The 105,505-nt window shown below is 51.5% G+C and carries 98 protein-coding genes, 1 pseudogene and 2 riboswitches; of the genes and pseudogenes, 90 read left to right on the top strand and 9 right to left on the bottom strand.

Annotation, left to right across the window (positions count from 1 at the left end; genetic code table 11):
- Nucleotides 1–104 precede the first annotated feature (104 nt).
- The 16 genes from QZQ46_RS03015 to QZQ46_RS02940 all read left to right on the top strand — a co-directional run bounded on the left by QZQ46_RS03015 (nucleotide 105) and on the right by QZQ46_RS02940 (nucleotide 11,566).
- Entirely contained in the window at nucleotides 105–587 is a 483-nt protein-coding gene (locus QZQ46_RS03015; protein WP_296826688.1) for a MarR family winged helix-turn-helix transcriptional regulator, read from the top strand.
- Nucleotides 588–746: 159 nt separating this feature from the next.
- Nucleotides 747–1,763, top strand: coding sequence for a nucleoside triphosphate pyrophosphohydrolase (mazG, locus tag QZQ46_RS03010; RefSeq protein WP_296826686.1), 1,017 nt, complete (start codon nucleotides 747–749; stop codon nucleotides 1,761–1,763).
- Nucleotides 1,764–1,811: 48 nt separating this feature from the next.
- Nucleotides 1,812–2,090, top strand: a complete 279-nt coding sequence (locus QZQ46_RS03005) for an HU family DNA-binding protein (protein WP_044504084.1) — start codon at nucleotides 1,812–1,814, stop codon at nucleotides 2,088–2,090.
- Between the two features lie 109 nt (nucleotides 2,091–2,199).
- Entirely contained in the window at nucleotides 2,200–3,348 is a 1,149-nt protein-coding gene (locus tag QZQ46_RS03000) for an MGDG synthase family glycosyltransferase (RefSeq protein ID WP_296826684.1), read from the top strand.
- Between the two features lie 67 nt (nucleotides 3,349–3,415).
- On the top strand, nucleotides 3,416–4,204 hold the full coding sequence (locus tag QZQ46_RS02995; RefSeq protein WP_296826682.1) for a TSUP family transporter: 789 nt from the start codon (nucleotides 3,416–3,418) through the stop codon (nucleotides 4,202–4,204).
- Nucleotides 4,205–4,214: 10 nt separating this feature from the next.
- Nucleotides 4,215–4,952, top strand: a complete 738-nt coding sequence (locus QZQ46_RS02990) for an SDR family NAD(P)-dependent oxidoreductase (RefSeq protein WP_296826680.1) — start codon at nucleotides 4,215–4,217, stop codon at nucleotides 4,950–4,952.
- Nucleotides 4,953–5,010: 58 nt separating this feature from the next.
- A complete protein-coding gene (locus QZQ46_RS02985) occupies nucleotides 5,011–6,027 on the top strand; it encodes a hypothetical protein (RefSeq protein WP_296826678.1) in 1,017 nt (338 codons plus the stop codon).
- 131 nt (nucleotides 6,028–6,158) lie between these two features.
- Nucleotides 6,159–6,380, top strand: coding sequence for a YkvA family protein (locus tag QZQ46_RS02980; protein WP_296826676.1), 222 nt, complete (start codon nucleotides 6,159–6,161; stop codon nucleotides 6,378–6,380).
- A 141-nt stretch (nucleotides 6,381–6,521) separates the two neighbouring features.
- The gene (locus tag QZQ46_RS02975; RefSeq protein WP_296826674.1) at nucleotides 6,522–6,971 is read left to right on the top strand and encodes a thioesterase family protein; all 450 of its coding nucleotides are present in this window, start codon (nucleotides 6,522–6,524) and stop codon (nucleotides 6,969–6,971) included.
- Entirely contained in the window at nucleotides 6,961–7,764 is an 804-nt protein-coding gene (murI, locus tag QZQ46_RS02970; RefSeq protein WP_296826672.1) for a glutamate racemase, read from the top strand. Before QZQ46_RS02975 ends, murI begins: the two co-directional genes overlap by 11 nt.
- Before the next feature lie 35 nt (nucleotides 7,765–7,799).
- Nucleotides 7,800–8,342 (top strand): hypothetical protein, encoded by a 543-nt coding sequence (locus QZQ46_RS02965; protein WP_296826670.1) that lies wholly within the window; start codon nucleotides 7,800–7,802, stop codon nucleotides 8,340–8,342.
- A 14-nt stretch (nucleotides 8,343–8,356) separates the two neighbouring features.
- Nucleotides 8,357–9,019, top strand: coding sequence for a coenzyme F420-0:L-glutamate ligase (locus QZQ46_RS02960; protein WP_296826668.1), 663 nt, complete (start codon nucleotides 8,357–8,359; stop codon nucleotides 9,017–9,019).
- A 20-nt stretch (nucleotides 9,020–9,039) separates the two neighbouring features.
- Nucleotides 9,040–9,630, top strand: coding sequence for an XTP/dITP diphosphatase (locus QZQ46_RS02955; RefSeq protein ID WP_296826665.1), 591 nt, complete (start codon nucleotides 9,040–9,042; stop codon nucleotides 9,628–9,630).
- Nucleotides 9,627–10,127: a metallophosphoesterase gene (locus QZQ46_RS02950; RefSeq protein ID WP_296826663.1), complete on the top strand. Its 501-nt coding sequence runs from the start codon at nucleotides 9,627–9,629 to the stop codon at nucleotides 10,125–10,127. Before QZQ46_RS02955 ends, QZQ46_RS02950 begins: the two co-directional genes overlap by 4 nt.
- Before the next feature lie 29 nt (nucleotides 10,128–10,156).
- Nucleotides 10,157–10,921 (top strand): adenosylmethionine decarboxylase, encoded by a 765-nt coding sequence (gene speD / locus QZQ46_RS02945; protein WP_296826662.1) that lies wholly within the window; start codon nucleotides 10,157–10,159, stop codon nucleotides 10,919–10,921.
- Nucleotides 10,922–10,933: 12 nt separating this feature from the next.
- Nucleotides 10,934–11,566 carry a class II aldolase/adducin family protein gene (locus tag QZQ46_RS02940; protein WP_296826660.1) on the top strand — a complete coding sequence of 211 codons (633 nt, stop codon included), beginning with the start codon at nucleotides 10,934–10,936 and terminating at the stop codon, nucleotides 11,564–11,566.
- 57 nt (nucleotides 11,567–11,623) lie between these two features.
- Here QZQ46_RS02940 and QZQ46_RS02935 read toward each other — a convergent pair whose 3' ends face one another.
- Nucleotides 11,624–13,330 (bottom strand): NFACT family protein, encoded by a 1,707-nt coding sequence (locus QZQ46_RS02935; protein WP_296826658.1) that lies wholly within the window; start codon nucleotides 13,328–13,330, stop codon nucleotides 11,624–11,626.
- 115 nt (nucleotides 13,331–13,445) lie between these two features.
- The gene (locus QZQ46_RS02930; RefSeq protein WP_296826656.1) at nucleotides 13,446–13,691 is read right to left on the bottom strand and encodes a hypothetical protein; all 246 of its coding nucleotides are present in this window, start codon (nucleotides 13,689–13,691) and stop codon (nucleotides 13,446–13,448) included.
- 274 nt (nucleotides 13,692–13,965) lie between these two features.
- On the opposite strand from QZQ46_RS02930, the gene QZQ46_RS02925 reads away from it, so the two are divergent.
- The 6 genes from QZQ46_RS02925 (at nucleotide 13,966) to QZQ46_RS02900 (ending at nucleotide 18,165) form a co-directional block, all read left to right on the top strand.
- Complete coding sequence (locus QZQ46_RS02925) at nucleotides 13,966–14,853, top strand: YicC/YloC family endoribonuclease (RefSeq protein WP_296826653.1); 888 nt, start codon at nucleotides 13,966–13,968, stop codon at nucleotides 14,851–14,853.
- Complete coding sequence (gene remA / locus QZQ46_RS02920) at nucleotides 14,853–15,140, top strand: extracellular matrix/biofilm regulator RemA (protein ID WP_296826693.1); 288 nt, start codon at nucleotides 14,853–14,855, stop codon at nucleotides 15,138–15,140. Before QZQ46_RS02925 ends, remA begins: the two co-directional genes overlap by 1 nt.
- A gap of 4 nt (nucleotides 15,141–15,144) precedes the next feature.
- On the top strand, nucleotides 15,145–15,759 hold the full coding sequence (gene gmk, locus QZQ46_RS02915) for a guanylate kinase (RefSeq protein WP_296826651.1): 615 nt from the start codon (nucleotides 15,145–15,147) through the stop codon (nucleotides 15,757–15,759).
- 16 nt (nucleotides 15,760–15,775) lie between these two features.
- Nucleotides 15,776–15,985 (top strand): DNA-directed RNA polymerase subunit omega, encoded by a 210-nt coding sequence (gene rpoZ / locus QZQ46_RS02910; protein ID WP_296826649.1) that lies wholly within the window; start codon nucleotides 15,776–15,778, stop codon nucleotides 15,983–15,985.
- A gap of 16 nt (nucleotides 15,986–16,001) precedes the next feature.
- Complete coding sequence (coaBC, locus tag QZQ46_RS02905) at nucleotides 16,002–17,228, top strand: bifunctional phosphopantothenoylcysteine decarboxylase/phosphopantothenate--cysteine ligase CoaBC (protein ID WP_296826647.1); 1,227 nt, start codon at nucleotides 16,002–16,004, stop codon at nucleotides 17,226–17,228.
- A 268-nt stretch (nucleotides 17,229–17,496) separates the two neighbouring features.
- Complete coding sequence (locus tag QZQ46_RS02900; protein ID WP_296826645.1) at nucleotides 17,497–18,165, top strand: NAD(P)H-dependent oxidoreductase; 669 nt, start codon at nucleotides 17,497–17,499, stop codon at nucleotides 18,163–18,165.
- A gap of 74 nt (nucleotides 18,166–18,239) precedes the next feature.
- Here QZQ46_RS02900 and QZQ46_RS02895 read toward each other — a convergent pair whose 3' ends face one another.
- A complete protein-coding gene (locus QZQ46_RS02895; protein ID WP_296826643.1) occupies nucleotides 18,240–19,904 on the bottom strand; it encodes a hypothetical protein in 1,665 nt (554 codons plus the stop codon).
- Between the two features lie 197 nt (nucleotides 19,905–20,101).
- A riboswitch (SAM riboswitch) is annotated at nucleotides 20,102–20,202 on the top strand.
- 60 nt (nucleotides 20,203–20,262) lie between these two features.
- On the opposite strand from QZQ46_RS02895, the gene metK reads away from it, so the two are divergent.
- From metK to QZQ46_RS02785, 22 genes and pseudogenes are all read left to right on the top strand, one after another.
- A complete protein-coding gene (gene metK / locus QZQ46_RS02890; protein WP_296826641.1) occupies nucleotides 20,263–21,453 on the top strand; it encodes a methionine adenosyltransferase in 1,191 nt (396 codons plus the stop codon).
- Nucleotides 21,454–21,558: 105 nt separating this feature from the next.
- A complete protein-coding gene (gene priA / locus QZQ46_RS02885) occupies nucleotides 21,559–23,919 on the top strand; it encodes a primosomal protein N' (RefSeq protein ID WP_296826640.1) in 2,361 nt (786 codons plus the stop codon).
- A gap of 268 nt (nucleotides 23,920–24,187) precedes the next feature.
- On the top strand, nucleotides 24,188–24,649 hold the full coding sequence (def, locus tag QZQ46_RS02880; protein ID WP_296826638.1) for a peptide deformylase: 462 nt from the start codon (nucleotides 24,188–24,190) through the stop codon (nucleotides 24,647–24,649).
- Nucleotides 24,649–25,584: a methionyl-tRNA formyltransferase gene (fmt, locus tag QZQ46_RS02875; RefSeq protein ID WP_296826635.1), complete on the top strand. Its 936-nt coding sequence runs from the start codon at nucleotides 24,649–24,651 to the stop codon at nucleotides 25,582–25,584. Before def ends, fmt begins: the two co-directional genes overlap by 1 nt.
- A gap of 69 nt (nucleotides 25,585–25,653) precedes the next feature.
- Nucleotides 25,654–26,985: a 16S rRNA (cytosine(967)-C(5))-methyltransferase RsmB gene (gene rsmB, locus QZQ46_RS02870; RefSeq protein ID WP_296826633.1), complete on the top strand. Its 1,332-nt coding sequence runs from the start codon at nucleotides 25,654–25,656 to the stop codon at nucleotides 26,983–26,985.
- A 1-nt stretch (nucleotide 26,986) separates the two neighbouring features.
- Nucleotides 26,987–28,015 (top strand): 23S rRNA (adenine(2503)-C(2))-methyltransferase RlmN, encoded by a 1,029-nt coding sequence (gene rlmN, locus QZQ46_RS02865; RefSeq protein ID WP_296826631.1) that lies wholly within the window; start codon nucleotides 26,987–26,989, stop codon nucleotides 28,013–28,015.
- Between the two features lie 69 nt (nucleotides 28,016–28,084).
- A complete protein-coding gene (locus QZQ46_RS02860; protein WP_296826629.1) occupies nucleotides 28,085–28,792 on the top strand; it encodes a Stp1/IreP family PP2C-type Ser/Thr phosphatase in 708 nt (235 codons plus the stop codon).
- Between the two features lie 36 nt (nucleotides 28,793–28,828).
- Nucleotides 28,829–30,781: a Stk1 family PASTA domain-containing Ser/Thr kinase gene (gene pknB / locus QZQ46_RS02855; protein ID WP_296826627.1), complete on the top strand. Its 1,953-nt coding sequence runs from the start codon at nucleotides 28,829–28,831 to the stop codon at nucleotides 30,779–30,781.
- Between the two features lie 8 nt (nucleotides 30,782–30,789).
- Complete coding sequence (gene rsgA, locus QZQ46_RS02850) at nucleotides 30,790–31,653, top strand: ribosome small subunit-dependent GTPase A (protein WP_296826625.1); 864 nt, start codon at nucleotides 30,790–30,792, stop codon at nucleotides 31,651–31,653.
- Between the two features lie 2 nt (nucleotides 31,654–31,655).
- Nucleotides 31,656–32,300, top strand: a complete 645-nt coding sequence (gene rpe / locus QZQ46_RS02845; RefSeq protein WP_296826623.1) for a ribulose-phosphate 3-epimerase — start codon at nucleotides 31,656–31,658, stop codon at nucleotides 32,298–32,300.
- Nucleotides 32,301–32,355: 55 nt separating this feature from the next.
- A riboswitch (FMN riboswitch) is annotated at nucleotides 32,356–32,487 on the top strand.
- A 100-nt stretch (nucleotides 32,488–32,587) separates the two neighbouring features.
- Nucleotides 32,588–33,727 carry a bifunctional diaminohydroxyphosphoribosylaminopyrimidine deaminase/5-amino-6-(5-phosphoribosylamino)uracil reductase RibD gene (gene ribD, locus QZQ46_RS02840; RefSeq protein WP_296826621.1) on the top strand — a complete coding sequence of 380 codons (1,140 nt, stop codon included), beginning with the start codon at nucleotides 32,588–32,590 and terminating at the stop codon, nucleotides 33,725–33,727.
- The gene (locus QZQ46_RS02835) at nucleotides 33,708–34,349 is read left to right on the top strand and encodes a riboflavin synthase (RefSeq protein ID WP_296826618.1); all 642 of its coding nucleotides are present in this window, start codon (nucleotides 33,708–33,710) and stop codon (nucleotides 34,347–34,349) included. The genes ribD and QZQ46_RS02835 overlap by 20 nt, the downstream gene beginning before the upstream one ends.
- A gap of 35 nt (nucleotides 34,350–34,384) precedes the next feature.
- Entirely contained in the window at nucleotides 34,385–34,849 is a 465-nt protein-coding gene (ribE, locus tag QZQ46_RS02830) for a 6,7-dimethyl-8-ribityllumazine synthase (protein WP_296826616.1), read from the top strand.
- A gap of 271 nt (nucleotides 34,850–35,120) precedes the next feature.
- A complete protein-coding gene (locus QZQ46_RS02825) occupies nucleotides 35,121–35,885 on the top strand; it encodes a glycosyltransferase family 2 protein (protein ID WP_296826614.1) in 765 nt (254 codons plus the stop codon).
- A 130-nt stretch (nucleotides 35,886–36,015) separates the two neighbouring features.
- Nucleotides 36,016–37,158 carry a glycosyltransferase family 1 protein gene (locus QZQ46_RS02820; RefSeq protein WP_296826612.1) on the top strand — a complete coding sequence of 381 codons (1,143 nt, stop codon included), beginning with the start codon at nucleotides 36,016–36,018 and terminating at the stop codon, nucleotides 37,156–37,158.
- 25 nt (nucleotides 37,159–37,183) lie between these two features.
- Nucleotides 37,184–38,362, top strand: a complete 1,179-nt coding sequence (locus QZQ46_RS02815; RefSeq protein ID WP_296826610.1) for a glycosyltransferase — start codon at nucleotides 37,184–37,186, stop codon at nucleotides 38,360–38,362.
- A gap of 49 nt (nucleotides 38,363–38,411) precedes the next feature.
- Nucleotides 38,412–39,278: a glycosyltransferase family 9 protein gene (locus QZQ46_RS02810; RefSeq protein ID WP_296826608.1), complete on the top strand. Its 867-nt coding sequence runs from the start codon at nucleotides 38,412–38,414 to the stop codon at nucleotides 39,276–39,278.
- Nucleotides 39,279–39,712: 434 nt separating this feature from the next.
- The gene (locus tag QZQ46_RS02805; RefSeq protein WP_296826606.1) at nucleotides 39,713–40,945 is read left to right on the top strand and encodes an O-antigen ligase; all 1,233 of its coding nucleotides are present in this window, start codon (nucleotides 39,713–39,715) and stop codon (nucleotides 40,943–40,945) included.
- Between the two features lie 270 nt (nucleotides 40,946–41,215).
- Nucleotides 41,216–43,228 carry an LTA synthase family protein gene (locus tag QZQ46_RS02800; protein WP_296826604.1) on the top strand — a complete coding sequence of 671 codons (2,013 nt, stop codon included), beginning with the start codon at nucleotides 41,216–41,218 and terminating at the stop codon, nucleotides 43,226–43,228.
- Between the two features lie 58 nt (nucleotides 43,229–43,286).
- A pseudogene (locus QZQ46_RS02795) lies at nucleotides 43,287–43,436 on the top strand (NAD-dependent epimerase); the annotation flags it as partial.
- 30 nt (nucleotides 43,437–43,466) lie between these two features.
- Entirely contained in the window at nucleotides 43,467–44,408 is a 942-nt protein-coding gene (locus QZQ46_RS02790; protein WP_296826601.1) for a GNAT family N-acetyltransferase, read from the top strand.
- 250 nt (nucleotides 44,409–44,658) lie between these two features.
- Nucleotides 44,659–45,165 (top strand): methylated-DNA--[protein]-cysteine S-methyltransferase, encoded by a 507-nt coding sequence (locus QZQ46_RS02785; RefSeq protein ID WP_296826599.1) that lies wholly within the window; start codon nucleotides 44,659–44,661, stop codon nucleotides 45,163–45,165.
- Between the two features lie 3 nt (nucleotides 45,166–45,168).
- On the opposite strand, the gene QZQ46_RS02780 is transcribed toward QZQ46_RS02785, so the two are convergent.
- Nucleotides 45,169–46,035, bottom strand: a complete 867-nt coding sequence (locus tag QZQ46_RS02780; RefSeq protein ID WP_296826596.1) for a LysR family transcriptional regulator — start codon at nucleotides 46,033–46,035, stop codon at nucleotides 45,169–45,171.
- Between the two features lie 131 nt (nucleotides 46,036–46,166).
- Between QZQ46_RS02780 and QZQ46_RS02775 the strand changes: the two genes are divergently transcribed.
- Together QZQ46_RS02775 and QZQ46_RS02770 are read left to right on the top strand one after the other, a co-directional pair.
- Nucleotides 46,167–46,739, top strand: coding sequence for a chromate transporter (locus QZQ46_RS02775; protein WP_296826594.1), 573 nt, complete (start codon nucleotides 46,167–46,169; stop codon nucleotides 46,737–46,739).
- Nucleotides 46,740–46,750: 11 nt separating this feature from the next.
- A complete protein-coding gene (locus QZQ46_RS02770) occupies nucleotides 46,751–47,317 on the top strand; it encodes a chromate transporter (RefSeq protein ID WP_225069620.1) in 567 nt (188 codons plus the stop codon).
- Here QZQ46_RS02770 and QZQ46_RS02765 read toward each other — a convergent pair.
- Entirely contained in the window at nucleotides 47,310–49,841 is a 2,532-nt protein-coding gene (locus QZQ46_RS02765; protein WP_296826592.1) for a 3'-5' exonuclease, read from the bottom strand. The two genes, QZQ46_RS02770 and QZQ46_RS02765, sit on opposite strands and share 8 nt — an antisense overlap.
- 287 nt (nucleotides 49,842–50,128) lie before the next feature.
- Here QZQ46_RS02765 and purE point away from each other — a divergent pair, with 287 nt between their 5' ends.
- From purE to QZQ46_RS02700, 13 genes are all read left to right on the top strand, one after another.
- The gene (purE, locus tag QZQ46_RS02760) at nucleotides 50,129–50,623 is read left to right on the top strand and encodes a 5-(carboxyamino)imidazole ribonucleotide mutase (RefSeq protein WP_296826590.1); all 495 of its coding nucleotides are present in this window, start codon (nucleotides 50,129–50,131) and stop codon (nucleotides 50,621–50,623) included.
- Between the two features lie 43 nt (nucleotides 50,624–50,666).
- Entirely contained in the window at nucleotides 50,667–52,094 is a 1,428-nt protein-coding gene (gene purF, locus QZQ46_RS02755; protein ID WP_296826588.1) for an amidophosphoribosyltransferase, read from the top strand.
- Nucleotides 52,075–53,139, top strand: coding sequence for a phosphoribosylformylglycinamidine cyclo-ligase (gene purM, locus QZQ46_RS02750; protein WP_296826586.1), 1,065 nt, complete (start codon nucleotides 52,075–52,077; stop codon nucleotides 53,137–53,139). Before purF ends, purM begins: the two co-directional genes overlap by 20 nt.
- Complete coding sequence (purN, locus tag QZQ46_RS02745) at nucleotides 53,132–53,746, top strand: phosphoribosylglycinamide formyltransferase (protein WP_296826584.1); 615 nt, start codon at nucleotides 53,132–53,134, stop codon at nucleotides 53,744–53,746. The genes purM and purN overlap by 8 nt, the downstream gene beginning before the upstream one ends.
- Nucleotides 53,747–53,759: 13 nt before the next feature.
- Nucleotides 53,760–54,365 (top strand): IMP cyclohydrolase, encoded by a 606-nt coding sequence (locus QZQ46_RS02740; protein ID WP_292279301.1) that lies wholly within the window; start codon nucleotides 53,760–53,762, stop codon nucleotides 54,363–54,365.
- Complete coding sequence (gene purD / locus QZQ46_RS02735; protein ID WP_296826582.1) at nucleotides 54,365–55,639, top strand: phosphoribosylamine--glycine ligase; 1,275 nt, start codon at nucleotides 54,365–54,367, stop codon at nucleotides 55,637–55,639. The genes QZQ46_RS02740 and purD overlap by 1 nt, the downstream gene beginning before the upstream one ends.
- 92 nt (nucleotides 55,640–55,731) lie before the next feature.
- Complete coding sequence (locus QZQ46_RS02730) at nucleotides 55,732–57,285, top strand: acyl CoA:acetate/3-ketoacid CoA transferase (RefSeq protein ID WP_296826580.1); 1,554 nt, start codon at nucleotides 55,732–55,734, stop codon at nucleotides 57,283–57,285.
- Nucleotides 57,286–57,296: 11 nt separating this feature from the next.
- Nucleotides 57,297–58,682 (top strand): class II fumarate hydratase, encoded by a 1,386-nt coding sequence (gene fumC / locus QZQ46_RS02725; RefSeq protein WP_296826578.1) that lies wholly within the window; start codon nucleotides 57,297–57,299, stop codon nucleotides 58,680–58,682.
- 140 nt (nucleotides 58,683–58,822) lie between these two features.
- Complete coding sequence (gene mscL, locus QZQ46_RS02720) at nucleotides 58,823–59,275, top strand: large conductance mechanosensitive channel protein MscL (RefSeq protein WP_044504028.1); 453 nt, start codon at nucleotides 58,823–58,825, stop codon at nucleotides 59,273–59,275.
- A gap of 225 nt (nucleotides 59,276–59,500) precedes the next feature.
- Nucleotides 59,501–59,953 (top strand): DUF3290 domain-containing protein, encoded by a 453-nt coding sequence (locus QZQ46_RS02715; RefSeq protein WP_292278593.1) that lies wholly within the window; start codon nucleotides 59,501–59,503, stop codon nucleotides 59,951–59,953.
- An 8-nt stretch (nucleotides 59,954–59,961) separates the two neighbouring features.
- Nucleotides 59,962–60,606 carry a DUF421 domain-containing protein gene (locus tag QZQ46_RS02710; RefSeq protein WP_296826575.1) on the top strand — a complete coding sequence of 215 codons (645 nt, stop codon included), beginning with the start codon at nucleotides 59,962–59,964 and terminating at the stop codon, nucleotides 60,604–60,606.
- A 167-nt stretch (nucleotides 60,607–60,773) separates the two neighbouring features.
- Entirely contained in the window at nucleotides 60,774–61,202 is a 429-nt protein-coding gene (locus QZQ46_RS02705) for a MarR family winged helix-turn-helix transcriptional regulator (protein WP_296826573.1), read from the top strand.
- An 11-nt stretch (nucleotides 61,203–61,213) separates the two neighbouring features.
- Nucleotides 61,214–61,909, top strand: coding sequence for a YitT family protein (locus QZQ46_RS02700; RefSeq protein ID WP_296826690.1), 696 nt, complete (start codon nucleotides 61,214–61,216; stop codon nucleotides 61,907–61,909).
- A 250-nt stretch (nucleotides 61,910–62,159) separates the two neighbouring features.
- On the opposite strand, the gene QZQ46_RS02695 is transcribed toward QZQ46_RS02700, so the two are convergent.
- Nucleotides 62,160–63,038 (bottom strand): LysR family transcriptional regulator, encoded by an 879-nt coding sequence (locus tag QZQ46_RS02695; RefSeq protein ID WP_296826572.1) that lies wholly within the window; start codon nucleotides 63,036–63,038, stop codon nucleotides 62,160–62,162.
- A gap of 129 nt (nucleotides 63,039–63,167) precedes the next feature.
- On the opposite strand from QZQ46_RS02695, the gene QZQ46_RS02690 reads away from it, so the two are divergent.
- From QZQ46_RS02690 to QZQ46_RS02680, 3 genes are all read left to right on the top strand, one after another.
- Entirely contained in the window at nucleotides 63,168–64,580 is a 1,413-nt protein-coding gene (locus QZQ46_RS02690; RefSeq protein ID WP_296826570.1) for an MATE family efflux transporter, read from the top strand.
- A gap of 134 nt (nucleotides 64,581–64,714) precedes the next feature.
- Nucleotides 64,715–64,990, top strand: a complete 276-nt coding sequence (locus QZQ46_RS02685) for a hypothetical protein (RefSeq protein WP_296826568.1) — start codon at nucleotides 64,715–64,717, stop codon at nucleotides 64,988–64,990.
- 13 nt (nucleotides 64,991–65,003) lie between these two features.
- Complete coding sequence (locus QZQ46_RS02680) at nucleotides 65,004–65,486, top strand: hypothetical protein (RefSeq protein WP_296826565.1); 483 nt, start codon at nucleotides 65,004–65,006, stop codon at nucleotides 65,484–65,486.
- Nucleotides 65,487–65,569: 83 nt separating this feature from the next.
- Here the strand turns inward: QZQ46_RS02680 and QZQ46_RS02675 are convergent, their stop codons facing one another.
- Nucleotides 65,570–66,061, bottom strand: coding sequence for a hypothetical protein (locus QZQ46_RS02675; protein ID WP_296826563.1), 492 nt, complete (start codon nucleotides 66,059–66,061; stop codon nucleotides 65,570–65,572).
- Between the two features lie 184 nt (nucleotides 66,062–66,245).
- Between QZQ46_RS02675 and QZQ46_RS02670 the strand changes: the two genes are divergently transcribed.
- From QZQ46_RS02670 to QZQ46_RS02660, 3 genes are all read left to right on the top strand, one after another.
- On the top strand, nucleotides 66,246–66,827 hold the full coding sequence (locus QZQ46_RS02670; protein ID WP_296826561.1) for a helix-turn-helix domain-containing protein: 582 nt from the start codon (nucleotides 66,246–66,248) through the stop codon (nucleotides 66,825–66,827).
- A 171-nt stretch (nucleotides 66,828–66,998) separates the two neighbouring features.
- A complete protein-coding gene (locus QZQ46_RS02665; protein ID WP_296826560.1) occupies nucleotides 66,999–67,421 on the top strand; it encodes a YbjN domain-containing protein in 423 nt (140 codons plus the stop codon).
- Nucleotides 67,422–67,775: 354 nt separating this feature from the next.
- Nucleotides 67,776–68,120: a hypothetical protein gene (locus QZQ46_RS02660; RefSeq protein ID WP_296826558.1), complete on the top strand. Its 345-nt coding sequence runs from the start codon at nucleotides 67,776–67,778 to the stop codon at nucleotides 68,118–68,120.
- Between the two features lie 236 nt (nucleotides 68,121–68,356).
- Here QZQ46_RS02660 and QZQ46_RS02655 read toward each other — a convergent pair whose 3' ends face one another.
- Entirely contained in the window at nucleotides 68,357–70,288 is a 1,932-nt protein-coding gene (locus QZQ46_RS02655; RefSeq protein ID WP_296826556.1) for an OPT family oligopeptide transporter, read from the bottom strand.
- 251 nt (nucleotides 70,289–70,539) lie between these two features.
- Between QZQ46_RS02655 and QZQ46_RS02650 the strand changes: the two genes are divergently transcribed.
- The 7 genes from QZQ46_RS02650 (at nucleotide 70,540) to galU (ending at nucleotide 77,458) form a co-directional block, all read left to right on the top strand.
- A complete protein-coding gene (locus QZQ46_RS02650; protein WP_296826554.1) occupies nucleotides 70,540–71,322 on the top strand; it encodes an electron transfer flavoprotein subunit beta/FixA family protein in 783 nt (260 codons plus the stop codon).
- Nucleotides 71,323–71,337: 15 nt separating this feature from the next.
- Nucleotides 71,338–72,339 carry an electron transfer flavoprotein subunit alpha/FixB family protein gene (locus QZQ46_RS02645; protein ID WP_296826552.1) on the top strand — a complete coding sequence of 334 codons (1,002 nt, stop codon included), beginning with the start codon at nucleotides 71,338–71,340 and terminating at the stop codon, nucleotides 72,337–72,339.
- Between the two features lie 184 nt (nucleotides 72,340–72,523).
- Nucleotides 72,524–73,813, top strand: a complete 1,290-nt coding sequence (locus QZQ46_RS02640) for a tetratricopeptide repeat protein (protein WP_296826550.1) — start codon at nucleotides 72,524–72,526, stop codon at nucleotides 73,811–73,813.
- A 27-nt stretch (nucleotides 73,814–73,840) separates the two neighbouring features.
- On the top strand, nucleotides 73,841–74,371 hold the full coding sequence (gene dcd / locus QZQ46_RS02635; protein ID WP_296826548.1) for a dCTP deaminase: 531 nt from the start codon (nucleotides 73,841–73,843) through the stop codon (nucleotides 74,369–74,371).
- A 13-nt stretch (nucleotides 74,372–74,384) separates the two neighbouring features.
- Nucleotides 74,385–75,365 (top strand): P1 family peptidase, encoded by a 981-nt coding sequence (locus tag QZQ46_RS02630; RefSeq protein WP_296826546.1) that lies wholly within the window; start codon nucleotides 74,385–74,387, stop codon nucleotides 75,363–75,365.
- A gap of 121 nt (nucleotides 75,366–75,486) precedes the next feature.
- Complete coding sequence (glf, locus tag QZQ46_RS02625) at nucleotides 75,487–76,581, top strand: UDP-galactopyranose mutase (protein WP_296826544.1); 1,095 nt, start codon at nucleotides 75,487–75,489, stop codon at nucleotides 76,579–76,581.
- Between the two features lies 1 nt (nucleotide 76,582).
- Nucleotides 76,583–77,458: a UTP--glucose-1-phosphate uridylyltransferase GalU gene (galU, locus tag QZQ46_RS02620; protein WP_296826542.1), complete on the top strand. Its 876-nt coding sequence runs from the start codon at nucleotides 76,583–76,585 to the stop codon at nucleotides 77,456–77,458.
- Here galU and tadA read toward each other — a convergent pair.
- Entirely contained in the window at nucleotides 77,424–77,918 is a 495-nt protein-coding gene (tadA, locus tag QZQ46_RS02615; protein WP_296826540.1) for a tRNA adenosine(34) deaminase TadA, read from the bottom strand. The genes galU and tadA overlap by 35 nt on opposite strands.
- Nucleotides 77,919–77,984: 66 nt before the next feature.
- Here tadA and QZQ46_RS02610 point away from each other — a divergent pair, with 66 nt between their 5' ends.
- The 18 genes from QZQ46_RS02610 to hemW all read left to right on the top strand — a co-directional run bounded on the left by QZQ46_RS02610 (nucleotide 77,985) and on the right by hemW (nucleotide 105,166).
- Nucleotides 77,985–78,650, top strand: coding sequence for a trimeric intracellular cation channel family protein (locus QZQ46_RS02610; protein WP_296826538.1), 666 nt, complete (start codon nucleotides 77,985–77,987; stop codon nucleotides 78,648–78,650).
- A 56-nt stretch (nucleotides 78,651–78,706) separates the two neighbouring features.
- Nucleotides 78,707–80,545 (top strand): DUF4127 family protein, encoded by a 1,839-nt coding sequence (locus tag QZQ46_RS02605; protein WP_296826536.1) that lies wholly within the window; start codon nucleotides 78,707–78,709, stop codon nucleotides 80,543–80,545.
- Nucleotides 80,546–80,571: 26 nt separating this feature from the next.
- Complete coding sequence (mltG, locus tag QZQ46_RS02600) at nucleotides 80,572–81,633, top strand: endolytic transglycosylase MltG (protein WP_296826534.1); 1,062 nt, start codon at nucleotides 80,572–80,574, stop codon at nucleotides 81,631–81,633.
- Complete coding sequence (locus QZQ46_RS02595; RefSeq protein WP_296826532.1) at nucleotides 81,630–82,217, top strand: O-methyltransferase; 588 nt, start codon at nucleotides 81,630–81,632, stop codon at nucleotides 82,215–82,217. The genes mltG and QZQ46_RS02595 overlap by 4 nt, the downstream gene beginning before the upstream one ends.
- A gap of 4 nt (nucleotides 82,218–82,221) precedes the next feature.
- On the top strand, nucleotides 82,222–83,460 hold the full coding sequence (locus tag QZQ46_RS02590; RefSeq protein WP_296826530.1) for a U32 family peptidase: 1,239 nt from the start codon (nucleotides 82,222–82,224) through the stop codon (nucleotides 83,458–83,460).
- Nucleotides 83,453–83,710, top strand: a complete 258-nt coding sequence (locus QZQ46_RS02585) for a DUF4911 domain-containing protein (protein WP_296826528.1) — start codon at nucleotides 83,453–83,455, stop codon at nucleotides 83,708–83,710. Before QZQ46_RS02590 ends, QZQ46_RS02585 begins: the two co-directional genes overlap by 8 nt.
- A gap of 404 nt (nucleotides 83,711–84,114) precedes the next feature.
- Nucleotides 84,115–85,290: a glucose-1-phosphate adenylyltransferase gene (locus QZQ46_RS02580; protein WP_296826527.1), complete on the top strand. Its 1,176-nt coding sequence runs from the start codon at nucleotides 84,115–84,117 to the stop codon at nucleotides 85,288–85,290.
- Complete coding sequence (gene glgD / locus QZQ46_RS02575; RefSeq protein ID WP_296826526.1) at nucleotides 85,287–86,408, top strand: glucose-1-phosphate adenylyltransferase subunit GlgD; 1,122 nt, start codon at nucleotides 85,287–85,289, stop codon at nucleotides 86,406–86,408. Before QZQ46_RS02580 ends, glgD begins: the two co-directional genes overlap by 4 nt.
- Before the next feature lie 27 nt (nucleotides 86,409–86,435).
- On the top strand, nucleotides 86,436–88,868 hold the full coding sequence (locus QZQ46_RS02570) for a glycogen/starch/alpha-glucan phosphorylase (protein WP_296826525.1): 2,433 nt from the start codon (nucleotides 86,436–86,438) through the stop codon (nucleotides 88,866–88,868).
- A 19-nt stretch (nucleotides 88,869–88,887) separates the two neighbouring features.
- The gene (glgB, locus tag QZQ46_RS02565) at nucleotides 88,888–90,834 is read left to right on the top strand and encodes a 1,4-alpha-glucan branching protein GlgB (protein ID WP_296826522.1); all 1,947 of its coding nucleotides are present in this window, start codon (nucleotides 88,888–88,890) and stop codon (nucleotides 90,832–90,834) included.
- Between the two features lie 164 nt (nucleotides 90,835–90,998).
- Nucleotides 90,999–92,435 carry a glycogen synthase GlgA gene (gene glgA / locus QZQ46_RS02560; RefSeq protein WP_296826519.1) on the top strand — a complete coding sequence of 479 codons (1,437 nt, stop codon included), beginning with the start codon at nucleotides 90,999–91,001 and terminating at the stop codon, nucleotides 92,433–92,435.
- A gap of 50 nt (nucleotides 92,436–92,485) precedes the next feature.
- Entirely contained in the window at nucleotides 92,486–95,899 is a 3,414-nt protein-coding gene (gene malQ, locus QZQ46_RS02555; RefSeq protein ID WP_296826518.1) for a 4-alpha-glucanotransferase, read from the top strand.
- 107 nt (nucleotides 95,900–96,006) lie between these two features.
- A complete protein-coding gene (locus tag QZQ46_RS02550; RefSeq protein ID WP_296826516.1) occupies nucleotides 96,007–97,668 on the top strand; it encodes an ATP-dependent endonuclease in 1,662 nt (553 codons plus the stop codon).
- A gap of 96 nt (nucleotides 97,669–97,764) precedes the next feature.
- Nucleotides 97,765–99,897 (top strand): DNA topoisomerase 3, encoded by a 2,133-nt coding sequence (locus tag QZQ46_RS02545; RefSeq protein WP_296826514.1) that lies wholly within the window; start codon nucleotides 97,765–97,767, stop codon nucleotides 99,895–99,897.
- 101 nt (nucleotides 99,898–99,998) lie between these two features.
- Complete coding sequence (locus QZQ46_RS02540; protein WP_296826512.1) at nucleotides 99,999–101,141, top strand: cysteine desulfurase family protein; 1,143 nt, start codon at nucleotides 99,999–100,001, stop codon at nucleotides 101,139–101,141.
- 2 nt (nucleotides 101,142–101,143) lie between these two features.
- Complete coding sequence (mnmA, locus tag QZQ46_RS02535) at nucleotides 101,144–102,223, top strand: tRNA 2-thiouridine(34) synthase MnmA (protein WP_296826510.1); 1,080 nt, start codon at nucleotides 101,144–101,146, stop codon at nucleotides 102,221–102,223.
- 19 nt (nucleotides 102,224–102,242) lie between these two features.
- Nucleotides 102,243–104,045, top strand: a complete 1,803-nt coding sequence (lepA, locus tag QZQ46_RS02530; protein ID WP_296826508.1) for a translation elongation factor 4 — start codon at nucleotides 102,243–102,245, stop codon at nucleotides 104,043–104,045.
- Entirely contained in the window at nucleotides 104,045–105,166 is a 1,122-nt protein-coding gene (gene hemW, locus QZQ46_RS02525) for a radical SAM family heme chaperone HemW (RefSeq protein ID WP_296826506.1), read from the top strand. Before lepA ends, hemW begins: the two co-directional genes overlap by 1 nt.
- The last annotated feature ends 339 nt before the right edge of the window (nucleotides 105,167–105,505 follow it).

Here is a 105,505-nt window from a genome sequence, read left to right as displayed (position 1 = left end):
CGTCCATTCGCGGTGGATGATTTAGTTGGCACCCCAATATTTGACAAAGAGCCTTTATTTTATGCTTTTAATTAGTAAACTAATTAGAAGGGGAGGGAGCGCTTATGGGTTTTGATGTATTCCCTACGCGGAAAGAATTGGAAAAATATGCACAGGATAATCCGGAAATCGAACCGTCAGCCGTATTGGCTATGCTCCGCATTTCCCAGGCAGCGGAGTTTGTCCGCTCAGCGATCAATGATGTACTGGCCAGCCATTATCATTTGTCGCGAGGTAAATTGCGGGTCATGTTCGTACTGTACCAGATGACTGACGGAATTGCGCCGTCTCAGCTCGCCGATCGGGCCGGTGTCACTCGGGCGACGATTACGACCATGGTCAAGCGCATGGTTCGGGACGGCCTGACTGAAGTGGCAATCGACCAGACCGATAAACGCGGGAAAAAAGTTCGCTTGACGGCCCAGGGACGGGAGTTTATGAACGATGTGCTGCCAGACCATTATCTCCGCATTTCAATGCTCATGAGCCGCCTCAGTGAAGCGGAACAGACACAGCTTATCTTCTTGCTGACCAAGTTGAGCGGCTGATATAGATATCGTTTTTAAAAATCTGAAAGGGCCTTCTTTTCAGATTTTTTACCATGCCCTTTTTTCGGTCCGGAAGGCCTTAGGCCGGCCGCGACAAATGAAGGGGGCCGTGATATAATGACAGGCGTAAGCTATTTGTCAGAAGTGAGGAAAACTGCCATGGAAATTAAAATCATCGCCTTAGGGACGGATGACCGTCCCCTCGATGCCTACGGAGAAGGTGGGAAAAGTTTTGCCGAAACGTATGGGCCCGTCGTCGATCTCTTATTGAGAGAGAGCCGCCTTCACGCTGTCGTCCATACCGTTCCGGGCGGACCTGAAATGGCGGAAGCTGTGCGCCGTCTCATCGATGACCGGCGGCAGGAAGAGGGCATCGACAAGGAAGAACTGCCTTTTGACCTGATGCCTCTGACCGAGGTCACGGCCAGGCTGCGCCGCGAAGACGGCTGTCCCTGGGACCGGGCCCAGACTCATCGGACCCTGCGTCGGTATCTCATCGAAGAAGTCTATGAAATGCTCGATGCCATTGACAGTCACGACACGGACGGCATCCGTGAAGAACTGGGCGATATCCTCTACCAAGTGGCTATCCATGCCCGTATTGCCGAAGAAAAAGGGCTATTCTCGGCACAAGATGTTGTAAAAGACATCACAAATAAGATGATTCGGCGTCATCCCTATGTTTTTAGCCAAAAAAGCCTTGAAAATATAGGGACGAGTATGTTAAACTGGGATAGATTAAAGCAAGGAGAACAACGCCAGCAGCACGCTCACCTGCTGGACGGAGTCGTTCCCGGACTGCCGTCGCTCCTGGCAGCGGATAAGCTTCAGGAGAAAGCGGCCAAAGTCGGATTCGACTGGCCTGACATAGAAGGCGTCTGGGAAAAGTTCCAAGAAGAGTGGAATGAATTCCGACAGGCCCTGGATGAAGGCGATCCCGTCCATGCTGAAGAAGAAGCTGGGGATGTCTTGTTCGTATTTGCTGATTTATGCCGACGCTATCATATAGAGCCGGAATGTGCGTTACATCGGGCTAATAGTAAATTCCGAAGCCGTTTTGCTCATGTCGAGGACCGGGTTCGCCAGTCGGGCCGGCCGTGGGACGCGTTTTCACTGGATGAGCTGGACTCATTCTGGCAGGAAGCCAAGCGGATAGAACGGCAGGAAAAACTCTAAACTGTTAGTGTTAAGAAGATGTGACGATCCAAAGGAGGACCTAGTAACATGAACAAAACAGAATTAATCGCTGCAGTAGCACAGAAATCCGATTTGACGAAAAAAGACGCTGAAAAAGCTGTAAAAGCAGTATTCGAAGCTATTAGCGACAGCCTTACTCAGGGTGATAAAGTTCAGATCATCGGCTTTGGTACTTTTGAAGTCCGTCAGCGTAAAGCTCGCGAAGGCCGTAATCCTCGCAACAACGAACCTATCCAGATCGAAGCTTCCAAGACTCCGGCTTTCAAAGCTGGCAAACAGCTTAAAGATTTGGTCAACAACAAATAAGTACGATCCGAAGGGCCGCATGAAAAACGGCCCTTTTCTTTTCATGCAAGTTGTCGTACTATATAGTGGAAGGTGCAACGAAGGCTGTTTATAAAAGAAGGGATCCTACATGACAAAGAAAAAAGTCCTGATCCTGTCGGCCTCGATCGGTACAGGCCATACACAGGCAGCACGGGCAATCGAAGAGTATGTTAAGACCATTCCTGAGGAATGTGAAGTCGAACACGTAGATTTTCTGTCCAATGATATCTTGTCCATTGACAACATCGTCAAAGAGACATACATTAAGATTCTCGATGTCTTTCCGCTGTTATACGATTTGATGTACTACTCGTCACAAGGGTACAAAAAAGGCTTGGCCGTCAAGACCCTCTTTGCCTGGGGCCTTAAACGGCGACTGCTCAAGGTCTTAGCCGACCGCCAGCCCGATGTCCTGGTCTTTACTCATCCTTTTCCGGCGGGAGCTGCAGCGCTGTTAAAGCGGCAGCATCGCCTGAATATTCCCTTAGTCGGCGTCATTACTGACTTTGCCATCCATCAGCTGTGGGTGTACCCGCAAATCGACGTCTACTGTGTCGCCGCTACACAGATAAAAGACCTGCTCGTCAAGCAGGGCGTAGCGGCTGATAAAGTCGTCGTCTCCGGCATTCCGGTACGCAAGGCCTTTGACCAGGAACGGTGGCACTGGGATAAGGATCATCAGCAGGATAAGAATATCCTCATCATGGGCGGCGGCCTGGGCATGGGCTCGATTCGCCAGTCCCTGGCGCTCTTAGACCGCTTGGACGTCATCGACAGCTTTACCGTCGTAACCGGCTATAATGCCGATCTCTACGATGAACTGTCTAAGATGCGCGGTGAACTCGATCATGACGTGGAAATCCTTGGCTATACCAATCAGATTTCAAAACTCATGTGCCGGGCATCGCTGCTCTTAACCAAGCCCGGAGCCCTTACCTGTACGGAAGGGGCAGCCGTTCAAGTACCGATGGTGCTGTACAGCCCGATTCCGGGGCAGGAAGAAGCTAATGCCAAGTACATGCAGGCCAAAGGCTGTGCGGCCTGGGTAAAAAAACAAGAAGAACTGGTTTCCGTCGTATCGGACTTATTTACCCATCCTGAAAAATTGGAAGCCATGTCGAAGGCCAGTCTCGACTGCCACCGCGACGGCGCACGGATTATCGGCAAAGAAATCATACGCCTCCTGCAGCCGCCAACGGATGAGGCCGTGCCGTCATCTTTGATATACGAACACTAAAGAAAAGGGTCTCCTCGGTTTCGCTCTGCGAAACAAGAGGAGTTTTTTTCTAAAAGGAGTCTTTTTTATGGAAGTTCAGTTTTTTCATACGACCCTCTCTGTCGGAGTCCTGCTGTTTATCATGGCCGGCGGTTTTTTAGCCGGTTTCGTCGATTCCATCGCCGGCGGCGGGGGACTCGTTTCCCTGCCTGTTCTGATGGCTGCCGGTCTTCCGCCGCACCTGGCCCTGGGGACCAATAAGTTTTCCGCGACCTTTGGCGCCGTCATGAGCGCCTGGCAGTTCTTCAAGGCCGGTAAGGTCGATCGTCACCTGATGAAAAAGGCTCTTCCCTGTACCTTTATAGGGGCCGTTTTCGGCTGTCTGGTCATGCTGCATATGAGTGCGGAATGGCTCCAGCCTTTGATTATCCTGTCCCTTATGGCAGCGGCTGTCGTCGTCTTTACGCGGCGCAATCTCGGTTCGGTCAATACCTATGCCGGCGAGACGGGGAGAAATTTACTCCTTACGGCTCTCTTTGCCGGGGCCATCGGATTTTATGACGGTTTTGCCGGCCCCGGGACGGGGACCTTTCTCATCGTCGCCTTTGCAGCCCTGGGCTTTGATTTCGTCACGGCTGCCGGCAATGCCAAGATGCTCAATCTCATGAGCAACGTGACGGCCTTCGTCATCTTGGTTTGGTCCGGGACGATCCTCTATGTCTACGGCGTCGTCATGGCCCTGTGTATCTTTACGGGCGCTTTTTTCGGTTCGCGCCTGGCCATCCGCAGAGGAACGGCCTTTGTCCGCGTCGTCATGCTCGTCGTGACCGTTGTTCTCATTGGGAAACTGGGCTTATCCTATCTCGGTATCGTATAAGGAGGTTATTATGAATACAGCACTTATCAGCGGAGGCACGTCGGGCATAGGTCTTGCGACGGCTTCCGTCCTCCTGGACCGGGGCTGGCAGGTCGCCGTCAGCGGCCGGGACGAGGAGAAGGGGAAGGCCGCTCTGCAGCAGTTAGGGCCGGACCGGGCCGTCCATTATATAAAAGGCGACGTCAGCAGCGATGATGACTGCCGGAATATGGTCGCTGAAACAGTCCGCCTCTTCGGCGGCCTCGACGGCCTCGTTACTTCGGCCGGAATCTATGAACAGGGACTCCTTGAAAACGTGACGCCTGACGACGTGCAGCGGCTCTTTTCAATCAATGTCTACGGGACCATTTCCCTTTGTAAATACGCCCTGCCTCATTTGCGCCGCCGACCGGGCAGTATCGTAACCGTCAGCAGTGATGCCGGACTGCAGGGAAACATTGCCTGCTCCGTCTATGGGGCAACTAAGGGGGCCGTCGTGGCCTTTACGAAGTCCCTGGCCCTCGAAGCGGCGCCGCACCAAATTCGGGTTAACTGCGTCTGTCCCGGCGACGTCGAAACGCCGATGCTGGAAAAACAGCTCCGAGACCATCCGGATATGGAAAGGGAGACGATGAAAGAGCAGTACCCCTTGTACCGCCTGGCTCAGGCTGAGGAAGTTGCTAAGACCATAGCCTTTCTTCTCAGCGACGATGCCTCCTTCATTACGGCAGCGGCACTTCCTGTCGATGGGGGTTTGACAAGCTGGTAGAAACATGGGAAAATATAAAATATAGTTTTTTATTTCGTCACAGAATGGGGTGTTACATATGGCAAATGAAGAAAATGCAAAGATTGTAGAGCAGTTGCAGGAAGAAATTGCAGCCTTGAAGCAAGAACTCGCTGATTTCAAGCAGAACCGTTCTCAGTCAGGTGAAGACGCTGCCAACAGTGTCGTCAAAGCCATGGAGCAGACGACGGAAGACAAGGACGTTCAGGTCGAAATGCTGTGCCGCTGGGCCGCTGCCCGGGCCGGTGCCATCGTCATTGCTCCCCTTATCGGAACGGCAGCCCTCATGGCTAATGAAGTCTATCTCGTCAGCCGTATCGCTAAAGTCTATGACGTAAAATTGAGCGAACGCGCTCTGATCGCCTTCTTAGGCGCTGTCGGAAGCCGCGTAGCCGGTACGCTGCTGACGACGCTCATTCCCTTCAGCGTCATCCAGGTTCCCGTTGCCGTCGGCATTACCTACAGCCTGGGCCGCGTCACTCAGCGCTGGCTGAAAGACGGCATGCCTACTGATATGGGCCCGTACATCGAAATGATGGGCGAATGGAAGGACAAGGCTCGTGAACAGGCCGATAAGATTAAAGAAAATCCTTTAAAGAACGTTCCCCTCGGTGATGAAACCATCGATTTCATGAAAAAATGGGGCAGTGCTGCCAAAGACTGCATTCAGGACGTCAAAGAAAAAGGGGAAGAACTGTACAACTCTGTCCGCCATAAGGACGATTTAGTCGATGAAATCGTCGAAGAAAAAGCCGATGACCTGAAAGATGCCGCCGGTGATGCCAAAGATGCTTTTGATGATACGGTCGATAAAGTCGTCGATTCGGACGCCATGGACAAAGCCAAGGACGTTGCAAGAGACGCCAAGGATGCCGCGGAAGATGTTAAGGACGCCGCTAAGGATGCTGCCAAAGACGCCAAGGATGCCGCGGAAGATGTTAAAGACGCCGCCAAGGACGCTGCTAAGGAAGTATCCGACATGGATGCCGATGATATGGAAGAAAAAGTCAAGGCTGCTGTAGAAGATGCTAAAAAATCCTTAGAAGACTTGAAGTAAGGTGAACGCCCATGTGGAAGATACTGAGCTTTTTTGCCCAATTTTATACACCGGGCCGATTCATTATGTTTATTCGCACAGCAGGAAGAAAAGTTCGATTTTTGCCCAAAATCCTGACAATTTTTTATTGCATGCAAGATAAGGACACGCCGAAGTTTATTAAACTGGCCCTCATGGGGGCTATCGGCTACGTCATCTTGCCCTTTGATCTGGTGCCGGACGTCTTTGCCGGGCTTGGCTGGCTGGACGATGCCGCTGTCGTCGCTGCAGCCTTGCACTTGGCCGGGACTTATGTCAAACCGGAACACCGGGAAAAGGTACGCCGCATGTTCCCGTTCCTGAAAATTTCGTAAGTAACCGGATCATGATTGATAAAGGGACTGTCGCACGAGGACAGTCCCTTTATCGTTCGTATTTCAGACTTTTCCTTTGACAAACAAAGGTCATCATCGTAAAATAATATGAGCGTGTATAAAGTTAGGAGTTAAGAATTTATGATTACTGTTGTTGAAAAAGTGCGGTTCTATGAAACGGACATGATGGGGATTGCCCATCACTCCAATCATATTCGCTGGTTTGAATGCGGCCGCTGTGAATATTTCGCCGCTGCCGGTCTCGACTTATTCGTCCTCCTCGAACAAGGGATTACCTATCCCATTAAGAGCGTATCCTGCGAATATATCAGTCCGATAAACTATGCCGATATCATTGACATCGAAACTCGCCTGGTAAAGCTCAGCCGGGCGCAGATGGTCTTTTCATACCGCATCGTCAGTCACGATGACCGCCGCCTGTTGGCGACAGGAACGACGCAGAACGTCTTTGTCCATAAGGACAGCGGAAAAGTAGCCCGCCTTTCCGATGAGGACTATAAAAAATTACAGGCCATGTACGCTGCCGAACAGGCAGATACAGACGTCGAAGGAGCCATTCATGGAAGGTAATTCACGGCCTATCGGTGTGTTTGATTCCGGTGTCGGCGGGCTGACCGTCGTCGCTAAACTGCGGATGCTCCTGCCTCATGAAGACATCATCTACGTCGGCGATACCAAACGCAATCCCTACGGGACGCGGACGCCGGCTGAAATCCTTCAGTATACGCGGGACATTCTGCATTTTATGACCGAGCAGAAGGTTAAGGTCGTCGCCATCGGCTGCAACACCGTAACGGCCGTTGCCTATGATAAGGTCGTAAAGGAAGTCGATTATCCCCTGATTGGCATGAGCCGGGGGCTCAAAACGGCTAAGGAAATCAGTGCGACCCAAAAGATCGCCGTTTTTGCTACGCCGCTTACGATTAATAATCACAGCCACCGCAAGGTCGCTGCTGCCATGGACGGGAATATCGAAATCGTCGAACAGTCCTGCCCGGCCCTGGCCAACCTCATCGAACGGGGCGTCCTCGACGGACCCGAAATTCGCGGTCCTTTGCAGCAGTATACGGAGCCGGTCCTTCGTTCCGGAGCCGATACGGCCATTTTTGGCTGCACGCATTTCCCCTTCATCCAGCCTTTGTTCGAAGAATTTTGCGGTGATTCCATCGCTTTCGTCGACCCGGCCCATGAAATGGCCCTGGAAACGCTGGATGTCTTAAAGAAAGACGGACTGCTTAACCCTAACAAGGAAAACGGCTATTTACGCCTTTGCTTTACGGCTGAAAAGGAGCGGGGCGCTCACTTAGCAGAGCACCTCATTCCGGCCAATGAATTTACAGCTGAAGAAATCACCCTCATTTAATCGTATCTATATTTTACATAAAGGAGTCTTGCGCCGTGTTTTTCTATGTCTTATTCAATGTTATCATTGCCGTCATCGGCATTGCTGCCGTTCTGTACCTGCTGTTCCGCTTTTTTGCCTGGCGGCAGGGCGATGCCCGCTTCGTCATCGATGCCCGTCATCGGAAGCCCTTCGAAATGAAGGAAATCACGCAGAACCGGGCCGTTTTTGAAACCGAAGTGCCCATTCACAATGCCGGCCGGCAGCTGGGAACGATCATGGACTTTTATCCCCGGACCCTCCTTCCTCGTGAACAGTATGACAAGGTCACCGTTCAGTCTGAACTTGCCAATAAGGCTGCTGAACGGGATGACAACTATTGGGAATCTGTTATTTTTAATCCCCGCGATCGGGGCATGATTCGCGTTACCATTACCTTAGTCAGCAAAGAAGGCAATATCCGCGAAGACTTGAAGACCTTCCCCGATATGCCCGTTGATCTCGTCTATCAAGTCGTATCCCGCAGCGAATGGTACATCCATAAGGCCCGCATTACCTTGAAGGCAGCGGAAGTACAGCACGCATTGGAACTGAATTAGGAGGTCTTAGAATAATGGCAGAAATGGAAGTACCAGTAGAATTAGTCCCTGTAAAAACAAGAATCCTTACGGATAAGGATGATATCGTCGATGTCATCGAAGAATATGGTAAGCATGTCGTCGGTCCCGACGACTTAGTCTGCACGGCTGAAAGCGTCGTCGCTATTACCCAGCACCGCTACACGCGGCCGGAAGAATTGACGCCGTCCTGGCAGGCCCGCCTCATGCGGCGCTTCGTCCCCGGTGAAGGCAGCATGGCCAGCCTCTATGGGATGCAGGCAGCTATGAACCTCGAAGGGGAATGGAAGATGCTGTTCTGGTTCATCGTCGGCTTTTTCGCCAAATTGGCCGGTAAAAACGGCGTATGGTATGCCAAGTGCCGTCAGGCTTCCCTGACCGACGACGTTACGGGGACCATGCCGCCCTTTGATAAATGCATCGTCTACGGTCCGGCTGAACCGGATAAGGTAGCTGAAAAGATCAAACAGCGCATGGGCTGCTACGGCGCTGTCGTGGCCGACGTCAACGACCTCAAGCGCTCGGCCGTCCTCGGTCACAGCAAGGGCATCAATCCGAAAGAAATCGCCCGGATTCTCATCGACAATCCCTTTGGCAATGCGTCTCAGAAGACGCCGATTGTCGTCATCAAGAATTACGCCAAACTGGCTAAGAAATAAACAGACGGGGGAGATGCACCGTGGCAGAAAAAATCGTATTGGCAACGCATAATGCCGGAAAGATACGGGAGTTTAAGAGTATTTTGGAACCCTTAGGCTATGAAGCCGTTTCAGTACACGATGTCCTTCCGTCGGTTACCGAGCCCGAAGAAACGGGAACGACCTTTGCCGAAAATGCTTTATTGAAAGCGTCCTATTATATGAAGGCTACGAACCTTCCGTGCCTGGCCGATGATTCGGGAATTGCTGCCGATGCCCTCGGCGGCCGTCCCGGCGTCTATTCGGCCCGCTATGCCGGCCCCGACTGTGATGATGAAGCCAATAATCAAAAACTCATCGCCGAACTTTCGGCTTTTCCGCCGGAAAAGCGGACGGTTCACTACATTTGCTCTCTGGTCCTCATCTGGCCCGACGGCCGTACCGTACAGGCTGAAGGGAGCTGTGACGGCGTCCTGCAGGACGTCTATGCCGGTCATAACGGCTTTGGCTATGACCCCTTATTCTATGTTCCTGAAAAGGGGAAGACTATGGCCGAACTGTCGATGGATGAAAAAAATGAAATCAGCCATCGGGGCAAGGCCTTGAAGAAACTCGTCGAGGCCCTGTCATGAGTACCGTCCGCGTCGGATTGGTCAGCGACAGCCACGGCCGCTTTGAATGCCTGTCCCGCATGGCTGACAGCGCTCCCGATGTAGCTGCCTGGATTCACGGCGGCGACTACTGCGACGACGGCGAGGATTTGGCGATCTACACGGGCGTGCCGGTCTATGCCGTCTTGGGGAATAATGACTATCTGAACCATACCAACGATCCGGAATGCCGCTGTGTTACCGTTGGCGGTATCCGCATTGTCGCCATTCACGGCAGCCAGTGGTATGGAGAACGACGGCTGCAGAAGCTCGTCGAATTAGGCCGTGAGCAAAAGGCGGACCTCGTCGTCTTCGGCCACACCCACCGCCGCTTTATCAAGCGCGACCATGACTTGTGGATCGTCAACCCCGGCAGCATCGGCCTGCCCCGAGACGGGCGAAAGGGGACGTATGCTGTTGTAACCATTGACGACGGTGTCATTACGGACATCGCCTTTCATGAGATTGACCGCAAATAAGCCTATGGAAGGAACTGGATATACCATTCATGAAAACGAAGAAACTGAAGCTCTATGGGTTCAATAACCTGACCAAGACCTTGAGCTTTAACATCTACGACATTTGTTATGCTGTCAGTGACGAATCGCGCCGCCAATATATCGAATATATCGATGAGCAGTATAATGCCGAACGACTGACCAATATTCTGCGCAATGTATCGGATATCATCGGCGCCCATGTCTTAAATGTCGCCAGCCAGGACTACGACCCCCAAGGGGCGAGCGTCACCATCCTCATTTCCGAAGAAGCGGTCCAGGATGCCGACGTCGTCTGCCACCTCGACAAGAGCCATCTGACCGTCCATACCTATCCCGAAAGCCACCCTCAAAAGGGGATCATGACCTTTCGGGCCGATATCGACGTGTCGACCTGCGGCCGTATTTCCCCACTCAATGCGCTCAACTACCTCCTCGACAGCTTCGATTCCGACATCGTCACCTTGGATTACCGCGTCCGCGGCTTTACGCGGGATATGAACGGCAAGAAGCTGTTTATCGACCACCGCATCAATTCTATTCAGAACTACATTGCTCCGGCGACGCGGAATCGCTACGACATGATCGATGTCAACGTCTATCAGGAGAATATTTTCCATACCAAGATGGTCCTCCATGACTTCGACTTAAATAACTACCTGTTCAATATTACCAAAGATGATTTAAGCGAACGGGAACAACAGCAGATTCGGCGCCAGGTTCGCCAGGAAATGCTGGAAATCTACAACGGCCGCAATATGCCGTCTATGCGTTAAGGGGGACAACCGTTGGACAATAAGAAAAAACTCTGTGCTGTCGGAAAGGCCATGAAAGACGGGGGCTTAGTCGCTGCCTGCGACGGCAATATCAGTTACCGCCGTGACGACGGCCTGATCGTCATTACCCCGTCGGGCCTGCCGAAGGGCGAACTGCGTCCCAAGGACCTCCTGGTCGTCGACCTTGAAGGCACGGTGATAGAAGGGACGGGGAAGCCGTCGTCGGAAACGGCTCTCCATCTCACCATCTATCGGAAGCGGCAGGACGTCCGGGCTATCATCCATGCCCATCCTGTTACGGCGACGGCCTTGACCGTTGCCGGTATTCCCTTTGCCGCTGATATCGTGACTGAAGGGGCCATGGTCTTAGGTGCCGTACCGACTGTGCCCTATGCGCCGCCTGGTTCGTCAGCCCTTGCCGAAGGCTGCGGCGCAGCTGCTGAAACGGCTTCGGCCTTTCTCATGGAACGCCACGGTGCCGTCACCGTAGGGGCGGACTTAAAAGAAGCCTTCTATCGGATGGATACCTTGGAAGCCGTTGCCAAGATGTACCGCGACTCCCTGGTCTTTTCGCTGGCTGGCGGAGACAAGGGAAATACGACGACCAAGGCCAAGCCTTTGAGTTGGTATTTGAAACAGATGTAATAATAAAAGCTCTCGCAGCTGCTGCGAGAGCTTTTTTGTCGACCTCTTTTAGAGGCACTATTCTTTTTTCGGTTCGACAATATACGTCGTCTGATTGGTGAAAATGACGTAGCCCGGGACGGCGTGGGCCGGCTTCTTCACATGGCGGACGAGGGTGCAGTCGACTTCGACTTTGGAACTGTCCCGGCCCTTGCTGTAATAGGCGGCGAGCTGGGCAGCCCGTTCGATCTGGGCATCTGTCGGTTCGGCATTGTGCGAGGCTAAGATGACGTGGGAACCGGGCTGGTCCTTGACATGGAACCACAGATCGTATGGATGAGCTTTCTTTAAGGTCAGAAAATCGTTCTGCCGGTTGTTGCGGCCGACCCAGATGGTCAGTCCGTCGGCGTCGACGGTCAAGATGTCCTGCGCCGATTCCTTCTTCTGCTTTTCCTTATTGTGGCCGCTGATGAGATTCATCTGCTTCATTTCGGCCTTGATGTCCGTGATTTCGTCTTTCGTCGTCGTATTTTCCAGGGCATATTCGAGGGAGTAGAGGTAGTCCAGATGCTGCTGGTTTTCTTCGTGGAGCTGGGCCGATATCTGTTTGCGGTTGCGCAGCTTCGTATAGCGCTTGTAATAGCGATTGGCGTTGTCGGTCATGGAGTAGGCCGGGTCGAGGGCGATGGTGACGTTTTCCTGATTTTCGGACAAGAGGTTTTTGACGGTCACTTGTTTTTCGTGGTCGTGTTTTTCATAAGCGTAGATCATGAGTAGGTCGCCGTACAGTTTATAGGTGTCGATTTTCTTGGTTTCCTTCATTTCATCGGCAATGCGCTTGATTTTGCGCTTCTGCTTTTCAATGAGTTTTGAAACCTTCTTTTGCAGCTGCTCCTGTTCGCCGTTCAGGCTGCGGTGCGTGGCCTGGTATTCGCTGAGGTACGTTTCAATGAGGGGGAAGTGACGCCGCGGATACTGGGAAAGGCTGGCGAGTTCCAGGGGGAAGATGACTTCCTTGCCCTTGACGGTGTAGACATAGGCACCGGAAATCCCTTCGAGACGCTTGCCGAAGGCTTCGACCGTGCGGCACCAGGCGAAACGGTCAGCCGGGGACAGATCGTCTACGGCGGTAGCCGTATCGATGCCGGATTCATGGGACAATTCATTTAAGACGACGGTGCTCATACCGTTAAATCGCTTGAGCATCCACGTCTTTAAGGCTTCGTCGCCGCCTGTTTCCATCATGTCTGTCAGTTCTTGGGCAGAAAAGGAAAAGGGGTCCATGCGCATGAAATTCGGTGGGAAGTCGTAGGGTTCCTTGGGTGCAATGGTGCGGACGGCCTGTTTGTTCTTGCCGGTTTTAATGAGGGCTTCGATGATCGTGCCGTCTTCGGTGAAGATGACATTGCTGTATTTCCCCATGAGTTCGACATGGATCTTACGGGTTACGACCTTGCCCGATATATCGAGGACGTCGACGGCGATTTCAATGAGCCGGTCCAGATGGAGCTGGGCGATAGACGCGATGCGTCCGTTTTCATAATACTTGCGGAGAAACATGCAGAGCCCTGTCGGAATATCCGGCGTCGGCGGGACCGTGTCAGCAATATAGAGGCGCGGCGAATCGTCGAGGGTGATGACCAGATGATGAAGTCCGGTGTCATTGAAGATGCGGAAGTACAGAGACCTGGCGTCGAGCTGATAAATTTTAGAAATCTGGCCGCCCTTGAGGATATCGGCCAGTTCGTTGGTAATGCAGTGTAATGTGATACCGTCTAAGTTCATAAGAGTACCTCCTTATCTGGTACACTAAAAAATTCAATCCTTTTTATCATATCATGTTTTATAGGGATATGTGAAGAGATAGAAAAAATCCCCTCCGGACAGAAGGGGATTAGGCCTAAGGGTCTCGCCATTCGGACCAAATCGAAATGACCATGATGAGCAGGATAAATACGAGAAGGCCTGCCGTAAGGGGAATGACCCAGGCTGCGGGAAAGGCTAGCAGGCAGAAGAGATAGACAGCGAATACCATGAAGGGAACGGCGATGATAAGGATGAGAACGGAAATACAGAGGGAAGAGATGATTTCGATGCCATATAAAATAAAATCCAAGAAGGACAGACCTTGGTGATGCTTGTTCATAAGCAGACCTCCCAACGTCTTTCACGGTCGCCTCATAGTGAATCTCTCCTTTCTTTCATTGTATCAAAAGAGATGGGAAAGGCAAAGGGGTAAGGCTGTTTATTTCCGTAGAGTTATCGACGGACGGGCAGGGAAGGTTATCTCGACGCAGTCCGCACTTGGAAAGGTCGTCATAAAAAGAAGGCATATGCCGATATCGGGATAAAAAATTTGCAATAGGGACGCCAGATAGGCTATAATGAGATATTGAATAGGTTATTAAGGGGGTTCGAACATGCGAAGTATGACTGGTTTTGGCAGGGGTACCGGGAACGACGGTAAACTGGCTGTTACCATTGAAATGCGGGCAGTGAACCAACGGTTTTTAGAATTGAACGTACGCATGCCTCATGCTTACCTGGCTTTGGAAGACCGTCTGCGAAGCGGCATCAAGGAAGTCTTGAAGCGGGGCAAAGTCGACGTCTTTGTTACTGTTCAAGATATTGCTCCGGCACCGCCGGATATCCAGATTAACGATGCTGCTTTGGGCGCTGTGAAGCTGGCTCTCGAAGGCGCTAAGGGGCGCTTTTTTGATGGAAGTCCCGTTTCGCTGGGTGAGGTTATGGCACTGACCAAAGACTGGTTCGTCCAGACGCCGCCGGCTATCGATACGGATGCCAGCTGGCCGCCTTTTGAAGAGGCCTTGAAAGGGGCCTTAGACAGCATGGTTGCCATGCGGGTCCGCGAAGGGGCTAACATCGGCCGCGATTTGCTGGCCCGGGCGGCTGTCCTTCGAGGGATTGTCGACGACATTGCCGGCCGCAAGGACGCCATGACGGCAGCCTATCAAGAACGGCTGGAAAAGAAAATCCGCCAGCTCATCGAAAAGGTGAAGGTCGCCGTGCCTGACGAAGATCGGCTCTTACAGGAAGTGGCCATCTATTCCGATAAGGTCGACGTTACGGAAGAAGTCGTCCGCTTCGGCAGCCATTTGAATCAACTTCAGGGCATGCTGGAAAGTGAAGGCGAAGTCGGCCGAAAACTGGATTTCCTCATTCAGGAAATGAACCGAGAAGCCAATACCATCGGCTCCAAGGCCGGCGATTTAGCGGTTACCGAGTCGGTATTGCAGCTTAAAAATGAAATCGAAAAAATCCGCGAACAGGTGCAGAATATCGAATGATGAATTTTAATTTATTAAATATCGGCTTCGGCAATGTCGTCATGGGCAATAAAGTCGTGGCCATGATCAGCCCGGAATCGGCGCCGATCAAACGCCTTATCCAAGATGCCCGCGACGGCAATACCCTCATCGATGCGACCTTCGGCCGCAAGACGAGGTCCGTCGTAGTTATGGACAACGGCTGGCTCATCTTGTCGGCTCTTCAGCCGGAAACAATTTCCCACCGTATCATATCGGCAGGCAGCGATGCCTTTCCCGTCGATGCAGCGGAAGAAGAAAGGGAGTAATACTATGAACGATTCCGGACTGCTCATCGTCGTGTCCGGTCCATCCGGAGCCGGTAAAGGAACGATTTGCGCGGCCCTGCGCGACCAGTTCCCTAATATCCAATATTCTATTTCTATGACAACCCGTCAGCCCCGTCCGGGCGAAGTCGACGGCGTCAATTACTATTTTGCAGACAATGCCCGCTTCGAACAGCTCTTGGCAGAAGACGCCTTTCTCGAGCATGCCAAGGTCTACGACCACTATTACGGCACACCGAAGAAATACGTCTACCAAATGCTGGAAGAAGGGCAGCACGTCATGCTGGAAATCGACATCCAAGGGGCGATGCAGGTCAAAGAGCGCTATCCCAAGGGCGTCTTTATCTACATCGTGCCGCCGAGCCGTTCTGTCTTAGAACACCGGCTGCGCAGCCGTAAGACCGATACGGACGAAGTCATTGCCGGCCGCCTGTCCAAGGCCAGGGCAGAACTGGATTGGATCGACCGCTATGACTATGTCATCGTCAATGACGATTTGACGGCGGCTATCGATGAAGCGGCATCCATCATAAAAGCCGAACAGTGTAAAGTCATGCGCAATGCCCAAAACATTGCCCATACGAAAGAATTGTATAAATGATTAGGAGAGATGAACTATGTTAATTAAACCGACCCTCGAATCTTTGATGACGAAAGTTGACAGCAAATATACACTGGTTACCTTGGCAGCCAAACGGGCACGTGAACTGACAGATCACGATGATGCTCTGGTAAATGTCGATACGACCAAAGTAGTATCCATTGCCATGGAAGAAATCGACCAGGATAAAATTACTTACGAAGCCCCTCACGACGGCATTAAATGACACGGAGGTACTTGCCATGAGTTTGGAAGGGAAGAAGATTGTCTTAGGTATTACGGGCGGCATTGCAGCCTTTAAGGCGGCATCCGTTGCCAGTCAGCTCCGCAAGGAAGGGGCCGAAGTCAAGTGTATCATGACGGCCCATGCAACGGAGTTGATTACGCCCTTGACCCTGCGGGAAATATCGGGAAATCCCGTCGCCGTTTCCATGTTCGAAGATGTTCCTGAATTCAACGTCGAACACATCGCCTTGGCCCGCTGGGCCGACGTGTTGGTCATTGCCCCGGCTACGGCCAACATCATCGGTAAGATTGCAGGCGGCATTGCCGACGATATGCTGACGACGACGGTCATGGCGACGACGGCGCCGATTTTGATGGCACCGGCCATGAACAGCAATATGTATTTGAATCCTATTACCCAGGATAATATGGCCAAATTGAAAAAATTCGGCTATCATCTCATTGAGCCGGACAGCGGATACCTGGCCTGCGGTATCGAAGGCATCGGCCGTCTGCCCGACCCGGGCGTCATCGTCGATTACATCGAACTGCTGGCTTGTAAGAACGATTTGCTCAAAGGCAAAAAAGTCATCGTCACTGCCGGCGGGACTCGGGAACCGATCGACCCGGTCCGCTTCATCGGCAATCATTCCAGCGGCCGCATGGGTTTTGCCATTGCCAAAGCCGCTGTGGCAGCCGGAGCGGAAGTCACTTTAGTCGCCGGTACGACGGATAACTTAAAGACGCCGGTCGGCCTGGCACGCCGTATCGATGTCGGCAGTACGAACGATATGAAAGCGGCTGTCGAATCGTATTATGACGACTGCGATTTAGTCATCAAAGCCGCAGCCGTTGCCGATTACCGTTCGGCCCATCCGGCTGAAAACAAGATTAAAAAGAACGACGATGTTCTGAATCTTGAAATGACTAAGAATCCCGATATCCTCTATGGACTAGGCCAAAAGAAGACCCATCAGGTCTTGGTCGGCTTTGCCGCTGAGACGACGAATGTCATCGAATACGGTACGAAGAAACTCGAGAAAAAGAACCTCGATATGCTCGTCGCCAACGATGTCAGCGCCGAAGGCGCCGGCTTCCGAGGGACGACTAATATTGCTACCTTGCTTTTCCCCGACGGATCTTCGGAGACCTTAGAAAAGATGACCAAAGACGAACTGGCATCCATCATCGTAGCCCGGGCGGCTGCGATTATCGACGCCAAATCTTCCAAAACAAAGGCATAACTGAGACCACCCTGTCAGGAGCCCGTAAGGGCCTGGCAGGGTGGTTTTTTGCAATTGGCGATTGTCGAGACTGTCCTTTGGGGGAAAAGGGGGCTGCTGTTTCAGGTATGGAAAATAGAAACAGCTCAGGTTATCCTGAGTCAATATGAAAAAATTACGTTCTTCACCTTTTGACTATCTTGTGCTATACTTAGATCATAAACGATATATGAGATAAATACTCAAAATTAAATGTAAATATAGTATTATGCGGAAAGGATGGGTACATATGACCATTGCAGCAGCCGATATTTTAAAAGCCTTTAACTTCAGACATGCCACTAAGAGTTTTGATGCCTCTAAAAAGGTATCCGACGCCGACTTCAACACCATTTTGGAAGCGGGCCGCTTATCGCCGAGCTCCTTTGGATTTGAACCGTGGAAGTTTTTAGTCATCGAACGACAGGACATTAAGGATAAATTATTTCCCATCGCCTGGGGAGCCCAGAACAGCTTGAAAGGGGCCAGCTACTTTGTAATCCTGCTGGCTCGCAAGAAAGTCGATACCTTATACAGTTCGCCGTATATCACCCACATCATGAGAGATATCCAGCACTTGCCGGAAGATGCGGAGCAGGGGAGAAAAGCCGCCTTTGAAGCCTTCCAGAAAGACGATTTCAACTTACTGGAAAGCGATCGGGCCATCTTTGACTGGGCCAGCAAACAGACCTACCTGGCACTGGCCAATATGCTGACGACGGCAGCCATGCTCGGCGTCGATTCCTGCCCCATTGAAGGCTTTCATCGAGAAAAAGTCGAAGCCATGCTGGCTGACGAAGGCCTGCTCGATCGGGAACACTTCGGCGTTTCGGTCATGGCCGGCTTCGGCTACCGTGCTGAAGAACCTCATGCGAAGACACGCCAGGCCATGGAAGACATCGTTACTTGGGTAAAATAGGGTAAGCTTCGGTTTAACTGAATAAAAAAACGGCAAGAACTCGCAGTATCTGTCTGCAGGTTCCTGCCGTTTTTTTATTTTTGGGCGTATTCTACGACGGCCTTGGCAAAGCCGTTTAAATTCGTCGTCTTAATGGGGAGATAGGGGCAGCCCATGTCGCGGGCAGCGGCCATAGCCCATTTGATGATATCCGTCTGGCCTTCGCTCAAGTTGAGGACTAAGAGGGTCGAGGCCCGCAGGATTCTTTCATCACCTGTATGCCCGCTGAGGGCGATAGCCGTCGGGAAGCGGTGCTTGATACGGCGCTGCCATTCGGAAGTTCCGCCGGCCAAGGCGATTTGGCGTCCTGCCAGGAAGCGGTCGAGGCTGTGCGTGTAGTCCTTTTGAGTCATAAAGGACGGCAGTTCGAGTCCCCGGTCGGCCGTCGGTTTCTTGGCTGGGGACGGTTTGACCGATTCGGTCGATTTTGTCGGGGCTGCCGATTCCGCTGCCGGTGTCGATTTTATGGATGCTGTCGAGGCTGCCGGCGTTGACGATGCGCTTGCTCGTTCGGACGATTTCGATGAGTCTGCCGATTTCACCGATTCGGTTGAGGATGCCGGTGTTGACGATGAGTGTACCGGTTCAGCCGATTTCGAGAGTGATGGCGATTTCACCGACGCTGCCGCTGTTGCTTGCGTGGACGAGGTTGCTGCCGGTTCCGTCGATTTCACGGACGCTGTCGGCGGCGTCGATACTTCCGGTTTTACAGGGGACGCCGGTTTTTCCGGCACTGCTGATTTTTCTGGTGTTGCTGCTCTTTCGGGCGTTGCCGCTTTTTCCGGTGCTGCAGCTGTCGGAGCTGCCGCGGGTTTTACCGCTTCGGCAGGGGCGGCGGCCTTTTTCGCTAATTCGGGATTTTCCTGATATTTACGGAGGGTCTGGCGCAGGGTCAACAGTTCCGATACTTGGCTGGCGGCCTTTTCTTTGATTCGCTCCGTATATTCTTCTTGTTGACGGAGGGTGGCTTCGTACCGCTGGAAGTCCTGTTCGCGGCCGTTTCGTTCTTCATCCAGTTCCTGGCGCAGCCGTTCCAGTTCGGACAGGACGGTCTTGCGGTTCTGCGCTTCCAGGCGCAGGCGAAGGAGTTCTTCCCGGTCGGCTTCCATCTGTGCTTTTTCTTGGCGCAGCTGAAGGAGTTCTTCCCGTTCTTCGCCGGCAATCATGGCCGGTGTTTTATTGGCCTCGGCTTCGCTGTCATCGATCCAGGGGCCGTCGTAGATGGACATCAAGTAGATGCCGAGCGCCTGGGCTGCCATGTGTTTGGCCTGCTGGATGTCTTCGAAGACGTCGCTCAGTCCCAGGAGTTCATCGCCGGTCTTTAACATCAGGAGGTCAATCATGCCCATGTAGGAATCATTGCCCGTCGTCTGCGCCGTTCCGTAGCGTTCAAAGCGGATCGTGCCGGCATAGATTTCGGTCGTATCCTTCTTGGCGGCATAATAGGTGTTGATGAGCAGCCGGTCCGGCGTCCGCTCGTAAATGCGGAAGATCAAGGCTTCTTCCCGGTCGGTGTCATTGTAGCGGATGAAAGCCAGGCTTTCCCGCTGCAGCAAGGTCGTTACCAGTCCTTGGGTACGGTACCATTTATCCCAAATTTCTACGCGTTTGGCCAAACGCAGGTCTGCCGTCTTGCAGTGGGTGGCAAAGTCAAAATAAGGGTCGTTGAAAAATATATCTCTTGGCCGCAATTTGGTCATCTCAATCATCCTTTCTTTCTATCTATTCATTATAACGTTTTCTGCAGCGGATGTAAAAAACATTCTGAGAGGAAGCCTGAAGATGTACTGCCATTCTTAAAACTTAGTCGTCAAGAGAGAACTCATGTTTGCTATACCAAAAAAGAACTTGCAAAATAGAGTGGTTTGAATTATAATGAACCAGTAAATTAAATAAAGAACCATCAAGAGACGACGGAGGGACTGGCCCTATGATGTCGCAGCAACCTTCTATTATGAAAGGTGCTAATTCCAGCAGTCTTATACTGGCAGATGGGGATTGGAAGCCCCTCTCATGACAGTCATGAATGAGGGGAATTTTTTTTAAGGAGGAAAACTCATGGTGAAAAATCGTGAATTCTTTACATCTGAATCCGTAACCGAAGGGCATCCGGATAAAATGGCTGACCAAATTTCTGACAGCATTTTGGATGCCATTCTTGAAAAAGATAAAAATGCCCGCGTTGCTTGTGAAACCTTAGTGACCACCGGGATGGTCCATGTCGTCGGTGAAATTTCGACGACGTGCTACGTCGATATCCCGCATATCGTTCGTGAAACGATTCGTTCCATCGGCTATACTCGTGCGAAATACGGTTTTGACTGCGATACCTGCGGCGTCTTGGTCTCCCTCGATGAACAGTCTCCGGATATCGCCATGGGCGTCGACGATGCCCTTGAAAAGAAGGCCGGCAATTCGGATCAATTCGATACGATCGGCGCCGGTGACCAGGGCATGATGTTCGGCTATGCAACGAACGAAACGGATGATTACATGCCTTTGCCGGTTTCCCTGGCACATCGTTTGGCACGCCGCTTAGCCAGTGTTCGTAAAGACGGCACCCTTGCTTATCTTCGTCCGGACGGCAAGACCCAGGTCACCGTCGAATACGAAGACGGCAAACCGGTCCGCATCGACACCATCGTCATTTCCGCTCAGCACAGTCCGGAAATCACGCGTGAACAGATTGAAAAGGACCTCCTCGAATTCGTTATCAAACCGGAACTCCCTCAGGGCTTGTTCGATGATAAGACCAAACTCTTCATCAACCCCACGGGCCGTTTCGTCATCGGCGGTCCTCAGGGCGACTCCGGTCTTACAGGCCGCAAGATCATCGTCGATACCTATGGCGGCATGGCTCGTCACGGCGGCGGTGCTTTCTCCGGGAAGGATCCTACAAAGGTTGACCGTTCGGCCGCTTATGCAGCTCGATACGTTGCCAAGAACGTCGTCGCTGCCGGCCTTGCTGACAAATGCGAAATCCAGTTGGCCTATGCTATCGGCGTCGCTCGTCCCGTTTCGATTCACGTCGAAACCTTCGGTACGGGCAAGGTGGACAATGATAAAATTGTCGAACTCATTGAAAAGAATTTTGACCTCCGTCCGGCTGGCATCATCGCCATGCTCGACTTACAGCGGCCGATTTACAAACAGACTGCTGCTTATGGCCACTTTGGTCGCAACGACCTCAACCTGCCTTGGGAACAGACCGATAAAGCGGAAACGCTTCGCAAGGAAGCCGGCTTATAATTAATACGCAGAGACTGTCGCAGCTACGGCAGTCTCTTTCTGTTTTTGGGCGTATGCCCTCGGGCAGCAGTGATTTTTTAGCTGCGGCCCTTAGGAGGTATGTCCGTGATTGCTGAAATCATCATCAATACGACGGCCAAGCGTTTGCAGCAGACTTTTTCTTATATCGTGCCGGAACACTTAGCCGTTCGCGTCGGCAGCCGCGTCGTCGTACCCTTTGGCTTTCGCCGGGAAGAGGGCATCGTCGTCGCCCTCCACGAAGAACTGGAAGAGCCGTCTGATTTTACCTTAAAGCCCATTGAGAGCCTGTTGTCGACGCAGACGGGATTCCAGGAAGAAATGATCGAAACGGCCCTTTGGATTCGCGACTATTACGTCTGCAACCTTTCCGATGCCCTGCGGCTGTTCATGATCGATAAGCGCGGCCTCGTTCGTCGCGAGCGCGTATCCTTGGGGCCCGTATCTTCGACAACGGCCGAAGGCCGAACGGTTCAGCTCTATGTTGCTGATAAGGGCAGCGTGGAAAAGGGGGCCCTCGGCCGTAAATTCGGCAGCGACCTTGTTTCACAGCTCTTAGCAGAAAAAGGCCTTTGCAGTGAAAGTATTTTAAAGAATAAGATTGCCGATAAAATGGAGGACTGGCTGTCCTTTGTAACAGATGACCTTGACGATGTTCTCCGCAGCCGGCCTAAACAGCAGGCCTTGCTGTCCGAGCTGAAAGAAAAGGGGACGGCGCCGGCAGCTTACTTTCAGTCCCGCGGCTATACCCGCGACCTCATGCGCCGCCTCTGTGCGACCGGTCTTGCCCGGTGGGAACAGCATCCGGCAGGGACGACGAATATCCTGCCGTCTATGGAACCCGATGAGGCCTTGCCGTTGACGGCGGAACAAGAAGAAGCTCTTTCCCTTATCGAAAGGGATGAAGGCGGAAAGACTTACGTCCTCCACGGCGTTACCGGCAGCGGCAAGACTGAAATTTATATGCAGCTCGCTGAGAAAGTTCTGAAGCGGGGACAGCAGGTCATCGTCTTAGTCCCGGAAATCGCCTTGACCGGCCAAATCGTGCGCCGCTTTTTGCGCCGCTTCGGCGACGATGTCGTCGTCATGCACAGCCAGCTGTCCCAAGGGGAAAAGCGAAATAACTGGCTGCGCATGCAGAACGGGACCAGTCACATCTGTATCGGCGCCAGATCGGCCGTCTTTTCGGCAGCCCGGTCCATCGGCCTGTTCATCGTTGATGAAGCTCACGACAGCTCGTATAAGCAGGATGAGGCACCGCGCTACCATGCCGTTGCCGTAGCACGGAAGCGGGCGGCTTATTACGGCTGTCCGGTCATCCTCGGCAGTGCGACGCCGGCTTTAGGTGATTATTATAAGGCCCTGGAAGGGGATTACGTCTTAGTCGAACTGAAAGAACGTGTCGGCCGGCGCCCTTTACCGGAAGTGACCGTCGTCGATATGCGGGAGGAACTGGCCCGCGGGAATTACCGCGTCGTTTCCGACGCCTTGTACAACCTTTTGAATGAAACGCTGGCAGCGCGGCAGCAGGCAATCATCCTTCTCAATCGGCGGGGCTACTCGACCTTCGTCATGTGCCGCAAATGCGGTTACGTCGTCAAGTGTGATACCTGTGACGTAGCCATGGTATATCACCGCCAGTCGTCTCATTTGAAGTGTCATTACTGTGACGCTGAAAAGCCTGTGCCGACGGTTTGTCCGTCCTGCGGCAGCAAATACATTAAATTTTTTGGCAGCGGTACGGAAAAGGTGGAGCAGCAGCTGCACGAACTCTTTCCGACGGCCCGCATCGTCCGCCTCGACCAGGATACGACGAGTCGAAAACACAGCGGTGACCGCATCATTGAAGCCTTCCGCCGCCATGAATACGATATCTTACTAGGGACGCAGATGGTCGCCAAAGGCCATGACTTCCCCGGCGTCAGTGCTGTCGGCATCTTGTCGGCCGACAGCCTGCTCAACCTGCCGGCCTATTGGGCCGGGGAGCGGACTTTCCAGCTGCTCACTCAGGCGGCCGGCAGGGCCGGCCGAGGCGAGGTTCCGGGCCGCGTCGTCATGCAGACCTATGCGCCGGACCACTACGTCATTCAATGTGCGTCTCGTCAGGCCTATCGGGAGTTTTACGATCAGGAAATTCAGTTCCGAAAAGAATTGGCCTATCCTCCTTTTCAGGAAATGACCAAGATCTTGATCAATGATGTCGACGAAAGGGAAGTCTGGCGAAAGGCCAATGACATCTCTGCCGCCCTTGAAAGCTGGAATAAGGAACACGGATCTTCGGTCATCGTCATCGGTCCTTATGAAGACGTCATCAAAAAGATACGCAATAAGTACCGGCTGGTCATATCGCTGACGGCAGCCGACCTGGGACCGATAAAGAAGGCGATGCGTGACCTTCCGGCCTGCTGGCAGACGGGCGTCGTCATCGACGTCGACCCGTCTATGTAGGACTCGGCTGATTTGTTTTCTAAATACTTTTGAGCTAAAAGCCTGTGTGTTGTCACACAGGCTTCGCTTTTTTGAAACGATAAAGGAATAATTCTGAATAAGAAATTTTATCGGTAAGACTTGAATGAATCTGATATAATAGATATGTAAGGAGTTTTGCCTCGTGTATGGCGATGGCTGATTTACATTCTTACAGTAGCGTTTTGACTGTTTTTCCGCTATAATAAGACGGATAAGCGTTTTACTATAACAATGAGGTGAAAGATATATGGCATTACTCAAAATCATAAAAGCCGGGGATCCCGTCTTGAAAGCGACGGCAAAACCGGTTGCAAAAGTAAATAAACATATAAAGAAAATTCTCGACGACATGGCAGAAACGATGTATGCTGCTGAAGGGGTTGGCCTTGCCGCTCCCCAGGTCAATGAATCGCTGCAGCTCATCGTCCTCGATGACGGCAACGGCCTGATTGAACTCATCAATCCGGAAATCTTGGAAATGTCGGAAGAAACGAACATCGATACGGAAGGCTGCCTGAGCGTTCCCGGTTATTACGGCAAGGTGCAGCGGGCTTCTAAAATCAAGGTCCGCTCCCTGAATCGACACGGCAAAACGGTTATTTATGAACCGGAAGGCTTCTTAGCCCGCATTTTCCAGCATGAAATGGACCATCTCTACGGCCATTTATTTATTGAAAAAGCGACGGATTTACAGAAAGTAGGGGAATAATGGAACGCTTACGCATCGTATTCATGGGAACACCTGATTTTTCCGTTCCGGCTTTAGCTCAGCTGGCCCAATCGCAGCACGACGTGGTCGCCGTCTATTCTCAGCCCGATAAGCAGCGGGGCCGCGGGAAGAAGGTGACCTTTTCGCCGGTAAAGGAAAAAGCCGTCGAACTTGGGATTCCCGTGTTCCAACCTGATTCCATGCGGGATGAAGCGGTCATTGCCGAACTGGCCGGGCTTTCTCCGGACGTCATCATCGTCATCGCCTACGGTAAAATTCTGCCCAAAGCTGTTCTCGATATCCCGAAATACGGCTGTCTCAACGTTCACGGTTCGCTCCTGCCGAAGTACCGCGGCGCCGCGCCTATTCAGTATGCTGTCAAGGAAGGCGAGGCTGAAAGCGGCGTTACCGTCATGCTCCTCGACGAAGGCATGGATACGGGGAAGATGCTGAAAAAAGCCGTCATTCCCTTAGACGCCAAGGAAACGACAGGTACCTTGTTCGATAAACTGGCCTCTCTCGGTGCTTCGACTTTGATGACGGTCGTCGACGACCTTGAAAAGTATGAACAAAATGCCGTAGCCCAGGACGAAAGTCAGGCCACGTATACGGCTAAGATTACGAAAGAAGAAGCAGCCCTCGATTGGAATGCTGACGCCGTCGTCCTGGAACGACTGATTCGGACCTTAGATCCCCATCCCGGCGCCTATACGGTGTGCCGCGACGGCAAGCGCCTGAAAATCTGGTCAGCCGACGTCGTCGAAGGGACAAAAGCCGCTCCGGGAACGGTCACTGCCGTAACCAAGAAGTCCTTTACGGTGCAGACCGGAAAGGGCGCTCTTCGCATTACGGAAGTCCAGCCGGAAAGCCGTAAACGCCTGACGACGGCTCAGTATCTGCAAGGCGTGGAACTGATCGTCGGCGAAACGTTATAGCCGCTGCACCCTAAAGCGGGGCATCTTTGCCAGACGGCAGACGTCCTGTTTCTTATGTAGGAGGAATCCATGAATGTACGTGAAATTGCCTTTCAAAGCCTGCTGACCATTTGCAGGGATGAAGGGTATAGTAATATCGTCGTCTCTAAGGCGATACAGGCCCATAAATTTTCTGACCGGGACCGACGGTTTTACACCGAACTGGTTTATGGGACACTGCGCTGCCTCAATTATTTGGACTGGATTATTTCCCAGCTCAGTACGCGCAAATTAAATAAGCTCGACCCGGTCTGCCTGGCCATCGTCCGCCTGGGGCTCTATCAGATCTTCGGAATGGATAAGGTGCCGGAATCGGCGGCTTGTAACGAGTCGGTCAAGATGGCAACCAAGTTTGGCAATAAAGGCATGGCAAAATTCGTCAACGCCATGCTGCGAAACAGTATCCGCAACCGCAATTCCTTCGTCATTCCCGACAAGGAGACGGATTTAGAAACCTACTTGGCCCTGACCTATCATCAGCAGGATTGGCTTATCCGCCGCTGGCTCGAAGATTACGGCCCTGATGAAACGGAAAAGCTCTGTCAGTATTTCGATACCATTCCGCCGTTGTGCCTGCGGGTCAATACGACCGTGACCGGTCGGGATGAGCTCTTGGATGAACTCGTAAAAGCGGGGATTCAGGCTCGTCCGACGCCGGTTTCGCCGGACGGCATCTATATCGACGGCCACTTGGGAATTCACGAATTGGAATGCCTAAAGGACGGGCGGGCCATCATTCAAGATGAGCCGTCTCAGCTCGTGGCCCATATCGTCGACCCTCAGCCTCACGAACTGGTCCTCGACGTCTGTGCGGCACCGGGCGGCAAGACGACCCATTTGGCAGCCCTCGGCGGTCCGTCGTGCATCGTCTATGGCGGCGACATCCATGAACATAAGTTGAAGTTGATCGATTATAATGCCCAAAAGCTGGGCCTGAAAAATGTTCGCACCCTCTTGCAGAATGCCTGCACCATCGGCCAGAAGTACGGCGGTCGGGCAGACCGCGTCTTGATCGATGCGCCTTGTTCCGGTCTCGGCGTCCTGCGCCACAAAATCGATCTTCGCTGGCGTAAGCAGCTGAGCGATCTTCGCACCTTGCCGGCCCTGCAGCGGAGCATCTTGGACAGTGCGTCTCAGTGCGTGCGCCCCGGCGGCGTCTTGGTGTACAGTACGTGTACGTTGAATGACGACGAAAACAGCCGAATCGTTATGGAGTTTTTGCAGAAGCATCCGGAGTTTCATGTTGAAAATGCTGCTGAAAAACTGGCTGTCCCCGGCCATGAAGGCCCCTTTATCCAGCTTTTGCCTCAGCGTGATGGCATGGACGGGTTCTTCATTGCCCGTATGAAGAAGGAGTCTTGATATGATGAATCTATTCGATATGACAAAAAAAGACCTACAGGACTTCCTCGTCGCCCAGGGAATGAAAAAATTCCGGGCCGATCAGATTTTCCATTACCTCTATAAGCAATCGATTTTTTCCTGGGATGACATGGTGCTCCTGCCGCAAAAAGACAGGGACCTCTTAAAAGAAGTCCTGCCGATTTATGTGCCCGACATCGTATCCCGCCTCGATGCGCCGGACGGTCGGACTGTTAAATTGCTGCTGCGCCTTAAAGACGGACAGACCGTTGAAACGGTTCTCATGATGCACGATTACGGAAATTCGATCTGCGTTTCGTCGCAGGTAGGCTGTGCCGTTAACTGCGCCTTCTGTGCCTCGGCAAAAAACGGCTTCGTCCGCAATCTGTCGGCCGGTGAGATGGTGGCTCAATTGTTGGCTTTCCGCCAGCATGTGACGCCGGACCTCCATTCCATCGTCATCATGGGTACCGGCGAGCCCTTGCTCAACTACGATAATGTCATCCGTTTCATGCAGCTCATCCACGAAAAGGATACCTTCTACTTAGGGTATCGCAATATGACCTTGTCGACGTCGGGCATCGTGCCTAAGATGTACCAACTGGCCAAAGAGGGGATGCCCATCACCCTGGCCGTATCCCTTCATGCACCGAATGATGCTTTGCGGCGGCGGATCATGCCGATTACCGACAAGTATCCTCTCGAGGCCGTCTTGACGGCGGCTCAGCATTATTTTGAAGAGACAGGCCGGAAGGTTACTTATGAATATATTCTCATCAAGAATCTGACCTGTACCAATGCCTGTGCCAAAGAGCTGTCCCGCCTTTTCAGCGGAAAAAACATCCTGATCAATGCCATTCCCATCAATGACAACTACGACGTCGGCCTCTATCGGCCTGATGACAAATCCATCAGTGAATTCGTTACCTATTTGCAGCGCCACGGCGTGCCGGTTACGCTGCGCCGGGAAATGGGCAGCAAGATTCAGGCGGCTTGCGGCCAGCTTCGTATAAAACGCGAAAACATTTGACAGGTGACAGGGAATATGATATGAATTAATGTGTACCTATAACGAAACACCGTGAGAGGACGTGAGAATTTGGGCACATACGGTGAATCCAAAATCGGCCTGGTTCGGAAAGTAAATGAAGATTCTTTTTATATCAGCCATGAGCGAAATGTGCTGGCCGTAGCTGACGGAATGGGCGGCTACGTCGGCGGTGAAATCGCCAGTAAGACGGCGGTAGAAGCCATTGCCTATTATTTTAAGAACTTTAATTATGCGGCACCGGTGCAGCTGGAAAAGGCGATTCAATACGCCAATTCCAGTATCATCAGCAAGACCTTGATCGACCCATCTCTCAAGGGGATGGGAACGACCGTTTCCATGGTGACCCTGGCCCGGCATATGGCCTTTTGGGGCCACGTCGGGGACAGCCGCATTTACTTGTACCGGGAGGGAGTCTTTTCACAGATTTCTGTCGATCATACGATTGTCCAGGTTTTACTTGATAAAGGTAAGATTACAGAAGAAGAAGCGCTGACTCATCCTCAGCGCCATGTACTGACCAGAGCCGTCGGTGTCGATTCTAATCTCATCGTCGATACCGGAGCCTTTGAAGTACAGCCGAATGACCGTATTCTGATTTGTTCCGACGGCTTGACGTCCTTCATTGAGAAGCAGGAACTTTGTGATGCCATCGGCGACTACGGCCGGACAGAGCGAGAGATTATCAACGATCTCTTTGACCTCGTCTATCAAAACGGGGCCAAGGACAATGTCACGGCAATTTTAACAACCATATAATCGGGAACGACTATGAAAGTGGTGGAATAGTTAAAAATGATTGGTCATATCTTAGACAATAGATACAAGATATTGGAAAAAGTAGGCACAGGCGGCATGGCCAGCGTATACAAGGCTCAGGATATCCTCCTGGACCGTATCGTTGCGGTCAAAGTACTTCATGCGAAATACGGAGACGACCATGACTTCGTCGTCCGGTTCCGGCAGGAAGCCCAGGCGGCTGCTAAGTTGTCTCATCCCAATATCGTCAATATATACGACGTCGGCTACGACGAAAACGTCCATTACATCGTCATGGAATTCGTCCGCGGCGAGACGCTGAAAGAGTATATCGAAAAGCACGGCCATTTGCCGATCAATACGTCGATACAGATTACCTTTAATATCGGCGAGGCCCTGGAAAACGCACATGCCAACGGCATCGTCCACTGCGATATTAAGCCCCATAACATTTTAGTTACCGAAACGGGGCGTATTAAGGTCGCAGATTTTGGCATTGCCAGAGCCGTCAATTCCGTAGAAAACAGCGACCGTACCGTCCTCGGTTCGGTTCATTATTTTTCGCCGGAACAGGCCAGCGGCGGCCATATTGACGAGCGGACGGATATCTATTCCCTCGGCGTCGTCATGTATGAAATGATGACCGGTATCGTGCCTTTTGAAGGCGATACGGCTATCAGCATCGCCTTGAAGCACGTTCAGGACGATATTCCCCTGCCGACGAAATACAATCGCCGTATTCCGCGGCTGGTCGAACAGGTCATCTTAAAGGCCATGTCCAAGAATCCCGACGATCGATTCCAGTCCATCGGCGAGATGATGTCTGAACTGCGCCTGTCCCAGGGCTTCATCAATACCAACGGTGCCCGTCCCATTATCAGTAAGGGGACGTATAACTTTGGGACCCAGAAAATCCAGCCTATCAAGGAAAAAGAGCTGCCTGAAGAAGCCCCGAAAAAGAAGAATATTTTTGCCCGCTTCATGGATTCTATCAGTAACCATTCCCAAAAGACGATTATCATCGGCATGCTCGGTGTCTTTCTCGTCGCCTTCGTTTGGGCCTTCTTTTCCTTTGGCAATTTCTGGAGTACCGAAGATATTACCGTTCCGAACGTAACGGGGAAACAAGTGGAAATTGCCCGGAAAATCCTGAAGGACAAGAAGCTTGACGTCTCGGTCAAAGAGGTAGAAAGCGAGGAAGTGCCTGTCGGCGAGGTCGTCGCCCAGACGCCGTCAGGAGGGGCTGTCGTCAAGGCTAATCGGACCATCTACCTGACCGTCAGCAAGGGCAATAAAGGAGAGCAGGTCTTAATGCCTGATCTGAGGAGCCTTACCCTGGAAGAGGCTGAAAGTAAATTGAAGGAAATCGGCTTGTCTGTCGGCAAGGTAACCTATAAAGAGAGTGCCCAGTATGCCGACGGGACGATTATCAGTCAGAGCCCGGCGTCACCGAAGAAGGTCGATAAGGGTACCAAGGTTAACCTCGTCGTCTGCCGTAAGAGCGATGCTGAAAAAGCAGCTGAAGCCGCTAAAAATGAGGCGCCCAATACGAGCGGCATGACCTTGGAAGAAGCCGAAAAAGCACTCGAAAGTGCAGGCTATTCTGTCGGCTCCGTCGCCAACCTCGACGCTTCGAAAGACAGCTCGCAGGCCGTCGTTACGGCCCAGGCTGCAGGGGACGGCAAGGTCGTCAACCTGACCGTCGAATATCCCGGCAGCCAGCGTTCGCAGTCAGGCGGCTCGGACGGCAGTGCCAACAACCAGGAACCGGCCGGCACGCCGCACTACGGGACAGTCAATATCAGTGTTCCTGCCGGCGCTTCCAACCAGCACGTCCAAATTATCGTATCGGACGATAACGGCTCGCGCGTCGTCTACGACCGCAACCAATCCGGCGGCGATAATATTTCAAAGAGCGTCAGCGGGACCGGTAAGACCCGGGTCAAAGTCTACATCAATAATTCCCTTGTACAGGATCAGTATATTTAAGGAGGAACATGACAAAAGGACGCGTCATCAAGAATTATAATGGCTATTATTACGTCGATGTCGGCAGGGATAACCTCGTCGAATGCCGACGTCGGGGCAAACTGCTCAAGGCCAAGATCTTAGTCGGCGACGAATTGGAAATTACGGAACTGGAAAACGACAAGGGCGTCATCGAAGCCCAGCTGCCCCGGCGGAATCAAATCCGCCGGCCGGCTGTGGCCAATATCGATCAACTGCTGATCATCATGGCAGCCCAGTCACCAGATCCGAACCGCTTTCTCATCGATAAGATGCTCATGACCTGTGAATACAGCGGCATCCGGCCGCTGCTCTGCTTCAATAAGTGCGATCTCGACCGAAAACTTGCTGAAAGCTATCAGGCTTTTTATGAGCGCTGCGGTTACGACGTCTGCCTCGTGTCGGCCCGTACTGGAGAAGGCCTCGACATGCTCTATGAGCGGCTGCCGCAGAGGGTGACGGCCTTTGCCGGCCCGTCCGGCGTCGGTAAATCGAGCCTTTTGTCCCAGCTTTTGGGACGGACGGACTTATCCATCGGTGCCGTCAGTGAGAAGATAAAACGGGGCCGCCATACGACGCGCCATTCAGAAATCATGCGTCTCGACAATAGTACCTACGTCGTCGATACGCCGGGGTTCAGTTCCCTTGATTTCGAACACCTTGATGCCCGGGAAGTCCTGCCTTTATTCCCCGATATGGAGCCATACAGCGCAGGCTGCAAGTTCTCGTCGTGCCTCCACCTGTCCGAACCGGAATGCGCCGTAAAACAGGCTGTTGCCGACGGTCAGATCCAACAAGAACGGTATGAAACGTACTGTAAAATAATGACATCTATTGCAGAAAGGAAACGATAGTCATGGTAACTATTTGTCCATCCATATTATCTGCTGATTTTTCGCGGTTAGCAGACGAAATTAAAGACGTTGAAAGCAAGGGTGCCGGCTGTCTCCACATCGATATGATGGACGGCCATTTTGTACCTAACCTAACCTTCGGCGTTCCCGTCATCAAATCCCTGCGCCCGGTTACCAAACTGCCTTTTGACGCTCATTTGATGGTGACCAATCCCGAAGCGTATATCGACGGCTTGGCCGATGCCGGCGTCCAGTATGTGACGGTTCATCAGGAAGCCTGCGTCCACTTGGACCGGGTTCTGCAGCAGATTCATGAAGCTGGGATGAAGGCCGGTGTGGCCCTCAATCCGGCGACGCCCGTATCGACCTTGTCTTGTGTTGCCGGACAATTAGATCTCATCCTCATCATGAGCGTCAATCCGGGATTTGGCGGTCAGAAGTTTATTCCTTACAGTCTCGAAAAAATTCGTCAGGCTAAGGAACTCCTTCAGAATGCAGGAAATACCGAAGCTGTCATCGAAGTCGACGGCGGCGTAAACGATAAGACCGTTCAGATGGTCAAGGACGCCGGCGCTACCTTCCTCGTTGCCGGCAGTGCTGTATTCGGCGCGGCCGATCGAAAAGCTGCCATTGAGTCCTTACGATAAGGACTTGTATTTCTCCTTTTCATGTGCTAAAATCGTACATGAAAAGAAGAATAGAAATAGTCTTTGAGGCAAGGTGAGAAAGCGGAGCTTTCAATTCCTGACCGGCGGTGACAGTCCGCTAACCCGCAAGGGTTGAACCGATGAAATTTCGGTACCGACAGTACAGTCTGGATGGGAAAAGACGACAGTGTCTTTTTTTGTTGTGCTCAAAGGGCTATGGAGATTTTTCATCCATAGCCTTTTTTCGTTTTCCCGCCTGCAAATCCAAGAAGAAGGGAAGGAATATATTGGAACCGGCAGAGTATATGAGAAAAGCCCTGGAACTGGCTAAATCAGCTCTGGGTTATACGACACCAAATCCGGCCGTCGGCTGCGTCATCGTAAAAGACGGCGAAATCGTCGGCACCGGCTATCACCATAAGGCCGGCACACCCCATGCTGAAGTGTGGGCCCTGCGCGAAGCCGGCGAAAAAGCCAAAGGGGCGACGGTTTATGTGACCCTTGAACCTTGCGCCCACTATGGCCGCACTCCTCCGTGCGCGCGGACGCTGGCCGAAAAGGGTGTCGGCAAGGTCGTCATGGCCATGCTCGATCCCAATCCCCGCGTCTCCGGCAAGGGAGCGGCCATCCTGCGCAAGGCCGGCATCGCTGTCGAAGTGGGCCTGCTGTCGAAAGAAGCGGCCCAGCTCAACGAAGTCTTTATCAAGAACATGATGGTCCAAAAGCCATTCATTGCTGTTAAGCTGGCTCAAAGTCTCGACGGCCGCACGGCATCGCGGACGGGCCATTCGAAATGGATTACCAACGAATGGGCTCGAAACTACGGCCACTACCTGCGCTCCATTTACGACGGCATTTTAGTCGGCATCAATACGGTCCTGGCGGACAATCCGCTGTTAACCTGCCGTATTGAACGGGAAGGACAGGCGGCACCGCACCAGCCGGTGCGCATCGTCCTCGATGCCAAAGGGCGGACGCCGCTGAAGTCGCTGGTCGTAACCGATAAGACGACGCCGACTATCGTCATGACGACGTCGGCCTGCCCCGTTGAAAAGATGAAGGCTTTGAAAAATGCCGGCGTTCGGGTCATTCTGGCGCCTTTACTTCAGGACAATCAGTCCATCAACCTTCCGGAAGCTTTGAAACGCCTCCATGAAGAAGGGCTGACCAGTATTCTCGTCGAAGGGGGCAGCACCGTTCAGGGCAGCTTCTTTGACGCCCGTCTCGTCGACAAGGTCTACGCCTTTATGGGCGATAAGATCATCGGCGGCGTCGGAGCCCTGCCGTCGGTCGGCGGCTATGGCGTCGACGAACTCGACGAGTGCCTGCCGCTTATCTACGATTCCGTAGAGCTCCATGAAAATAATGTATTACTAACGGCATATAATGCCAATAGGGAGGGTGCCTATGTTCACTGGCATCATTGAAGAATTGGGTTCGATTGCCCATATGGACCGCCGGCCGGACTCGATTCGCCTTACTATCGCGGCCCATAAAGTGTTAGAAGGGACGCAGCTTGGCGACAGCATTGCCGTCAACGGCGTCTGCCTGACCGTAACCGATCTGACTGACTCGACTTTTTCGGCCGACGTCATGCATGAAACGATGCGCCGTTCGTCGTTCAGCACCATTAAGAGCGGTTCTAAGGTTAACTTGGAACGGGCCATGCAGGTCGGAGGACGACTTGGCGGCCACATCGTCAGCGGTCACATCGACGGTGTCGGGCATGTCGCCCGCATTGCCAATGACGGTATTGCCCGGGTCATCACCATTTCCATTCCTAAGGATATGGAAATCTTCATCGTCGAAAAAGGATCCATCACCATCGACGGGATCAGCTTGACCGTCGTTTCCGTCGGCAACAGTCAGTTCTCTGTTTCCATCATTCCCCATACGATGGCCAATACGACCCTTATGGACAAACATCCGGGAGCCATCGTCAATTTAGAAACGGATGTTATCGGGAAATACGTCCATCGCTTCACAGTAGGTTCGCCGCAGACCTCATCAGGTCTGACCTTGGACAAACTGCTGGAAAATGGATTTTAACTTCAATCATAATTTAGAATAGGAGTGTTTTTATAATGGCACACATTAAAGAAGGTCAATTAATCGGTTCTGGTGCGAAGTTTGGTATTGTCGTCGCACGTTTCAATGAATTTATTTGCAGCAAACTGCTCGGCGGTGCCTACGATGCCCTCCACCGTCACGGCGTCAACGATGATGATATTACGACGGCTTGGGTTCCGGGAGCTTTTGAAATCCCTTTAATCGCTCAGAAAATGGCAGAATCGGGTAAATACGATGCCGTCATTTGCCTCGGTGCCGTCATCCGCGGTGCCACCAGCCACTACGACCTCGTCTGCGGCGAATCGGCTAAAGGCATTGCTCAGGCATCGCTGAAGACCGGCGTGCCCATCATGTTCGGCATCATTACGACGGAAAATATCGAACAGGCCATCGAACGGGCCGGCACAAAAGCCGGGAACAAAGGCTTCGACGTTGCCACCGGCGCCATCGAAATGGTCAACCTCATCAAACAGTTATAAAAAGCCGGGGCCATCCCGGATTGGAAAGGCTGTCCCGCCACTCGGCAGGGCAGTCTTTTGCTGTTTGGCAGCTATAGTGTGTTTCATGGCATCTGAAATGAGAATGAGTGAGTCTTTTATGGGATGCCTTAAAGCCGTTATTCATGAAAAGGGGGCAGATGCCTATGTACAGCCGGCTCTTTTCTGTACTTTACAAGCTGGATGTGATACAATGTTACAAGCTTAAGTATACCGAGGAAAGACCTTATCTTAAAGAAAAGAGGACCGGCTCGTGAGCTCATTAGCAATTTTGATTTTGACGAAGAACGAAGAAGACAACATTGTCGACGTTGTTGAGAATGCAAAAAAATGTACTGATGACGTTATTATCATCGATTCAGGAAGTACGGATAAGACGGTGGACCTGGCCAAAGCGCAGGGAGCAACCGTCTGTTTTCGCGCCTGGACCGATGATTTTTCAGCTCAGCGCAACTTTGCTCTTGAGCAGACCGATGCCGACTGGGTCCTCTATCTCGATGCCGATGAACGCCTGAATGACGAATTGGTTGCTGATATTCGACGCATTGTTGTTGAGGGACAATTGGATACACAGTATGTCATTACGCGCAAGTCTGTTGCTTTTGGTGTTACTTTTAATCACGGTGTCCTGAATCCGGATCATGTGCGGCGTATGTTTCCAAGAAAGACCGTCAAATGGGTTAATAAAGTTCATGAACATCCAGAATGTGACTTGCCTGATAAACTTTTGAATGGTTTTATTGAACACCACACCTATCGTGACTGGCACGAATGGGAAGAAAAACTCTGCTTATACACTTCTATTTGGGCTGAAGATGCCTATAAACGAGGAAAGCGAACTTCTATGGCAGGTATTCTCATGCACAGTATGGGGGGGTTCTTTAAAATGTTTATTGTCCGCAAGGGTTTTTTAGATGGGGGCATAGGCGCTTACTTGTGTTGCACCCATTTCTTCTATACAATGTTGAAGTATCTGAAATTACATGAGTTACAGCGATTGGAAAAGCATAATAGATGATGTTGTGCTTTACTATGGATGGCTTTCTTGCTGATGATGTGGTCTTATATTTTAATTGAAAAATCTGGAGGTTCCGTATCAATAGACTTTATGTATTTTTCCGAAATAAGAGAGAGGAGTTCTTTACGCTATGCGTATTGCTATTTTGGAATCCATTGTCATGCCGGCAGGACATGAGGTGGAATTCGATCGAATCCTTGTCGAAGAATTGAAGAAACAAGGACATGAACCGGTGTTTTTCGTACCGGAGAATTTTCCTTTTAAGATTGACTATCATTGCGATGTTGATTATCTAGATGGGGGAGCGGCAATTTCATATGCCGGCGTTAGCCGATTGAAACGTCTGTGGCTATCTATGCAACGGGAAAAACGTCGTATTGCCTGGTTGAATAGCGCCTGCAAAAAGGGGCTAGATGGTAAATGCGATGCAATTATCGTACCTACAAATAGTTGGCGTGTCATGCGGTCTATCCGTCACAGTATCTTGAAGAAGAGTAAAGTGCCATTCTTATTTATGTTTCATGGAATCATGCCTAAAGATCGGAATCGTTTTTGTGAGGGAGTCAAAAGATTAAGAGATTATCAAAATGTTTATTTGGGTGCTTTAGGATTACAGACGGAGTTCCCTGAATTAGAAGATTGCCCTAATTTTTATACGATTATGGCACCGGTGTACGTTCCTTTTGATTTATCAGTAACACCGGAGTTTCATGTTCATCATCCATTGCGCCTTGGTTTTTTTGGCCAGTATCGTAAGGAAAAAAATCTGGATTTCTTTCTTCAAGCTTTCGTCAAAGCAAAATTTACCCATCCGGTTACTCTGACTGTACAGGGAGCGACAGCAACTCAAGTAGATAGTGATGATTTCGAACGCCTGCAAAATGAATATGCGACTTATGATAATCTTCGTTTTCTGCATAAAAACCTCTTAGGCATAGAATGGCAGAAAGAAATCATGGACATTGATGTCCTGCTCCTTCCTTACGGGGCGAAACGATATCGTTATCAACCAAGTGCGATGCTCTTTACTGCAATTGGTTATTATAAACCTGTTTTACAGTCTCCTGAAATGAATCCAGAAGTTTTGCAGAACTTTGATATTGGAGTAGCTGTGAATTTGGATTCTGTTGAAAGCTTTTCACATCAACTAGAGCATTTTGTAAATGAATTTTCAGAACGACAGGAACAATATCGACAAGGATTGATAGAGGCCAATATAATGTATGGACAGGATAAAATGATTCAAAAAATCATGACAATATTCTTTAAGTAATGTTTTTTCGATAGGAATGAAGCTTATGAAAATTTTACTAACCAATTTGACTAAAATGGTTGCAGACAGTGGAGGTCTTGCAAAAGTAACTTGTGCGTTTGCTAATGAAATGAAGGCTAGAGGGCATCATGTTACACTTGCTTACAGTGATGTCCAAACGGGAAATTTTTATTATCCTTTAGATAGAGATGTTCCAGCCTATGATATTCGCCATTATAAAGGAAAATCTATTCCCTACCCGTGGTATTTGAAAATAAAAAGAGAATTTTATCGTACTTTCAATAAACAAAAAGCACGGACCGTTAATAATGATTTTGCTGAAGCGTTTTTGCTAGACAATTTGCGGGATGTATTACAGAACGTTCAGCCGGATGTTATTGTGTCTTTTCAGCCGGCAGCCAGTAAGATGCTGCTCTGTGATTTAAAAATAGATATCCCTGTCATCACCATGAGTCACGGCGATCCGGAAGATTATTTTCATACCTATCCGAAAGAAGAAATTCCTGCGCTGGAGAAAAGTGCTGTTTGCCAAGTCCTGTTGCCATCGTTTGAAGAACACATTAAGAGGCATTTGCCGAATGTAAAAACAGTAGTTATCGGTAACGCTATTCCGCAATATGAAATGCAGGCCGATTTATCAGCTGAAAAAGAACGATATAAAATTCTTTTTGTAGGGCGTCTTTCAAAGAATCATAAACGACCGCATCTTCTAATTGAGGCCTTTGCTGGACTTGCAGAACAATTTCCTAACTGGGATGTTGAATTATGGGGGGCTGAAAATGGAAAGGCTTATTATAAAGAACTTCAGTTATTGATTCGCAAGCATCATCTGGAAAATCGTGTCTTCCTTAAAGGAACGACGAATGAAGTTCCTGAAGTATTGAAAAAAGGCGACATTTTTGCTTTTCCCAGTGCTTATGAAGGGTTTAGCTTAGCTTTAGGGGAAGCCATGAGTATGGGGCTTCCTAGCGTTGCTTATTATAATTGTGAATCAGTCCGTGGGATGGTTGAAAATGAAAGGACGGGACTTCTGTGCCGAGATGGGGTTGAACCTTTTCGAGAAGCTTTGAAAAAAATGATGGAAAATCGCTCTTTGCGAATTTCCCTGGGAAGAAATGCCTGTATAGGAATGCAAGAATTTTCTCCTCAAGCGATTTGGAACATATGGGAAAAGTTGTTGGTTAATATTGATTTAAATAGATAATGTGGCGAATTGAGGTTAACTTATTATGTGGGAGCATAAGAAAATATTTATGACAACCGGTGGTGGGGTTGGTGATTTGATTATGTATACCCCAGTCCTAAGGCGAATTAAAGAATTATACCCTACTTGTAAAATTACAATTATGACTATTGATAAAACTGTTGATGTTATTAATCGTATTCCTTATATTGATGATGTTGTCTGTATAAAACGGGGACGTTTTTTAGGGCGATATAGAGTTTTGCCTAATTTATTTGGACAGGATGCGGTCGTTTTTACCGATTGGCAACCACATATATTGCCTTTTGCTTGGCTTTTTAGAATCAAAGTTCGAGCAGGCGTTCCACGTAAGGGAAAGGCACTAACTAAATGTTTAACACATTCATTGGTCAATAATGTAGCTAAATCAACCTGCTATGCGGCGGAAACAAATGCTAAAATTTTTTCAGAAGCTCTAGGCATTTCTATAGATGGTGATATGAGCGACTGTGATGTATCTATTCCTGGCGATGACACGAAAAAAGAAGTAGATAAACTGATGAACGATATCGGAATACCGCCCCATGCTCCGTTCATTTTATTGACCCCGTTTACTGGATTTGAAAGGAGAAATTGGCCAGTAAAAGAGGTGATAAAATTTTTGGATTTAGTTAAAAAGAAATATAATATACCAGTTATAATTACAGGTAAGTTATCTGATGAACAAGAGGTTTTACCTAATTCCCCACATAGTTTATTTAATCAAACCTCAATATTACAACTGATTGAATTAATTAGACGGGCTAAATGTGTTGTTACTCCGGATAGTGGCCCTATGCATATTGCAGGTGCTTTAGGAACGTTTGTTATTCCTCTTTTTAGTAAGGATCTACCTTCACGTTGGGCGCCTAGAAAAAATGTACGCCAATATATTTAAACTATGAATGTTCACCATGCAATGATGAAACTGCACGTAAGTGTAAGACGGTGAAATGCATGAAAAATATTACAGCACAAATAGTTTTTAATCAATTAGTAGAGAATGATGAATTGTATCATTTATTCAAATAGTTTGAGGCTGGATATGCTTTTTCTCTCAATCCAATGGTTCGATGAGCTATGTATTATAGCGCTGTTTGTCAATTTAATATCTATAGGCCATTTATGAATATCTATAATGATTTAATGGTGGAAACATTGATGGATGGTATAAGGAAGGTACAAGTTCTTCTGTGAAATCAAGGCTGAGGATATAGGCTTTATCTTGAAAGTATATCTATTAAAAAATTATTATTTCTGAGTGGGAATATATGGAAAAGTTATTCGAATAGCTTTTGAAATAATAAATCTAATCTAGATGGTGAATATAAAATGGAGAACAATAATAAAATAAGCTTTTACCAATCAGCACCAGTTTTTGAGATTGTGATGGCCGTTTTGATTGGACTGGGAGTTTGCTTAACTCGATTATCCACAGCTGTTTCTCAAATTTCACTAGCGCTAGCAACTCTGATGGGGGTTTACTTATGGTGGAAAAACGGGAAAAGATTAGAATTAAATCCTTTGGCAAAGAAGTATATGAAAGCAGTAGGGATTTTTTTTGCAGCGGCCTTATTTTCTATTATTGACGTTGATAATAAAGCTGCCACATTTTACTATTTTTTAGGCGATTGGGTTTGGCGCTTTATGGTCTTTGTTTTAATCGTTGCTTTTGTACGGCAGAAAGAGTATTTATTAAAGATATTAGCGGGTTTTTTAGGCGTTTTTTCGATAGATTGTTTTGTGGCTTGTTATCAGTTTTTTATCTTGCATTGGGAGAGAGGCCGTGGGTTTCATGGCGACTATCTGGATTTGACCGCGATTATTTGTATGGTTTTGGCTCTGTCAGCTATTATTCTTTTGGATTCATCTTTTGATAAAAATATTAAAAAATTTGCACTTTTAGGTGTGATTAGTTCGATTGCCGGACTTTTTGGATGTTTTGGAAGAGGTGCATTTTTAGTCAGCGCTTTAGTTGCTCCCTTTTATTTGTTTTATTATTTGCGGAACAGCAAAAAGATTGCAGGGATTGTTTTGATTATACTTTTACTGATCGGTGGCACTATTGGAAGTAGTCCTAAATACGTGGAACGTTTATCTACCACAATGAATACGACAACTAATAAATCAAATGTTGATCGTATATGGGCCTGGAAGGCGAGCGTTGATATGTTTAAGGATTATCCAATCAATGGGGTTGGACTAAATAATTGGAACTGGTATTATAAAAATAAAGGATACCGATATGCGGAAGAGACTCAAAATTTACCGCATGCCCACAGTAATTATATGCAATTATTGGCTGAAACCGGAACTATTGGTTTTTTAGGCTTGCTGTATTTCTACGGATTTTTTCTGATTTCGCCCTTTAAACGGTGGCTAGAGCATAGAAATCCTTGTGACTTGATTTTCTTTACGGTATTTTTAGCGGGAATGGTACTTTTTGGTGTTTTTCAGCCGACCTATCGTCTGTCATCTGTAATTCGAACTTTGTGGTTCATATTAGCTTTAATGATTCAGTTAAGAGAAGTATCCGATGTGAATAGAAACAAATTACGTACTTAGAGCTGATAAGATAATATCTTCTAGGTGTATTTTTGTTATTTGTTTGATGTATATATTAATGTGATTGAACTTTTATTTTTGATTCCATTAGAGGGATTGTATTACATTGAAGTGTTGAAGATAATAATAGAGACATCGTCTATATTATTTATAGAATTATTTACCGCAAACCTTGTCAGTTAAAACTATATAGGTGCTTTGATCGTTAGACTAATAGCATTCGAATATGCATATTAATCCAGCCGAGTAGACAGTATAAGGAGAGCTTTTATGTTTGAATATTTCTTTTATGGCTTGCAACAGGATATTAAATTATTTTTATTTTTTCCGATTTTGAGTGCTGTGTTTAGACTAGCCTTTATAAAAATATATCAACCGTACTCTTCATTTAGTGGCAGAGGAAAAGCCCTTTTTGAATGTTTTCGATATGGGTTTTGGTGGGGGATGGATTTTAACGCTTATGTGTTTTTGGTTTCTTTCGTTTTAATTTCGATTCCCGCGGCCTTTTTTGACTTTTTTAGAGTGCATGGTCTGGAACTTCGATTAAGTATTGGCGGTATTTATGCCGTGATTTTATATACGGCGTTTATGGGGAAACTGATTTTCTATCGCCATTTTCATGATACATATAATTATTTGCTTAACATGGGTAAAAATGCGGAAAAACGCAATCTTATCGATGTTTTTTTTCATGAAGATTATGGTGCATGGATCTTGATTGGATATATACCATATACTATTTTAGTTTTATTAGCTTGTCTTGCTTTGCAGAGCATACCTTCTATTGGATTGCCTATCTTCGATTTACCTGTTGAGAAATATACTTTTAATGTGCTTGTCTTTGTCTTAGCTATCGTCGGTTTTTATTGGGTCAGATTCGGAGGTACCTTAGACCATCGAAATAAGCCGGAATGGGATACAATTCCTTCAATTGTCAAGGAAGATTCTTTCTTAGCTAGAGCATGTATCGACGATTTGGTAGCGCTAAAATGGGTGCGTCGGAAACCGTTGGCAGATGAAATGCAGTATAGTGATGAAGACTTAGTGCAGCACATTACAGATATCATGCCCAATGACTATTTTTTAAACTGGCAGTCTTTAGAAAATCCTCTGATGGCATTTGTCCGTACTGCACAGGGAGCCAAAATCAAAAAGCCGAAGCATGTGTTCCTTATTGTTGGAGAGAGTGTACCGCAATGGGCACTTGATCCATTATATGCTGGATTGCATATAATGGATGGAACCAAGGCTTTGATTAATAATCCTAATACAGTCTATTTTAATAAATTTTTACCGGCTGGAAATATTTCCAGACCATCCATCGTTTCTTTGATGGCGGGAATCTATGACGCACAGTTAGAACTAAATGAGATGGAATTATTTTGGAAAAAAAGTGTTCCTACGACATTTGCCGGTCAGATGAAAAAATTAGGTTACCGAACGATTTACTGGTATGGTGGCAATGCGTCAAATGGTAACTTTAATCATTTTGGTATCGCTCAAGGTTTTGACTGTGTCGAAAGTGCAACTTCTTTTTGTGGACCTAAGGCGCCTCAGACTTGGGTTGGTGTATACGATCATGTATTTTTAAAAGAAGCTGCCAGACGAATCAAGAATTTTGAAGAACCGACATTTCATTTTATTTATACGACATCGAACCATGGTCCTTATAAATTGAAATATGACGTATTAAATTTTGATAAGTCTGTTTTTGATAGTACTATTAAAACAGATATTAGAGATAGTGAAAGCCGCTGCCGCGCTTTGGGAACAGCGCGCTATGCTGACCAAGCTGTAAGTCAGTTTATTGCTGAAATGAAGGATGCTTTTCCCGATAGTCTCTTTATTTATACGGGAGATCATTCCAGTTTGTATGGGGACTTAGGCAACTCATCGTTGGTGCCGCGAGACTATCTGTTTCGTGAATTATATTGTACACCGCTGTTAATTCATCATCGGGATCTTTCGCAAGACTGGTTTTCGGGGGCGACGATAGGGACTCATTTGAATATTATGCCTACGGTTTTTGAATTGATTGCACCTAAAGGTTTTACGTATTATTCGCTTTATCCATCACTAACACAGGAACAGCCAGAGTATATTGTGACTCCAAAGCAATGGATGACGACAGATGAATTGGGTGAGGTAATGTCTGGAAAGGCCGAAGCTCAAGGTGAGGCGACGATTGATTTGCGTGAAAAATATAATGTTGCTGGTAATCGAGGAGAACGTTTAGCTTCGGACTATGTATCATTGACGGCATGGATGGTTCGCCATATCTAAGTGTAGAGGCCATCTTTATGAGCTTTTTTATATGTGTCCTGATAATTTTTTTGCAGAAAAAGAATATCTGCCTATGCAGGCCGGCGACGTCTATCAGACTTATGCTGACGTCAGCGAATTGCAGCGCGACTTTGATTTTAAGCCGGAAACGACGATTGAAGAAGGGCTGGAACAGTTTGCTGCTTGGTATAAAAAATACTATGCATAGTATTTTTTCGTTCATTGGAGGAATGTTGGAGTGTTGATTGAGTATGACTGGAAAAGTTCGACTTTGACAGAGACTTGGAAAAAACTGTATCAAGAGAATGCGTATGTGTTTCCTTACTCGTCTAGAGAATATAATGAATATATTTTTAAATATAAAAAAGTAAAACCCACAACGTTGCGCCAAAAAGACCATTTCTTTATTTATTATGCGGAGAAGGAACCGACGAGGCCGTTGATGGTAATTCCGGTATTTGTCAAAAAGAATAAGGTCTATATTTTTGGCGAAAATATTAGCGGGGCTGGTAATTTAGATTTTATTTATGATAAAAATATTGCAGACGAACAGATTTTTTCGGCTTTAAACGAGTTAGGTCAACAATTTCGTGGGATGGAACTGAGACTTTATAAAATAAATCAGCGCTCTCGACTCTATCATTTCTTCATGCAGCATCAAAATGAGTTGTCTGAACAGTACTGTATGAAAATGGAAATGGACCGAGTCTGTGTTAAGGTAATGTTTCCAGATGAGTACGAAAGTTATTTTCAGGGTTTATCCCGTAATTCCAGGTCTAACCTCCATAAGGCTTACAATAAAGCAAAGAAAACGAATGCCGAGATTCGTTTGGAAGTAATTCGGGGACCTATCGAGAATAAAGAACTTTTATCAAGTTTGATGAGAATTTATACGAAGAGAGAGTCAGAACGAAAACACCGCAAGCGAGATTTTTTTCCATTCCTTAAGCATCGATATTTTTCTGCTTTGACATGGGCTATGGAAAAGATGGATTCGCATTATACCTTTTGCCTATTTTTGAATAATCGCCCGGCTGCTTTTATGAGCGGTTTCCTCACTAATTTTGATGAAATTGTTTTTCCCATCGTAGCCATGGATAGTGATTTTTCACAGTATGCACCGGGTAAGGTTATGATCAGTGAAAGCGTTAAATATTTGCAGGAACATTCAACGATTTGAGGATTGGATTTATCTCGCGGAGATGAAAGGTATAAAATGGAAATGGGTGGAGAGAAACATTATAACTACAGGATTTTTCTTCAATATTGATTCTTTTAATACGTGGAATATATATTATGGTAAGGTGGTCGAATGACGAGATTTACAAATTAGGAATTATTGAGAACCGATTGAACGGTATAGACAATAGCCGTGAGGTGAAAATTAAAAGGTAACGATTGACCACAATAATCGAAAGGATGTACTTACGATGTATTATACGATGGGCTATGCGTCGCCTTTAGGGGCGATGACCATAGCTGCCAATGAAACGGCCTTGGTCGGCCTTTGGTTTGACGGGCAGAAATATGATAGGGACGGATTGAAGGGGGTTGAGGTGACGGTGAAAGAAACGCCGGTGCTGCAGAAGGCTGCCCATTGGCTTGATGATTACTTTGCCGGTCGTATGCCGGCTATCATGACCCTGCCTTTGGCACCGGAAGGCAATGAATTCCGACGCCGCGTGTGGGGCCTTCTCTGCCAGATTCCTTACGGCCAGACGACGACTTACGGCACCCTGGCTAAAACCATTGAAGCTCAGACGGGGAAGGCCATGTCGGCCCAGGCCGTTGGCGGCGCTGTCGGTCATAATCCCATTTCGGTCATCATTCCCTGCCACCGTGTCTTAGGGGCCAGCGGCAAGGCGACGGGCTATGCCGGCGGTATCGATAAAAAAATAGCCCTCCTGCATTTGGAGGGCTTGGCCGTTAAGGAATAATCCTCAGGCTTTGGTTAAGGCTTCGATGAATTGGCCGGCAATGCCGGACAGGTAGCGATGTTTGGCCGTGATGACGGCCAGGCGAGTGCGAAGAAGCGGTTCGTCGATGACCTTCGTTTTCAGTGTCGTCAATCGTCCACGAGACAGGGCTGATGCTGGAACGACGGCATAGCCCAGTCCGGCTTCGGCCCAGAGGAGGGTCGTCCGGGCATCGTCGTTGCGGCAGATGATGGACGGCGTTACGTTATGGCCTTCGCAGACGTCGAGGAGAAGCTGGTTGAAGCGGCGGTAGACGATGAGCGGCAGGCCTTCTAAATCGCCGATGGCAAGGGTTTCTTTGTCAGGCTTCGGATCTTTTCCGCCATAGGCCAGGACCATAGGCTCTTCCGGTAAAAAGGTGCAGTCGAAGGATTCCTGCTTAAAGGGGGTTCGGACGATGCCGATTTCAATCAGGCCTTTTCGCAGCATGTCTAAGACATGGAAGGTGTTGCCGTCGTAGATTTCAAAGCGGATGCCGCGGTGGCTGTCGTGAAACTGCCGCAGGGCCGGCCGGAGGATGACGCTGCCCGATGACGAGACGGTGCCGATGGCTAAGGTGCCCCGCAGGCCGTTTTTAAAGTCGCCGATTTCGCGGCGCGTCGAGTCGGCGAGGGTAATGAGCTGGCGGGCCCGGCGGTAGAGGATTTCGCCGGCATCGGTCAAGGTGACGCTGCGCGGTTCCCGCAGAAAGAGTTCGACACCCAGTTCTTCTTCCAGGGCTTTCATTTGCTGGCTCAAAGGCGGTTGGGCCATATTTAGACGCCGAGCGGCCGCTGTGATCTGGCCTTCTTCGGCGATGGCTAAGAAATACGTGAGTTGGCGAAGGTCCATAAGGGATACTCCTTTTTGTGGTATATGATTTACGTATATTATAGCAATGATACAAATATTTTCAATATAGATACACCTATGGTATACTAGCCATGTAAAAAATCCATTTATTTTCAGAAAGGATGAAACTCATGGACCTTGTCACACCGAAACGAGACGCCCATTTTTATTGGACTCTCTTCAAATCGACCTTTTTAATCAGCGCCTTTACCGTCGGCGGCGGCTTCGTCATCATTCCCCTGCTCAAGGGCAAGTACGTCGACGAATACCACTGGATCAGCGATAAGGATACCCTCGATATGGTTGCCATTGCCCAGTCTATGCCGGGTGTCGTCGCCGTCAACAGTGCCGTCATCCTCGGCTACCGCATGGCAGGGGTCCTGGGGACCTTGGTGGCCCTTGTCGCAACGGTTCTGCCCTGTTTGATTACCCTGACCATTATCTCGTACAGTTATGATTATTTCATTCAAAATGCCTATATCAAAATGGTCCTCCGCGGTATGCAGTGCGGGGCGACGGCTCTCATCGTCAATGTCGGCATCGACCTGTTGGTCAAGCAGGGCAGGAAAAAACTGATCCTGCCGCTGCTCATCATCATCGGTACTTTCGTAGCCAACCTGTTCTTCGATACCAATATCATGGTGCTCATCCTCATCGACGGCATCATCGGTTTCTTATTTATGCGCGATGCGCTGTATAACTAGGGGGTGCCGTCATGATTTATGCCTTGCTCTTTTGGGAATTTTTTAAGGTCGGCATCTTCTGTGTCGGCGGCGGCTATGCATCCATGCCGCTCATTCAGGCCAGTGTCGTCGATACCTTTCACTGGCTGACCATGAGTGAATTCGTCGATATCTTTACGATTTCGCAGATGACGCCGGGGCCGATCGGCATCAATGCGGCGACCTTTGTCGGCACCCGCATCGCCGGTCTTGGCGGTGCCGTCGTAGCGACGCTGGGCTTTGTAACGCCGTCCTTTTTCTTGGGCATCTTCTTAGCCCGCATCTTTTTGAAGTACGGTGATATCGGACCGATCCGCGGCATCTTGAACGGCCTTCGTCCGGCCGTCGTAGCCCTCATATGCGTAGCCAGCCTGAGCTTCATCCTCCTGGCTTTATGGAATACGGAAGAGCTGCCCTCTGATTGGCTGGCCTTCAGCCGCGGCGGGCTCGTCATCCTCATCGCCGCCATCGTGGCAACCCGTAAAGGCATCGGCGTCATCAAGGTTCTCCTCGGGTCCGGCGTCTTGGGCCTGGTACTGGGAATGGCCGGTCTTATCTGATTTCACAATAGTCCCGATTGACACCATTCAAGAAGCGGCTCGGCAGATAGCTCTGCCGGCCAAATCCTTGGTGCCAGCTGAGATACAGCCTCTTTTTTGCTCGCGTCATGGCGACATAAAAGAGGCGTTTTTCTTCTTCAATATCCCCTTTTTGACGGGCCCAATAAGTCGGGAAGACATGGTCTTCTAAACTGGCCATAAAGACGTAGTCGAATTCAAGGCCTTTGGCTTGGTGAATGGTGATAATCGGTATTTTCGGGTCCTTGGCCAGCATGCTGTCGAGCTCGCTGTTCGAAAGGGCCGTCATCTTGAGAAATTCGGTCAGGGCATCGCGCGGATTCTGTTCGGCGTCGTCTGTTTCTTTGGCGATGCGGTAGAGCTTACGGATGTTTTCCAAGCGATCGATGTGGTTGTCTCTGTCGGAGGTGTCACGATGTGTTTGATACCAGGCTTTGACGCCGTTGTCATTCATGACGGACGTAATCATTTTCGTGGGCCGTGCCTGATAGGATAAGCGCCGCAAAGCGTCCATTTCTCGGCTGAAGGGGGCAAAGAGGGGGAGATAGATGGCCATAGCGGCCCGGCGGGCTGTTTCCGTCGGGCGAATCTTTTCCTTTATGGCATGGATCAGGAGCCCGGCTGTAGCCAAAATATCGTCAAAGGCGTCGTGTGTCGGCTTGTGGCCGCTGGGGAAGAGGCGGCTCAAGGTCTCTAACTTATGGTTGAGCAAGGTGGGGTAAAAGCGGCGGTAGATGTCGAGGGTATCGTAGTAGGGAAAGTCGGCACTTTCGGAAATTCCCAGGCGCTGCAGTTCGCTTTGGAGGATGGATAAGTCGTAGGTGACGTTGTGGCCGACGATGACGGCATTTTTTGCAAAGGCCAAGAATTTTGTCAGGGCTTCTTTCGGAGGAATCCCTTCAGCGGCCAGTTTTTCGTCGCTGATGTGATGGACGTAGTACGACGTGCCGACGGATCGTCCGGCTTTTACATAAGTGTTGAACTTATCGATGGGCTGCCCTTTCGCATCGAGGCGGATGGCAGCGATTTGGATGATTTCATCCTGCGTCGTGTCGGTGCCTGTACTTTCGACGTCGAAGACGACCAGCCGTCCTTCGGCGAGTGCCGTCAGTAGGAGCCCGTAAGGGTCACCCCCTTGGTGGGACAGGGGGTCGATGAAGTCGCTGAGCATGAGGCCGACCTTTCGATAGGAATCGCTTTCGATGGTTTCCAGGGTACGTCGGCCGATGCGGGGGACGAAGCGTTGGACGACTCGCTTCAGGCTGAGGTTGTCGTGTTTATTGAGCACGAGGCGCAGATAAGCCAGGACGTCTTTGCATTCCTGCCGCTTAAACAGGTGGAATTGGTCGATGCAGGTGACCGGCAGCTGCTGGTCTTGCGGGTACTTTTGGTTATGCGACGTAATGCCCATCCAGATCAGCTTAGCCTGGCGGTTGTCGCGGACGAGGATGCAGGCCTTCAGGCGTTCTTCCGGAGGAAGGGCTTTGATTTCCCGGAAAATCCAGCGGGCTTCCTCGAACCCGGTGCCGGCTTTATGGAGGACGATGGGGGCGCCGCAATCCTTTGAGGCCGAAATGCCCGGCTCGGTATAGATGCTCTGGACGGTCACTTTCCCCAAGGTGCGGAATAAGAAGGACTGAGAAGCTTCCAGCAAGAGCTGAGTGGCCCGGTAATTGGTGGTGAAGGTAACTTCCAGAGGCTGATAGTCGTTTCTAAACTCTTGCCAAATGTATTGAGGATAGGAGCCGCGCCATTCGTAAATGGTTTGGAAGTAGTCGCCGCAGAGGAGAATGTTGCGGCCCGGAAAGAGGCGGCTGATGACGGTATATTCGACTTCACTCGTATCCTGCATTTCGTCGACTGAGATAAAGCGGTACCGTTCCCGCCAGCGGCGGCAGACGGCATCGTCTTGGAGAAATTCATAGGCCCCGGTAATGAGGTCGGTAAAATCGATGGCATGGTTGTCGGCAAGGGCGATATCGTATTCCCAAACAAGGTCTTCGCCGTAGTCTGCGAGCCAACCCTTGAGGTCATCCTGAATATTGGTGAAATCGCGCAGGCCGGGGATGACGCGTTTCTTTTTTTCAAATTCGATGAAGGTCTGAAGTTCCTGTAATGCCGGACGCGGTGTCGTTCTCGTAAGGTCTATGGAAGCGAGGAGTTGTTTACAGTCTTCGTCGTCATAGATCAGGAAATCATGGTATCGGTCGCTCTGCCGTTTCGTCTCTTCTTTGATGAGGCTGTAGCAGAAACTGTGAATGGTCTTTACCGTGACGGCGAAGCCTTCTTCCGGTACCGTGTCGATGATGCGGTTCTTCAGTTCCTTGCAGGCTCGGTTGGTGAAGGTCAGGCATAGGATTTCCGAGCCCTTGGCCTTCTTTTGGGCCAATATATTGGCAACCCTGGCTGCCAGGACCCGGGTCTTGCCGGTTCCGGCCGGGGCGTTGAGTAAAATCGACTCTGACAGCTCATTCACGACCTGCTGCTGCTTCTCATTTAAATTCATCGGTATTCCTCCGTTCCATCGCATCTTTATTCCATTGTAACACAGTCCCTTGGTGGGGGATACTGTCTTGCCATAGAAAGGCGGATTTTCATTGACAGTCACGTGTGTTTTTGATAGAATCAAAGTGTGTTTGATAAATATTTTAATCAATGAGGAGACGCACTATGACAAAATGTTTATGGACAGGTTTTTATGCCGTTTGTAAACAGTCTCCGTGTATCTAACTGAAAAGCCCAAAGGTGATTTCTGTCACTTTTGGGTTTTGTTATTCCTAAGGAGGGGTTCTGATGAAGGTAGCTTTAATTATGGGGAGCGACTCTGATTTTCCCGTTATGAAAAAAGCAGTAGCTATTTTTAAAGAATTTGGGGTAGACTATGAAGTCTTATTGGCATCGGCTCATCGGACGCCGGCAGCTGTTCGTGAATTCGTTACGACTGCTGAAGAACGCGGTATTCGGGCCTTTGTCGTCGGCGCCGGCATGGCAGCTCATTTGCCCGGTGTCGTTGCCAGCTACACGACGCTGCCGGTCATCGGCGTTCCTTTGGAAAGCGGCAGTTTGCAGGGCATGGATGCCCTCTTGGCCATCGTTCAGATGCCGTCGGGGATTCCCGTTGCCACTGTTGCCATTAACGGCGCGAAGAATGCGGCCCTCTTGGCCGTTCAGATCGGCGCCGTCAGCGATGCCGAATTAGCTAAGAAATACAAGGCATATCGCGAAAACATGGCCAATGAAGTCATGGCTAAAAACAAGAAATTACAAGAAGACGTAAAAGCCCTCTAAGGGTGTGCGCGTCCTATTTTCTCAATAACAGGAGGTTTAATTCATGTTTTACGATCCGATTTGGGATAAGCAGCATGAAGAATGTGGCGTCTTAGGGATTTATGATAAACACCTTGATATCCCCCGTTACGTTTATTGGGGGCTCTTTGCCTTGCAGCACCGCGGTCAGGAAAGCGGCGGCATCGCCTTGACCGACGGACAGGATATCCATACCTACCGCGGCATGGGGCTCATCAGTACGGTCTTTGCCGACGGCGTACCGGAAGAAGAAGGAGGCCCCGTCGGTATCGGCCACGTCCGCTATTCGACGACCGGTTCCAACAATCCTCGTAATATTCAGCCCTTGGCCGTCTATACGCCCATGGGACAGTTGGCTCTGGCCCATAACGGCAACCTGACCAACACCCGCGCCCTTCGCGAAGAACTCGACCGCAGCGGCGCTGCTTTCCAGACGACTATGGATAGTGAAATCATCGTCAACCTCATCAGCCGCAGCCAGAAAAACACCATCGAAGAACGCATCATGGAAAGCATGAACCGCATCCAGGGTGCCTACTCGTTGGTCCTCATGACCAAGGATACTCTCTACGGCGTCCGCGACCCCTACGGCTTCCGCCCCTTGTGCATCGGCCGGACCGATGAAGGCGGCTGGGTCCTGGCTTCGGAAACGTGTGCCCTCGACGCCATCGGCGCTAAATTCGTCCGTGACGTCCATCCCGGCGAACTTGTTCAGATCAATGAAAACGGTGTCAAATCGACGATTTTCGCCAAGGCACCGCGTAAACAGATCTGCTCCTTTGAATATATCTATTTTGCCCGTCCTGACAGCGTCATCGACGGCCAGGATGTCTATCAGGCCCGCTTAAATATGGGTCGTGAAATGTGGAATGAAACCCAGTACGATGCCGATATCGTTATCGCCGTTCCCGATAGCGGCAATACGGCTGCCATCGGCTACTCTCAGGCTTCGGGAATTCCGTTCAAGCACGGTCTCATCAAGAACCGCTACATGGGCCGTACCTTCATCAAGCCGAACCAGAAACAGCGTGAACTGGCTGTCCGCATGAAACTCAACGTCGTCAAGTCCGTCGTAAAGGGCAAGCGCATCGTCATGGTCGACGATTCCATCGTCCGCGGAACGACGAGCGGCATCATCTGTAAGCTCCTGCGGGAAGCCGGCGCCAAGGAAGTCTATATGTGCGTTTCGGCACCGCCGATTAAATATCCCTGCTTCTACGGCATCGACACGTCGGTCCGCAAGGAACTCATCGCTTCGACGTTCAGCCCCGAACAGATTCAGAAATACATCGGCGTCGACAAGCTGCACTTCATTTCCATCGACGGCCTCAACCGGGCCATTGAACACATTCCCCAGGAAGATATGTGCTTAGCCTGCTTCAATGATGATTATCCTACGGATACGCCGCAGATGAATGAGGAAGGAGAAAAATATGCTCTCGAACACAAATAAAGGATTGACCTATGCAGATGCCGGTGTCGATATCGACGCAGGCAATAAAGCCGTCGAATTGATGAAAGACTCTGTCAAGGCTACATACCGTCCGGAAGTCCTCGGCGACCTCGGCGGTTTTGGCGGCCTCTTTTCGCTGATGAACAGCGATATTAAAAAGCCCGTTCTCGTCAGCGGCACCGACGGTGTCGGCACGAAACTGCGGCTGGCCATCCTGATGGACAAGCACGATACGGTAGGTCAGGACTGCGTGGCCATGTCCATCAATGACGTCCTCGTTCAGGGAGCGGAACCCTTGTTCTTCCTCGACTACATCGCCGTCGGCAAGCTCGACCCGGTTCAGGTCGCCTCCATCGTAAAAGGGGTTGCCAATGCCTGTACAGAATCGGGCTGCGCTCTCCTCGGCGGGGAAACGGCAGAAATGGCCGGCTTCTATGCCAAAGACGACTACGATTTGGCCGGCTTTGGCGTCGGCATCGTCGACCGCGATAAGATCATTACCGGCGAAAATATCAAGGCCGGCGACGTCCTCATCGGCCTTCCGTCGACAGGAGTCCATTCCAACGGTTTCTCTCTGGTCCGTAAGATCGTCTTTGAACGCCAGCAGATGAAACTCGACCAGTACGTCGATGAATTAGGCATGACCATCGGCGAATGCCTGCTCACACCGACCCGCCTCTATCCGCGTCCGTGCCTGCCCATCATCAAAAACTTCACCGTCAAAGGCATGGTTCACATCACCGGCGGCGGTTTCTATGAAAATATTCCCCGCGTCCTGCCAAAAGGCGTCGGCGTCGATATCGACGTCACGTCGTGGCCGCAGCTTCCGATTTTCTCGCTTCTCCAGAAGTGGGGCGGCGTCGATGCCAAAGAAATGTACCGCACCTTTAACATGGGTATCGGCATGATTATGATTGTCGACGAAAAAGATGCCGACAGCATCCTTAAGAATCTGGCTGACCGCGATGAAAAAGCTTATGTCATCGGCAAGGTTGTAGATTCGGACGTACCCGTCACCTTGCGGGGAGGCGTGTTCCATGACTAAGAAGAAGATGGTCATTTTTGCCTCGGGCCGTGGGTCCAATGCCATTGCCCTCCACGATGCCGTCGAGGCCGGGACCATCAAGGCCGATATCAAGGCCCTGGTCTGCGATATCCCCGGCGCTCCGGTCATGGACCGGGCACGGGAATGGGGCGTACCGGTCATCTTAGCCGACCGAAAAGCCTTTGATTCGAAAGAAGCTTTTGAAGCATTCATTCTCGACGCCATTGCGCCCTATGAAGTCGACGTCATCTGCCTGGCCGGCTTCATGCGCCTCTTGAGCGGCGATTTCATTTCCCATTATGAACACAAGATGCTCAATATCCATCCGGCCCTCTTGCCGTCCTTCCGCGGCCTCCACGCACAGCGTCAGGCCATCGAAGCCGGCGTCAAGATTGCCGGCTGCACGGTTCACTTCGTCGTGCCCGATATGGATGCCGGTCCGATTATCCTGCAGTCATCCGTGCCGGTCTATGAAGATGACACGGAAGATACGCTGGCGGCTCGGATTCTGACTAAGGAACATCCGACGTACATTAAGGCAGCGGCACTCTTTTGTGACGACAAATTGACTGTTCGCGGCAACGTCGTCATGGGAACTCAGGAATAGGAGGAAGGTTAGCATGAAGGTAAAACGCGCACTCATTAGTGTATCTGATAAAACGGGCGTCGTCGAATTAGGCAAGGCCTTGGCGGCTCTCGGTATTGAAATCATTTCGACGGGCGGTACTATGCGTACGTTAAAAGAAGCGGGCGTACCGGTCATCGCCGTTCAGGACGTAACGGGCTTTCCGGAAATGATGGACGGCCGCGTCAAGACCCTGAACCCGAAGATTCACGGTGCCATCCTGGCCGTCCGCGACAACCCGGAACACGTAAAGGCCATGAAAGACCACGATATTACGCCGATCGACTTGGTCGTCGTCAACCTCTATCCCTTCCAGCAGACCATTGCAAAACCGAATGTCACCTTGGCCGAAGCCATTGAAAATATCGACATCGGCGGTCCCTGCATGGTCCGAGCTTCGGCGAAGAACAACAAATATGTTGCCATCGTAACCAATCCCGACAAGTATGGCGAAATCATTTCCATCCTCCAAAAAGACGGTGCCTTCTCCGATGAATACCGCTTGGAACTGGCGCAGGAAGCCTTTCATCATACGGCCGTCTACGATACGGCTATTGCTGCGTATCTGGCAGAACAGGTTGAGAAGGGAGCTGCAAAATAATGAAGGTAGCAGTCATCGGCGGCGGCGGCCGCGAACATACCCTGGCCTGGAAATTGGCTCAGAGCCCGAGTGTCGATGCCCTGTACGCCATTCCCGGCAGTGCAGCCATGGCTGACCTCGCCAAGTGTGTCGATATTTCCTTATCCGACCTCGAAGGCATTGCCGATTACGCCGTTTCGGAAGGCATTGACATGCTGGTCGTCGGTCCGGAAGTACCCCTTACGGAAGGTCTGGCCGATGTAGCTCAGGCTAAAGGATTGGCTGTATTCGGCCCCAATAAAGCGGCTGCTCAGATGGAAGGCTCCAAGGTCTTTGCCAAGAATCTCATGAAGAAATATCAGATTCCGACAGCAGCCTATGAATCCTTTACGGACGGCGATGCAGCCAAAGCTTACATTCATGAACAAGGCGCACCTATCGTTGTTAAAGCCGACGGCCTGGCTGCCGGCAAAGGCGTCGTCGTCGCCCAGACGGAAGAAGAAGCCATTGACGCCGTCAATGCCATGATGGAAGACCATATTTTCGGAGCTTCCGGCGGCCGCATCGTCATTGAAGAATGCATGGTCGGTGAAGAAGCAAGCCTTCTGGCCTTTGTCGACGGCAAGACGATCGTGCCCATGATTTCGGCTCAGGATCATAAGCGAATCTTTGATAACGATGAAGGCCCTAATACGGGCGGCATGGGTGCTTATGCCCCGGCTCCGGTCTTTACGCCGGCCATCCAAAAAGTCGTCGAAGATACGATTTTACGGCCCGTCATAGACGGTCTCAAGGCCGAAGGCATTACCTATCAGGGCTGCCTCTATGCAGGCCTCATGATTACCGAAAAAGGCCCAAAAGTCGTCGAATTCAACTGCCGCTTCGGCGACCCGGAAACCCAGGCTGTCCTGCCCCTCCTCGACGGAGATCTGGCGCAGATTATGTATGCCTGCACGAAGGGAACCTTATCGCCGGATATGGTGCATTGGAAAAATGCTTCGGCCTGCTGCGTCATCATGGCTTCTGCCGGCTATCCTGCTTCGTCCCATAAGGGCGACGTCATCAGCGGCCTCGACAGCATCGATGGAGACGATGCCATGGTCTTCCATTCGGGAACAGCCCAAAAGGATGGGGCTTATGTGACCCATGGCGGCCGTGTCCTCGGTGTAACGGCTGTGGCTCCGGACCTAAAAGGAGCCATTGATAAGGCTTATGCCAACGTGGACCGCATCCACTTTGACGGCCAGCAAGTCCGCCGTGACATCGGTGCCAAAGGATTGAAACACTTGCCGTAAGTGCTTACGGTTTATAAAGCCCCTTTATGTTAAAGGGGCTTTCTTTCTAGCAGGCGCAAGACCTGCATTTCGAAGACGGGAGGAGGGTACAGATGGTACAATTTATCACACCTTATGAGGCGGCCCGCCTGGTCGGCGATGAGATGACCCTGGCTGCGGGCGGCCAGGCCGGATTCGGTACGCCTGACGGCTTGTTCAAGGCTCTCCACGATCGATATGCTGAAGAAGGACATCCGCGTAATCTGACTTTTGTGAAAATTGCCGGAACGAGTGACGGTTGGGGCCGCGGCGGCGACCGATTAGCTGCCGACGGCCTCGTGGGGACGATCATCACCAGTCATTTTGGCATGGAAAAGAAATTGGCCGCCAAGGCGGCTGCTAATGACTGCCTGGTTTATACGGTGCCGGCAGGAAACCTTTTGGCCTTGTATCGAGCGCTGGCTTCCGGGAGAAAAGGGGTCTGGACCGACATCGGTCTCCATACCCTGGCCGACCCGCTCCTCGACGGCAGTAAGGCTAACGCTAAGACGGCAGCTGAGGGCAGGGACATCGTCCGCCGCATATCCGTCGATGGCGACGACTATCTCTACTATCCGACATTTCCCATCGACATCTGTTTTATCAGAGGGTCTTTGGCCGATGAAGACGGCAATATTTCCCTTGAACGGGAAGCGATGATCGGCGAGCAGTTTGAAGTCGCCGCGGCAACTCACCAATCAAAGGGCATCGTCGTCGTCCAGGTAGAAGATGTCGTACCCCGAGGCCGCCTCGATTCGCGATTGGTGAAGGTTCCTCATTTTCTCGTCGACTATATCGTCGTTCCTCGCCCTAAATACCACGTCCAAAGCTTCGCGGCAAGGGGTTATCGGCCTGAACTGAGCGGTGAAAAAAAGATTCCCCTTCGGTCACTGCCGCCGCATCCCTTGGATAACCGGAAAATCTGTGCCCGCCGAGCTGCCCTTGAATTGAAGCAGGGCGACGTCATGAATCTTGGCATCGGCATTCCGGAAATTATCGGCGCCGTAGCCGCCGAAGAAGGTTTCGGTCCCAGCCTGACCCTGGCCTCTGATTCGGGCATCATCGGCGGCATTCCCTTGTCGGGCCTCGATATGGGGGCGGCTATCAATGCCGAGGCGGAATTAAAGCAGGTGGATATGCTGGATATCTGCCATGGCGGCGTCCTTGATATTTGTGCCCTGGGGCTGGCAGAAGTCGATGCCAAAGGGAACGTCAATGTATCTAAGTTCAATGGACGCATTACCGGTCCCGGCGGTTTCATCGATCTGGCACAGCATACCAAAAAATTGATTCTCATGGGGACTTTTACGGCAGGACACTTGCGGGAGCACTGTGAAGACGGAAAATTAATCATCGACCACGAAGGGGCTTATAAAAAATTTAAGCAGACCGTCGAACAGATTACTTTTTCCGGAACCTATGCGGCAACTCGGAATCAAGAGGTCCTGGTCGTTACCGAGCGGGCCGTGTTCCGCCTGACACCTTCGGGCCTGATGCTGACCGAAGTGGCACCGGGCATCGACCTTGAAAAGGACGTGCTGGCCCAAATGGAATTCAGACCGCTCATGGCGGCCGATATCAAAATGATGGATGCTCGTATTTTTTATCCGTCGGCCATGGGAATTTAAAGGAGGATATTATGGAATATCGTATTGAAAGAGACTCGATGGGAGAAATCAAGGTCCCGGCAGATAAATTATGGGGGGCTCAGACCCAGCGGAGCTTTGAAAACTTTAAAATCGGTACGGAAAAGATTCCCGCCGAAATGGTCACCGTCTTTGCTTATTTGAAAAAGGCGGCAGCCCTGACCAATAAAGAATTGGGCGTTGTCGATGCCGATAAGGCCGATGCCATTGCCAAAGCCTGTGACGACATCCTGGCCGGTAAACTCGACGGCAATTTCCCCTTGGCCGTGTGGATGACCGGCAGCGGAACCCAGTTCAATATGAACGTCAACGAAGTCGTCGCTCACCGGGCTGCAGACATTCTCAAAGAAGGGGGGAAGGAAGTTCGCATCCATCCTAACGACGACGTCAACCATTCCCAAAGCTCGAACGACACCTTCCCGACAGGTCTTCACATGGTCGGGGTTCTGCTCATCGAACAGCAGCTGTTTCCCGCCATGGATGCCCTCTATAAAGCCTTGCATGATAAGCAGGAAGCCTTTAAGGACATCGTAAAAATCGGCCGTACCCACCTTCAGGACGCGACGCCTTTGACGTTGGGCCAGGAATTCAGCGGCTGGGCTCGGATGATTGAACGCAATAAAGAAATGCTCCGCTGTGGTGTCGATTTCCTCCGTGATTTGGCCATGGGCGGCACGGCTGTCGGTACAGGCATTAACTGTCCGAAGGGCTATGACCGCCGCTTTGCCGAAATCGTCAGCGAATTGACGGGGACGACCTTCCATACGGCGCCGAATAAATTCCAGTCCCTGACCAGTAAGGATGAATTGGTCGTCGTTCACGGCATGCTCAAAGGGCTTGCCTGTGATCTCATGAAAATCGCCAACGACATCCGCTGGCTGTCGTCGGGACCGCGCTGCGGCATTGGCGAAATCCGCATTCCCGAAAACGAACCGGGCAGTTCCATCATGCCCAGCAAGGTCAATCCGACGCAGTGCGAAGCCGTCACCATGGTCGCCGTCCAGGTCATGGGCAACGATGCGACTATGGGCATCGCCGCCAGCCAGGGCAACTTTGAACTGAACGTCTTCATGCCAGTCATTGCCTACAACCTTATCCAGTCGATCCGCTTGTTGTCGGACAGCATGGAATCCCTGCGTAAGCACTGTATCGTCGGCATCGAACCCAATGAAGAACGGATTGAGACCAACCTCTATAATTCCTTGATCTTGGTCACGGGATTGGTCCCCTTAGTCGGTTACGATAAGGCCTGTACCATTGCTAAGACGGCTGCCAAAGAAGGGCTGACACTGAAAGAATCGGCCATTCAAAGCGGTTGGGTTACGGCTGAAGATTTCGATAAGGCCATGGACCCGGCGAAGCTGGCCGGCATCCGTTAACGGCCTTTTGCCGGCTCGACTGGGGAATCTAAAAGAAATTGTACTAAATTTCTCCATAACCTTTTGCACTTTTTGTGATGTAGTGATAAAATAGATGTACTAATATTTCATTATTACATTTTTGAATAGGAGTGGATAGCATGGGTTTTATTAAAGAGTTTAAAGAATTCGCCATGCGGGGGAATGTCCTTGATATGGCAGTCGGCGTCGTTGTCGGCGGTGCTTTTGGCAAGATCGTTACGTCTCTTGTCAATAACATCATCATGCCGCCTATTGGTGTACTCCTCGGCGGAATCGATTTTTCTGATTTCTTTATCCCGTTGAGCATGAACGGCGAAAAGGTAGAAACTTTGGCCGATGCCAAAGCAGCCGGGATCCCCGTCATTGCTTACGGCTCTTTCCTCAATACGATTCTTGAATTTTTAATTATTGCCTTCGCTATTTTTATCGTCATCAAGCAGCTCAATCGTTTGATGCCCAAACCGGCACCGGTTGCGGATCCGCGCCTGTGCCCCTTCTGCCGCCAGCCTATTGCTGACGATGCCACGCGCTGCCCGCACTGCACCAGTGAATTGCCGGCTGCCAATAACTGATTCATCGCTGCCGATGATCTATCTGTTTAAAAGGATAGAACTGTGCCTTTTCATGCAGATGCATTCCGGAAAAGGGCTCATCGTCGGCCGTTATATGCTATGATGGAAACAGCCTGCTGTCTGTGACGGCAGGCTGTTTTTTAATCATTCGACGAGGTCTTTTCAGTTGATTTTTTTGCAAAAGATTTGCTACAATAGAAAAACAAAGGGAAAGGGGGAGCCTTCTTGCAGTTTTATACCTATGCTTATCTGGAAAGCCAGGCTCAGGTCAGTTACTTGTTTCAATACGGCCTGATCTTCTTTATTTTAGTGGCTCTGGTCATCATCACTGCCAAATATATGCGCAACCGACTGCAGTCGAAGTACCGTGATTTGAGCATTATCCTGCTTCTGATCGGCTTATTTTTAATCGGTTCCAATTGGGACAGTTACAGCCGCCAGCGGGAAACGAGGGAAAATACGTCGCGGATGATGCAGTTTCTCGATACCTTCAGCGACAATATGACCTTATCGGAGGCGGATATTGCCGTCAATTCACTGCGCCTGCAGGACGGGATGCTGATTAAAATCCGTGACGATTACTATCGTATCGATTTTAACAGCAGTTATACGGCCTATCGCATCAACCGGGTCTATTTAATTCAAAAAGACGTCAAACTCGTCGACGTTCCGCACTAGGAGGGGCCATGTTTCCGTATTCTATGATTTTTGCTAAACTAGGCTTGGGGCTGTTGGCCCTTATTTTACAGATTAATCTCTTGGGTAAGCGTAATCTGGCGCCGACGTCGGCTCTGGATCAGATACAAAACTACGTCCTTGGCGGTATTATCGGCGGTGTCATTTATAACGATACGATCAGTATCTTCCAGTTCCTCATGATCATGGTCGTTTGGACGATTTTGGTCATGACCTTGAAATACTTAAAATCCGTCAGCCGCATCATTCGCGTCCTCGTCGATGGGAGGCCGGTCATCCTCATCGAGCAGGGGGAACTGCAGACCGAAACCTGCCTGCGTTCGGGCATTCAGGCCTTTGAGCTGAAGATGAAGCTGCGAGCCATGGGCGTCCAGCGTATCCAAGACGTCAAGCGGGCTGTCCTCGAGCAAAACGGTCAGCTGACGGTCGTTCAAATGGGGGAAGACAACATCCGCTTTCCCATCATTGCCGACGGTCAGATCAATACTGACGTCTTGGTGCTGATCGACAAGGATTCGGAATGGCTTACGGAGGAATTGACCCGTCAGGGCTATGAACCGCGGGATATCTTTTTAGCCGAATACCTCGACGGAGAAGTCATCTTGTATCCCTATCCGCCTAATTCCCATGATTGATAAGATGCACGATGGCCTATGACAGCCGTCGTGCTTATTTTTTTTGCCCATTTCTGAGTATTGATGTCTTAAGTCTATTGACTTTTTGGATACTTGGACTATAATAAGAAAGTAGTTTGAATTACAACTATTTAGTTTGAATTAAAACTAATAAAGGAGACGACGACATGGACTTAGAAGCTTTGCATATTTTGTTATTAATCGGATTTAATCGCTCGACTCGGGAAATCGGCCGCTATACCAAGCAAGAAGGCCTCATGCCCGGTCAGCCTAAGATTTTAGAGTACCTGTGGTTCCATGACGGAGCCGGTCAGAAAGAAATCGGTCAGGAATGCATTATCGACAAGTCGACAGTGACGAGTCTTTTGAAACGAATGGAAAAACTGGAACTCATCCGCAAAGAAATCCGTCCCGATGATCAGCGCGGCGTGTCTATTTTTCTGACCGAAAAGGGGTGGGAAAAGGCCAAGGACATCCGCGAAATCATCTACGGTCTCGACGACTTTATGTGGCAGGGCATCGACCCTGCAGAACAGCAGCAGTTCATGGAAACCTTTCGTAAAATCATTGAAAATCAAAAAAAATGGGGTGATTAATTTTGCGTCGCATGCACTATAAAGGGATTCGGATTCCCGTATTTATCTTAAGCATTTTGATAAACGCCTTGGGCATCGACCTCATTATCGTTGCCGGATTAGGGTCATCGCCCATATCAAGCGTCCCTATCGTTATCAGCCTGTATTCGAATTGGACCTTTGGTCAGATTACTTTTTTTGCGAATATCGTGTTTATTGCTGCTCAAGTTGCTTTGCTGCGGCGGCAATTCCATCCTATAGAAGCACTTCAGTTAGGTATTAGTGTTATTTTCAGCGTTGCCCTCGATCTGTACATGCCTTTCTTATCGGGGCTGCAGGGACATTCCTGGCCTCTGGCAGGAGTAATCCTGCTCATCGGTTGTGCTGTCCTGGCCTTCGGCATCTGCCTGGAAGTGGCCTCGCAGGTCCTCATGGTCCCCGGTGACGGCATTGTAAAAGCCATTGCTCAAACTGCGAATATCCGCATGGGTACGGCCAAAGTGGCCTTCGATTCGACATTGGTCGCCATCGCCTTGGGACTATCCCTTTTCTATGGCGGTGCTCAGACCTTTGCTGCTATCGGAGTTGGGACTATCGTATCGGCCATGGCCGTCGGTCGACTCGTTAATTTCTTCAACCGCCGCCTGTTCTTTATCGAACGGTTGGCACTGCTGTCCTTGGCGGATCACGACGGGGATTCCGTAGTTTTGGCTAAAGAAGCTTCATAGGATGGCTATCGGTTAAAGGAAAAACTGAGCAGCTCTTTTCTCTTTAGAGTCGGCGAATTTTTCGACTATCGAGGGCACCTCACAAGCAGACATCTATTAAAAACATAATAGTGATGTATATAAAAAGAAGTTATCTCAATGTATACCGTGACTTAGGGATAACTTCTTTTTTGTCTCATATCTTTATGGAACCAATCCTTTTAGGAAGAAATTACTTTAAACAGAGAAATTCATAAACTAGGGAGATGTATTATTTTTGAGGATAGAGGCGGTGTATCGTTTCTAAGAATTTCTGGCTGGCGGCTGAAAAGGCGGCGTAGCGTTTCCAAACCAGGTAATGTTGTGTTTTTATGGGCGGATCGAGGGGGCGGAAGGCGACGGCCGGATCGATGGTAGGCGACAGGAGATCGCGGATAATCAGAACCAGGCCCGGTGTGTATAGGGCGAAAGGGACAGGGGTGCCATTCATGACGTTGTAGGTAGCAATGATGTCCAGTTGGTCTGAAACTGGTTTTGCCCAAGCAAAGAGCATCTGGCGAATTCCTTCTCGTTGGGCGATGACCAAGGGGCGATGGCAGAGGTCTTCTGGGATGACCGCCGTTTTTTGGGTTAACGGGTCATCTCTTTTCATCAGCAGGCCCCAAACGGAAGCATCGGGCAGGGGATGGGAACCATAGACAGCCTTGTCCGGACGGTCGAGGAGGACGATAAAGTCCAGGCTGCCGTGATCCAGCCGTTCCGTAATATCCGGGGCATCGCCGACGTGAAAGCTGAATCGGATGTGGGGGTACTGCTGATGAAGGGCTGATGCCGCTTCAAGCACTCCCTGGCGCGGTGTACCGCCGATGGCGATAGTACCGGTAATATCTTGGTCCGTTGAGGCGATTTCCTGCTCTGTCTTTTCAAGGAGGGCGACGATTTCTTCCGCCCGTTTTCGCAGCAGTACTCCATCGGGTGTAAGGGTGATGCGCCGCTTGCCCCGTATCAATAGCTGTTTTCCCAGTTCAGATTCAAGTTCCATCAATTGTTTTGAAAGGGAGGGTTGGGCAATGTGCAGGGTTTCAGCGGCGCGGGTAATGTTTTGTTCTCTGGCCGTGGCCAGAAAATAACGTAAGACGCGAATATCCATGAGAGTCTCCTTTCAGGTTCATTGTAGCATGACGTACCATTGCTGTAAACTATGATAATGATAGTTTATAGGTCTTTGCTATGAAATGATGATAGCACTATAATGAGTGTCGTTAGGAGGAGACTTACTATGGAAGAAACAAATACAATTCATCACGTAAATCAAAAAATGTTTAAGATTGACATGCTGCACGGCTCGCTCTGGGATAAAATTCCTCTCTTTGCCTTGCCGGTAGCAGCGACGGTCATTTTGGAACAACTGTTTCTGGCTTCTGACTTGGCCGTGGTCGGTCATTTCAGTGGGGCCGCCAATACGATTGCCGTCGCCGGCATCGGGGCTAATATCCCCATCATCGGCTTAATTCTAAACCTTTTTATCGGACTGGCATTGGGTGTCAACGTCGTCATCGCCAATGCCATCGGCCGTAAGGACCGACTGACTGTAACCCATACGGTACATACAGCCGTCATCATGGCTTTGGTCATCGGCGTCGCCGTAGCCCTCGCAGGGGAAGGCGTGGCGGCACCGCTTCTCGGATCTCTGAATGTACCTGCTGATGTATTGCCGTCGGCAGTACTCTTTTTACGGATTTATCTTTTGGGGCTGCCGGTTATCCTGTTGTACAACTTTGAATCGGCTGTCTTTCGAAGTGTCGGCGATACGCGCATGCCTTTAAAGGTACTCATCGTGTCGGGACTGGTAAATGTAATCCTAAGCCTGTTTTTCGTCGCCGTCCTCGACCTTCATGTCGCCGGTGCCGCCTTGGCTACCGTGATTGCCAACGCCGTTAGTGCCGGCGTCTTGTTCCGCCTGTTGATGCGGCCCCACCGCTATATTCAGCTGCAGGTCAAAGATATCGGCATTCACTGGGACTGCGTCCGTTCGGTTATCGCCATCGGCCTTCCGGCAGGCGTTCAAAGCGGCGTCTTTACCTTTGCTAATATCGTTATTCAAGCGGCTATCAATAGCTTGGGGACGAATGCGATTGCTGCTTCGGCGGCTTCTTTTAACCTTGAAATGATCACCTATGACCTGCTCAATTCCTTTAGCCAGGCCTGCACGACCTTTGTCGGTCAAAATTATGGTGCCGGCTACCTTGACCGCTGCCGCCGCATTTTCAAGATTGCTCTCTTCGAAGACATCATTGCCTCTGTAGCCGCTGTTTTCCTGATTTTCTCGTTCGGGCCCTTTCTTTTATCCCTTTTCTCTCCGGATCCGGCCGTCATTGAACTCGGTATGCTTCGTCTGAAAATCATCTTTGTTGCCTACATATTCACTGTTTTATATGAAAACATGTCCGGCTATATGCGCGGCTTCGGCATTTCCTTGCTGCCGGCTGCCGTTACGACCATCACCATCTGCGGTAGTCGCCTCTTTTGGATTTTTGCCGTCTTTCCGCAGCATCGTGAATTCTACTGGATCATGATGGCCTACCCGGTCAGCCTGGCCGTGACTGCCGTCTGCATCTTTGCCCTGCTCTTATGGTATCGTCCGGCACACCGATTTGGAGTCGGGCAGGAAAGACTGGCCTATCAAAATTAATATCACGTCAAGGCGGGGAATCACAACGAAAACCTCCGTATAGGATTGACATGGAAATTTCCAGAAGGAATATATAATTTTATGTCGAAACTGTAATATATAACCATTGTTGTGTTTTTTTAGGAGGTATCGTTGTGAATCTTTTGAAGAAAGCTTTAGTCATTGGGGGATTAGGCATCAGTCTCGCCTTCGGCCTGGGAGGCATTATGCCGACGACCGTCGTTTTTGCCATTGATGCCGATGAAGCGCAGGATATCGTATCAGAAATGTATCCCGGCGTAATGATTTATGGTCTTGAAGTGGTCGATGAGGGGTATCAGGTATTGTTCCACTCCCAGCGGATTGGCCCGAGCAGTGTCATCATCAATGAATATGGCGAAGTCGTCGAGGAAGATGTACATTACCGCTAAGGAGGGGATTTAGGTGAAAAAGAAGATAGTCGTTTTGTTGGGCCTGATTTTTTGCTTGACCATGGTCTTTTCGTCCTTTGCTCATGCACGGGTCTCGTATATCGGGAATAGCCACATTGCCATTGGCGGTGTCAGTTTAACTTCGACAGAAGCCTACGTCCAGTCTGTTTACGGTGCGCCGGATAATATTTCTTATAGTCAAGATCCGGTTACGTTTGAGACTGTTCATACAGCACGCTATGGGAATAGTTTTTTTATTACGTATAATGATAGAGGCGGTGTTCATCGAGTTTGGACGACGGCGAATAACGGCTTAAAGACGCCAGCCGGCTTTTCCGTTGGTCAGGATATCTCCGTGGTTACCGATTACTTTAGTCCGTCTGAGTTGTATAAAGGAAATCATTTCTACCGCTGCAATGGCAGTTGGGAACAAAATATGATGATCAAATATAATAAAAAGAAGATATCTGAAATTTCTATTTATTGGACGCCTTGAGATAATTACAAAAAACTTGCACAAGACCTTTGTGCAAGTTTTTTTGTTGTCATTACGTTAAATTACGATTCTCGGTAAGGGCTTTAAAAATCAGTTCCCAGGTAAATCTCTGTAATGATACCCTTTTTATTTACGGTAAAAGATATTTCGTGTTGATTTGGCAAACTATAAATATATTTTACGCGTCCTTTTTCGACATATCGTTGACCAGGCCCATACATTTTCGCAACGGTACTATAAGGAACGCCAACGGTAATGCCCGACGGGGTAGTGAGATTATTTGCTTTTACCGTATATCCGACGACCGGAAACTCGTCTTCCGGTATGGCATGATTGGCCCAGGTTCTGCCCGTGACTTGATATAAGGGGCTGTAATAATATGTGACGCTGCGGATGCCGTCTGTAGCTGTCCATTTTTTTGATTTTGGCTCTCCATAAATACTTTGGACATATTTCATGGTGCAGTTAGGGCCGACTCCACCGATATACGCTTCGGACAGGGGATAGGAGTGGGCCAAGCAAGGTAAGGCAAAACATAAAGACAGGATGAGCGTCAGTAGTAACTTTCGGGGCATATGGAACATCTCCTTAATGTTAATAAAAAACAATGAAAATGTGATATTTTCTTTATTGTAGCATAAATGATGAAGGTTTGTGTCTGCTTTTTGTAAGACAATCCGGTACTCTACGCTCCGTAGGTAGTATTATTGCCCCTTTTATTTTAAGATAGTCATAGCAACAGAAAGAGGTGCAATTACTATGAACTATATATCAGGAACGATGTTAAAAGAACTGCGTGAAAAAAAGAAGCTCACGCAAAAGGATTTAGCTGAGAAACTGCGTATCAGCGACAAGACGATTTCGAAATGGGAGACCGGCAAGGGCCTTCCCGATATTACCTTGATCACGCCCTTAGCCGAGGCCCTTGGGATTTCTGTGGCAGAACTCTTTGCCGGTGAATATGCCGTCAACGATAACCGATCGGCCAATGTCAAAAAACTTAAGTTTTACGTCTGTCCCATTTGCGGCAATATCATCACCAGCTTTGGCGAAGGGGCGTATCATTGCTGCGGTGTCAAATTACCGGTCCTTACGGTGGAAGAGGCGTCGTCAGATCATCAGATTGACTATGACATGATAGAAAACGAGTTCTTCGTCCATATCGACCATCCCATGACCAAGGAGCACTATATTTCCTTTATGGCCTATGTGACGGCCGACCGCTATACCTTGGTGAAGCTGTACCCCGAACAGGATGCGCAGTGCCGGTTCATGAGCCGGGGCCATGGCTTTATCTATGCCTACTGCAATCGTGACGGCCTGTTCAAGATTCATGTCTAGTGAAATCGATTTTGCTGTCCTTGATCTCCTGAGGTTTAGAATTAAAAAGCTGACTTTGGGAGGTCGTTTTTTAGGGAAAATTGTACGTATATTTACGACTCTGTGTTATTTGTGTTATGATAAAAGCAATGAAAGTTATGATACGTATTTGTTTTTATCATGGAGGTAACAATGAGCAAACTGGATTTATTTAGAGATCATCTGAATGAAAGAGAATATCGCTATCGCGAGCTCACTGATGATGAGGGCGTGACGCGGGCTTTTATTGCGCAGCACGAGATTAAAAACAATCAGATACTTACGGTGGTTTATGAATTTTCCGAGGAAGAGACCTTTGTAGACCTTGGCATTTTTGATATTGCCAAGATAGAAGATCCTTCAAAGAAAGAAGCCGTATTGGGATTGATCAATGAACTTAATCAGGGGTATCGATTTGGCAAGTTTTTCGTCAGTGATGAAGGCGATGTCGTCATGCGATGGTCTCTGTTTATAAAGGATCACTTTGATCCCGCCGTGCTTCTGGATATGGCTTTTATGCTCGTAGGTACTATAGAAGAAGAGTATCCTAAATTTATGAAAATTCAATGGACATAAAGATAACGTGCCCTTCTGAATAGGGGGGCAGGTTTGACTATTGTTCTACTGCAACAGATGACGTCCGGTCATTGTCCCGTGAAATTGGTTTTATCATTCTTGCCCGTCTCCTGAGCGGAACGGAGGAACGGTATGCCCAGGCCAAAGAGGCCCTGCAGTATATCTTTGATCATATTTGTAAGTAAATATGGGATTTATCATACTGGTTGACTGACAAAAAGAGCACGGCGGAGCTTTTGACTCAGGTCGTGCCTTCTTTGTCATATAAAGTATATATATGATATAATAAAATAAACCCAAAATATATACAAAAGATGGCCGACGTGAGTCTTGTCGGTTGGAGGGAGCAAGGATATGAAGAAGAAATGCAGTTGTTGTGGGAAGAAAAAGAAGGTTGTCCGTTTTGACGGGAACGTATGGTGCAAGTCCTGCGTTTGGCACGAACTGAAAGAACGCAGTGCTGCGGAAGTGAAAGCAGACGCCGTCGAAGAATTGAAAGAGCCCGACACCATGGAAAACAGGACTGCCGCCGAGGAACTGCAGGACATGAAGGAAGCTGTAAAGAGTCTGGCTACCAAGCAGAATCTGATTAAAGCGGGCACTTGTGCCGTCGGTGTCTTTGTCGTCGGCATGATTGCCGTCCATTTTGGCGCTGACCAGATGGTTTATCGTTGGCTGAATCCTTGGGCTCCGTTTTAAAGAGAAAGCCGATCATCGTGAGATGGTCGGCGTTTTTATACGCTATAAGAAGAGATGGTGAGAGCCTTTTCTTAGAAAATAAAAAAAGTCCCACCCGCAGTGCGTTTCCGCCTTATGCGTGGTGGGCTCTATCAACTATAGGATATCAAATGTTAGCGAAATAGAAAAGGACTTCCTTAGTCAGCTTGTCAGGTCTGGTCGAGGAAGTCCTTTCCTATTTTAAGTTAAGGCTATGCTTATTCCTTGATGCGGCAGGCGACGCAGTAGATGACGGCACAGAGGGCCAGGTAGGCGATGATGCCGAGATAGGTTGCGCCCGGCGTCGTGACCCAATCTTTGAGGAACCAGTCGATACCGCCGATGTGGAGGACGGCGCTGATGAGGCTGCCGATGGCACCGCCGGCAACGAAGCCCGAGGCGATGGTGCTGCCTTCACTGAGGCGAAGCTCGTTGAGGGCTTCGTCTTTGCTGCTGTGCGAGACGAAGTACGAGACTAAGCCGCCGATGAGGACCGGCGTGTTGATTTCCATAGGAAGGTACGCGCCGAGGGCAAACGCCAAAGGCGGAACTTTCATCATCCACAGGATAAAGGCGAAGAAGGCACCGGCCATGTAGAGCGGCCAGGGAGCGGCACCGCCGTCCATCATCGGTTTGACGATGGCTGCCATGGCGTTAGCCTGGGGAGCTGCCAAAGCGCCGGGGCCGGTGTAGCCGTAAGCGTGGTTCAAGAGGAAGATGACGCCGACGGAAACGAAGCTGGTTACGATGATAGATACGATCTGCCACTGCTGCATCTTCTTCGGCGTAGCACCCGTGAGGTAGGCAACTTTCAATTCCGACATGAAGTTGCCGGCAACGGCTAAGGTGGCGCAGAGGAAGGCCGCCATGATCAGGATGGCGATGATGCCGGAGCTGCCGCTCATGCCGGCGTTGCCCATGAGGACGGCCGATACGATGATCATGAAGATGGTCATGCCCGAGACCGGTTCATTCCCTGTAAAGGCGATGGAACTGATGCCGACGACGGACAGCATGAAGGAGAAGATAATGATGATGGCACCGGCCAAGAGGGTCTGGGTAATGCTCTGGGAGCAGGTGACATGGAAGAAGAGGATGAATAAGGCGTCCATGGCCAGGGTCCCGGTGACGATCTGGCTCATGGGCATATCCTGCTGGGTACGGAGGAGATCCGTTGCCGAAGGACCGTTCGACGAGAACATGTCTGTAGCGGCTCTTTTCATGACTCGGCCGACGACGCCCGACATGGATACCAGGCCGATGATGCCGGCCATGGCCAGCATGCCGATGCCGATATGACGGACGTACTGGGAGAAGACGTCGTCGATGGAGGCATTGGCCAAGAGGACCGACTGGCCGCCGATGGTCATGACGTGATCACCGCCGAGGTAATAGACGACGGGGATGCAGACGAACCACGAGAAGAAGGAACCGGCTGCGATGATAGCCGCATAGCGAAGGCCCGTGAAGTAGCCGATACCGAGAAGGGCTGCATCGTTGTCGAGGCTGAAAGCTAGTTTGTATTTATCGGCAATGGTCTGGCCCCAGGAAAAGGTCATGGTCGACAGGACTTCCTGCCACCAGCCGAGGGTGTTGAGGACGAAGTCGTAGGCCATGGCCAGGAGACCGCTGAAGACCATGACTTTGGCTTTAGATCCTTCGTTGCAGCTCAGGACTTCTGCAGCAGCCCGGCCCGACGGGAAGGGGTAGGCCGCATCCATTTCTTCGCAGAAGTAGCGGCGGAAGGTCGAGGCCAAGAGGACGCCGAGGACGCCGCCGAGGATGATGGGGATGACCATTTCGGCAAAAGACAGTTGGCTGTCGAGCTGCAGGATGAAGAGGGCCGGCAGGATGAACATGACGCCGCCGATGATATTGGTGCCGGCGCTGGCGATGGCCTGGATGTGGACCGTTTCCGGGAAGGCGTTTTTCCGTTTGAAGAGGACGGCCATGCCCATGGCTAGGACCGATACCGGCGCAAAGGCGTCGACGGTCTGGCCGATTTTTAGACACAGGTAGCCGACGGCTAAGGCGAATAAGGCTGCAAAGAACAGGCCCCAGCCGACGACGTAGGCGTTGATTTCAACATAGCTTTTGTCCGGTGCCATAGGCGGGGCATAGCGCGGTTGTTCGGAGTTTGGTTCTGACATAATAAAAACCTCCTAAAAGTATAAAGTTTCATTGGAAAATCAAACGATTAACCCATTGTAGACTCTTTAATTTTAGAAGAACAGTGCCTGTCTGTCAACGATGGCTTTACGAGATTTTTACTGTAAAAATTATATAATTAAAAACAATTCTTAATTGATAAATTTTTAATTATAGAGTATAATAGTGGACATAAGAGAGTCGCAATATGCGAATGCACTATTCTTACAGTCCTTATAAAGGAGGTTCTTCTATGAATATTGTAGTTTTAGTAAAGCAAGTTCCGGCAGTTTCCGAAATCGAAATTGCACAAGATAATAACCTGGTCCGTGTCGGCGCTCCGTCGATGCTTAACCCTGTTGACAAACATGCCATTGAAGCGGCTGTCGCTGTCAAAGACGCAGTGGGCGGCACGATTACCCTTATCACCATGGGCACGGCTCAAGCCGCGGAAGTCATGCGTGACGGCATCGCAGTCGGTGCTGATAGAGGCGTTCTCGTATCCGATGAACGCATGGCAGGGTCCGATACGTTGGCAACGGGCCTGATTTTGTCGAAGGCTATTGAAAAAATCGGCGACGTCGACTTGGTATTTACGGGCAAGCGCTCAACCGATGGTGATACGGGTCAGATTCCTCCGGCTGTTGCTCAGTATTTGAATATCGCTCTCGTTTCCTATGCTGATTCGGTCAGTGTCGAAGGCACGACGATTACGGCAACTCGTGCTAACCACGGCGGTGTGGAAACGGTTCAGGCTCAGGTCCCGGCCGTCGTTTCGGTTACGGACAAGAGCAATACGCCGCGTTCCCCGAAAATTCGCGGTAAAATGGCTGCCAAAAAGGCTGTCTTCGACGTATGGCGTATCGAAGATTTGGGCCTCGATGCAGCAAGTGTTGGCAAGTCCGGTTCGGCTACGAAAGTTACGGAAATGTTCGCACCGGAACCGAACCCCGTCGGTATCATGATCGAAGGTGCTACACCGGCGGACCTTGCGGCTAATCTCGTTAAAGATCTGACTGCCAAGAACTTACTGTAAGGAGGGCTCTGAACTATGGAATTGAAAAATAACATCAGCGTATATATTGAAATTGCCGGCAGTGCCTTGAGCTCGCTGAGCATTGAATTATTGGGCAAGGCTCGTCAGTTGGCCGACAAGAAGGGTGAACAGGTCGTCGCTTATGTCGTTGGAGCCGATACGAGCAAAGCGGCTGACGAAGCGATTTCCTACGGTGCAGACGCTGTCGTCGCCGTAGAAGATCCGATTCTTGAAAAGTATGACTCGGTATTGTATACGAAAGCCATTGCGGCTTTGGTCGGAAAATACGCACCGAGTGTCATCCTCATCGGCGGTTCTCCGGACGGCCGTGACCTCGGCGGCCGCCTGTCGGCTGAATTGAAAGTCGGCCTCGTTGCCGATTGCATCGACGTTCTCCACGAAGGCGATGACGATACGCTTACTTGGATTCGTCCGGCCTTCACGGGCAAACTCTTGGTCAAGATCCAGACGACGACCCGCCCGCAGCTCGGTACGGTCAGCGACAAGATTTTCCACGGTGTACCGGCTGATTCTTCCCGCACGGGTGAAGTCATCAAAGAAAAGGTCGATTTCAGCGGCGATGCTCCGACGGTCAAAGTAACGAGCTTTGAAGCTGTCGAAAACGCAGCCGAAAGCCTTTCCATTGAATCGGCTGAAATCGTCGTCGGCGCCGGCCGCGGCGTTCAGAACGAAGAAGGCATGAAAGCCGTTCAGGAATTTGCTCAGCGCATCGGTGCAGCCTTCGGCGTTTCCAAGCCTCTCGTCGATAACGAATGGGCACCCCATGACTTACAGATTGGGATTACGGGCAAGAAAATTGCACCGAAGATCTACATCGCCATGGGTATTTCCGGTGCCATCCAGCATAAATTGGGTATTCAGGATGCTGAATTGATCATTGCTGTCAATAAAGATCCCGATGCTCCGATTTTCGAATTTGCTCACTACGGCATCGTTGGCGATCTCTTTGAAGTTATGCCGGAATTGGAAAAACAAATCGCCAAAATTAAAGGATAAAACCCTTGCTATGAGCCTTGCGTTCAGGTCATAGGAGGTTGTAAAAGAGCTTTTCCATGATGTCTTATCGTGGAAAAGCTCTTTTTTCTTCTTGAGATGTTTCTCATAATTCCTAAAAGAGAAGAAACATATGTTATAATAGGCACAATGAACGCTTTGTGATAAACGGGTAGGAGGTTTTTCTATGGATTCTTTTGCAGCCCGCGAGGCTTGTCAGGAAGGTCGATACAACGACGTCCTGGCTATGTACGACAAGGCAGCGCCTGACGGTTCCTGGACGAACTGGGATTATTACTACTATGCTTATGCCCTGCGCAAGGTTAAAAACTATGCCAAGGGGAGGGAAATTGCCCGGGCCGGCATCATTGCCTTTCCGGATTTTACCAATCTTCACGGCATCTACTGCTGGTGCCTTTACTACTTATATATTCAAAAATTTGACGAACGACTCCATACCTTCGAAGATTTTCGCCGGGCTGTCGACGCCATTTTAAAGTACAGCCAGCAAGGACCGTATACGCCGTACGTCCTGGCTGTATGGCGGATGGTCGACGTCTTAAAGACCAAGCCGCCTTCCGTGGCAAATATGACCGGCGATTATTTGCGCCGCCTCGATCCGGACCTCTTGTCCGATGAGGAAAAAAAGGTCAATCTTCGCGGCAGGGATCAAGTCATCGCCTCTGACCGGGAACGCTGGTATGCGCTGATGAGCCGCGTCTTGGTCAAGGAAGAAAAGTACGATGAATGCATTACCCTCTGCCGGCAGGCACTGGGTATCTTTCCCGAACTTCACCACGACAATGACATTTGGTTTTCTTACCGCATCGGTCTTTGTCAGCTTCGTCAAGGGCAGATTGAGGACGCACGGCAGCGCTTTGAGGAGTTGTTGAAATACAAGCAGCACTGGATCGTTTACCGCGGCCTCTTCTTTGCGGCTCAGGCAAAGGGAGACAGCACGGCTATGCGGCGCTGTGGGGCGGCGGCCATGGCAGCGACGGGCGAGCTTCGGGCTAAGGTCAATTTTATGACTCAATTTGCATCGGCTTTGGAAAACATGGGAAGTTATGCGAAAGAGGCGTATTATCATTACCTTTTGGCAAAACTCATCCGGACTGAGCAAAATTGGAAGATTCCGCCTCAACTCATCGAGAAAGTCGACAGCTATGATTTTCCGCCTCTTGGCCGAAAGGAGCTGCTCCAAGAGCTGCAGCCTTTTTGGATGGCTGAAAAACATGCCGGTGAAGAACGGCATACGGGAACGATCGATAAAATCCTTCCCGGCGGGAAAGCCGGCTTCATTCGGGAATACGGCGGCAGTCAGTACTATTTCCGTACGGCATCGCTGTACCGCGTCCGAGCGGAAGAAGGGGAGAAGGTTACTTTTTATGTTGAAGACGCTTTCGATATAAATAAGAAGAAACCGGCTCGCCGCGCCGTGGACATCGAGCCTGTTTTGCTATATCATAAGAAATGAAATTACCAGAGAAAGCGAGTGGCCCTTATGATTTTATCAGGCAAGGAAATTGTCAAACATTTAGGTAAAGAAATTATTATTGAACCCTTTCATCCGGAACGGGTCAATCCCAATAGTTATAATTTATCCCTTCACAACGAATTGATGGTATATGACCATGCCGAACTGGACATGGCAAAGCCCAATCCGGCGTCGACCATCGAGATCCCCGAGTCGGGCTATGTCCTCCAGCCAAATACACTCTATTTGGGGCGAACCAATGAATACACCCGGACCGACGGCTACATCCCTATGCTGGAAGGCCGGTCGTCTGTCGGGCGCCTGGGCGTCTTCATCCACGTTACAGCCGGGTTTGGCGACGTCGGCTTTGCCGGTTACTGGACGCTGGAAATCTTTTGCGTCCAGCCGATCCGTATTTATCCCAATGTCGAAATCTGCCAGATTTACTACCATGATATCGACGGTGAATACGACCGGTATACGCACGGAAAGTATCAGAACAATACGGGCATCCAGCCGAGCATGCTTTGGAAAGATTTTGAAAAGCTGAAGAAATAGGAGTGGTATGACCATGAGAGAAATCGATATTCAGGAATTGTTGTCGAAAGAAACGTTCCGCCTGGGAAGTGCCGAAGACCGAAAGGGCGGCACCGGTTGTACGGTCCTTGTCTTCCCTGAAAGCGCACCTTGTGCTGTCGACGTCCGCGGCGGCGGGCCGGCCAGTCGGGAGTCGGAGCTGTTAAATCCCATGGCGGCAGCATCGGGCATCCATGCCATCCTCCTCAGCGGCGGCAGTGCCTTTGGCCTCAATGCAGCGACGGGGGTCATGACCTATCTGGAAGAACAGGGCATCGGCTTTGAAACGCGGATTGCCAAAGTTCCCTTAGTCGTCGCCTCGTGTATCTTTGATCTCGGCTGCGGCGACGATGTCCGCCCCGATGCGGCCATGGGCTATGCGGCCTGTGATGCGGCTTTCAAGGGAGACTTCCGCGAGGGTTGCTATGGTGCCGGGACGGGAGCCACGGTCGGTAAGCTCTGCGGCCCCGATTATATGATGAAATCCGGCGTCGGTGCCTATGCCGTGGCCGTCGGCGACCTCAAGGTCTGCGCCATCGTCGTCGTCAATGCCGTCGGCGACGTCCTCGGTGAATCGGGAGACATCCTCTCGGGGATGAGAAGCCGCGACGGAAAAGGATTTGCCGATACGAGGCGGGTCATGCTGGAAGAAGCAGGCCGGACGCCGACGCTCTTTTCCCAGCGGGCTGTTGGGACGACGACCAATACGACCATCGGGGCTATCGTGACCAACGGCCGCTTTGACAAAGCCCAGCTGAAAAAAATAGCCGCCCTTGGCAGCAACGGCATGGTTCGCACCATTCGCCCAGTCAATACGACGGCTGACGGAGACTCTCTTTATGCAGCCAGTATCGGTACGGTTTCGGCTGAAATCAGCCTGACCGGGACCCTTGCGGCCTACGCCGTCGAACAGGCCGTCCGCCGCGCCGTTTTAAAGGCAGAACCGATGTACGGCATTCCGTCCGTTTTGCCTTAACAGTCTGCTTTTGGCAGGCCCTGTAGGCAGTGGGGACGTTACGAATTTTTGTTGAGTTACCTTTTTATCATAAAGGCAGTGCAGGAAGGCTGTAAAACTTTCTATCAGGTGGTGTTTTGCAATGTATGATTATGTCATCGTCGGCAGCGGCCTCTTTGGCGTCGTCTTTGCCCATGAGATGAAAAAAGCCGGGCGCAAGTGCCTGGTCCTTGAACGGCGGCAGCACGTCGGCGGCAACGTCTACTGCGAAGAAAAAGAGGGCATCCGCATCCATCGCTACGGAGCCCATATCTTTCACACGTCCAATAAAAAAGTCTGGAACTACGTTAATCAGTTCGCAGAGTTTAATCATTACGTCAATTCGCCGGTTGCTAATTTTAAGGGCGAGCTCTATAACCTGCCTTTTAATATGAATACCTTTGCTAAGATGTGGGGCGTCATCACGCCGGAAGAGGCGGCGGCTAAGATTGAAGAACAACGTCAAAGCGCGCATATTACGGAGCCCAAGAATTTAGAGGAACAGGCTATTTCCCTCATCGGCACCGATATCTATACGAAACTCATCAAGGGCTATACGGAAAAGCAGTGGGGACGGAGCTGTACGGACCTTCCGGCCTTCATCATTAAACGGCTGCCTGTCCGCTATACCTTTGACAACAATTACTTTGACGACAGCTATCAGGGCATTCCCAGCGGCGGATACAACGGCCTCATCGACGCCCTCTTAGACGGAATCGAAGTGCGGACCGGCATCGATTACAATAAGGAGCGGTCGTCCTATCTCGATATTTCCCGCAAGGTCGTCTATACCGGTCCTATCGATGAATATTTCGGCTACCGCTTAGGCGCTTTAGAATACCGGGGCCTGCGCTTTGAAACGGAACGCCTTGAGAAGGCTAATTATCAGGGCGTGGCCGTCATGAATTATACCGATCGGGAAACGCCTTATACGCGGGTCATCGAGCACAAGCACTTTGAATTCGGAACCCAGCCGGTGACCTATATCACCCGGGAATATCCGTCGGAATGGCACCGCGGGGAAGAGGCTTACTATCCGGTCAACGATGAACGGAATCAGGCCCTGTACAAGCAATACGTCGTTTTGGCCGGCCATGAAAAGAACGTCATCTTCGGCGGCCGGTTGGCAGAATATAAATACTACGATATGGACGACGTCATCGCCCGTGCCCTGACTGTCGCCGAAAAGGAGATTTAATATGCAGAAAAAAGTTCGCAAAGCCGTCATTCCGGCGGCCGGTTACGGTACACGGTTCTTGCCGGTGACCAAGGCTATTCCGAAGGAAATGATTCCTATCGTCGATAAACCGGTCATCCAGTATATCGTCGAAGAAGCGATGCAGAGCGGCATCGAAGAAATTTTGATCATCACCGGCCATGGAAAACGGGCCATCGAAGATCACTTCGATACCAATATCGACCTCGAACTCCAACTGCGCCAGCAGGGGAAGACGAGGCTCCTGCGTATGGTGCAGGATATTTCCGGCATCAACGTCCACTATATCCGGCAAAAGCATATGCGCGGTCTTGGCGACGCCATCCGCTGTGCCGAGTCTTTCATCGATAATGAACCCTTTGCAGTCCTTCTCGGTGACGACATCGTCTACGAACCGGAACGGCCGGCACTGCGTCAGATGATCGAGGCCTTCAGCAAAGTCGGCTCGACTCTCCTGGGCTGCCAGGAAGTGCCTCTCGACCAGGTATCGCGCTACGGTATCGTCCACGGTCAGCCTACCGATGACGAACGCATCGTAAGGCTCATCGACATGATTGAAAAACCGCCTGTCGACGAAGCGCCGAGCCGTTTGGCCGCCTTGGGCCGCTATATCCTGACGCCGGACATCTTTGAAATCCTGCGCCGCGTCCAGCCCGGGAAGAACGGAGAAATCCAGCTTACCGATGCCCTGCGCCTCATGGCTGACCGCGAAGGGGTTTATGCCTATACCTTTACGGGGACCAGCTATGACGCCGGCAATAAACTGGGCTTTTTAAAGGCGACTGTCGAATATGCCCTGCGCCGCGACGATGTGAGCCATGATTTTAAGGCCTATCTGAATGATCTGCTGAAGGGGTAACAGGGCCTTTCTTTCGCCGCTCTTTGAAGAAGCTCTTCATGAGGGCGGCACATTCTTCGGCACGGACGCCGGCTGTGACGGCGGCGGCGTGATTCAGGCTTTCGCTGTCAATGAGGCGGAAGAGAGAGCGGGCGGCACCGGCCTTAGGGTCGTCGCAGCCGTAGACGACGCGGTCCAGGCGGCTGTTTACGATGGCGCCGGCACACATCGGGCACGGCTCGACCGTGACGTATAGCGTACAGCCTGTCAAGCGCCAGCGATTGAGTGCACGGCAGGCTTTTTCAATGGCAAGTAATTCGGCGTGAGCCGTAGCACAGGGAAGGGATTCCCGCAGGTTATAGGCTCGGGCAACGACCTTTTTCTGATAGACGATGACGGCGCCGATGGGAATTTCTCCGACGGCATAGGCAGTCTTCGCTTCGGCAAGGGCTTTGCCCATATAAAATTCATCTTTAGTCATGACAATCTCCTTACGAAATAAATTGTTTATTTATCATATCACGAAAGAGAGGGAAGGGGAAATCCTATGGATGCGATTTGGTGGCATATTTTTGACTTATTGGGGACGACAGCTTTTGCTGTATCCGGCGTCTTTGCAGCCCTTTCCCGGCGAATGGATCTGTTCGGCATCTTCGTCCTCAGCGCGGCGACGGCCGTCGGCGGCGGCATCATCCGTGATATCCTCATCGGCAATATTCTGCCGGCAGCCTTTAAAAACAGCATCTACCTGTGGATTATCTTAGGCTCTATCGTCGTCGTCACCTTGACCGTCCGTTACTTCAACATCCGCATGTGGCGCCGTTTCATGACCCATTTGTCGGCCATTTATCTCTTATGCGACGCCATTGGCCTCGGTTCCTTTACCGTAACCGGGACGCTTCTCGGCTGTTACTATTATCCCGACTACTGGATTTTGGACATCACCCTCGGCGTCCTCACGGCCGTCGGCGGCGGCGTCATCCGCGATGTCCTGGCCGGACGGATTCCGGTAGTCCTTCGGACGGAGGTCTATGCGACGGCGTCGCTCTTGGGCAGCATTCTTTTATACGGAGCTGTCATTCCCTTTGAAGTTCCCTTTGAAGTCGGGGCCATCGTCAGCTTTTCCGTCACCGTCGCCATTCGCTTGGTGGCAATCCGCTTCCATCTCAATGTGCCTCGCATTCGCCGCAAGAAGCAGGGTGCTTCTTTTTAAGGGGCAGATGTGCTATAATAAAAAATACTTGTTTTTTCTTACGATAGGAGGATAATGTGAATCTGTTACAGAAGGCAGTCAGCATGGCCGTCGTATCCCTATTTCTGTGTGCTTCACCGTCGGCACTGGCTAAGACGATTTTATACGTACCTCAGGATGACCGGCCTGTGGATTACGAATATACGGTCAGTACGGCAGAATCGGCAGGGTACACGGTTCTGACGCCGCCGGCACAGTATCTGTCGGGCATGAATTTCCACGGCTCGCCGGATCGGCTCATGTCTTGGGTCGAAAACAATGCCAATAAAGCCGATGCCATGGTTTTGTCCATCGACTCTTTGGTCTACGGCGGTCTCGTCGACTCTCGGAAACATAACCTTCCCATGTCGACCTTGCTTACGCGTCTCGAAAGAGTAGAAGCCCTTCACAAGTCGAACACCAAGGTACCCTTATATGTGTTCAGCACTGTCATGCGCAGCCCCTGGGCCGGCGGCAAGGGCGTCGAACCGGACTACTACTTGACCATGGGGTCCGACATCTATCAATTGGCGTCCCTTCAGGCAAAGATGGATGAAGAAGGCCTCAGCCCGCAGGAACGGAACGATTGGTTTGCCATCATGCGCCGTATCCCCATGGAATATCTCCAGGATTGGTACAACCGGCGCCGCAAGAATATGAGTATCAACTACCGGCTCATTGATGATGCGCGAAAAGGCGTCTTTACCTATTACAGCTTAGGCCACGATGACAACTCGGTCAGCACCCAGTCGTCCTTGGAATCGAAGTACCTGGAAATGGCCGGTGCCGGCATTCCCAAGAAGACCTTCGGCTCCTTCCCCGGTGCCGACCAATTGGGCCTGCTCCTCATCACGCGGGCCAGCAATGACTTCAATAATTACTATCCCAAGGTATCGGTCATCTACCCCTTAGGCGGGGGAGAAAAGACGGTGCCCCGCTATGATGGACAGGCTATTGGCAAGACCATTGCCGCTCATGTCGAAGCCATTGGCGGCACCATCGTCGACAATGAACGGCCGGACCTCTTATTGGCCGTCAATACGCCGCTGACGACGACGACGACAGAATCGGCCAACTTTGAAAACTTCCCGATCATGCTTCAGTCGACGAAAGATTTCCTCAATCAGATCGAAAAGGCCGTAAACCTCAATATTCCGGTCAGCATCGTCGACATGGCCTTTTCCAACGGGTCGGACAACACCTTAGTCTACGGCCTCTATCAGGATAAGATGATGTACCGACTGGCTGCCTACAACGGCTGGAACACGGCCAGCAACTCTGTCGGCTACGGCCTGTCTCAGGGCGTCCTTTCGAAATACATGACCCCTGAGGCTCACCGCGACATGCTGACCACGCAGTATCTCGACAACTGGGCTTATCAGGCCAACGTCCGCGACTACGTATCCCGCATGGACCAGAAACTCGAAGCCCATGCCATTACGCCGACCTACGCTTCACGCAATCAGGAACTGCAGAGCCTAGCTAAAGAACAGCTCCAGCGCTATGCCTCGACCTATCTCGGTGTCGATCCGCGGACCATTGACGTCACCTTGCCGTGGCAGCGCCTGTTTGAAGTCTACGTCGACGTCAAAAAGACGCCGTCTGTACCCCTTGAAGCGGATGTGCGCGGCAATATCAACAACCAACGGCTCCAGGTCCTGGCCGGTAATGTCGCCGCAGCCCAGACCCAGCTCAATGCGGCCCAGACCGTCGATGAAGACGGTACGGTGATCCCGCCGGATCCCGAAGTGCAGGCTCAGCTCCAAGCTGCCAAAGACGCAGCCCAGGCTCAGTACGACAAGGAACAACAGGCCCAGGCCGTAAACCGCAGTGAAGAAAAGGCCCAGCAGAGCCGTACCTGGACTGCCGGCCGATAACACGATAAGGATTGATAAAGGAGAATATGGAAACAAACGATATGATTCCGAAAGAAAACAAACAGAAAGCTCCGGAACCGTCGCCGAAACAGAATCGGCAGAAGCTTAAGAAATTCGTTGCCGGATGCCTCATCGCCGCGGCCGCCGTCCTGCTCTATGGTTTTTTTGGCCCGAACTTCCTCTTGCCCTATACCAGCGGCTATCTCCATGTTCGCAGTGACATGACGGCAGCCGACGTCGGCGATGCCTTGACAGACAAGGGCTACATTGCAAGCCCGCTGTGGTTCCGCGCTGCAGCTATGGTGACCGGCCAGGCCGAATCGATCCATGCCGGGGAATACACCTTTAACTCGCGGATGAGCGTCTTTACGATTTTACAGAAATTGGCCAGCGGCAAGTCGGAAGCCGACCGACTCGTCGTGCCTGAAGGCTTCACGGTGTGGAAGATTGCCAAAGCCGTCGCCGCTAACGGCCGTATCAGCGAAGAAGACTTCTTAAAGGCTGCTGCCTCTGACGCTCAGCTTTTGCCTTATATGAAGGGCAACCGACAAGTGACCTTTGCCACAGAAGGGTTCTTGTTCCCCGATACGTATTTCATTCCTTATGATGCGACAGCCGACGACGTCGTGGCCATGATGCTGAAGAACTTCGACAAGCATTTGACGCCGGCTATGAAAGACCGCATTGCCAAGAAGAATATGTCTATCTACCAGTTCGTCACCTTGGCATCGCTCATCGAAAAGGAAGCTAAATTCGAACCGGACCGGCCTCTCATCGCCTCGGTTTTTGAAAATCGCCTGCGCATCCACATGAAGCTCCAGTCTGATGCCAGCATTGCCTACGCCATGGGCAACCATAAATTAGAATACAGCATCAGCGAGACTCAGTACGATTCGCCGTACAATACCTACGTTTACGAAGGCCTGCCGCCGGGACCCATCGGCAATCCGGGCCTTCCCAGTATGGAAGCCATCTTAGATGCGCCGACGACGAATTATCTATACTTCGTCGCCGATAAGGACGGCCACAACCACTTTGCCGCTACCTACGACGAACACATGAAAAACGTGCAGGAGTATATGCCATGAGCCTCCTCGATGAGATGAAGGCTTATGCCGAAAGAGAAGGGCTTCCTATCCTTAGGGACAGTGAAGTCCCTCTTTTTGAAAACATCATAGCCAACCGGCGGCCGGTGAAGGTCCTTGAAATCGGGACCTGCATCGGCTATTCTGCCCTTCGCATGGCACCCTTACTCGGTGACGGCGGTACGATTACGACGGTTGAATTCGATGAGACGCGCTGGAAAATAGCCCGGGACTTCATTCGCCGTTCCCCTTACGGAGCGGTCATTACGGCCCTTTGCGGTGATGGGACGGAACTTGCTGAAACCCTCGCCGGGCCGTGGGATCTCGTCTTTCTCGACGGGCCCAAGGGGCAGTACGTCCGCCAGCTCCGTCATCTCATGCCGAAATTGCTGCCAGGAGCCCTCATCATGGCGGATAACATCGGCTATCATGAGATGTTTTATATTGAAGGGGCCTTGCCTCACAAGCACCGCACGGCCATAAGCCGTCTGCGGGAATTTATGGCCCTCGTCGAAGACCGAACGCATTTTGAGACGGTATTTTTTGAGAATGGAGACGGTATGACCGTTTCACGATGGAAAGGATAAGATAATGGGAAAAATGGAATTGCTGGCTCCGGCCGGCAGTATGGATAAATTAAAAATGGCCTTTTTGTACGGTGCCGATGCCGTCTACTTAGGCGGGAAATCCTTCGGCCTTAGGGCTTTCAGCGACAACTTTTCAAATGAAGAACTGAAAGAAGCCGTCGACTACGCGCATGCTATCGGCAAGCGGATCCATGTCACGGTCAATATCTTTCCCCACAATGAAGACCTGGAAGGCCTTCCGGAATACCTGGTCTATCTTCGCGATATCGGCGTCGATGCCATCCTCATTGCTGACCCGGGCATCTTTTCGTTAGCTCGTCAGCTCGTGCCCGACCTTCCGGTTCACATTTCGACCCAGGGCAATACGACCAACTGGGCGTCGGCGAAATTCTGGGCCGACAATGGGGCCGCTCGCATCGTCATGGCCCGCGAAGTCAGCCTGGCCGATGTCAAGACTATCCACGAAAAGGTGCCGGCTGTCGAACTCGAAGGCTTCGTCCACGGCGCCATGTGCATTTCCTACTCCGGCCGCTGCCTGCTGAGCAACTACTTTACCCAGGGCGACCGCGATTCCAATCGCGGCGAGTGCGTCCAGTGCTGCCGCTTTAAGTACAACGTCGTCGAAGAAAAACGGCCGGGCCAGTATTTCCCTGTCGTCGAAGATGAACGGGGGACTTACATTTTCAACTCGAAAGACCTGTGCATGCTGCCCTACCTGCCGGACCTCTATGACGCCGGCTTGTCGAGCCTCAAAATCGAAGGCCGCATGAAGAGCGTCCATTACGCAGCCACCGTGACCAAGGTCTACCGCGAAGCCATCGACGCCTATGAAGCCGATCCGGAACACTTCACGGTCCGTCCGGAATGGATCGAGGAATTGGAAAAGATTTCTCACCGGCCCTATACCCGGGGCTTCTCCGTATCGCGGCCGACGGAAGCCGACCAAGTCTACAGCGAGTCGAGCAATACCCAGACTCACGACTTCATCGGCCTCGTCCGTTCCTATGATGCCGAAAAGGGCATCGCCTGGATTGAACAGCGGAACCACTTCAAGGTCGGCCAGACCGTCGAATTTCTGCAGCCTAAGGGTCATTTGGTCAAATGCACCATCGCCTCCATTATCGATGAAGACGGGGCAGCCCTCGACGCGGCCCGCCATCCTCGTCAGCTCGTGGGCCTGGCTGTGCCGGAACCCCTTGAAGAATATGCCATGATGCGGCGGAAGGTAGAAGACCATGCTTGATGCCGATTGGGTCTACTTTCGCGTGGCGCCAAAGGACATGACCTTTGTCAACCGCATCATCGAAGGCTGCGAGTACCTCGGCGTCGTCACCGCTCTCGACGGAAAAAAAGGTATCGGCTTCGTACGCACGACGGCCGATACGGCAGGGGAGACGCGTGACGTCTTACGGGCCCTTCCCATTTCCGTCGAGCTCCTGACTTTTGACGAGGCGCTGGAAAGAGCAAATCAGGTTAATGAAAAAATACGATAAATGGACTGTATTTTTTTAGTAAAATTTATAGTTATACGTTTATCCGATTAGAGACAATCTTTTACAAGGTTGTCTCTTTTTTTGTATCTTTTGGCTTGCGGGACGAAAACGTTCCGAAATCAGTGCTTTTTTTTCCGACTTTAGTGCTTAACAGTGCCTAATTGTAGTCAAGTTTTTATAAAAAATAAAAAAAATTGACATTTGTCAGCCTCTTTTTAATCGTTATCTCTTTAAATTTCTAACAGATTTGGTGTATAATTAGTACTATAATCATAAAATGAATGGCAGTATGTATTATGGTATGTAATGTGTACTGTTCGATGCAGGTCCGTCAGCTATTTTTCGGCATAGGGCATTCATTTTTTACCGGCCGCCGGACCGAAGTCGCGTTAGGAGGCGCTTTTATGAAAAAATCTAATTGCCTGGCTATGATCCTGGCTGGTGGAAAGGGGAGCCGTCTTGGCGTCCTGACTAAAGACCAAGCCAAGCCGGGCCTCTTGTTCGGGGGAAAATACCGCATCATCGACTTCCCTCTGAGCAACTGCCGTAATTCCGGCATCGATACGGTCGGTATCCTGACCCAATATCAGCCTCTCGAATTGAACTGGTACATCGGAAACGGCAGTTCGTGGAACCTCGACTCCAACCGAGGCGGCACCTATGTTCTGCCGCCCTATCAGAGCGACGGCGGTTCCAACTGGTATCGCGGCACGGCCGATGCCATCTATCAGAATCTGAATTTCGTCGATATGGTCGGTGACGACTACGTCCTCATCTTGTCCGGCGACCATATCTATTCCATGGATTACGACAAGATGCTCAATTTCCATAAGAAGCACAAGGCTCAAGTCACGATCGGTACCATCCGCGTGCCCTGGGACGAAGCCAGCCGCTTCGGCATCATGGTTGCCGACGAAAACATGCGCATCAATAAGTTCCAAGAAAAACCGGCCAAACCCGAAAGCAATTTGGCTTCCATGGGCATTTACATCTTTGACCGGACGGTCCTCGAAGATTATCTCCGGGCCGATGCCAAGGATGAAAAGTCGGAGCACGACTTTGGGAAAAATGTCATTCCCACCATGCTGGCCGACAAGGTTCCGCTCTACGCCTATCCCTTTGAAGGCTACTGGAAGGATGTCGGCACCATCGACAGCCTCTGGCAGGCCAACATGGACCTCTTGGCCGATGAACCGCCCATCAATCTTCGCGACAGCAACTGGCGCATCTATTCGGGCAACCAGAGTTTTCCGCCGCATCTCATCGGCCCTAAAGGGTCGGCTAAGAGTTCACTCATCGCCGAAGGCTCTGAAATCCTCGGCAATGTCAGCAACTCCGTCATTTTCTACGGCGTCACCATCAAGGAGGGAGCCAAAGTCACCAATTCGGTCATCATGCCGGGCTCGGTCATTGAGGAAAACGCCGTCATCGACAAGGCCATCTTAGGGGAACGATGCCACATCTATCCCGGCGCCGTCCTGCATAATAAAGATGGATCGGTTGCCGTCCTCGGCCGCAAGGCCCAGCTTAAAGACGGCGAACCGGAAGAAGTTACCGTGAAAGGGGAAGACTCGCTATGAACAGTAATATGATCGGTCTCATCAACATGCGTGAAGACCGCCCGTTAAAGGAAATCAACGACACGCGTCCCTTGGCGACCCTTCCCATCGGCGGCAAGTACCGCCTCATCGACTTTACCCTTTCGAACATGGTCAATGCCGGCATCGAAAATGTCGGCCTCATGCTATCGAGCCAGTCGCGGTCGGTCTTGGACCATATCCGCTCCGGGAAGGAATGGGGACTGGCCCATAAGGGGGACGGGCTGTTTTATCTGCCGGAAGAACGGGCCGATATCGAAAATCCCGTCGAAGGGGACATTGCCGCCTATTATAAGAACCTGATCTTTATCCGGAGGGCCAATAAGCGCTACGCCCTGCTGTCGGGCTGCGATATGGTGCAGAATATCGACTACGATGAAGTCCTGCACTTCCATCGCCGCCACAATGCCGACGTAACCCTCATTTATCAGAAGCAGCAGTATGATTTTAACCGCGAAGGCTATGTCCTCACCGTCGATATGGACAACACCAATCGGGTTCGGGCCATCGACGCCAAGATGGAAGTCAAAGCCGGGGACAACCTTTATCAGCGGGGCATCATCATCGACTGCGACGTTCTCCAGGACTGCATCCGCCGGGCTTACTCCAAAGGGTATACCCATCTTATTACCGATGTATTCCAGCGCAATGTCGACCGCCTGCGTATCTTCGGGTACAATTATCAGGGCTACGCCAAACGAATCGATTCACTCCAATCGTATTTTGAAGTCAACATGGATCTGCGTGACAGCCGCATTTGGCACGAACTGCTTCTCAAAGATTTGGACCACCGTATTTATACGAAAATCAAAGACGAAGCGCCGGCCAAGTATATGGAAGAATCCCACGTTTCCAACTCCCTCGTAGCCAATGGCTGCATCATCGAAGGGCGCGTTGAAAACTCGATCCTCTTCCGCCGCGTCCGGGTCGGAAAGAATGCGGTCGTCCGCAACAGCATCATCATGCAGCACTCGATTATCGGCGACGACGCGCAGCTTGATTACGTCGTCTGCGACAAGAACTCGGTCATCCAGCCGGAAGCCGACTTACAGCGAACCGCCGACGATCTGTTGTGCATTGGCAAATGTTCCGTACGTTAGTGTTTTGACAAAGGGGATAATAAGCATATGAAAACATGGCAGGACAAGGAAGAATTCAAAAGGTTGTTTACAGAGAAAGCCTACCGACTGTGGGAAAAGGAACTGCAAGAGTTAACCTTGAACGAAGTCTATCAGACCATTGCCTACATGATCCGCGATCTGGTCAGTGAAGATTGGATCCGCACCAACCAATCCTATGCTGCGAAAAAAGTCAAACAAGTCTATTATTTTTCCATCGAATTTCTCATGGGCCGCTTGTTGGAATCGAATCTCCTCAATGTCGATATGGACCATATCTGCCGAGATGGTCTGAAAGACCTTGGCTGGGATCTTGAAGACGTCATCCCGGCCGAACGCGATCCCGGTCTCGGGAATGGGGGGCTCGGCCGCTTGGCCGCTTGTTTCATCGACTCTTTGGCTGCCTTGTCCCTTCCCGGTCACGGCAACAGCATCCGTTATCAGTATGGCCTCTTTAATCAGCGTATCGTCGATAATCAGCAGGTCGAACTGCCCGACAACTGGTTGGTGAACGGCTATCCCTGGGAAGTCAAAAAGGTCGACAAGGCCGTCTACGTCCGTTTCGGCGGCAATGCCTACATGCGCCCGACGGGGGACGGCAGCCTCGAATGCGTTCACGAACAGTTCTCGACGGTCAAGGCCGTTCCTTATGACGTGCCGGTCATCGGCTTCCACAACGATACGGTCAATACCCTGCGCCTGTGGCGGGCCGAGTATTCCCGGGCAGAAATGTATAAGGAATTGGCGACGGGGGACCGACACCGGGCTTTTCGCTATAAAGACAGCGTCCAGCAGATTTCCCGTTTCCTCTATCCTGATGACAGCACCGAAGACGGCCGTCGCCTGCGCCTGATGCAGGAATACTTCTTCGTGTCGGCCGGCGTTCAAAGCATTGTCCGCCATTATAAGAAAAAATACGGCGAAAGCATCTATCGCTTCGACCAATACGTTGCCATCCACATCAACGATACTCATCCGGCCCTGGTCATTCCCGAGCTGATGCGCATCTTGATGGATGAAGAAGGCCTCTCGTGGCAGGCCGCCTGGGACATTACCGTCCGGACCGTAGCATACACCAACCATACGGTCCTGCCGGAAGCCCTGGAAAAATGGTCCATTCCCATGTTCAAGGACCTCTTGCCGCGAATTTATTTAATTATCGAAGAAATCAACAACCGCTGGCTCCGAGAAGTCCGCCGCCTCTATCCGGGCGATGAAAACAAGGCCCGCGACGTGGCCATCTTGTGGGACGGTCAGATCCACATGGCTCATCTCTCGGTCCTCGGCAGCCACAGCGTCAACGGCGTAGCTGAAATCCATTCCCAGATTTTGAAGGATTCGACGCTTCACCAATTCTATACTTGTTTCCCGCACCGCTTTTCCAATAAAACCAACGGCATTTCCCATCGCCGCTGGCTCATTGAGGCTAATCCGAAACTGGCGGCCCTCATCGATGACACCATCGGTGACAAGTGGCGCAAGACGCCGTCGCGCCTGTCGGACCTCATGGCTTATAAAGACGATGCATCTTTTAAAGAACAGCTGGCCAAGGTTAAGACTGAACGCAAGGAATGGCTGGCCCGCTATATTCGGGACAAGTACAACCAGGATATCCGGACCGATTCCATCTTCGATATTCAGATCAAGCGTATTCACCTATATAAGCGCCAGACCTTGAATATCCTTCATATCCTGCACCTTTACTTCCTCTTGAAGGACAATCCGTCCCTTAAAATTACGCCGCGGACCTATCTCTTCGGCGGCAAGGCTGCAGCCAGTTACGGCGAAGCCAAGGAAACGATTCGCCTGATCAACGTCGTAGCCCGCATGATCAATGGCGACCGAACGGTCAGTCAACAGCTGAAGGTCCTGTTCCTGGAAAATTACAACGTTTCCTTAGGACAGCTCCTCTTCCCGGCAGCCGACGTCAGCGAACAGATTTCGACGGCCGGCAAGGAAGCGTCGGGGACGGGGAACATGAAGTTCATGATGAACGGTGCCATTACCCTTGGGACCATGGATGGGGCCAACGTCGAAATCCACCGCTGCGTCGGTGACGACAACTGCGTCATCTTTGGCCTCAGAGCCGATGAAGTCATGAATTACTACGTTCGCGGCGGCTATTCGTCGTGGAAGATGTACAGCAGCGATTCCGATATACGGCGCCTCATGGATGCCCTCGTCGATGGAACGGTAGGCGGCGAAACCTTCGGTCTGCTCTACGAATCCTTCCTCGATAAGAATGACGAATACTTCGTCTTGAAAGATTTTAAACCCTACTGTGCGGCGCAAGAGGAAATCGCCAAGCGGTATGGAAATAAGTCAGACTGGTGGCGGGCCAGTATCGTCAATATCGCCCAATCGGGATACTTCTCCAGCGACCGGACGATCGAGCAGTATGCCGACGATATTTGGCACATCAAACCGTCTAAGCACGACTGAATGACAGGGGGATTATGCGATGAAACTCAGTGCAATCGACGAATACAGTGCCTTCTTGTATCACCAGGGTACGAATTATGCCAGCTATCGACTGTTCGGCGCTCACTTTACAGCGTGGCGCCGCAAATCATGCGTGCGTTTTGCCGTCTGGGCGCCGCACGCACAGAAGGTCAGTGTCGTCGGTGATTTCAACCATTGGGATGACGATGCCAACCCGATGGAACGAAGCCGCCAAGGCAATGGCATTTGGGTCGCATATATAGAAGGCCTGAAAGAAGGCGATATTTATAAATACGCCATTACGACGGCGTCGGGAGAACGCATCTTAAAGAGCGATCCCTACGCTTTCTGGTCGGAAGTACGGCCTCATACGGCATCGAAATTGACCAAGCTCCACTATACCTGGCACGATAAGAAATGGATGGAAAGCCGCCAGGCTTACGACTCCTACCGCAAGCCCATGCTGACTTATGAAGTCCATCTCGGCTCGTGGCGGCGCGGCGAAGACGGCGGCATGCTGACTTACCGCGATATAGCCGAAGAGCTGGTCGCTTATGTAAAAGACATGAATTATACCCATATCGAGCTCATGCCGCTGTGCGAATATCCTTTTGACGGTTCCTGGGGCTATCAGGGAACGGGCTATTTTTCAGCGACCAGCCGTTATGGAAAGCCGGAAGATTTCATGTATCTCGTCGACCTGTGCCACCGAAACGGTATCGGCGTCATCCTCGACTGGGTGCCGGGCCATTTTTGCCGCGACGCTCACGGCCTGCGCTGCTTCGACGGCGAACCGTGCTACGAATCGGGCAATCCGATTTTGGCGGAAAACAAAGAATGGGATACGATGAACTTCGATTACGGCCGGACGGAAGTCCAGTCCTTCCTCATTTCCAGCGCCATCTTTTGGCTGAACCAGTTCCATATCGACGGCCTGCGCATCGATGCCGTGGCCAACATGCTCTACCTCGATTACGGCCATCCCGACGGAGGCTGGCAGGCCAATAAGTACGGCGGCCGGGAAAATCTGGAAGCCATCGACTTTTTGCGCCGCCTCAATACGGCTGTCTTTAAGGAATTTCCTCAGGCCCTGATGATTGCTGAAGAATCGTCGGCTTGGCCGCTCGTAACCAAACCGGTCGACGTCGGCGGTCTGGGATTCAACTATAAGTGGAACATGGGCTGGATGAACGACATGCTGCGTTACATGGCCATGGATCCCTTGTTCCGCAAGGACAACCACAATCTCATTACCTTTTCCTTGTGCTATGCCTTTTCGGAAAACTTCATCCTGCCCTTGTCGCACGATGAAGTCGTTCACGGCAAGCACTCGCTCCTCGATAAGATGCCCGGCGATTACTGGCAGAAATTTGCCGGCCTCCGCGCCTTCTACGGCTACTGGATGGCTCATCCCGGCAAGAAGCTCCTGTTCATGGGCAGCGAATTCGGCCAGTTCATCGAATGGAAGTACGATGACAGCCTGGACTGGCATCTCTTGAATTACCCCATGCACCTGGCTATGCACGACTACGTACGGAAACTGAATTCATACTACGTCGACCATCCGGAATTCTGGGAAGAAGACTGCGACTGGTCGGGCTTTTCCTGGATCAGCTGCGACGACCATGACAACAGTGCCATCGCCTTCTTCCGGACGGGAAAAGACGAAACGGATTCGACCGTCGTCCTCTGCAATTTTACGCCCGTCGTCCGCCATTCGTACCGTATCGGCGTCCCCGTAAAGGGCGACTACGTGGAAGTCTTCAACAGCGATGCCGAAGCCTTTGGCGGGTCGAACGTTCTCAATGAAGGCGTCTTTACCGCCCAGGACGTTCCCATGCACGGCATGGACCAGTCTATCGAACTGACCCTGCCGCCCTTGGCGACGATTTACCTGCGCCTCACGGGAGACACGAAGCATTTATTGGAAACCCATGAAGGTATGGACGAAGGACCGAAAGCATGAGAAAGAAGGCGACTGCCATGGGAAAAGGAACACGCCGGCGCCAAGTGCGGCGGTTGGTACAAGGAGAACATCAAGAAAACCAAAATCAAAACATACATCGACGTGCCGATGCGAATGCGTCATCGGTACCGACTCAATCAGACAGCAAAAGGGAGGGACAGACGATGAAGGTATTATTTGTGGCCTCAGAAGCAGTGCCATTTATTAAAACAGGCGGCTTGGCCGACGTTATGGGGGCCTTGCCGAAGGCCTTAGCCAAAAAAGGCATGGACGTTCGGCTGGTCATTCCGAAATACAGCGGCATTGCCGATGCCATAAAGGAAAAGATGAAGCCCGTTGTCAACGGTACGGTCAATCTGTCTTGGCGCCAGCTCTATTACGGCGTCGAAATGATCGAACAAGACGGCGTGACCGTCTATTTCATCGACAACGAATGGTATTTTAAGCGGGACGGCCTCTACGGGTTCGGCGACGATGCCGAACGATTTGCCTATTTCTGCCGCGCCGTCCTGACCATGCTGCCCGCCGTCGGCTTCCAGCCGGATATCATCCACTGCAACGACTGGCACACAGGGCTCATGGGCGTCTTCCTGAAAGAAGACTTCCGGCACGACGACTTCTACAAAGATATGAAAATCGTCTATACGATTCACAACTTGAAGTATCAGGGCATCTATCCGCCGTCCATCATGCGCGACATCATCGGGTTGCCGCAGGAACTCTTTGACAACGGCAATCTCGAATGCGACGGCTGCGTCAACTACATGAAGTCCGGCCTGGTATACGCCGACCGGGTTACGACGGTCAGCCCGACTTATGCTCAGGAAATCACCTATCCCTACTTTGGCGAAGGCCTGGACGGCTATATCCGCGCCAACAGCGGCAAAATGACGGGCATCTTGAACGGTCTCGACGTCGATGCCTACAATCCTGAAACGGATCCGTACATTACCAAGCAGTATTCCGTAGCTACGGCCCGGGCCGACAAGCGGGAAAATAAAGACGCCCTGCGGGCTGAACTGGGCCTTCGCATCAAGCGCGGCGTGCCCCTCATCGCCATGGTAACGCGCCTTGTCGAAGACAAGGGCCTGGATCTGGTCATGCGCATCATGGATGAACTCGTCGACGACGAAGTTCAGCTGGTCGTCGTCGGGACCGGTGACGCCGGTTATGAAGACGCCTTCCGGGAACTGGCCTACCGCCATCCAAACAAGGTGTCGGCCAACATCCTCTTCGACGAAGCCTTGGCCCATAAGGTTTACGCTGCGTCGGATATGTTCCTCATGCCGTCGCGCTATGAACCGTGCGGCCTGAGCCAGCTCATTGCCCTGCGCTACGGCTCCATTCCTATCGTCCGGGAAACGGGGGGACTCAAGGATACGGTCCAGCCTTTCGATAAGTACAGCAAGAAGGGCAACGGCCTGACCTTCCCGAACTTCAATGCTCACGAACTCTTGTTTACGACGAAGCGGGCCCTCGGCTATTACGAAGACGATGCCCTCTGGGATCAGCTGGTCCGCAATGCCATGACCTGCGATTACAGCTGGAATCAGTCGGCTGAATCGTATATAAATTTATATGAAAGTGTACTGCAGCTGTAAGGGGCTCAGTATCGGGTCCCCCGTCGGGTATGTGCGACGGGGGATTCTTGATGAATACGAAAGGATTTCCTATGGACTTACGACTGTATCACAACTCTCATGATTTTTACTATCGATCTTCCTTCGGCGCCGTCCCGGCAGGCAGCCGCCTCATCCTGCGCCTTGCGGCGGAGGGCCGTGCCGAAGGCTGTAGGGCTCAGGTCCGGCTGTGGCAGAGCAACGTCGGTGAAGCCCTGATGCCCATGACCTATGAAGACGGGGCCTTTACTGCTGTCGTCGACATGCCCGATAAGGGCTGCCTTCTCTGGTACTACTTCATCCTCGAAGATGGCGATACGACGCGGTACTACGGAAACAATTGCGACCAACTCGGCGGGGAAGGGGCGGTCTATGAAACGGTACCGCCGGGCTATCAGATTACGGTGTACGATCGAGCATCGCGGACGCCGGACTGGTTTAAGCACGCCATCGTCTATCAGATTTTTCCCGACCGCTTCTACCGCAGCCGGGATACGGACAACCTCTGGGGCAAGGAAGGGGCCGTCATTCACAGCAACTGGTATGACCGGCCGTATTACTGCAAGCGCGAAGGCGTCGGCGACATCGTCTATTACGACTTTTTCGGCGGCAATATCAAGGGCATTCAGGAGAAACTGCCCTACCTTAAAGAATTGGGCATTACGGCCATTTACTTAAACCCTATCTTTGAAAGCTCGAGCAACCACCGTTACGGAACGGCTGATTATTTCCGCGTCGACCCCATGCTGGGGACCAACGAAGAATTCGCCGCCTTCTGCAAGGCTGCCAAGGAGGCGGGCATGGCCATCATCCTCGACGGCGTCTTCAGCCACACCGGTGCCGACAGCATCTATTTCAACCGCTTCGGCCATTATCCCGGGGTCGGCGCCTACCAGTCGAAGGAATCGCCGTATTACGAGTGGTTCCGTTTCAACAACTACCCCGACGACTATGAATCGTGGTGGGGCGTATCGGACCTGCCAGACGTCGATGAAACGAATCCGTCGTACATGGATTTTATCATCAACAAGAAAGACAGTGTCCTTAAATACTGGCTCAATCAGGGCATCAGCGGCTGGCGTCTCGACGTCATCGACGAATTGCCCGTACCCTTTTTACGGCAGTTCTATAAGACCTTAAAGGAAGAAAATCCTGACGCCGTTCTCATCGGCGAGGTCTGGGAAGACGCGTCGAATAAGGTAAGCTACAGCGAGCAGCGGGAATACCTCTCGGGCTACGATATCGACAGCGCCATGAATTATGCCCAGCGGGCCTTGATGGTCGACTTTGTTACCGGAGCCAAGGACGGACGGCGCATGAACGACGAATTGACCCGCCTTCGGGAAAATTATCCTAAAGAAAATTTCTATGCCATGCTCAACCTCATCAGCAGCCACGACATCGAACGAATTTTGACCGTCCTCAGCGCTGCCGGCGGTACTGAAGTGGCCACGGCCGAAGATACGGCCAAGAAGCGGCTGAAGCTGCTGACTGCCTGGCAGATGACCATGCCCGGTGCGCCCTGTATCTATTACGGCGATGAAGCCGGCCTTACAGGCGGCAAAGATCCGGACAACCGCCGGACCTACCCTTGGGGGAGGGAAGACTGGGATATCCTGGGCTGGACCAAGGCTCTGACGCGCCTGCGCACGGCTCATGACGCCCTGCAGACGGGCCGCTTCATTCCCCTCTACGCCGACGGCGACGTCTTCGCCTTTGCTCGTCTCATCGAAGGCGGTCGCGACGTCTTCGGGAAACCGGCCGAAGACGGCCTGTTCATCGTCGCCATGAACCGCAATCCGTCGGCCCTGCGGACCATCAGCCTCTATACGGACGGGCTGGCTTACGGCAAGTTCACTGACGCCCTTCACACGCGGATGGAACCGGCCGTCACCTTGAACAGCCGCCTGACTTTGACACTGCCGCCCTTAGAAGCAGTCATCTTAAAGGGCAGTGAAGCCGGCAAGAAGCGCTGCGGCGTCCTCCTCCATCCGACGTCCCTGCCGGCAGCTGTCGGAAACGGCGTCCTAGGTACGGCAGCCTGCCGCTTCGTCGACTTCTTAAAGGCAGGAGGCCAACAGGTGTGGCAGATCCTGCCCTTGATGCCGCCCCTTACGGGCGATTCACCGTACTTGTCGGAATCGGCCTTTGCCGGGAATGAAGCCCTCATTTCCCTGGAAGTCCTGCGGGATTGGGGCTGGCTGAAAGATGAAATTGTCTCCGGCTTTATCAAAAAGGGGAAGGAGGGCCTGTCTTGGCACGAGGCAGCTGCCGAAAAGGCCCGCATCTTGTGGAACCTCTCTCATGATAAGAATCTGACCATTTCCTGGCAGCCCTTCCGGGAATTTTGTGAAGCCAATGCTTACTGGCTCGATGACTACGCCCTGTTCCGCAGCATCCGCGACTTCTTTAAAGGCCGTCCCTGGACGGAATGGCCCGACGATATCCGCCGCCACGAGGAAGAGGCCCTTGCGCGGTATGCTAAGGAATTGGCCGGATCCGTATCTCACGTCAAATTCATGCAGTACATCTTCGACCGCCAGTGGCACGAGCTGCGGTCCTATGCCAAGAAGAACGGCGTCATTATCCTCGGTGACCTGCCCATGTTCGTCGCCCACGACAGCGCCGACTGTTGGGCTCACCAGGACCAGTTCGACCTCGATGAAGAAGGGCGTCCCGTATCCGTTGCCGGCGTCCCGCCCGATTACTTCAGTGCCGACGGCCAGCTCTGGGGCAATCCCCTCTACGACTATGAAGCCATGGCAGCCGACGGCTACCAGTGGTGGACCGACCGCTTCCACCGCATGAAAGACCTCTTCGACGAGCTCCGCGTCGACCACTTCCGGGGCTTTGCCGCTTACTGGGCCGTACCAAACGGTTCGCCGACGGCCAGGGACGGTGCTTGGAAAGAAGGGCCGGGCCTCGAGTTGTTCCGGGCAGTCTATCAGAAACTGGGCCGCCTGAACCTGGTCGCGGAAGATTTGGGCGTCATTACCGATGACGTCTGCGCCTTAAAAGACGACCTCGATCTTCCGGGCATGAAGGTCTTCCAGTTCCACCTCAAAGACCGGGCCGACGGTGTCATGGCCTTCGATACGGAACCGAACTGCATCGCCTATACGGGAACTCACGATAACAATACGATCCGCGGCTGGTACGAAGAAGACCTGACGCCGAGCGAACAGCTCCACATCCGCCAGATGCTGAATCTTTCCGACGATGTCACACCGGAAGAACTGGTACAGGCCGTCATCGCCTATACCTACCGCCGCCGGGCAGAAACGGTCATCGTACCTATGCAGGACCTGCTGAGTCTTCCGGCCGAGTCCCGCATGAACGTTCCCGGCGTAGCCGATGGCAACTGGCACTGGCAGATGACCGAAGGGCAGATGACCTTTGACCTCGCCCGCCGGCTGGCCAAACTCTGCCGTCAAAGCGGTCGCTGAGAAATCCTTGCTGAAATGGAATAACGCGCTGACTCCTAAAAGAAAGGAGCAGCGCGTTTTTTGTCGAATACCTATAGTAAGGAAAGCGTGAAAAGGGAGGAGATATCGTGTATATCACGCATATGCGAATTCAAAATTATCGGAACTTACAAGACGTAGAGATGACCTTTCATGAAAAGGCAAACTATATCGTCGGTGAAAACGCCATCGGCAAGAGCGGTTTGCTGCGCCTCCTGGCCTACATGAGCGACGGCCGCAATGTCGATGAAGAGGACTATGCCGATCCGTCACAGCCCATCGTCATCACCTTGGGCCTTCACCTGCTGGAGAGTGACAAGGAATACTTTGCCGACAGGCCCGATGAGCATCGCCAGAACCTGCGGGTCCGCATGGAAATGCACATCAGCGATATGTATCCCCACCTCTATCTCGATGACAGCGGGGAAGAGCTGCCCTTGGAATTGATCCGCCGCCTACGCTACGTGTCCTATTCGGCGACCCTTCCGGAAGAACAGCGGGTGGCACCGCGGATTTATCGAGCCCTGGAACAGAAGCTCTCGGCTTGGAGCGAGCAGCATTGGGACAGCCTGTCGGAAGAGGCCCGGGCCTTCATCCATCATGAAGTGGCCGTCGGCAGCCTCGATTCTTCCTACTTCGTCAATATCTTCCTCTTGTCGAAGCTCTTGTGCCGCACGGACCGGCCCCGAGCCGACAATATGAAATTCATTTCCCTGGCCGCCCTGTGCGTCATTACTCATGTCTATCAAATGTCCATCAGCCGGGCCGTACCCATGGAACACAACCTCATCGTCGATGAAAAGGGGCGGCGCTATCTGCCGCTCATCATTTCCATCGACGAACCGGAAATTCACCTGCACCCGTATATGCAGCGGTCGGTCCTCCATTACTACCAACAGCTCCTCCACAATGAGGACCCTCAATTCTGCCGCCTCCTCAAGGACTTATTCAACATCGACGGCCTGCGGGGCCAGCTGTTCATCGTCACCCATTCGACGGATTCCCTTATCGACGACTATCGCAACATCATCCGCCTGTACCGCGACAAGAAGGGCATGGTCAAGGCGGCCTGCGGCGTCTGTTTCCACTTCAATGAAGAAATCGAAAAACACCTCATCATGCATTTTCCGGAAGTCAAGGCAGCCCTCTATTCGCGAAGCGCCCTCATCGTCGAAGGGGAAACGGAGTACGGCTGCTTCCATCAGTTCGGCGTGACCCTCGGTATCCCTTTCGACTACTACGGCATCTGTCTCATCAACGCCCGCGGCGAAAGTTCCATCGCCAAGATCAAAGCGTTATTGGAGTATTTCAAAATCCCTGTCGCTGCCTTGTACGATGCCGACGTCAAAGGCGCTCACAAGGGCGAACGGGGCGTCTATTTTACCAATGAAATCTGCTTTGAAATGGATTTGGCCAAGACCCTCCTCGACAGGGGGCGGCGCCGTGATTTAGACCGCATCATCAACACGGCCTGCGGCGACCATGCCCGGGCGACGACGGACATGATAAGAAAGGCCTGCCGCAAATTGGACATCAATTACCACGACTATCCGGCTCGACGACTGTGGAATGTCAATCCCCGCAACCAACGGGCCTTGTACATCTACTATTTTGCCTGGCTGTACAGCAATAAAGGCGTCATCCTCGGCCGTCTTCTCGGCCAGTCCCTTGAAAAAGACGATATTCCGCCGGCCTTTGCCAACGTCATCAAGGCGGTCGGACAATTAGCCAAAGTAACCCAAGCCGTATAGGCCTGGGTTGCTTTTTGTGCCGGCGGAACCCTGTAAAGAAACCTCAAAATATGATATACTATAAGGTACAGTCTATTGCAGAAAGAGAGATGTGGTATGAAACTTTTTATTGCCGAAAAACCGAGTATGGCCCGGGAACTGGCTAAGTGCCTGCCGGAACCTCACCGGCGGGGAAACGGCTGTATCCGTACGGGAGGCGGCATCGTCACCTGGGCTTACGGTCACGTCCTGCAGCAGGCCGAGCCCCAGGATTACGATCCGAAATATAAGCGCTGGAATGCCGAGGATTTGCCCATCATTCCCGAAGAGTGGAAGCTCCTCATCAGTCCGGCCAGCAAAGAACAGTTCCATATCATTGAAGGCCTCATTTCAAGTCCCGACGTCGACGGCATCGTCAATGCCGGTGACCCGGACCGGGAAGGGCAGCTGCTCATCGACGAGATCCTCGACTACGTGGGAAATGAAAAGCCCGTCGAGCGCATTCTCCTCAACGCCCTTGATGAAAAGAGCATCCATGAATCCTTAGGCGATCTTCGCAGCAACGGCGACTTCGTCCATCTGAAGGAATCGGCCTTGGCCCGGAGCCGAGCCGACTGGCTTATCGGCATGAACCTGTCCCGGGCTTATACCTTGTCGGCCCGTCGTCAGGGCCATCGCGTCGTCTTTCCCATCGGCCGGGTCAAGACGCCGACCTTAGCCCTCGTCGTCCGCCGTCAGCGGGAACTCGACGATTTCGTGCCGGTCACATACTACGTCGTAAAAGCCGATTTTGAGCATAAAAACGGCATCATCCGCGCCCAGTGGCAGCCGAAAGATACTCAGGCCGGCCTCGATTCAGAAGGGCGCTGCGTCAAAGAAGAGGCGGCAAAGGATATCTTATCCCGCCTGGCCGAAAACCCCGACGGAACGATCGTCGAAAATAAGAAGTCCAAGAAGAAAGAGTCCCAGCGCCTGCCCCTGTCCTTGTCGTCCCTGCAGGTCCTGGCCGGCAAGCGCTACGGCTATACGCCGCAGCAGGTCCTCGATACGGCCCAGACCTTGTACGAACGAAAATTGACGACCTATCCTCGTTCGGACTGCGAATACCTGCCCCTCAATCAGCGAAAGGACGTGCCCCGCATCCTTCAGAACATCGCCGCCATTCCGGCGGGGAAACTGGCCGAGTGGGCCGGCGGTGCCGACGGCAAGATCAAGAGCCGGGCCTGGAACGACAGTAAGATTACGGCTCATCATGCCATCATCCCGACGACCGTCCCTTGTCCTTTCGATAAATTGACGGCTGTCCAGCAGCACATCTACTACCTCATTGCCCAGGCTTATTTGGCCCAATTCTATCCGATCCACGAATACGATCAGACGCGGATCACCATCGACTGCGCCGACGAGACCTTCGTTGCCCACGGCAAAGCCGTCACCGTTCTCGGCTGGAAAGCCCTCTATCAGAACGATAAGGGCGAAGACGAAGAAGAAAAAGGCGAACTTCCCGTCGTCCGCAAGGGCGATAGCGTCCACTATCAGAGCGGCCAAGTCGACAAGAAGGCGACCAAGCCGCCGCCGCGGTTTACGCCGTCGACCTTACTGGCAGCCATGAAAGAGATTTATAAATACGTCAAAGACGACAGCTTGAAGAAAAAGCTGAAGGAAGTTCAAGGCATCGGCACAGAAGCGACGCGGGCGACGATCATCCAAGAGCTGATCCAGCGGAAATTCCTGACGGCAGAAGGGAAGAAAAAATACCTGAAGCCGACGGACAACGCCTATCTCCTCGTCGATTCTTTGCCTGACGAAATGCTCTATCCCGATGAAACGGCCATCTGGGAAGAGCGGCTCTATCAGATGAGCCTTGGCAAGGACAATCTCGACGCCTTCCTCCGGGACCAACTGGACTTTTTAAAGGCCTTGGTCACCGCTGCCGGCGGCGTCGTCATGAAGGTGAAAGGGGCCAAGGCCTGTCCAGACTGCGGCAGCCCCATGGTCAAGCGTCACGGCAAGTACGGCGACTTTTACGGCTGCAGCAACTATCCGACGTGCCGCCACACAGAACCCGTTTCAGGAGGGGGTAAAGACGGAGACGTCAAGCCGTCGCCTTATCCCTGCCCGCGCTGCAAGAAGGGGACCTTCCAAAAAAGGAATGGCCCCTACGGCGCCTTTTGGGTCTGCAGTGAAAATCGCTGCAATACGAAGTGTGCCGACGTCGACGGCGTGCCCAGCCTCTACGTCAAGTCGTAATCGGCGGTTCGGCAGATATACAAAACGGCCTCCCTATGGTATTATAAAGATTAAGCTATTTTTTTATGGCTTTTTTGTCAATAGAGGAGTAAGTACTATAAATGAAACGCATTTATTTAGATAATGCCGCAGCGACGCCTATGGATCGGGAAGTCCTGGACGCCATGATGCCCTATTTGACGACATCCTACGGCAATCCGTCGAGCCTCCATTACTTTGGTCAACAGGCTCGGGCCGCCGTCCAGAAGGCGCGCGGTCAAGTCGCTCACGTCCTCGGCGTCAGCGGCGAAGACCTGGTCTTTACCAGCGGCGGAACGGAAGCGGATAACCTGGCTATTTTAGGGTATCTGCGGGCCAATTTCCCAAAGGGCGGCCACGTCATTACGACGGCCGTCGAACACCACGCCGTCCTGCGCACCTTTCAGGCTCTGGAAGAAAAGGGCTATGACGTGACCTATGTCCCCGTCGGCCCCGACGGCTGTGCGTCGGCAGAGGACGTGGCCGCGGCTATCCGGGACGATACGGTCCTTATTTCGGTCATGTACGCCAATAATGAAACGGGCATGATCCAACCCATTGAAGCCATTGGAGCCGTAGCTGTGGAAAAGGATGTCGCCTTCCACGTCGACGCCGTCCAGGCCTTCGGCTATCTTCCCGTCCGGCCTTTAGAACAGGGCATCGACATGCTCACCGTCTGCAGCCATAAGATTTATGGTCCTAAGGGCGTCGGCGCCTTGTATATCCGCCACGGCCTCAAGGTGGCATCTGAAGCTTACGGCGGTCCTCAGGAACACCGGCTGCGGGCAGGGACCGAAAACGTCGCCGCCATCGTCGGTTTCGGCGAGGCAGCGGCCTTGCTTGAAAGGGAGCGGGAAGACCGGGCCAAAGCGGCCCGGGTCCTGACCGACCTCGTCTACGACAAGCTCATTAAAGACGATCCTCGGTTCCGCCTCAACGGCAGCCGCCGTCAGGTCCTGCCCAACATCATCGACTTCAGCGTCGACGGGGTGGACAGCGCTATTTTACTCATTGCCCTCGATTTACAGGGCATTGCCGTATCGGCCGGGTCGGCCTGTGAAGCCGGTGCCGTCGAAGCGTCCCACGTCCTACAGGCCATGGGCGTCGAAGAAAAGTGGCTGCGCAGCAGCATCCGCTTGTCCGTCGGCAAAGACAATACGACAGAAGATATTGAACACGCCGTGTCCCAAATCCGGGACGCCGTGACGACCAGTAGAGGAGATTAGACATGAAACGAGTCGCAGTAGCTATGAGCGGCGGCGTCGACAGCTCGGTTACGGCCGGCCTTTTAAAGCAGCAAGGGTATGATGTCATCGGCATCACCCTGCGCCTGTGGGAAGAAGACCCGGCCTGTACCATCGACAACGTCCACGCCTGCTGTTCCCTCAGTTCCGTCGACGACGCCAAAGCCGTCGCTTCGGTACTGGGCATTCCCCATTATACCTTGGATTTCCGCGAATTGTTCCGCCGCGATGTCATCGACTATTTCGTCGATTCCTATCGCCGCGGCAAAACGCCCAATCCCTGCATTGCCTGCAATAAATTTATTAAATTCGGCCTGCTCTGGGAAAAAGCCAAACAGTTTGGCGCCGACTTCCTGGCCACCGGCCATTACGCCCGTATCGCCAAAGACGAAGAGACGGGCATCTATTCGCTCTTACGCGGCACAGACCGCCGCAAGGACCAGTCCTACGTCCTCTATCAGCTGACGCAGGACATCTTGCCGCACCTCCTGTTTCCCATGGCCGACCTTGAAAAGGCCGACACGCGGAAACTGGCCAAAGAGTGGAACCTTCCAGTCTTCAACAAACCCGAGAGTCAGGATATTTGCTTCATTCCCGACAACGATTACAAGGGATTTTTGGAAAAGGAACAGAAGGATATCTTTAAGCCCGGTGACTTTGTCGATGAAGCGGGCCGCGTCATCGGCCGCCATCAGGGCATTGCCGCCTATACCGTCGGCCAGCGGCGGGGGCTCAATCTCGGCGGTCCCGGAGGACCGTACTACGTAACGGCCTTAGACGTCGAACACAACCGGGTCATCGTCGGTTCCGAAAAAGACCTGTTTCAGACGACGGTCGAAGCCAGCGAAGCGACCTGGGTCGAACCGGTGCCGGATACGCCTTTCAGGGCTCTCGGCAAGATCCGCTATGCTGCCAATGAATCGCCGTGCACGGTCTATCCCAAAGGCGACGATATGCGCGTCGAGTTCGACGAAGCCCAGCGTGCCGTTACGGCCGGCCAGGCCCTCGTGCTCTACGATGCTGAAACAGGAGAACGCGTCCTCGGCGGCGGCGTCATCCAATAAGAAAGAGGGGAAACATACGGTGTCCACAGATCATATCAGAAACTTTTCAATCATTGCTCATATCGACCACGGCAAGTCTACCCTGGCCGACAGGATGCTGGAAATGACCGGCACTGTTCCCGAACGGGAGATGGAAGCCCAATTACTCGACACGATGGATCTCGAACGAGAACGAGGCATTACCATCAAGGCCCAGTCGGCCCGCCTCATTTACGATGCCAAAGACGGCAAGCAGTACACGCTGAACCTCATCGACACGCCGGGGCACGTCGACTTCAACTACGAGGTCTCCCGGAGTCTGGCTGCCTGTGAAGGAGCCCTGCTCATCGTCGACGCCACCCAGGGCGTCGAAGCTCAGACTTTGGCCAACGTATACCTTGCCTTGGAACATGACTTAGAAATCATCCCCATCATCAACAAGGTCGACCTGCCCAGTGCAGACCCGGACCGGGTCTGCAAGGAAATCGAAGACGTCATCGGCCTCGATGCGTCGGACGCCATCATGATCAGTGCCAAGACGGGCCTTGGCGTCGACCAGGTCCTGGAAGCCATCGTCCAGCGCATTCCCGCACCGGCCGACGAAGAAGATAAGCCTTTGCGGGCCCTCATCTTCGACTCCCACTTCGATGCCTATAAAGGGGCCATTGCCAACATCCGCATCATGGAAGGCAGCTTAAAGCCCGGTCAGCGCATCCGCATGATGGCTTCGGGCAAAGAATTTGAAGTCATCGAAACGGGTGTCTTCCTGCCTCAGATGCATCCCGTTCCGTCTCTCGGCTGCGGCAGTGTCGGCTATTTGGCAGCTAGCATGAAGAACGTCCGCGACTGCCGCGTCGGCGATACGGTCACCTTGGCCGAACGGCCGGCGTCGGAAGCCCTGCCGGGCTATCGCCGGGCTGTGCCCATGGTCTACTGCGGCCTCTACCCGGTCGAAACGAACGATTACGACAACCTGCGCGACGCCTTGGAAAAACTCCACCTCAACGACGCAGCCCTGCTCTTTGAACCGGAAACGTCGTCAGCCCTGGGCTTCGGCTTCCGCTGCGGCTTCTTGGGCCTTCTCCATATGGACGTCGTCCGCGAACGGTTGGAACGGGAATACGACCTGTCCCTGATTACGACGGCGCCGTCGGTTATTTACCGCGTCTACTGCACGGACGGGACGATGGTCGAAGTCGATAACCCGTCGCAGATGCCCGACATGACCAAAGTCGACCACATCGAAGAACCTTTGGTCAAGACGACGATCATCATCCCCAAGGACATGGTCGGCACGGCCATGGAAATTTCCCAGAGCCGCCGCGGTCAGTACGTCACCATGGACTACCTCGACGACACGCGGGTCTCCTTGGTCTACAACCTGCCCTTGTGCGAAATCCTTTACGACTACTTCGACGTCTTGAAGTCGGCCACCCGCGGCTATGCCTCTCTCGACTATGAGCTCAATGGCTACCAGTCGTCGCCCATGGTCAAGATGGACATCCTCATCAACGGCGACGTCGTCGACGCCCTGAGCGTCATCGTCCACCGCGACTTTGCCGCCCGCCGCGGCCGGGCCCTGGTCGAAAAGCTGCGCAGCCTCATTCCACGCCAGCTCTTCCAGATCCCCGTTCAGGCAGCTGTCGGCAATAAGATCATCGCCCGTGAAAACGTAGCGGCCCTTCGCAAAGACGTCTTGGCCAAGTGCTACGGCGGCGATATTTCCCGTAAGCGCAAGCTCCTTGAAAAACAGAAGGAAGGCAAGAAGCGGATGAAACAGTTCGGCACCGTCGAAATTCCCCAGGAAGCCTTCATGGCCGTCCTCAAAGTCGACGAATCGTAATGCTCGGCTTATACGTTCACATTCCCTTTTGCCGCCACAAGTGCCTGTACTGCGATTTTCCTTCGTACAGCGGCCTCGAACGCTATCTGGAAGGGTACGTTCCGGCCCTGTGCCGGGACATCGCAGCCTCACCCTATGCCGGTCAAAAGGCCGATACAATCTATATCGGCGGTGGTACGCCGTCGATGCTCTCGGCGACGGCCATGGGGGACATCCTCTGGCAGCTGCGGCAGACCTTCGTCGTAACCGATGATGCAGAAATCACAGTCGAAGCTAATCCCGAGAGCCTCGACGGGGAAAAGGCAGCGGCCTACGTTTCCTACGGCATAAACCGCCTGAGTCTCGGCATCCAGTCCTTTTCCGACCGGATGCTGTCCTTTTTGGGGCGCATCCACACGGCAAAGGAAGGGGAGCGGGCCCTTCGCGCCGCCTGGGACGCCGGTATCCATAACCTGTCCCTGGATTTGATGTATGGTCTTCCGGGCCAGACCGTTTCCGACGTGATGGAAGACGTGCAGCGTTTGGGCGACCTTCCTGTGGACCACGCCTCGATTTACAGCCTCATCGTCGAAGACGGGACGCCTTTGAAACACGGCCTTTCTAAGGGCCTTTGGACACTTCCCGAGGACGAGGCTGTCGAAGCTATGGGGAAAGCCGTCCACGATCAGATGCACGGCCTGGGATTCCACCACTATGAAATTTCAAGTTATGCGAAAGGGTCTTTTGAATCGAAACACAACAGCAAGTACTGGACCTATGAACCCTACATCGGCTTTGGCGTGTCAGCCCACTCCTTTGACGGCACGGCTCGCTGGGCCAATATGGCCAATATTCCCCGGTACATCCAAAAAGCCGGCCGGGACAGCGTCGAAGGCGAACGCGTCCTTATCGATGATAAGCGAGCTGTCGAGGACTACTGCTTCTTAGCCCTGCGCCGCCGCGTCGGCATCGATAAAGGAGATTATGCCCGCCGTTTCGGACGGCCTATCGAAGCTGATTTTGGACCGGTCATCGATTCGCTCGTCGCTCAGGGCCTCTTGGAAGAAACGGAAGCTTGGGTCCGCCTCAGCGATAAAGGCTTGGCCTACGGCAACTATGTCTTCGGAAAATTTATCCGCTGAACCATACTGTGATAGATATAAAATCACCTGTCTTGTCTTTTTCCTGTTCGGCTGCAGGAGAAAGTCGGTCAGGTGATTTTTTTGTATTTTTTTGGGAGAATCAGCAGCCTTTTGACCGGAAGCTATGCAGGAACCGATCGGAACGGCCGTAACCGACAGACCGTGATGAAAAAACAGGGAGGCTGGAAAAAACGGACAGCATGAAAAAAATGAGCAGTCACGAAAAAAGCCAGTTCATACCAAACGAAAGAAACCGTCAGAATCTGTTGATCCTGACGGTTTTGTTGGCGCCGAATAGGCATGATAAAACCCCCAGTTACACTGGGGGTAAGTAAATTT

It is taken from the genome of uncultured Megasphaera sp., from assembly GCF_900539295.1.
In the GTDB taxonomy this organism is placed as follows: Bacteria; Bacillota; Negativicutes; order Veillonellales; family Megasphaeraceae; genus Megasphaera.
The sequence above is the reverse complement of the archived record's forward strand: the minus strand, read 5'-3'. Positions and strand labels throughout refer to the sequence as shown.

What these genes read in the sequence shown, in the direction of transcription:
- QZQ46_RS03015 (WP_296826688.1), top strand. Translation starts at nt 105, where the DNA reads ATGGGTTTTGATGTATTCCCTACGCGGAAAGAATTGGAAAAATATGCA.
- mazG (WP_296826686.1), top strand. Translation starts at nt 747, where the DNA reads ATGGAAATTAAAATCATCGCCTTAGGGACGGATGACCGTCCCCTCGAT.
- QZQ46_RS03005 (WP_044504084.1), top strand. Translation starts at nt 1,812, where the DNA reads ATGAACAAAACAGAATTAATCGCTGCAGTAGCACAGAAATCCGATTTG.
- QZQ46_RS03000 (WP_296826684.1), top strand. Translation starts at nt 2,200, where the DNA reads ATGACAAAGAAAAAAGTCCTGATCCTGTCGGCCTCGATCGGTACAGGC.
- QZQ46_RS02995 (WP_296826682.1), top strand. Translation starts at nt 3,416, where the DNA reads ATGGAAGTTCAGTTTTTTCATACGACCCTCTCTGTCGGAGTCCTGCTG.
- QZQ46_RS02990 (WP_296826680.1), top strand. Translation starts at nt 4,215, where the DNA reads ATGAATACAGCACTTATCAGCGGAGGCACGTCGGGCATAGGTCTTGCG.
- QZQ46_RS02985 (WP_296826678.1), top strand. Translation starts at nt 5,011, where the DNA reads ATGGCAAATGAAGAAAATGCAAAGATTGTAGAGCAGTTGCAGGAAGAA.
- QZQ46_RS02980 (WP_296826676.1), top strand. Translation starts at nt 6,159, where the DNA reads ATGCAAGATAAGGACACGCCGAAGTTTATTAAACTGGCCCTCATGGGG.
- QZQ46_RS02975 (WP_296826674.1), top strand. Translation starts at nt 6,522, where the DNA reads ATGATTACTGTTGTTGAAAAAGTGCGGTTCTATGAAACGGACATGATG.
- murI (WP_296826672.1), top strand. Translation starts at nt 6,961, where the DNA reads ATGGAAGGTAATTCACGGCCTATCGGTGTGTTTGATTCCGGTGTCGGC.
- QZQ46_RS02960 (WP_296826668.1), top strand. Translation starts at nt 8,357, where the DNA reads ATGGCAGAAATGGAAGTACCAGTAGAATTAGTCCCTGTAAAAACAAGA.
- QZQ46_RS02950 (WP_296826663.1), top strand. Translation starts at nt 9,627, where the DNA reads ATGAGTACCGTCCGCGTCGGATTGGTCAGCGACAGCCACGGCCGCTTT.
- speD (WP_296826662.1), top strand. Translation starts at nt 10,157, where the DNA reads ATGAAAACGAAGAAACTGAAGCTCTATGGGTTCAATAACCTGACCAAG.
- QZQ46_RS02935 (WP_296826658.1), bottom strand. Translation starts at nt 13,330, where the DNA reads ATGAACTTAGACGGTATCACATTACACTGCATTACCAACGAACTGGCC.
- QZQ46_RS02930 (WP_296826656.1), bottom strand. Translation starts at nt 13,691, where the DNA reads ATGAACAAGCATCACCAAGGTCTGTCCTTCTTGGATTTTATTTTATAT.
- QZQ46_RS02925 (WP_296826653.1), top strand. Translation starts at nt 13,966, where the DNA reads ATGCGAAGTATGACTGGTTTTGGCAGGGGTACCGGGAACGACGGTAAA.
- remA (WP_296826693.1), top strand. Translation starts at nt 14,853, where the DNA reads ATGAATTTTAATTTATTAAATATCGGCTTCGGCAATGTCGTCATGGGC.
- gmk (WP_296826651.1), top strand. Translation starts at nt 15,145, where the DNA reads ATGAACGATTCCGGACTGCTCATCGTCGTGTCCGGTCCATCCGGAGCC.
- rpoZ (WP_296826649.1), top strand. Translation starts at nt 15,776, where the DNA reads ATGTTAATTAAACCGACCCTCGAATCTTTGATGACGAAAGTTGACAGC.
- coaBC (WP_296826647.1), top strand. Translation starts at nt 16,002, where the DNA reads ATGAGTTTGGAAGGGAAGAAGATTGTCTTAGGTATTACGGGCGGCATT.
- QZQ46_RS02900 (WP_296826645.1), top strand. Translation starts at nt 17,497, where the DNA reads ATGACCATTGCAGCAGCCGATATTTTAAAAGCCTTTAACTTCAGACAT.
- QZQ46_RS02895 (WP_296826643.1), bottom strand. Translation starts at nt 19,904, where the DNA reads ATGACCAAATTGCGGCCAAGAGATATATTTTTCAACGACCCTTATTTT.
- metK (WP_296826641.1), top strand. Translation starts at nt 20,263, where the DNA reads ATGGTGAAAAATCGTGAATTCTTTACATCTGAATCCGTAACCGAAGGG.
- def (WP_296826638.1), top strand. Translation starts at nt 24,188, where the DNA reads ATGGCATTACTCAAAATCATAAAAGCCGGGGATCCCGTCTTGAAAGCG.
- fmt (WP_296826635.1), top strand. Translation starts at nt 24,649, where the DNA reads ATGGAACGCTTACGCATCGTATTCATGGGAACACCTGATTTTTCCGTT.
- rsmB (WP_296826633.1), top strand. Translation starts at nt 25,654, where the DNA reads ATGAATGTACGTGAAATTGCCTTTCAAAGCCTGCTGACCATTTGCAGG.
- rlmN (WP_296826631.1), top strand. Translation starts at nt 26,987, where the DNA reads ATGATGAATCTATTCGATATGACAAAAAAAGACCTACAGGACTTCCTC.
- pknB (WP_296826627.1), top strand. Translation starts at nt 28,829, where the DNA reads ATGATTGGTCATATCTTAGACAATAGATACAAGATATTGGAAAAAGTA.
- rsgA (WP_296826625.1), top strand. Translation starts at nt 30,790, where the DNA reads ATGACAAAAGGACGCGTCATCAAGAATTATAATGGCTATTATTACGTC.
- rpe (WP_296826623.1), top strand. Translation starts at nt 31,656, where the DNA reads ATGGTAACTATTTGTCCATCCATATTATCTGCTGATTTTTCGCGGTTA.
- QZQ46_RS02835 (WP_296826618.1), top strand. Translation starts at nt 33,708, where the DNA reads ATGTTCACTGGCATCATTGAAGAATTGGGTTCGATTGCCCATATGGAC.
- ribE (WP_296826616.1), top strand. Translation starts at nt 34,385, where the DNA reads ATGGCACACATTAAAGAAGGTCAATTAATCGGTTCTGGTGCGAAGTTT.
- QZQ46_RS02820 (WP_296826612.1), top strand. Translation starts at nt 36,016, where the DNA reads ATGCGTATTGCTATTTTGGAATCCATTGTCATGCCGGCAGGACATGAG.
- QZQ46_RS02815 (WP_296826610.1), top strand. Translation starts at nt 37,184, where the DNA reads ATGAAAATTTTACTAACCAATTTGACTAAAATGGTTGCAGACAGTGGA.
- QZQ46_RS02810 (WP_296826608.1), top strand. Translation starts at nt 38,412, where the DNA reads ATGACAACCGGTGGTGGGGTTGGTGATTTGATTATGTATACCCCAGTC.
- QZQ46_RS02805 (WP_296826606.1), top strand. Translation starts at nt 39,713, where the DNA reads ATGGAGAACAATAATAAAATAAGCTTTTACCAATCAGCACCAGTTTTT.
- QZQ46_RS02800 (WP_296826604.1), top strand. Translation starts at nt 41,216, where the DNA reads ATGTTTGAATATTTCTTTTATGGCTTGCAACAGGATATTAAATTATTT.
- QZQ46_RS02785 (WP_296826599.1), top strand. Translation starts at nt 44,659, where the DNA reads ATGTATTATACGATGGGCTATGCGTCGCCTTTAGGGGCGATGACCATA.
- QZQ46_RS02780 (WP_296826596.1), bottom strand. Translation starts at nt 46,035, where the DNA reads ATGGACCTTCGCCAACTCACGTATTTCTTAGCCATCGCCGAAGAAGGC.
- QZQ46_RS02775 (WP_296826594.1), top strand. Translation starts at nt 46,167, where the DNA reads ATGGACCTTGTCACACCGAAACGAGACGCCCATTTTTATTGGACTCTC.
- QZQ46_RS02770 (WP_225069620.1), top strand. Translation starts at nt 46,751, where the DNA reads ATGATTTATGCCTTGCTCTTTTGGGAATTTTTTAAGGTCGGCATCTTC.
- QZQ46_RS02765 (WP_296826592.1), bottom strand. Translation starts at nt 49,841, where the DNA reads ATGAATTTAAATGAGAAGCAGCAGCAGGTCGTGAATGAGCTGTCAGAG.
- purE (WP_296826590.1), top strand. Translation starts at nt 50,129, where the DNA reads ATGAAGGTAGCTTTAATTATGGGGAGCGACTCTGATTTTCCCGTTATG.
- purF (WP_296826588.1), top strand. Translation starts at nt 50,667, where the DNA reads ATGTTTTACGATCCGATTTGGGATAAGCAGCATGAAGAATGTGGCGTC.
- purM (WP_296826586.1), top strand. Translation starts at nt 52,075, where the DNA reads ATGCTCTCGAACACAAATAAAGGATTGACCTATGCAGATGCCGGTGTC.
- purN (WP_296826584.1), top strand. Translation starts at nt 53,132, where the DNA reads ATGACTAAGAAGAAGATGGTCATTTTTGCCTCGGGCCGTGGGTCCAAT.
- QZQ46_RS02740 (WP_292279301.1), top strand. Translation starts at nt 53,760, where the DNA reads ATGAAGGTAAAACGCGCACTCATTAGTGTATCTGATAAAACGGGCGTC.
- purD (WP_296826582.1), top strand. Translation starts at nt 54,365, where the DNA reads ATGAAGGTAGCAGTCATCGGCGGCGGCGGCCGCGAACATACCCTGGCC.
- QZQ46_RS02730 (WP_296826580.1), top strand. Translation starts at nt 55,732, where the DNA reads ATGGTACAATTTATCACACCTTATGAGGCGGCCCGCCTGGTCGGCGAT.
- fumC (WP_296826578.1), top strand. Translation starts at nt 57,297, where the DNA reads ATGGAATATCGTATTGAAAGAGACTCGATGGGAGAAATCAAGGTCCCG.
- mscL (WP_044504028.1), top strand. Translation starts at nt 58,823, where the DNA reads ATGGGTTTTATTAAAGAGTTTAAAGAATTCGCCATGCGGGGGAATGTC.
- QZQ46_RS02710 (WP_296826575.1), top strand. Translation starts at nt 59,962, where the DNA reads ATGTTTCCGTATTCTATGATTTTTGCTAAACTAGGCTTGGGGCTGTTG.
- QZQ46_RS02705 (WP_296826573.1), top strand. Translation starts at nt 60,774, where the DNA reads ATGGACTTAGAAGCTTTGCATATTTTGTTATTAATCGGATTTAATCGC.
- QZQ46_RS02700 (WP_296826690.1), top strand. Translation starts at nt 61,214, where the DNA reads ATGCACTATAAAGGGATTCGGATTCCCGTATTTATCTTAAGCATTTTG.
- QZQ46_RS02695 (WP_296826572.1), bottom strand. Translation starts at nt 63,038, where the DNA reads ATGGATATTCGCGTCTTACGTTATTTTCTGGCCACGGCCAGAGAACAA.
- QZQ46_RS02690 (WP_296826570.1), top strand. Translation starts at nt 63,168, where the DNA reads ATGGAAGAAACAAATACAATTCATCACGTAAATCAAAAAATGTTTAAG.
- QZQ46_RS02675 (WP_296826563.1), bottom strand. Translation starts at nt 66,061, where the DNA reads ATGCCCCGAAAGTTACTACTGACGCTCATCCTGTCTTTATGTTTTGCC.
- QZQ46_RS02670 (WP_296826561.1), top strand. Translation starts at nt 66,246, where the DNA reads ATGAACTATATATCAGGAACGATGTTAAAAGAACTGCGTGAAAAAAAG.
- QZQ46_RS02665 (WP_296826560.1), top strand. Translation starts at nt 66,999, where the DNA reads ATGAGCAAACTGGATTTATTTAGAGATCATCTGAATGAAAGAGAATAT.
- QZQ46_RS02660 (WP_296826558.1), top strand. Translation starts at nt 67,776, where the DNA reads ATGAAGAAGAAATGCAGTTGTTGTGGGAAGAAAAAGAAGGTTGTCCGT.
- QZQ46_RS02655 (WP_296826556.1), bottom strand. Translation starts at nt 70,288, where the DNA reads ATGTCAGAACCAAACTCCGAACAACCGCGCTATGCCCCGCCTATGGCA.
- QZQ46_RS02650 (WP_296826554.1), top strand. Translation starts at nt 70,540, where the DNA reads ATGAATATTGTAGTTTTAGTAAAGCAAGTTCCGGCAGTTTCCGAAATC.
- QZQ46_RS02645 (WP_296826552.1), top strand. Translation starts at nt 71,338, where the DNA reads ATGGAATTGAAAAATAACATCAGCGTATATATTGAAATTGCCGGCAGT.
- QZQ46_RS02640 (WP_296826550.1), top strand. Translation starts at nt 72,524, where the DNA reads ATGGATTCTTTTGCAGCCCGCGAGGCTTGTCAGGAAGGTCGATACAAC.
- dcd (WP_296826548.1), top strand. Translation starts at nt 73,841, where the DNA reads ATGATTTTATCAGGCAAGGAAATTGTCAAACATTTAGGTAAAGAAATT.
- QZQ46_RS02630 (WP_296826546.1), top strand. Translation starts at nt 74,385, where the DNA reads ATGAGAGAAATCGATATTCAGGAATTGTTGTCGAAAGAAACGTTCCGC.
- glf (WP_296826544.1), top strand. Translation starts at nt 75,487, where the DNA reads ATGTATGATTATGTCATCGTCGGCAGCGGCCTCTTTGGCGTCGTCTTT.
- galU (WP_296826542.1), top strand. Translation starts at nt 76,583, where the DNA reads ATGCAGAAAAAAGTTCGCAAAGCCGTCATTCCGGCGGCCGGTTACGGT.
- tadA (WP_296826540.1), bottom strand. Translation starts at nt 77,918, where the DNA reads ATGACTAAAGATGAATTTTATATGGGCAAAGCCCTTGCCGAAGCGAAG.
- QZQ46_RS02610 (WP_296826538.1), top strand. Translation starts at nt 77,985, where the DNA reads ATGGATGCGATTTGGTGGCATATTTTTGACTTATTGGGGACGACAGCT.
- mltG (WP_296826534.1), top strand. Translation starts at nt 80,572, where the DNA reads ATGGAAACAAACGATATGATTCCGAAAGAAAACAAACAGAAAGCTCCG.
- QZQ46_RS02595 (WP_296826532.1), top strand. Translation starts at nt 81,630, where the DNA reads ATGAGCCTCCTCGATGAGATGAAGGCTTATGCCGAAAGAGAAGGGCTT.
- QZQ46_RS02590 (WP_296826530.1), top strand. Translation starts at nt 82,222, where the DNA reads ATGGGAAAAATGGAATTGCTGGCTCCGGCCGGCAGTATGGATAAATTA.
- QZQ46_RS02585 (WP_296826528.1), top strand. Translation starts at nt 83,453, where the DNA reads ATGCTTGATGCCGATTGGGTCTACTTTCGCGTGGCGCCAAAGGACATG.
- QZQ46_RS02580 (WP_296826527.1), top strand. Translation starts at nt 84,115, where the DNA reads ATGAAAAAATCTAATTGCCTGGCTATGATCCTGGCTGGTGGAAAGGGG.
- glgD (WP_296826526.1), top strand. Translation starts at nt 85,287, where the DNA reads ATGAACAGTAATATGATCGGTCTCATCAACATGCGTGAAGACCGCCCG.
- QZQ46_RS02570 (WP_296826525.1), top strand. Translation starts at nt 86,436, where the DNA reads ATGAAAACATGGCAGGACAAGGAAGAATTCAAAAGGTTGTTTACAGAG.
- glgB (WP_296826522.1), top strand. Translation starts at nt 88,888, where the DNA reads ATGAAACTCAGTGCAATCGACGAATACAGTGCCTTCTTGTATCACCAG.
- glgA (WP_296826519.1), top strand. Translation starts at nt 90,999, where the DNA reads ATGAAGGTATTATTTGTGGCCTCAGAAGCAGTGCCATTTATTAAAACA.
- malQ (WP_296826518.1), top strand. Translation starts at nt 92,486, where the DNA reads ATGAATACGAAAGGATTTCCTATGGACTTACGACTGTATCACAACTCT.
- QZQ46_RS02545 (WP_296826514.1), top strand. Translation starts at nt 97,765, where the DNA reads ATGAAACTTTTTATTGCCGAAAAACCGAGTATGGCCCGGGAACTGGCT.
- QZQ46_RS02540 (WP_296826512.1), top strand. Translation starts at nt 99,999, where the DNA reads ATGAAACGCATTTATTTAGATAATGCCGCAGCGACGCCTATGGATCGG.
- mnmA (WP_296826510.1), top strand. Translation starts at nt 101,144, where the DNA reads ATGAAACGAGTCGCAGTAGCTATGAGCGGCGGCGTCGACAGCTCGGTT.
- hemW (WP_296826506.1), top strand. Translation starts at nt 104,045, where the DNA reads ATGCTCGGCTTATACGTTCACATTCCCTTTTGCCGCCACAAGTGCCTG.